We start from the raw sequence: 115,343 nt of genomic DNA, 5'->3' as shown, positions 1-115,343 counted from the left end.
ATCTGAATGTGAAGCGTAATCATCAGGCCTATGCCTGTGTGAATGGTGAAACAAACTGTAAGGTGCCACTTATGGGAAGACAAAAAGTAGTGATCAAAGCTCGTCGCGAAGCTAAACGCGTTATCCGGCGTGAATCACGCAATCACAAAATGCGTGAAGAGGACTCGGTCACTTCTCTTGTTCATATGAGCGGGATTGAATCGATAGGCATGGCGCGCGACAGTCGCGACACCAGGTTAATAGAGGCACGTAATGAAGTTCAGGAAGCTTATTTAACAGCCATTGAGACCAAACAGTTAATTTTCGCAACCGGCGAGGCAGGGTGTGGTAAAACCTTCCTTAGCGCCGCTAAGGCCGCCGATGCATTAATCCACAAAGAGGTTGACCGTATTATCGTTACCAGGCCTGTATTACAGGCCGACGAAGACCTGGGTTTCCTGCCGGGGGATATTGCTGAAAAATTCGCCCCTTATTTCCGACCGGTTTATGATATTTTGCTGCGCCGGCTGGGGTCGTCCTTTATGCAATATTGCCTGCGCCCTGAAATCGGCAAGGTGGAAATCGCTCCTTTTGCGTATATGCGCGGACGTACCTTTGAAAATGCGGTGGTTATTCTGGATGAAGCGCAGAATGTTACCGTCAACCAAATGAAGATGTTTTTAACCCGTCTGGGAGAAAATGTCACGGTTATTGTCAACGGTGATATTACGCAATGTGATTTGCCCAGAGGGGTAAAATCCGGACTGGCTGATGCTCTGGAGCGGTTTAACGAGGAGGACGAAATGATCGGTGTGGTGCGTTTCGGCAAACAGGATTGCGTTCGCTCCGCGCTGTGCCAGCGTACGCTGAATGCCTATCGCTGACGGTCGCTACGCATGCGTCGTCAGTATGGCGCCTTATCATTGAGTTAAAAAAAGCCCGGATAATCATCCGGGCTTTTTATTACCGCCAGGCCAGGCTGTTAACAACAGCTTGACCCTAATAATTTTGGCGGTGAGGGAGGGGTTCGAACCCTCGATACGATTTCTCGTATACACACTTTCCAGGCGTGCTCCTTCAGCCACTCGGACACCTCACCACGCTGTTAACCAAGGGTCAACGGGGCGGTACTATAGGGATTCGTCCCATTCCGGTCAAGTATAATTTATCAGGGATGCGTTGTTTGCTCAGGGTTTGAGCGTATCGCTTGTCTGGCGGCGGTGGCGATGCCATCGGGCCTGCCGTCAGGGGTGAATAATGTGCGGCGCGGGGGAGGGCAGGGGGGTATTTCGCGCGGCAAGCCTCAGTATTATGCCGCCGGCAACGCCCAGCCGAAAAAGCTGGGAATAGCCCGCCCGTTCATGTGTGCAGACGGTGCTATTCCCGGTTCGCCTCTCAGCGATATCGGTGCAGTAAAATACCATTTAATGACATCTTATATTTATTATCATTTCTACCACGGGCCCCGGCGTTACTCGGTAAAAAAACTGCCCCATTGGTGCTGCACCCCTTCCGGATACATTTTGCACAGGCCACCGCCCGGCGTAAAGGTCAGCTCACCAAAATAGACATTGCCGTCGGCTTCATAAAAATCCACCCTGACATAATTAAAATCCGCCGCCAGACGTTTTGCCAGCGTCACCATTTCCGGTAAATTCTTAGGCGCGGGCATAGGGACAGGGTTGTTCGGCAAGCCCATCCTGATATCGGTCTTGTGCCATTCAGTATCAAATACGTCGCGGCGATGCAGGCCATAACGGTCGTAGTCAACCTGGATAAAAATATGCATCTCACCCTGCTGGTTAAAGCAGTGGAACTTGATATCGTTGGGTATATGGCCCTCGTCCTGCAGCAGGTGCTCCACCAGGATGCGGGGCTGGATTTTTTTATAATGTTTTTCTCGATTGGTTTTGTAATAATTGGTTTTAGTCCAATAACGGGTTAACGCACTGAGTTGGGCGAAGGTGGTATCCGCTTTATCGTGCACGACTAAGTTAAAACCACATCCATGGTTGGCCTTGATAACGAAGGTTTGCGGAAGAGCCGCATAAATTTCTTCCGTGAGTACATCGAACACTGCGTGCAGCGGGATGAGATATTTTTCGCCTATGGTGTTAGCAATATAATCTCGAACTTTGTATTTATCTGCTAAGTTTGTGTAAATCTGCTTAGGCCGAAAATTACGTATAGTGATTTTCTCGCTAAAGGTCGTTGGCTGGGCCATGTTCGGCCATTTTTTGAATACACGCGCATATTTTAATTGATGATACAAGAAATCTGGCAACATTTTAAACGCTTGCCTGACGAGTGGATTTAACATAGTTTTGCACCTCAATTATAAATTTTGGAATACTTTTATAGGCACTGAGCAACTGATAAGTGACTAACCCTTTTTTGAACAACGCATTGAGCACGAACAGAGATATGGCCTCGGATAATAAGGTTGATAGCGCCGCGCCCTTTATGCCGAATAGCGGAATAAAGTGATAATTGAGGGCTATGTTCAGTAAGGCGATAACCGGCATCTTTAATGCGACAAAATGATAGCCGGAATGCATCAATATTATCCGGTACGAAATGGTGCCCAATACGCTGCAAAGGGATGTCAATGCACATATCAACAGGATGGACGCCGAGTCTTTATAGGCGGCACCATAAATTAACTGTATGATATCGTGACTAAAAAATCCTATGATGATTATCACCGGCGCGCACACTACCAGGGTGACCATATACAGCATGCGCACACGGTCCGCGGCCCTTTTGGCATCGCGCTCGCTGGCGATGGTGCTCATAAACGAGGTAATCAGCGCCATGGGAACCAGCACCCAGCCACCGCTTATCGCCAGTGCCGCGCTATAAATACCCACAGCATGATAACCAATGAAATTCGCCAGCATTATCTGATCAATACGGGTATAGATCACTATCGCCAGGCTGGATATAGCCAGTGGCAAACCCACCTTCAGCAAATAGATATTATAAAAGCGGCTGTATTTGGCCTTCAGCTTTCTTTTATAATGAATCCCTTTAGCCTGTTGATGGCGATAAAATAGAACCCTGCGCACAATATAAGGAACAAAGCTTCTGCCCGCCAGGGAAACCGCAAACCATATCAAGCTTAGCTGCAACCAGGCAAACAGCAGGTTGGCTAGCACAAATATAACCAATACCGTGTTGTTGATAATCAGGTTAACCTTGGACGCCAGAGTCGCGTCGTAATACAGTTTGTAAATATCCCTTAAGGTAAAAAACGTTCCCAGTAATAAAATCATTAAAATATAAAAGTGTTGCCGTGGGACAGCATAATATGCCCAGAAGAGCAGTCCCGTGCTGAAAATGATAAACAGCAGGAACTTTATCCGCAACGAGGCTGCCATTAGGTTCATGCCACTGTGCGGGTTTTTTGCTATGCGATTGAATAAGACATTGTCGCTGCCCAATTGTATAAAAGGCAATATCAATGCGATAATCGAAACTAAATAACTCAGCGTACCGAAATTTTCAGGTCCAAGATAACGGGCTATATACATTGCTGAAATGATGCCTGCGCCTGCAAAGCATAACTTCTCAAGTATGATCCACAATGAATTATAAATGATAGCTCTCATGTTCCTCTTCGGGTAAAAATGTCTCAAATTCCGATGTCAATAGAGCTGTTAAAGATTGCTTAACAAGGTAGCTACAGGCACGTATCCGAAATATAACTTTCTCGAATAATTGAAAAATATAGCTTTATGCTTACTTAGGCAAATAAAAAAAAGTAAAATAATTTTTAGAAAAATAATTTTAGTTTCATGGAATATAAGAATTGACTGAAAAAAGGATAATTTCACCTGAATTTCATTTCACTTAACGGCAGGAGAAATTTCATTAGCCGATAAAAAAGCCCGAATATCTATTCGGGCTTTTTTATGAAAATAACGAGGGCGTCAGGGAGTGAAACGCTACTTTTCACCTAACACCTGGCAATCGAAAGCAACGCCGTCGAATTTGACCGTTAGGCTTTTGCAGGAAAATGCGTCACTGGAAGAACTATTATAACCTAACGGGCACGTCAGGGTCACCGCGTTGACTTTATTGAACCGCGCCAGTTCCAACGCATAAGAAGCGAAAGGGATTTTAATTGTTGAAAAGGAATACATTATCAAAGGAGATAAAATAAAAAAAGCCATTGATCCCAATATGATTTTACTTTTTGTTTGCTGAATCCTGGCCGCAAAAGCGGAAGAAACATCTTTTAACGGATTCGATCTATTTACTGTCGGTCTGGTAATGGTTTTTGTAATTCTCGAAGGCGGCGGCAATGCCCAGGTGGGCTGGTCAAAAAACGCGTCTTCCATGGTGGCCGTTTCCTGGATATCTTGCTCGCAAGTCATGCGGGCCGCCGTAGCCGCCGTAGCTGCTGTGGCCTGCGCGGGTTCCGGTCTTAAGGGCTCAGGTACGTATTCATCGACGGATTGAGGGTTAAAGAAAATATTAACCATTTGTTTTTCTTCAATGATATAGCCTATGCGCGGTATGGTTTTAATTATGTCATGGTTCTCATCCCCCAGCTTTTGGCGAATGGATTTTATCGTTTGGTTGATGGTCGAGTCCGAACAATAGGTTCCTTTCCAAATCTGATTAACCAGCTCGGCACGCGTCACCGCCGCTGGTGAATTCTGGATTAATAAATTTAGTATCTGGTACTCTTTCCAGCGCAGACGACTATGGATATTGGGCGCAATTGTTACATCAAGATGATTGATCGTGATGGGTTGTGTAAGTTTCATCTCAAAATACCTCAATAGTATTTTTTTTCTTATCATATCGCTGATCCGCAAGCTACACGCGATCATAAAATTTTCAAGAGTTATAAGGGGTAACTGTCTGATATTTTATTTTTTTCATCACTCATTTACCTGCTCATAGTTTTCTCCAATACCTGATAGTTCGGTTGTACGATTTGAGTCCTTATAAACAATAGTCGAGACCGGGGAAGTCGCGACGGTAATAAATCTGAATTTAAAAACATCAAATCGTACCTTTTTGCGCAAGTGAAATTACAAAACCTAATAGTTTATGGGGTTAATCACGCTTTTTTATAAAATTTCATTGTTTTATTTCCTTCTTCAGAGGAATAGATAAACGTTAATTTTAAACTTTTAGTTGTAAATGCCCGACTGGATAAGGGAGCCTACATTCAGGGCATGCAGGCCCTGATATCAGATTTTTGCGGTGGCGGGCTAAACACGCATGCAGCCGCCAGTCGTCCTACTATTGTCGTAAGATCATAATGTTGATTCGTATCATGACGCTATACCCTAAACGGTTCGGAATAATTATTCATGTCCAAGTCCATACAAAAAATGCGAAAAATAATATCGGCCAGTGAGTAATTTTTTTTTCGCTTATTCTTTTTCACAAGCAAATACCGCCCGATGTTTATTCCGCATTCAACCCAGCGCATGCATAAGATAATTCTTAATGATTTCACTTTTTGTCACTTAAATTTAGCTTTTTTATGTTATGGCGCCTGCATCAGCCGTCACAGGGCCAGGCAATAAGGCACAAAATGTTAACTGCTGGTAAAAAATGACTATATGCGCCAGCCTGAGTATTAGCGATTGCGATTTTTAGCATGGGCAACCGCTGTGGTTACCTGTCATACCGTTTGGCAAGATTGTGCTTTACCCAGGCTAACGGTATGTTAAATGGTGAAAAAAAGCTGGGATGGAAGGCGTTTTATTATGAGGATCATTTTTTATCACCCGACGGACAACGCGCCGGTGTGGATCGACGGCTTGCGGCAACGATTTCCTGACGCTGATATCAGATTGTGGCGAGAGGACGTAGACCTGCCGGCCGATTATGCCGTGGTCTGGCATCCTCCCCGTGCGATGCTGGCCGGCCGGCCCGGCCTTAAAGGCGTGTTTGCCCTCGGCGCGGGAGTGGACGCCTTAATGGATCAGGTGCGCCTGCACCCGGATATGCTGCCGGCGAATGTACCGCTGATGCGGCTTGAAGATACCGGCATGGCGCAGCAGATGATTGAGTATACTGTCGCCGCGGTGCTGCGCTATTACCGGCGCCTGGATGAATATGCCCTGCAGCAAAGCCTGAGAGAATGGCGCGAGCTGGCGCTGCCCGCCAGGGAAACCTTTCTTGTCGGCATCGCCGGCGCGGGGGTGCTGGGCGGTAAAACGGCAATGGCGGTGCGTGCCATGGGTTTTCCGGTGCGCTGCTGGAGCCGCCGCGCGATCATCCTTTCTGGGCGGCGCCGCGCATTACGCTTACCCCGCATATTGCCGCCACGACACTGCCGTCGCAGGCCATGGACAGCATTGCCGATAACATACGTCGTATCGAGACCGGACAGACGCCGCTTGGCCTGGTTGATCGCCTGCATGGGTATTAACACCATTGCGTCAGGGGACGTTTTATGACAAGGTCGGCGCCGGTTTTACTTTGCTTACTAAAACGGATAACACGATGAATGATTTTTCCATGGTCTGCCGGGTGCTGGGAACGTTATTTTACCGCCAGCCGCAGGATGCCATGCTGGCGCCGCTGATGACGCTTATCAGCGAGGGTAAGCTGACGGCCCATTGGCCCCTGGAGCAAGACGCTCTGCTGGCCCGCCTGCAGCAAAGCTGCGAACCGCAGGCCCTGGCCGCGCAATACGCTTTGCTATTTACCGGCGACGAAGCAAAAGTCCCGCCACTGCGCTCGGCGTGGCTGGCGGCGGATGAGGGCGAGGTCGGGGCCTTCCTGCAACAGCTCGGCATGCCGGCCGGAGACGGCCCGGCAGATCATTTCGGCGCGCTGCTTCTTGCCGGCTCGTGGCTGGAAGATCATGCGCGATTGGATGAAACCCAGGCCCAATGCCAGCTGTTCGATCTGTATTTGCTGCCCTGGAGCGATCGCTTTTTGGGTAAAGTGGAGGCTTGCGCCACCGGGGACTTTTATCGGGTACTGGCGATAATCTGCCGTGAAGCCCTTGAGGCGCTGCGCGAAGAACTGGACGAAACCCCTGCTGAATAATAGGGCGATCACCCATGCCGCATAAAGCCTGTTGAAGGGAGAGCATGCCGATGGGGTTGAATCGGGCGTGGTTTTTCCGCCCGACCGAGGCCCCATGGCATGCCAGGCCCGCCAACGCCGGACTCAAGGCAGACGTGTTCAAGGGAGAGCATGCCGATGGGGCTCACCCAAACGGGATAACCAGTTTGCCCGGTTTAACCTCCAATCCCTGCGCCAGCTTTTTCACCAACGCCTCATCTTTATTGCGATTGGCGTCCAGCACATACGCCGGCGTATTATCGAAATAGGATTTCAGCGCATGGTCGAGATAAGGCGACAAAGCGCGAAAGGTGGTGTCGACATCAGCCGGTTGAACCTGATAATCCACCAGGCGCATATCTTTCAGAAACACCGCGCCCTGCGACTTATCATAATACGGCTGCGCCTGCAGGGTCAGCGTCGCCTCGGCCTGCTGCGACCCGAACAGGGTATCGACATTGACCGTGGCGTTACCGGATAACCGCACCTTATCGGGCTCGGCGCGGCCGATCTCGCTGGCCAGATGGGTGACGACGATATGGGCGTTGGCCAGTCCGGGAACGCCGATATTTTTACTGAAATCGTTATGCTTTTGCAGATAAGCGTTTATTTCCTGCTCACTGATGCTGTACTGCGTCAAATTATTGCAGCCGCTTAATAAACTGCCGGCCAGCACGCAGCTGAAAAGCAGCATAATCCATGCAACGAAACGATTTTTCATGCTGTCCTCTACCCTCAATACCGTGGCGTCTGCTCATTACAGGATAACCGTCTCGCCCCGGCGGATCATGCCGCACGCACCGGAAAAAACTCACTATGCCTCAGGAACGCCCCGCGCCCGGCGTACCGCGGCCAGGCGCGGGCAAGCAGGTTATTGCGCTACGCTGGTAAGCAGATTAACCTGAGTCTGCTTGGCCATATTATCGCGATATTCAGCCACCCGCGTCGGCCATTCCAGCCCCGCAACGATGGTCAGGGAACGCAGGCGGGCAAACAAATGGAAATCATCGTCGGACAGCTCGCCGTTACAGGCGTTGGACTGCTGGATCAACGGTTCAAGCTCGCGCAAGTGCTGGCTGACTTTTTTTACCAGCCCCGGGGTATGGGCCAGAAGTTCCTCAAAGCTGCCGCTGGCCGCTTCTTTTTTCCTGATAAAGTAATGGCGCGCCTCAGGAGTGGCAAACTCTGCAAACTTGCCGTTAACGTTACGCGGCAACACCAGCGGATAGGCGGCCGGATGGTTTGCTTCCAGCCATTTGCCGATAGCGGGATTGACGGGCCCCGTCACCAAAGGGCTACCATAATGGGTGTCGATATAATGGACGATATCCATGCTCTCCGGCATATAGCCACCGTCCTCCTTCTGCAGGATCGGCGCCACTTTTTTCCCCACCATGCCGATAGGTGTCGCCTCGTCGTCGTTCATCAATACCTGGAGACTGACAGGAATATTTTTCAGGCCGAATATCATCCGCGCTTTGACGCAAAACGGGCAGTGCTCATAAATGTAGAGTTTCATAATGAAGCATGTTCTCCTGGTTAAATGCGTGCGGCGCGCCATACCGCCGCGCGCCGGACAGGGTAATAATCATTATGGGACAACATGGGCCGGGCCACCAATCCTCAGCGACCGCTCAGCATGGCCGGTTCAATCCGGCGCTGATGGAATTGACGGTACAGCCCGAACAGGGTTGCGCACCCGATAAGGCCCAGCATTATCCAGGGCAGATCGGGAACGTCCAGCCGGTGCCCGACGTCATATAACCAACCGCCGCCGCTATAGCCGATGGCGCCGCCCAGGGCCAGGCCAAGCCGGCTGAAACCCAGGTAGCTGCCCCTGGCCCGGCTGTCCGCCAGCGACGCGCTCAGGGTTTCCCTGGCCGGTTCGGCAATAATGGAACCTAGGTAAAACAGGCCGATCAGGCAGAACAACGTCTGCAGGCTGTCGGTCATGCCGATGGGGAACAGGCTCAGCGTCATGATCATCAAACCCGCCATCAGCCGCAATTCGAGGCTAAAGCGCTTTTCGCTCCAGCGGGCGATAGGGTAAAGCAGCGTCAGGGATAATACCGCCTCGATGGCGTACATCCATTTTACCGCGGCGGGCTGGCCGGCCACTTCGTTAACGCGGATCGGCAGCATCAGCATGACCTGCACCGCCAGCATATAATAGCCGGTCAGCGTCAGCACGTAGGTGACGAAACGCCGATCCCTGAATACCCGCCGCATGCCGTCGCGCATGGGCGCGCGCACCGATGAGATGCGATATGCCGGCAGCCACCAGGCGTTGAACATCGCCGCCAGGATAAACATCAGCGCTCCCGCCCAGCACACCAGATGGAAATCGTACTTTAATAACCAACTGCCGATCAGCGCCCCGACCACCGAACAGGCGCTGTCCTGCATCATCAACAGCGAAAAGAAGCGGCCGCGCTCGTGGGGCCGGGTCAGCTTGACCACCAGCGCGGTGCGCGGCGGATCAAACAGCGTACCGCCAAGGCCCGACAGCAGGCAGGAAAGCCAAAGTATCCAGGGTTGATCGGCGACGGCCATCAGCGCAAAGCCCAGTGCGCGCAGCAGCATGCCGGTAATAATCATCGGCTTGGCGCCCAGGCGATCGGCGATGGCGCCGCCAAAAATACCCAGGCCCTGCTGGATGAGCTGACGCAGCCCAAGCGCAATACCGACCAGAAGCGCCGCCCAGCCCAACTGATCGACAAACCTGATGGAAATCAGCGGAAACACGACAAAAAAGCCCAGGACCACCAACATATTATCCATAAGCAGAAAATATTTACCCAAGCTCCGAGCTTGCGACACCGAGGACATGCTTCACCACAAACCAAAAAGAAATTTTACGAGAACACTTATTCTGAACGTAATGCGTCCATAACGATAGCCCGGCAAAGAGGATAATTTTTTATCGAAAATTATTAATAGAAACGCTAATTTATGAGAGGGATCATCTTCTCGCGCGTTAACAGGATAACATCGGCGCCGGGAGATTGTATGATGGTGACATACGCCGGGTTGTATCATCGCCGCGCATCACGCCGGTACCCAGACCCTAAGGTAAACATGATTCAATAATCGCCCGGACTGCGGAGGGAAGATGTTTGGCTATCGACAGGCGTCGCCAAAAGTGCGACTGGTTACCGCCAGACTGGTGGTGCGTTTGGTCCACGAACGCGATGCTTACCGCCTGGCGGAGTATTATGCCGGCAACCAGGCGTACCTGAAACCCTGGGAACCGGTGCGCGATGAAAGCCACTGTTTTCCGTCGGGCTGGCAGGCCCGGCTGGGGATGATCACCGAAATGCACCGGCAGGGCACCGCCTACTATTTTATCCTGCTCGATCCCGGGGAAAACGAAGTCTACGGCGTGGCCAATTTCAGCAATGTGCTGCGCGGCTCCTTCCATGCCTGTTTTCTCGGGTACTCGCTGGGCGAAAAATGGCAAGGGCAGGGGCTTATGTTCGAAGCGCTGCAGGCCGCCATCCGCTATATGCAGCGCCATCAGCAAATGCACCGTATCATGGCTAACTATATGCCGCACAACCAGCGCAGCGGTAATCTACTGGCCCGCCTGGGGTTCGAGCGGGAAGGATATGCCAAGGATTACCTGCTGATCGACGGGCAATGGCGCGACCATATATTGACGGCACTGACCTATGCCGCCTGGAAGCCCGGGCGGTAAGCGTTTTTCAGGGGCATTGACATTATGACATTACGTATCGGGATTGTCGGACTCGGCGGCATCGCGCAAAAGGTTTACCTGCCGCTGTTGTGCCAGGCGGGGGACTGGGAGGTGGCCGGGGCGTTTTCCCCCAACCAGGCCAAGGCGCGCACGCTGTGCGCGGCTTACCGCATCGAAAGCTTTCCCAGCCTGGACGCCCTGGCGCAGCGCTGCGACGCGGCGTTCGTGCATACCAGCACCGCCAGCCATTTTGCCGTGGTTAGCCATTTACTGGAACGGGGCCTGCACGTCTATGTGGATAAGCCGCTGGCCGCAACGCTTGAGCAGGCGGAACGGCTGGTCGCCCTGGCGGCCAGGAAACAACGGGCGCTGATGGTAGGATTTAACCGCCGTTTCGCGCCGCTCTACCTCAGGCTGAAACAACAGATGCAGCAGCCCGCCTCCCTCCGCATGGATAAACACCGTCTGGACAACGTCGGTCCCGAAGCGATGGGCTTCACGCTGCTGGACGATTATCTGCACGTGGTGGATACCGCGCTCTGGCTTGCCGACGGCGCGCGGGATCACGCCGCTGCGGCCAATGACGCCGCCGGCGGGCCCCGACTGACCGGCGGCATTCTGCGGGATAACGCCGCCGGACAGATGTTGTACGCCGAGCATCATTTTATGCACCGGGGCTGCGCCGTCACCACCAGTATGCATCGCCAGGCCGGCAGCCAGAGCGAAACGGTGATCGCGGTGACCGCCGGCGCGGTGTACCGCGTCGAGGAGATGCGCGCGTGGCGCAGCGAAAGCCAGGGCGTCATCAGCGAACTGCCGGTGCCCGCCTGGCAATCGATCCTGACCCAGCGTGGTTTTACCGGGGCGGTGGCGCATTTTATCGCGGCGGTGTCCCATCAAACCCAGCCTGAAACCAGCGGCGAACAGGCGCTGATGGCTCAGGCCTGGATAGAGCGCCTGCCGGCCGGTTAAACCCTCGTTCCCGCCGGTCCGTCCGAACCCCTTCCGGGACGGGACATAGCGTCATAGCCTGTTTGCAACGATTGTCATGACGGCCCAGGCATAATTGCATCAGGTTATTGGCGCAAATGACCTTTATGGTCCATAGTCAGAGAACCCGATATCGGCGCGCTGCAATGCGGCGGGCCGGGGGGCGTTTACGCGCCTCCCAATAAGTTCCTACATACCTATTTAGCCTTAAGGGCGTCTCATTCCAGGCGCGACGCATAGCGCCTCTTTCCAGGGTTTGTATCGCCGCCATGGCAAGGTGGATTTCGCCGTGTCATGGATAACGGCAACGAGTTGGCGCGCTGGCGATATAACGCCGTATTTGGCACCGATAACATTTTCGTAATGCCTGTGGCATGAAGCCGCAGGTTAAGGCTGCTATGAAAAATTTGCTTGCTGGGATCTACCGTTTTCGTGAAGCCTCGTCACCGTGGAACGATCCTGCCCCGGTCAGGAAAGAATTATTTGGTGTTGAACGCCTTGAGCAGCACGCGGAAAGCCTGGCGGCCGCCCAGGCGATCGCCGACCGCCCGCCGACCGTCTCGCCGCTGCGCCAGCGCCTTAATGATAATGCCGCGGTGTTGCTGGCGGCCTACCGCGCCAGCGCGCTGGAACTGGAAAAAGGCCATACCGTGGTGCCGGCCGCCGAGTGGCTGCTGGATAACTATCATCTGGTCGAGGCTCAGATCCGTGAAATCCGCGAAGATCTGCCGCCGAGTTTCTACCGGCTGCTGCCAAAGCTGGCGCAGGGGCCGTTTGCCGGTTACCCGCGGGTCTTCGGCGTGGCATGGGCGTTTATCGCCCATACCGACAGTCATTTCGATCCGGAAAACCTCAAGCGTTTTATCGCCGCCTACCAGCGGGTACAGCCGCTCACCATCGGTGAACTCTGGGCGGTGGCCATCACCCTGCGCATCGTGCTTATCGAGAACCTGCGGCGGCTGGCGGATCAGATGAGCGAGGGGCGCCAGGCCCGGCAGGAGGCCGAGGACCTGGCCAATAAGCTGCTGGCCAAAGGCAATGCCCAGGCGGCGATGGAGGCGGCGCATTTATCCGCCTATACCTTGCCGCTTAATGAGCATTTTGCCGCGCAGCTGGCGAAACGCCTGCGCAACCAGGATCCCCGCACCACCCCGTCCCTGGCCTGGCTGGAAGAAAAGCTTCACCAGCAGGACAGTTCCATCGAATCGATTGTGCAAAACGCCCAGCAGCGCCTGGGCGCCTCCAACGTCACGGTGCGCAATATCATCACCAGCATGCGCCTGATTTCGGATATCGACTGGGCGACGCTGTTTGAAAGCATCAGCCTGGTGGATGAACGTTTACGCCGGCACAGCGCCTTTGACGAGATGAATTTTACCACCCGCAATCTTTACCGCAGCGCCATCGAGCAGTTGTCGCGCGGATCGTCCTACAGTGAGCTGGATATCGCGGATAAGGTCCTGGCGGCCGCTCATGAAGCCGCGGCCAGCCAGAACGATCCTCTCGAGGCCGCCCGCGTCGGCGATCCCGGTTATCACCTGATTGCCGGCGGACGCAGACGCTTTGAGCAGTCTATCGATTTTAAACCGCCATGGCGCTTACGCATCAGCCGTATGGCCATTGAACCTGGCATCGCCGGCTACGGCGGGGCGATTATCCTGTTAAGCCTGCTGCTGGCCGCATGGGCGGGGAGCAAGCTCTTGGCTGCCGGCCTCGGCGCTGGCGCCCTGGCGGTCTTTATTATCCTGGCGCTGCCGGCCCTGAGCGATGCCGCCAGCGCGCTGGTCAACCGGCTGGTCAACTGGCGCCTCGGCGCGTCGCCCCTGGCCGGCCTGGCGTTAACCGACGGGGTGCCGACGGCGTTGCGCACCATGATCGTCGTGCCGGTGCTGCTCACTGACCAGGAGGACATCACCGAGCAAATCGAGCGGCTGGAAGTCCACTACCTGGCCAGCGGCGAAGGCGATCTCACTTTTGCGCTGCTCTCCGATAGCCTGGATGCCCCGCTGGAAACGCTGCCCGGGGACGCGGAGCTTATCGCCTGCGCCAGGGAAGGCATCGACCGGCTGAACCAGCGTCATGGCCCCGGACCCGCCGGCGCGCGTTTTTTGCTGTTGCACCGTCGCCGCCTGTATAACGAACGCGAATCCTGCTGGATGGGATGGGAACGTAAACGCGGCAAACTGCACGAACTGAACCGTTTGCTGCGCGGCGCGCGTGATACCAGCTTCCTGCCGGGCAGCCAGGTGCCGGAAGGGGTGCGCTATGTGATCACCCTGGACGCCGATACCCGGCTGCCGCGTGAAACCGCGCTGCTGCTGGTGGGGAAAATGGCTCACCCGCTGAACCGGCCGAAATTCGATGCCGGCAAAAAGCGCATCGTCAGCGGCTATGGCATCCTGCAGCCGCGCATTACGCCGTCCCTGCCGCTAGGCAACGACGGCTCTATCTACCAGCGCGTCTTCTCGGGGCCGGGCGGCATGGATCCCTATGCCTCGGCGGTCTCGGATGTCTATCAGGATTTGTTCGGCGAGGGATCTTATACCGGCAAGGGCATTTACGACGTCGATGCATTCGACGCCGCGCTTGACGCGCGCATTCCGGAAAATACCCTGCTTAGCCACGATCTGTTTGAGGGTATCTACGCCCGCGCCGGCCTGGCCTCGGATGTGGAACTGGTGGAAGACTCGCCGGCGCGCTACGACGTGGTGGCGAAAAGACAGCACCGCTGGACGCGCGGCGACTGGCAGTTATTGCCCTGGATCATAAACGGGCGCAACGGCATCAGCCCGGTGCCCGCCGTCGGCCGCTGGAAGATGATCGACAACCTGCGCCGTTCGCTGCTGGCGCCGTTCAGCCTGCTGGCCCTGGGTTGGTGCTGGCTGCTGCCGCCGGCCGCGGCCGCGCTGGGCGTACTGACGCTGATTGCTGCCTTCGCCGTGCCATCGCTATTGCCGATTTTCTGCGATCTGCTGCCGCGCCGGCGGCGTATCCCGCTGCACAAGCATTTACATAACGTCGCCATCGATTTGCGCTATGCGCTGCTGCGCATCCTGATGCAGATCGTGTTTTTAGCCGACAACGCCTGGCATATGCTGGACGCCATTGTGCGTTCATTATCACGGGTATTTTTCAGCCATCGCAAGCTGCTGGAATGGACCACGTCGGCCCAGACCGGCGGCAGCCCGCGCCTGGGGTTGGGCGGGTTTTGCCGGCAAATGTCCGCCGGCATCCTGCTGGGACTGCTGATGGCGGCCCTGGCGCTGGCGCTGGCGCCGTGGAACTGGCCGCTTGTCGCCGTGTTCGCCCTTTTATGGCTGTTGTCGCCCGTCATGGCGTTATGGGCCAGCCGGGAGCCGGTGATTGCGCCGCAAGTGGCGTTGAACGATAAGGAAATTCAGACGCTGCGCCTGATTGGCCGCCGGACCTGGCGCTTTTTTGAAACCTTCGTTACCCCGGTGGATAATATGCTGCCGCCGGATAATTTCCAGGAAGAACCCAGGCCGGTGGTGGCCCATCGTACCTCGCCCACCAATATCGGGCTGTATTTGCTGTCCACGGTGTCGGCCCGCGATTTCGGCTGGGCGTCCACCGGGGCGACGCTTGACCGGCTGGAAGAAACCTTCGCGTCGCTGGATAAGCTGCAGCGTTATCGCGGCCACTTTTTCAACTGGTATGAGACCCGCAATCTCGAGGCGCTGGCCCCGGCCTACGTATCGTCGGTGGATAGCGGCAACCTGGCCGGTCACCTGATCGCCCTGGCCAACGCCTGCGAAGAATGGCGCTGCGCGCCGGTGGCGCCGGGCTGGCGCGTCGGCGCCATGGATCATCTGTTGTTAATCCGCAGGGCGTTAAAAAAAGCGCCTGAAATCGACGGCTTGCCGCTCGACGCCCTGCTGGATGAAATCGCCGCCCAGCTGGCGCGGCAGCAGCCCGATAATACCTTGCTGCCCACGCTCGCCACGCTTAGCGAGGAGGCCTGCGGTTTAATGAACGATCTGGCCGTATCCCCCGAGGCGGAACCGACTGATGACGCCTCGCACGACGACGCGCCGGAACCGGGGCTGATGTTCTGGCTGGAGGCGATGAGAACCAGCATCGCCGGACTTAACGCCGATCGCCTGTTGGCGGCGGACAGCTATAACGAACGCCTGCAGCAACTGGCGGATCGCGCCAGGGCGCTGGCGCTGGGCATGGATTTCCGCTTTTTGGTGGATGACGAGCGCAAACTGCTCTCCATCGGTTACTCCTTCACCGATAACCAGCTCGACAGCAGCTGTTATGATTTACTGGCGTCCGAAGCCCGCCTGGCCAGCCTGTTCGCCATCGCCAAGGGCGACATTCCCACGCGCCACTGGTTCCGCCTCAGCCGCGCCGCCATTCAGTCCGGTAAAGGCGCGGCGCTGATCTCCTGGTCCGGGTCGATGTTTGAATATTTGATGCCGTCCCTGGTGATGCGCGCCGCCGCCGGCACGTTGCTGGAGCAGACCAACCGGGTGGTGGTGGCCCATCAGCAGGCCTATGGCCGCATGCTGAAAATTCCCTGGGGCGTCTCGGAATCCGCCTATAACGCGCGCGATTTGGATTTAACCTATCAATATTCCAACTTTGGCGTGCCGGGGCTGGGGCTGCAGCGCGGCCTGGCGCAAAACCAGGTTATCGCCCCCTATGCCACCGGCCTGGCGTCGATGGTGGATGCGCGCGGCGCACTGCTTAATTACCGGCGGCTGGCGAAGATCGGGGCGCGCGGCGATTATGGCTTTTACGAAGCGCTGGACTTTACCGCCGCAAGGCTGCCTGATAACCAGAAAGTGGCTATCGTGCGCAGCTATATGGCCCATCATCAGGGCATGACTATCGTGGCGCTGGATAACGCCCTGCTCGACGGCGCCATGCGCGCGCGTTTCCATCGCGAGCCGATGATCCAGGCCAGCGAGCTGCTGTTGCAAGAACGCATGCCAAGGGAAGTCGCCCTGACCAAACCGCATGCCGAAGAAGTGAAAAAAGCGGTGGTCAAATCCGGCCACGAGTATCTTACGCAGCGCCGGTATTCCGCGTTGCCCGCCGGCGCGCCGGTGACCCATCTGGTCTCCAACGGTCATTACGCCGTTATGCTGACCGTCTCCGGCGGCGGCTACAGCCGCTGGGGCAATATCGCCATTACCCGCTGGCGCGAGGATGTCACCCGCGACGACAGCCGTTCATTTATTCGTTTCCGCGATCTGCGCAGCGGCAAGATCTGGTCGGCCGGTCTGCAAATCCAGGGAACGGATTCGCTGAGCGAACGCCGCGTGCGGGCGTTGAAAGGGAAGTCTTTCAACCAGGTGATCTTCAGCGAGGACGACGCCACCTTTATCCACCATGACCGCACGTTGACCACCACGCTTAACGTGCTGGTGTCCGGCGAGGATGACGGCGAGGTGCGTCGCGTCATGCTGACCAACAGCGGTCGCCGCACCCGCGAAGTTGAATTGACCTCGTATGCGGAGATTGTGCTGGCGCCGGCGAATGTCGATACCGCCCATCCGGCGTTTGCCAAAATGTTTGTGCAGACGCGCTATCTGCCGGAATTTACCGCCCTGGTCGCCACGCGCAGGACCCGAACCCCGCAGGAACCCCACGTCTGGGCGGCGCATCTGGCTATTGTGGAGGGCGAAAGCCTGTCCGACGCACAGTATGAAACCGACCGGGCGCGGTTTATCGGCAAGGGTTCGTCGCCCACCTATGCCGACGCGGTGCTGGGACGGCAGCCGTTGTCCAATACGGTCGGCACGGTGCTGGATCCGATTTTCTCCCTGCGGCGACAGGTCCGTATTCCGGCGGGCACCTCGGTCAGGGTAACCTACTGGACGCTGGTGGCCTCTTCTGAAGAAGAGCTGATGAAGCTCATTGATAAGCACCACGACCGCAGCGCTTACAAACGGGCGAAAACGCTGGCCTGGACCCAGGCGCAGGTACAGTTGCGCCATCTGGATATCAACGCCGAGGAAGCGGCCGACTTCCAGCGCCTGGCCGCGCCGTTGCTGTATGCCGATTCGCGTTTCCGCGCGCCTTCCGCCTCGATTATCCGCGGTTCCGGCGTCCAGTCGGGCCTGTGGCCCTTGTCCATTTCCGGCGATCTCCCCATCGTCTTGCTACGTATCGACGATATCCAGGATATCGCCCAGGTTAAGCAACTGCTGCGCGCCCATGAATATTGGCATATGAAGTTGCTCAGCGTCGACGTGGTGATTATTAATGAACACGCCTCGTCCTATTTGCAGGATCTGCAAATCGCCATTGAGACGGCGGTGCGCAGCAGCCAGTCCCACCCGCGTTACACCGGCGATGCCTCGCGCGGCGGCGTCTATACCCTGCGCGCGGATCTGATAAGCCAGGAAGCGCGTATGCTGCTGCAGTCCGTCGCCCGGGTGGCGCTGCTGGCGCGGCGCGGCAGCATCGGCTCGCAGCTGGCTTCGCTGGAACTGCCGCAGGTCTCCCTGCTGCCGCAGCGCAAGATGCGCCTGCCGACGCCCGGCGCGTTGCCCGTGCCCGCGGACCTGGCGTTCTTCAACGGCACCGGCGGGTTCGCCAGGCAGGGGCGTGAATATGTCACTGTGATTGACGCGCAAACCTGCCCGCCGGCGCCCTGGATCAATGTGATTGCCAATCCGGACTTCGGATTCCAGGTGTCGGCCCGGGGCAGCGGTTATACCTGGGCGCAAAACAGCCGCGAAAACCAGCTTACGCCCTGGCTGAACGATGCGGTGGCGGACAGCGGCGGCGAGGCCATCTATATCCGCAACGAGGTCACCGGCGCCTTATGGAGTCCCACGGCGCATCCCATCAATGATGGCGGTCGCTATCTCGCCCACCACGGTTTCGGCTACTCCCGCTTCGAACACAATACCCTCGAGGCGGCGGTAACGCTGCTTCAGTATGTGCCGCTGGAGGATTCCATCAAGATCTCCCGGCTGACCATTCGTAACCTGAGCGATCAAACGCTGCACCTGTCCGTCTCCGCCTATGTGGAATGGGTACTGGGCACTTCGCGCAGCGCGTCCGGGCCGTTTATCATCAGCGAGCATGACGAAAGCACCGGCGCGGTGCTGGTGCGTAATTCATGGAGCACCGCCTTCCAGAACCGGGTGGCGTTTGCCGACCTCGACGGCCGTCAGGACGCGTTCAGCGCGGACCGTACCGAGTTTCTCGGCCGCAACGGCGCCATGGCGGCGCCCGCCGCGCTGGTCAACGGTGGTCGCCTGAGCGGCGCCTGCGGCGCGGGCTTTGATCCCTGCACGGTATTGCAAACCCATATCGAGGTTGGGGTAGATCAAAGCATAGAGGTGGTCTGGTTTATCGGCCAGAGCGACTCGGCCGAAAGCGCCCGCCGCTTAATCGAACGCTATCGCGCCGCCGATCTGGACGCGGTGCTGGCGGAAGTGACCGGCCACTGGCAACAGCGGCTGGGATCGATACAGGTGACCACGCCCGATCCGGCCATGGATATCATGCTTAACGGCTGGCTGCTGTACCAAACCCAGGCCTGCCGTATCCAGGCCCGCTCCGGCTTTTATCAGGCCAGCGGGGCCTATGGTTTCCGCGATCAGCTGCAGGACGGCATGGCGCTGACCTTCGCGCAGCCGCAACAAACGCGCGGACATTTACTGCGCGCCGCCGGCCGGCAATTTATGGAAGGCGATGTACAGCACTGGTGGCTGCCTCACTCCGGCCAGGGCGTGCGTACCCGCATTTCCGATGACCGGGTATGGCTGTCGTTCGCCGTCGCCACTTATATCAACTGCAGCCGCGACGAAGCGGTGCTGGACGAAGTGCTGCCCTATCTTGAGGGGCCACTCCTGGCGGAGGGCGAACACGACGCCTTCTTCCAGCCGATGGTGGCCGCCGAGAGCGCGACGCTCTACCGGCATTGCGTACAGGCCATGGAGCAGTGCCTGGAACTTACCGGCGCGCACGGTCTGCCCCTGATGGGCACCGGCGACTGGAACGACGGCATGAACCGGGTCGGCGAAGGGGGCAAAGGGGAAAGCGTCTGGCTGGGCTGGCTGCTGATCCGCACCCTGACTTTGTTCATGCCATGGGTTGCGGCCCGCGAGCCTGAACGCGCGGCGCGCTGGCAGGCGCACAAGGAATCCGTGCGCCAGTCGATCGAGCGCGACGCCTGGGACGGCGAGTGGTATCGGCGGGCAACCTTTGACGACGGCACCTGGCTCGGCAGCAAGGATAACGATGAATGCCGCATTGACTCCATCGCCCAGACCTGGTCCGTGCTTTCAGGGGAAGCGGACCCCACGCGCGCGGCGACGGCCATGGCCGCGCTGGATCGTTTGTTGATCCGTCGCGAGGATAAGCTGGCGCTGCTGTTTACGCCGCCGTTCGATAAGACCACCCACGACCCGGGTTATATCAAGGGCTATCCGCCGGGATTGCGTGAAAATGGCGGCCAATATACCCATGCCGCCATGTGGGCCATCCTGGCGTTCGCCGGGTTGGAGCAGGGCGATAAGGCGCATGAGCTGTTTGCCTTGCTCAATCCCATCAATCATGCCCGCACGCCGCAACAGGTGGCGCGTTACAAAGTCGAGCCTTATGTTATCGCCGCCGATGTCTACTCCGTGGCGCCCCATGTCGGCCGCGGCGGCTGGACCTGGTATACCGGCTCGGCCGGCTGGATGTACCGTGCCGGCGTGGAAGGCATTCTCGGTATTCGCCGGGAAGGCGACGTATTGATTATCAATCCGTGCCTGCCTTCCGGCTGGCCGGGCTTCGACGCCGAGGTGCTGGTGCTGGACACCCGTTTCACCATCGAAGTCACCAATAGCGGCCTGCATCCGCGCGGGGTGAGCGAGGCGATACTTAACGACGCGCCTCTGGCGCTTAGCGATCGTCAGGCGCGCGCGCCGCTCGATGGGGGCGTCCATCACCTGGTGCTGAAGTTATAACGCGGTCTTGCCCCGGGAACGGGGAATATCTGCCGTCCGCGCCGGTCCGGGGTTCCGGGTTGCCGCGGGCGGACTTACGCCGCGTAACAACTCGCAGTAGCGATTTCCTGAAGTCAGGGTAGACTAGGCGCACTTATAAAAGGATCAGGGCGCCGGCGGGGGCGATGTTGTTCCCTTCACTCCGGCATCCGGACGCTGTAGAAAAATAACTCCATGAATTTATTGAAATCACTGGCTGCTGTCAGTTCCATGACCATGTTCTCGCGGGTGCTGGGTTTTGCCCGCGATGCGATCGTCGCCCGCATTTTCGGCGCCGGTATGGCGACGGATGCGTTTTTTGTCGCCTTTAAGCTGCCCAACCTGCTGCGGCGTATTTTCGCCGAGGGGGCCTTTTCCCAGGCGTTCGTGCCGATACTGGCGGAATATAAAACCCAGCAGGGCGAGGAAGCCACCCGTACCTTTATTGCTTATATCGCCGGCCTGCTGACCCTGGCGCTGGCCTTGGTGACGCTGGCCGGCATGCTGGCCGCGCCCTGGGTTATCATGGTCACCGCGCCGGGATTCACCGATTCGCCGGATAAATTTATCCTGACCTCGTCCCTGCTGCGCATTACCTTCCCTTATATCCTGCTGATTTCGCTGGCGTCGCTGGTGGGCGCCATTCTCAATACCTGGAACCGTTTCTCGGTGCCGGCGTTTGCCCCGACGCTGCTTAACGTCAGCATGATCGGTTTTGCGCTCTTCGCCGCTCCGCACTTCCATCCGCCGGTGCTGGCCCTGGCCTGGGCGGTGGTGGTGGGCGGCGTGCTGCAGCTCGGCTATCAGCTGCCGCACCTGAAAAAAATCGGCATGCTGGTGATGCCGCGCATCCAGTTTAAGGATGCGGGGGTCTGGCGGGTGCTGCGCCTGATGGGGCCGGCGATCCTCGGGGTATCCGTTAGCCAGATTTCATTGATTATCAATACTATTTTCGCTTCCTTCCTGGTCTCCGGCTCGGTCTCCTGGATGTATTACGCCGATCGGCTGATGGAATTCCCATCCGGCGTGCTGGGCGTGGCGCTGGGAACCATTTTGCTGCCTTCGCTGGCGCGCAGTTTTTCCAGCGGCAACCATGACGAATATTCCCGCCTGATGGACTGGGGGCTGCGGCTGTGTTTTGTGCTGGCGCTGCCCAGCGCCGTGGCGCTCGGGATCCTGGCGAAAGCGCTTACCGTATCGTTGTTCCAGTACGGACGCTTCTCGGCTTTCGACGCCGCCATGACGCAACGGGCGCTGATGGCGTACGCGGTGGGGCTTATCGGCCTTATCATGGTGAAGGTACTGGCGCCGGGGTTTTATTCGCGCCAGGATATCAAGACGCCGGTCAAGGTGGCGATCGTGACGTTAATCATGACACAGCTGATGAACCTGGTGTTTATCGGCCCGCTCAAGCATGCCGGGCTGTCGCTGTCCATCGGCCTGGCCGCCTGCCTGAACGCCGGTTTGCTGTACTGGCAATTGCGCAAGAAAGACATGTTCCAGCCCCAGCCGGGCTGGTTGCCGTTTCTGGTGCGCCTGATCATCGCGGTGGTGGTGATGGCGGCAGCGCTGCTGGGCATGCTGTGGGTGATGCCCGACTGGGCGCAGGGTACGATGCTGGCCAGGCTGCTGCGTCTGGCGCTGGTGGTGGCGGTGGGCGTGGTGGCGTATTTCGCCACCCTGGCGGCGCTGGGGTTTCGTATCAGGGATTTTGCCCGCTCGGTCAGCTGACTCCAGCTTGCGCTGAGATCCTGGGTGTTTAACGCTGTTCACAGGGGCGTGGCTCACATCCCTGTGAGCCACGCCAAGTACGCCGGCGGCGGCGTCGCGATTGCCGATGATGCCCGCCGCGCGGCGTGGGTTCGCCCGCGGCTACATCCGCTCGACGGTCTGGATGCCCAGCATCTCCAAGCCCTGCTTCAGGGTGCGTGACGTCAGCAGCGCCAGCTTCAGGCGACTTTGCATAACGCCGCCATTATCGGCGTTCAGGATTGGGCAATGCTCGTAGAAACTGGAGAACAATCCGGCCAGATCGTAAAGATAGGTGCACATGACATGAGGCGTGCCGTCGCGGGCCAAGACGGTGATGGCTTCCTCGAACTGCAGCAGGCGCGCCGCCAGCAGCGTTTCCTCTTCTTGCTCCAGCCGGACCGGCGACGTCAGCTGGCTTTCATCCAGTCCGCTGCGTTTGAATACCGACGCCACCCGCGTATAGGCATATTGCATATAGGGCGCGGTGTTGCCCTCGAAGGCCAGCATATTGTCCCAGTCGAAGATATAGTCGGTCGTGCGGCTCTTGGACAAATCGGCGTATTTTACCGCGCCAATGCCCACCACCCGCGCCAGAGTTTCCAGCTCGTCCGGCGACATGGCCGGATTTTTCTCGGCAATCAGCCGGCGGGCGCGTTCCAGCGCTTCATCCAGTAAATCGGCAAGCTTAATGGTGCCGCCGGCGCGGGTCTTAAACGGTTTGCCGTCCTTGCCGAGCATCATGCCGAACATATGGTGTTCCAACGGAACCGACGGGGGCACATAACCGGCTTTGCGCACGATGGCCCAGGCCTGCATCAAATGCTGGTGCTGGCGGGAATCGATATAATACAGCACCCGGTCGGCCTTCAGCGTTTCGTAACGGTATTTGGCGCAGGCGATATCGGTGGTGGTATAGAGGTAGGCGCCGTCCTTCTTCTGGATGATGACCCCCATCGGCTCGCCTTCCTTGGTCCTGAACTCTTCCAGATAGACCACGGTGGCGCCGTCGCTTTCCACCGCCAACCCCTTGGCTTTCAGGTCGGCGACAATGCCCGGCAGCATGTCGTTATACAGGCTCTCGCCCATGACGTCCTTGCGGGTAAGGGTCACGTTCAGGCGATCGTAGACCTGCTGGTTTTGCGCCATGGTGATATCCACCAGCTTGCGCCACATTTGCCGGCAGTATTCATCGCCGCCCTGCAGTTTGACCACGTAACCGCGGGCGCGCTCGGCGAAATCGGCGTCTTCGTCATAGGTTTTTTTCGCCGCGCGGTAAAATTCTTCCAGGCTGGATAACTGCATCTCCGGCTCGCCGCGCGACTGTATTCTTTCCAGATAGGCTATCAACATGCCGAACTGAGTACCCCAGTCGCCCACGTGATTGGCGCGGATCACCCTATGGCCGAGAAACTCCAGCGTGCGCACCGCCGCATCGCCGATAATGGTGGAACGCAGATGGCCGACATGCATTTCCTTGGCCACGTTCGGCGCGGAGTAATCCACCACGATGGTTTGGGGTTGCACGGGGGTAATATTAAGCCGCGGGGAATCCAGCGCGGCCTCGACCTGGCGCGCGAGCCATTCCCGGTCCAGGAAAATATTGATAAAGCCGGGGCCCGCGATGTCGATCTTCGCCGCAATGCCGCCAAGATCCAGCAGCGAAACCACCTTTTCCGCCAGCTGGCGCGGCGGCATGCCGAGGGCTTTGGCGACCGACATCACGCCGTTGGCCTGATAATCGCCGAACTGCGCCTTGGCGGACTGGCGCACCTGCGCTTCGCTTGCCGCGGGCGCGCCGGCCGCCGTCAACGCCTGACTGACTTTGTCTGAAAGAAGAGCCTGAATATTCACCGTATTACCTTTCTTACTAACGCTGGACGCGGGGGGAACGCCTCCCCGTGTTTCCGGCTACCTGATAAGCCGACCGCGCGCCGCGGCGGGGGGCTAACCGCCGGGCGCGTGTCGAAAAGTAAAAGAAACACCGCTTATACCATAAACGGCGCGTCGCGTCAGTATGACCGGCCTGGTCAGTGTCAAGTTAACGTGGGGCGGGGGCTGGATAGAAGGTCAGCAACAAGGCGATTCACCCCGCGGTGGGGCAAGCGGGGGCTAACGATTGCGTGATTTTCTGGATGCGCCTAACTGATTGCGATTCCGGGTGCGTAAATGTTGAAGTATTGAAAATACCGCAATAACAACAAGTATTATGCACAATGTTAATAACATCATAATTATATACTCAGAATAATACCGATCTCGAAAATAACGTAATTACCTGGCGTATACAATCCATCAAAAGCGCTTTAAGATAATACTGAGCATTTAAAGTTCATTGCTAATAAATGACATCAGCGGCGCTTACGCATGCCGTCAAGCGGGTAAGTTAATATAAAAAAGTGTTTTTGGTAAACATCATTAAAGAAACATTAAGTTATGTATCAAAATAAGATATTTCTTAGCCTGCGTTATTTTGGTGCGTTAATTTTAGTCCTACTTTAATTAAGGGAATGAGGATGCATTGGACCGCCGTGCCGCAATTAGCGGATCTTGTCACTGATTTGACCTATTTTGAACAGCGGCTGTCGGCGCTGGCCGCGCGCCTTCATCTGGAATTGGCCGACCATTATGTCGATCATATCGCGCTGCGTTGCCATGAGGACGCCACGGCGCAGCGCTGGTTCGACGGCTGGCGGCAGTGCGGCCAGTGCCTGAAAAAAAACGACGTCAATGGTCGCGCCATCGCGCTGCTGGCGCTGCCGTCGCCCCTCGCCGTTGGGCCGCTGCGCATCGGCTGCGTGGAACTGCCCTGGCCGGGGCCGCGCCGTTATCCCCATGAAGGCTGGGAGCATATCGAAATTGTCCTGCCCGGACCGCCGGAAACGCTGGCGCGGCGGGCGCTGGCGCTGCTGGCCGATTCCGCCCTGGGGGCGCCCGACATCAGCCTGAAACACAGCGCGCCGGCGGGGGCGGGAGAACGGTTGCCCAATCCGACGCTGGCGGTCACCGATGGGCAGGTCACGATTAAGTTCCACCCCTACAGCCTGCGAGCCATCGTGAGCGATGAGGCGGACGGGCGCCGTTAGCCAAGCGCCTGCACCGCCCGTGCCATGCGTTCCACGGCCTGCACCAGCAGAGCGCGGGGGCAGCCGAAATTCAGCCGGACAAACCGGGGATCGCCAAAATCCGCGCCGGGGGAAAGACCGACGCCCGCCTGCTCGAAAAACCGCTGGGGATTGTCCACCCCAAGCCGGCCGGCATCGATCCAGGCCAGATAGGTGGCTTCCGGCGCCGCCATGCTTAACCCCGGCAGGGTATTGATGCGCGCGGCCAGCCAATCGCGGTTACCGCGCAGGTAGTCGAGCTGTTCCTCCAGCCAGGGTTGGCCGTCGCGCCAGGCGGCGGTGGCGGCGACATATGCCAGCACATCCACATTCGGCACAATGCCGCTGCGCTGGGCGATAAATTTCATACGCAGCCGCGCATTGGGGATAATGGCCAGCGAGGCGCCGAGGCCGGCGATATTAAACGACTTGGATGGCGACATCAGGGTGATGGAGCGCTGTTCGGCATCCTCGCCGAGCGATCCGAACGGGATATGCGCCACGCCCGGTTCCAACAGCAGATCGCAGTGAATCTCGTCGGAACACACCAGGAGATCGTGGCGCTGCGCAAACGCCAGGTGCTGCGCCAGCTCCTCGCGCCGGTAGACGGTGCCGCCCGGATTATGCGGATTGCATAACATCAGCAATTGCTCCGATCCATCCATCTCCGGTTCGATCGCCGCCAGATCCACCCGCCAGCGTTCCTCCGCCAGGACCATCGGCGCCAGGCGCTGTCCCCGTTCCGCGCCGCGCGCCGCCGCGCGGAACGGCGGATATATCGGCGCGGGAATCACCACGCTGCTATCCGCCTGCGTCAGCGCGCGTACCGCCAGGTTAAGGCCGCTTACCAATCCCGGCAAAAAAACCAACCATTCGGGTTTGACGCGCCATTGATAACGCGTGAGCATGCGCTCGACAAACAGCGCGGCAAGCTCCGCGGGAGGTGCGCCGTAACCAAATACGCCGTGCTCGACGCGCGCGTGCAATGCTTCGATAATACAAGGTGGCGAACGAAAGTCGGTGTCCGCTACCCACAGGGGGATCACGTCCCGATCGCGATACTTTTGCCATTTATAACTGTCGCTGTGACGTCGGTCGATACTTTCGTCAAAGTTGAATGCCATAGTTATTTCCTTGGGTGATAAATAAGAAATTATCGCGACTGCCATAGGCCCGTGTTTTAAATGCCTGTTATCCTGGGGCGTCTATAAGGAGTATACAATGCCTAAACTGGAAGTCTGCTGCTATAGCCTTGAGTGCGCAATAACGGCGGAGCAAGCGGGAGCGGACAGAATCGAGCTGTGCTCGGCCCCGAAAGAAGGGGGGCTGACGCCGTCGCACGGCACGCTCCGGCTGGCGAGGGAGCGGCTGGCGCTGCCCGTTCATCCCATGGTGAGGCCGCGGGGCGGGGATTTTTGCTACAGCGAAATTGAGTTTGACAGCATGCTTAACGATTTAGCGGCCATACGCGCCATGGGATTTCCCGGCGTGGTGGTCGGCGTGCTGGACGAGGAGGGGCATATTGATTTGCCGCGCATGCGGCGCATCATGGCGCAATGTACCGGCGTGGCGGTGACCTTTCACCGCGCTTTCGATATGTGTATCAACCCCTACCAGGCCCTGCAGCAGTTAACCGATCTCGGGGTGGCGCGCATCCTGACCTCCGGCCAGCAGCAGAGCGCCGAAACAGGTTTAGCATTATTAAGGGAACTGAACGCCCAAAGCCGTGGTCCAATCATTATGGCAGGCGCTGGCGTGCGATTGACCAATTTGCATAAGTTCCAGCAAATCGGCATCCGTGAACTGCACAGTTCCGCAAGACAGGTGGTTGCTTCCGGGATGCGTTACCGCAAAGCGGGTGTAAGCATGAGCGTCGACAATGAAACGGATGAATTTACCCGCTATTGCGTCGACGGCGATATGGTGGCGGCGATGAAGCATGCGCTGTCAACACCTTCATCCGCGCACCGGCCGGCCTGACCGCTGATTTTGCCGCGCACACGAACTAACCCACGTGATGCTTGCAAGTACCAAGCCCCGGACTCTTTCTTGGGGCTTTTTTTTATCCGCGGCGCGGCAACGTCAGGGCTTGCGGGCAATCACCACGGCGCGCAGCGGGGCGGGGTAGCCTTCGACCGTCAGCCTGGGGTCGTCGGGATGCAGGAAATCGGCCAGCGATTCGCTGGTCATCCAGGCGGTGCGCCGTTGTTCGTTGGTGGTGGTCAGCGACATATCCGCCAGCCGTACCTGTTCAAAGCCGCATTTTTCCAGCCATAACATCAGCGCGCCGGGGGAAGGAATAAAAAAGACGTTGCGCATCTGGGCGTAACGTTCCCCCGGCACCAGTACCTGCCTGTCGTCGCCTTCGACCACCAGGGTTTCCAATACCAGCTCGCCGCCGCTGACCAATTGGTTCTTAAGCTGCAGCAGATGATCCAGCGGCGAGCGCCGGTGGTACAGCACCCCCATGGAAAATACCGTGTCGAAGGCCGCCAGATCGGGTAATTGCTCGATCCCCAGCGGCAGCAGATGGGCGCGCTGATCCCCGCCCAGCAGTTTACGCACCGCCTCGAACTGGCAGAGGAACAGCTGCATCGGGTCAATGCCCACCGCCAGCTGCGCCCCCGCGCCGACCGCGCGCCACAGGTGATAACCGCTGCCGCAGCCCACATCCAGGATAACGCGTCCGGCCAGCGGGCTGATATGCGGCGCGACCCGTTCCCATTTCCAGTCCGAACGCCATTCGGTATCGATCTCGATATCGTAAAGGGAAAAGGGACCTTTACGCCAGGGCATCAACTGGCGCAATAAGGACTCGACGCCCTCTTTTTGCCCCGGGGGCAGCGGCGCTTCGCCCTGCGCCGTCACGCCGCGCAGCAGGTCCAGGCGCCGGGGCGTCAGCAGGGGCAGGCGCTCGACGGCGTTAAACCACTGGCGGAACTTGCCGTGCAGCGCGTCATGCTGCCAGGCGCTCAGCTGCGCGGGCAGGGTATTCAGCCAATGGCTCAGCGGGCCTTTGGCAATCAGCTGATAAAAATCACCAAAATCCGTCACGCCGCGTTCTCCGGTTTCACGGCGATCAAAGAACCGAAATTAAAGCACTGGAACCAGACCTCGGCATGGCCGAAACCGGCCTGGCGCAGCCTTTCCTTATGGGTTTCCACCGTGTCGGTGAGCATGACGTTTTCCAGCATGCTGCGCTTTTGACTGATTTCCAGTTCGCTGTAGCCGTTGGCCCGCTTAAAGTCATGATGCATGTTGAACAGCAGTTCGCCGATGCCCGCGTCGGTAAAACTTAACTTTTCGGACAGCACCACGGCGCCGCCGGGGTTAAGCCCGGCAAACACGTGGTCGAGCACCCGTTGGCGATCCGCCGGCTCAAGGAATTGCAGCGTGAAGTTCAGCACCACCAGCGACGCGTTGGTAATCGGCACGTCGCGGATATCGGCTTCGATAACCGTGACCGCCGTCGCGGCGCGAAACGACTCGATATGCCGGCGGCAGCGCTCCACCATGGCGGCGGAATTATCCACGGCGATAATACGGCAATCGTCGGCGGTGATGTTGCGGCGCATGGACAGGGTGGCGGCGCCCAGCGCGCAGCCGAGGTCATACACCTGCGACCCGGGGGTGGCGAATCGTCCGGCCAGCATGCCGATCATGGCAATAATGTTGGAGTAGCCGGGGACCGAGCGCTGGATCATATCCGGGAAAACCTCGGCTACCCGCTCGTCAAAGGTCCAGTCGCCCAATTTGGCAATGGGCGCGCAGAAAAGATTATCGTGGTTTGTCATCGGAATATCGGGGTTGTTCAGGGTAAGCCGTTATTCTAACAGATTAGCGGCACAAAGCATGCGTCTGCGCGCCCTATGCCGCCGGCGGTTTAACGCCAACTGAAAACCAGCTCCCAGGGCAGATACCAGAGGTTGAGCAACACCATCATGATAAGCGACGCATAAGTGGCGCTCATGCCGGTGCGGCGCCAGCTGAATTCCCGCTGGCGCAGGCCCAGAGAGTGCATGATTCTGCCTGCCATCAGCATCAGCCCGCACAGATGCAGGGTCCAGTTCGGCGTACCGTTCATTTCCATGATCACCAGCAGCACCAGACCGATGGGGATATATTCCACCGCATTGCCGTGCACGCGGATCGCCGTCTGCAGTTCATAAAATCCACCGTCGCCGTAGGCCACGCGATATAACGTTCGCAGTTTAACGACATCCAATGATAATTTAATCAATAACATGGCGCCGAAAACCACGTAAAGCGCACTCACCATCTCTAACTCCATTTCCCAGAAAACGAGCAGCGGGCAAATAATATCCCGCCCGTGCAGCGCTGTCGTTAAAATCCTGCTTAAAATAACGGTTTTGCCAAGGTTAAAACAACGCGTCCTGCTGCGGCCAGGGAGGGATCGGCCCGAGTCCGCCGATCCTGGCCGCCAGGGACGGCCACACTTGTTGGGCCAGGCGCGGCGCGTGGCCGATGTCCGGCGTATGGATAAACAGAAAAGGGGTGCGGCTTTGCGACCATAACGCCAGTTTATCCAGCCAGGGTTGAAACAGCCGCGCGCTGTCGTCGATATCGTCGTTGCCGATAAACCGCACCAGCGGCCGATCGCCGGTCAGCACGGCATGTACCGGCACCTTGGGCTTTTGCCGCCGCGCCGCCAGCATTGCGGGCGAGGTGCCGGCGCCCTGATGCACCGGGCGGCTGTCGAGGATCACCCGGCTGACGCCGCGCTGTTGCAATCCCCGGTTAAGGCGCCGCTCGTCGTCGCCCTTGGCGAAAAACAGCGGGTGGCGCACTTCCACGCCATAGCTGAACGCGCCGGATAAGGCATCGAGAAATGCCCACAGGTCGCCGAGTTGCGCCGGGCCGAAGGCGGCAGGCAACTGCAGCCAATACTGGCCGATGCGCCCGGCCAAGGGATCCAGTACCTGGTAAAATTGCGCCAGCGGCGCGCGGAAATCGCGCAAGCCGCCCTGGTGGCTGATAGCCGCGGGAAACTTGAAGCAAAAGCGAAAACCGTCGGTGGTCATGGCGTGCCAGTCATAAACCCGCGCCGGATCGGGCAGGGCATACAGCGTGGTATTACCCTCGACGCAGTTAAAATAACGGGCATACTCCGCCAGGCCGGTAATGCCGATGGCGTTCCACGCGCTATGTTGCCATTGCGGCAAGCCGATAAACATGAGAGTTAATCATCCTTAGCGTAAGCGGTTGATAAAATATCTTAGCATATTAATAATAACAGATGAATGCTATAGCTGCACGGTGCCCCGTATTTATGCTGCCCGCGCGCCGGGGACGGGCTAATACCGCGCGCAGCGAGGCTGCTATTTTTACCATGGCCGTTAATACAACACTACTGCATAATAAAAATAAACACGACATAATGGATTGTCCGATGAAAATTAAATCTCTTTTTTAAGAAATTTTAAATGCTTTGAATTATTGGAATTGCAACTTGAGGAGCGCCTCAATGTTATTATTGGCGATAACGCCACGGGTAAAACCCGTATTCCCTTCGCCATCGCGTTTGCCATGGGCACTTTTTTATCGGCATCAGAAAAGTCACCGGCGCCCTGGCAATACGTACGCTGCGACAGCAGGGAAACAGGAACGTCCGGACGGGGAACCCGTTGCATGACCCACTGCCGTTTAACGTGGCGCCCAGCCATACCCGGCAAGAACATGTTGTCGCTGGGTTTACGGATTATAGAGAAAAATCGAATTTATGGATAATCCTGTCCCGGCCTATTTATTAACCACGGAGAGAAAAAAAGATGATAATGCGACCGCGTAATACCGCGTGTTCACCGCTGGGAAAAGGGAATATATCCCCTATGGCCAAGCCATCGGCAATTACTGTAGCTATTGCGAGCACCGCAGCTACGCCTGCGGTATTGATGTGCCACATCTCCGGCACAAAAAAAGCCAATATATAAAAAGGCTACATTTAGAGTCCATTTTTTGCTGGCCTGTAAAAATCGCAACGCGGTAACCGGCGTCAATGTCGTAAGCGGCCAGTTTTCCCCACCGTCAGCAATACGTTCCCTATTTTCGCCTATCAGGGGGATGGCCCGGCCATCCCCCTGATAGCCTGAAAGATAAACGCTGGAGCGGGCACCGGGCCGTCCTGGCGCCAGCCTGCGCCGGTGTACCGGCGCGGTATCCCCGCACAGGCTAGAAGGCGGCCAGAACGTCGTCGGTGGAGCGCACCCGGCTAATGCGCGGGAAAATGTTTTGCATGCTGCCGTCGTGCTGCTCCTGGTTATGGGCGCTGCAGGCATCCTCCACCAGCACCAGCTCGTAGCCCATTTCCCAGCCATTGCGCGCGGTGGATTCCACGCCGATATTAGTGGCGATGCCCCCCAGCACCACGGTGCCGATGCCGCGCCGGCGCAGCTGCAAATCCAAATCCGTGCCGTAGAATGCGCCCCACTGGCGTTTTTGGATGCGGATATCGCTGTCCTGCACGCCCAACTGTTCGGGGAATTCCCACCAGTCTTCCGGCAGGCTTCTTGCCCCCGTGGGCGCATCCACCGTTTGTTTCGGCGCATCGCCAAAATCCGGCGACCAGCCGACACGCACCAGGAACACCGGCGCGCCGGCGGCGCGAAAGCGCGCGGCCAGGGAGGCGGCTTTCGCCACCACCTGTTCACCGCTGTATGGACCGCCGGCAAACGGCAGGATCCCTTGCTGCAGATCAATCAGTACCAGCGCGGTGCGCGCGGGGTCGAGTTTAAGCATAAAATATCTCCGGTTGATAACAATACCCTCGATCCAGGCCGCAGCCTGTTCATATCGCCACCGCAAGAGGGTATGTTATCCGGGTGGGGGGATGACAGCGCCCAAAGGTGAATTTTTGTTAATAAATATGTTAATGAATAATTATTTAGCCAGCCGGGGCGCGCAGGGTGCTGACGGGCTTATCCTGCGGGTGAATTTCCTTTATAATGGCCGCCTTTCGAACGCCGGCAAAATACCGATGCATCGCCGCCACTTTCGTCATTAATGAATAACAGCCCTGGCCCGCTTTACCGAGCGGGACGGCATGGGCTGAAAATCAAGGATATCGTTATGCGTACTGTATATTGCGGACAGATCAATTTGTCCCATGTAGGCCAGGAAGTGACATTGTGCGGCTGGGTTAACCGCCGCCGGGACCTCGGCGGTCTGATTTTTATCGACATGCGGGATCGCGAGGGGCTGGCGCAGGTTTTTTTCGACCCCGATCGCCAGGAGGCGTTCAGCCGCGCGGCCGAATTGCGCAACGAATTTTGCATCCAGCTGACCGGCATCGTACGGGCGCGTCCCGACAGCCAGATCAATAAAGAGATGGCCACCGGCGCGGTGGAAGTGCTGGCGACGCAGCTTACCATCATCAACCGCTCCGAACCCCTGCCTCTCGATTCAAATCAAACCAATACCGAAGAGCAGCGGCTGAAATATCGCTACCTGGACCTGCGCCGTCCGGAAATGGCGCAGCGCCTGAAGGCGCGCGCGCGTATCACAAGCGTCGTGCGGCGTTTTATGGACGGCGAGGGCTTCCTGGATATCGAAACCCCGATGCTGACCAAGGCCACGCCGGAAGGCGCGCGCGACTACCTGGTGCCCAGCCGGGTGCACAAAGGCAAGTTTTATGCGCTGCCGCAGTCGCCGCAGCTGTTCAAGCAGTTATTGATGATGTCCGGTTTTGATCGCTATTACCAAATCGTGAAATGCTTTCGCGATGAAGATTTGCGCGCCGACCGCCAGCCCGAATTTACCCAGATCGATGTGGAAACCTCCTTCATGAGCGCCGGACAGGTGCGCGAGGTCATGGAGCGTCTGGTGTGCACCCTGTGGCAGGAAATCAAAGGCGTCGATCTGGGCGCGTTCCCGGTGATGACCTATGCCGAGGCGATGCGCCGCTTTGGGTCCGATAAACCCGATCTGCGCAACCCCATGGAAATCGTCGACGTCGCCGACCTGGTGAAAGACCTTGAGTTCAAGGTATTCTCCGGCCCCGCCAACGACAGCAAAGGCCGGGTGGCGGCGCTGCGCGTTCCCGGCGGGGGCCAACTGAGCCGCAAGCAGATCGACGAATACGGCAAGTTTATTGAAATCTACGGCGCCCGCGGCCTGGCCTACATCAAGGTCAATAAGCGCGACCAGGGTCTCGACGGAATACAGAGCCCGGTGGCCAAATTCCTCGACGCCGCCGTGCTTGAATCCCTCCTCGCCCGCACCGGCGCTCAGGACGGCGATATCCTGTTCTTCGGCGCGGATCGTTATAAAATCACCACCGACGCGCTGGGCGCGCTGCGCCTGAAGCTGGGCCGCGACCTGCAACTGACCGACGAGACGCGCTGGGCGCCGCTGTGGGTGATCGATTTCCCAATGTTTGAAGAAGACGACGAGGGCGGCCTGGCGGCCATGCACCATCCCTTTACCGCGCCGCTGGCCATGGATCCCGACGCGCTTGCGGCCGCGCCGCTGGACGCCGTCGCCAACGCCTACGACATGGTGTTGAACGGCTATGAGGTCGGCGGCGGCTCGGTGCGTATCCATCGCAGCGAAATGCAGCAGACGGTGTTCGGCATTCTCGGCATCACCGAGCATGAACAGCGGGAAAAATTCGGTTTCCTGCTCGATGCGCTGAAATACGGCACGCCGCCCCATGCCGGCCTGGCCTTCGGCCTTGATCGCCTGGTGATGCTGCTGACCGGCACCGACAATATCCGTGACGTTATCGCTTTTCCCAAGACCACCGCGGCCGCCGATCCGATGACCGACGCGCCGAGCTTCGGCAACCCCGCCGCCCTGGCGGAATTGTCTATTGCCGTCATTGGCAAGGGCAAGGAAGCGGCGGAACGCGGGCAGCAATAATGGTCTGGAAACGCCCGGTATCGGTGCTGATCGTTATTTACGCCGGCGACAGCGGCCGGGTATTGATGTTGCAGCGGCGGGATGACCCGCAGTTCTGGCAGTCGGTGACCGGCAGCCTTGAGGACGGTGAATCGCCGGCCGCCGCCGCCAGGCGCGAGGTCAGGGAAGAGACCGGCATCGATATCGACGCCGAGCATCTTGAACTGCGGGACTGCGAGCGTTGTATCGAATTTGAAATTTTCAGTCATTTGCGCCACCGATATGCGCCGGGAGTGACGCGCAATACAGAATATTGGTTCAGTTTAACGTTACCCTCTGAACGGGTACCCGCAATCAGCGAACATCTGGCTTACCGCTGGCTGCCGGCCGCCGAGGCGGCCTTACTGACCAAATCCTGGAGCAATCGGCAGGCGATTGAAGAATTTGTTATTTATCCGGCCTGAGAAGGCTTATTTCGGAGAGAGTTATGGCAGGTCATAGTAAGTGGGCCAACACCAAGCATCGTAAAGCGGCTCAGGACAGTAAACGAGGCAAGATTTTTACCAAAATCATTCGCGAGCTGGTGACCGCCGCGCGCCTGGGCGGCGGCGACGTGGGATCCAACCCGCGCCTGCGCGCCGCGGTGGACAAGGCGCTGGCGAATAATATGACGCGCGACACGCTTAACCGCGCCATCGCGCGCGGCGTCGGCGGCGACGACGATACGCAAATGGAAACCATTGTGTACGAAGGTTACGGCCCCGGCGGTACGGCGGTCATGGTGGAGTGCCTGAGCGACAACCGTAATCGCACCGTGGCCGAGGTCCGCCACGCGTTTACCAAGACCGGCGGCAACCTGGGCACCGACGGGTCGGTCTCCTACCTGTTCACCAAAAAAGGCGTGATTTCCTATGCCCCGGGCCTGACGGAAGATCAGGTGATGGACGCGGCGCTGGAAGCCGGCGCGGAAGATGTGGTGACCTATGACGACGGCGCTATCGATGTCTACACCACGCCGGAAGATTTCGGCCGGGTCAAGGACGCCCTGGAGGCCGCCGGATTACACGCCGATTCTTCCGAGGTGGGGTTAATTCCTTCCACCAAGGCCGATTTGGACGAGGAAACCGCGCCCAAGCTGCTCAGGCTGATTGACCTGCTGGAAGACTCCGACGACGTCCAGGAAGTCTACCATAACGGCGAAATCTCCGACGAGGTGGCGGCGACGCTGTGACGGACTTCCGGTGTGACGGCAGCCTGGGCGGTGCCCGGATATGACGATTATCCTCGGTATCGACCCGGGTTCCCGCATCACCGGTTACGGCATTTTACGCCAGCAGGGACGGGTGCTCACCTATCTTGGCAGCGGGTGTATCCGCACCAAGGTGGATGACCTGCCCACCCGGCTAAAGCTCATTTATGCCGGCGTCAGCGAAATCATCACCCAGTTCCAGCCGGATTTTTTCGCCATCGAGCAGGTGTTTATGGCGAAAAACGCCGACTCGGCGCTTAAGCTCGGCCAGGCGCGCGGCGTCGCCATCGTGGCGGCGATGAACCATGAGCTGCCGGTGTTTGAATACGCCGCGCGCCAGGTGAAACAAACGGTGGTCGGCACCGGCTCGGCGGACAAAAGCCAGGTACAGCATATGGTGCGCGTACTGCTCAAACTATCCGCCAGCCCCCAGGCGGATGCCGCCGACGCCCTGGCGATTGCCATTACTCACTGCCATGTCAACCAGAACGCGCTGCGCCTAGGCAACAGCCGCCTTAATCTTTCCCGGGGCCGCCTGGGGTAAAGACGCCCCCGGCCCGAACCGGCTGGATATTCATCCAGCCTTTATTATGTTATAAACATGCCATCGCCATATGACAAATAAGCCCTGAAAGGAAGGTTACTGTGATCGGACGTCTTAGAGGCATCATTCTGGAAAAACAACCACCGCTGGTGCTGCTTGAGATCCACGGCGTGGGTTATGAAATCCATATGCCCATGACCTGTTTTTATGCGCTGCCCGAAACCGGCGTGGAAGCGATCATTTATACGCATTTTATCGTGCGGGAAGATGCCCAACTGCTGTTTGGCTTCACCAACAAACAGGAACGCGCGTTGTTTCGCGAGCTGATCAAAGTGAACGGCGTCGGCCCCAAGCTGGCGCTGGCCATCCTTTCCGGCATGTCGGCCCAGCAGTTCGTCAACACCGTTGAACGGCAGGAAATCAACGCGCTGGTCAAATTACCCGGCGTCGGCACCAAAACCGCCGAACGGCTGGTGGTGGAAATGAAAGATCGCTTCAAGGGCATGAACGGCGAACTGTTTGCCCTGGGCGGCGGCAGCGATATGCCGCTTACCGCGCCGGCCAGCGGCAAGCCGGATACCGATCCGGAAGCGGAAGCGGTTGCGGCATTGGTATCCCTGGGTTATAAGCCTCAGGAGGCCAGCCGCATGGTCAGTAAAGTGGCCCGGCCGGATGCCGATTGCGAATCGATGATCCGCGACGCCCTGCGCGCCGCGCTGTGAGGTAGAGGATGATTGAAGCAGACCGTTTGATTTCCGCCGGCGTGGTGATAGAAGAAGAGATTATCGACCGGGCCATCCGGCCGAAAACCCTGGAAGATTATATCGGGCAGCCCCACGTGCGCGAGCAGATGGAAATCTTTATCCAGGCGGCCAAAATGCGCGGCGACGCGCTCGATCATCTACTGATTTTCGGTCCGCCGGGATTGGGGAAGACCACCCTGGCGCATATCGTTGCCAACGAGATGGGTGTTAACCTGCGCACTACCTCCGGCCCGGTACTGGAAAAACCGGGCGACCTGGCGGCCATGCTCACCAATCTTGAGCCGCATGATGTCCTGTTTATCGATGAGATTCATCGCCTGTCGCCGGTGGTGGAAGAGGTACTCTACCCGGCGATGGAAGATTACCAGCTGGATATCATGATAGGCGACGGGCCTGCCGCCCGATCGATTAAAATCGAGCTGCCGCCCTTTACCCTGGTGGGCGCCACCACCCGCGCCGGTTCCCTCACATCCCCGCTGCGCGATCGCTTCGGCATTGTCCAGCGTCTGGAATTTTACCAGGTGGCGGATTTGCAGCATATCGTCAAACGCAGCGCCCAATGCCTGGAGCTTAGCATCACGGAGGCCGGGTCCCATGAAATTGCCAAACGCGCCCGCGGCACGCCCCGTATCGCCAATCGCCTGCTGCGGCGGGTAAGGGATTTTGCCGAGGTTCGCGCCGAGGGCAATATTACCGATGATGTGGCGGTCAACGCCCTGAATTTGCTCAATGTCGATACCGAAGGTTTCGATTTTATGGACCGTAAGCTGCTGCTGGCGATTATTGATAAGTTTATCGGCGGCCCGGTGGGGCTGGATAACCTGGCGGCGGCTATCGGCGAGGAGCGGGAAACCATCGAGGATGTGATCGAGCCGTTTTTGATCCAGCAGGGGTTTATCCAGCGCACGCCGCGGGGGAGAATTGCGACGGCGTTTGCGTATAAGCATTTTGGCATAGTGCGCGGGGAGCTTTAGAGAGGCATTAATCGTCGACGGTACAGGCGGCGTTGCTTTGCTTGTTGTGTGGGTCGGCGCCTTTTGAACGCTGAGTAAGTTTCGCTTCCGGTGTGGGGCACATGTTTTTAATGACGGCTGGGTGAGTTTCTCTTGCCGTGTGGGGCACATGCTTTTTCGACAGTGAGGAAAGTTTCGCTTGCCACACGTCGCGGTGTTATATATTGCCCCGTGCGGGCAATCGACGATGGGCCGGCAGTCGCCCCGGCCCCCTCGACCCCCGGGCTTCCGGCAGGTCGCGCGCCGCTGCGCGGTGCCTTCCGTCCCGGTTCACGCCCTTTGGACCACAAGGCACGCGCTCCCGGCGCGGGCCTTAGCTCTCGCCGCATCCCTGCGGCTCGTCCGGTCGTGCACCGTGCCGTCAGCGCGCTTGATGCCGGTCTAAGGTCAAAAGCACGTTCAAGGTCAGAAGCAAAATCAATATCAACGACTAAGCAACGGCTTAATAAGCAATTTTATGCTGCGTGCTGACTTCTGCTCTCAGTCCTATAACCGGCTGCTTTATAAGGAGAATGACGCATATCGCATGGAATCGGCTATGGGCGTGAGCACGCAAAATGAAAGCAGACGCACCCAATTCACGGACTCAAACGGAAATATGATGGCTAACCAGGGTACCGTTTACCCAGCGATGGATCATGAGCGCGGGCGGGTCGTTAGCCGGTGGGACGGTTTTCGCGCCAAACCACATAGGATTTGCGGGACAAATGGGTCCGCAGATATAGGCGGGTATTCCCGCCAGTGTACCCGCGACAGGTCGATGAACATGACCTGTCGCTATCGCGACGGGGCGTCGCGGTTGTCTTCGCAAAAACTCACCCAATGCCACCGACCCGTGGCACATGATTTGATCCATAGGCGGGATGCCGCTCGCAAATACATGATGGTGCAAAAACAACATTGACGTTGCCGGCCCCTCAGATAATAGCGTTTTTTCCAACCAGGGAAGATGTTCATCCACGCTTCCCGCTGACGTTCCCTTAGCCGTTGAGTCAAGGCCGATAAGGCGAACACCCTCGATATCCGCCACAAAATGCAGTGCGCCAACAGCATCGTCGGCCCAGTAAGCACAGCCGAAAATGGCCCGCATCGAGGTGCGGTTATCGGAATTACCCGGCAGGATAAATGCAGGATAGGCCCGATTACCCAGACGGGCGGCAATCGCGGTGTAGCCGTCGATCCAGTCATCATCAACCAGGTCGCCAGTGAGGACCAAACCGTCGGGTTTGATCAAGTCCAGCCATGCAAGGGCGCGGTCAAGCCGGGACAGGTTATCATTGTCCTGGGCCGCATGAATGTCTGTTACCTGGGCGATAATCACGCGTATCTCCTATCGTTAAGCAACATCCATGGACAACGCTCAGTTTACCGTATGGGTTGTTTGATTGCCGCCGCCGCTGGCACCTATTTGCTATTAATCAGCCGTTGGTTGGCGCTACACCCTCTGCCGACTAAACAAGCTCAACCCAAACAATACCGACGCGCACAACACCACCGATGGCCCCGCCGGCGTGTCATACCACGCCGATAGCGTCAAACCGCCGGTCACCGCAATCATGCCGGCCACTACCGCCAGTAACGCCATCTGTTCCGGCGTGCGGGAAAAACGGCGCGCGGCGGCGGCCGGGATAATCAACAGCGAGGTGATGATCAGCGCGCCGACAAACTTCATCGCCAGGCCGATAGTCAGGGCGGTGACCAGCATCAGTAAGAGTTTTACCCGCGGCAGGGAAATCCCATCCACATGGGCCAGTTCCGGACTGATGGTTACCGACAGCAGCGCCCGCCACTGCCAGGCCAGGAGTATCAGCACCACCGCCACGCCGGCGGCAATCAGTAAAATATCGGACAGGGTGACCGACAGCAGATCGCCGAACAGATAGGCCATCAGGTCCACTCGTACATTCGACATCAGGCTTACCACCACAAGCCCCAGTGACAGGGCGCTGTGGGCCATGATGCCCAGCACAGTGTCGATGGCCAGCTGCGGATAACGCTCAAGCCATACCAGTATCAGCGCCAGCACCAGCGTCACGGCGATGACGGCGTAGAAAGGATTGATATTCAGCAGCAGGCCGAAGGCGACACCAAGCAGCGACGCATGGGCCAGCGTGTCGCCAAAATAGGACATCTTGCGCCAGACGACAAACGACCCCAGGGGACCGGCCGCCATGGCCAGCAATATGCCGGCCAGCCAGCCGGGCAGCAGCAGTTCAATCATAACGGGCCGTCCTCACGCCGGCGCACCACCTGGCCCTGCAGATCGTGGGCATGATTATGGTGATGCCGGTAAACGGCCAGCTGTTCGACGCCGTGATAACCGAACATGGCGATAAATTCCGGATGGGCGGAGACCGTTTCCGGCGAGCCGGAGCAGCAAATATGCTGGTTCAGGCATAAGACCTCGTCGGTCTTCGCCATGACCAGATGCAAATCATGGGAGACCATCAGCACTCCGCAGCCAAACCTGTGGCGAATTTGGTCGATCAAATCGTATAACGCCACCTGGCCGCTCACGTCCACGCCCTGGGTCGGTTCATCCAACACCAGCAACTGCGGTTTATTGAGCAGCGCGCGCGCCAGCAGCACCCGCTGCATTTCCCCGCCGGATAATTTCTGCATCGGCTGTTCCAGCAAATGAGCGGCCTGGACCTGCGCCAGCGCGGGTAGCACATCGTCTTTGCCGACCCCGGGCCGCAGGCGCATAAAGCGGCCGACCGTCAGCGGCAGCGTGACGTCAAGATGGATTTTTTGCGGCACATAACCGATGCGCAGGCGGGCCGTACGCGACAAGATGCCCGCCGTGGGCGCGATCAGGCCGAGCACTACCCGCACCAGCGTGGATTTTCCGGCGCCGTTCGGACCCATTAAGGTCAGGATCCGGCCGGCGCGCAGCGTTAAAGAGATGTGACTCAAGACGTGTTTTTGCCCGAAGGAGACGGAAATACCGTCAAGCGTTACCAGATTGGTCATGTGAATTACAGTTGCGAAACAGCCAAAATGTTATAATATCACACCCCTAACCGTTGCCGAAGAGAATTATCGCTATGAATTCCCGCAGTAAAAAATTCCCACGCCTGCTGCTGGCCGGCGTATTGACGCTTGCCGCGACCAGTGTCCCGGCCTGGGCTAATATCGTCGCCTCCATCAGGCCGCTGGGATTTATAGCCTCCGCCATCGGCGACGGCGTGATGCCGACCGATGTCCTGTTGCCTGATGGCGCGTCGCCTCATGACTATGCGCTGCGGCCCTCCGACATCAAACGTATCCAGAACGCCTCCCTGTTGGTCTGGGTCGGTCCGGAACTGGAAGCCTTTATGAGCAAGCCGGCGGCGGCCTTGCCGGCGGACAAAAACCTGATGCTGTCCACGCTGCCGTCTGTCCGCCCGCTGCTGATAAAAGGTGCGGAGCACGACGACCCGGCGGATTCGGCCCACGCGGACGACCACCATCACGGCGAATATAATATGCATTTGTGGATGTCGCCGGAGATTGCCAAACAGGCCGCTTTCGCCATCCACGACCAATTATTGCGGCTGATGCCCGAAAAAAAATCACAATTGGACGCGAATCTGCTGTTTTTCACCGCGGCATTGACAAAAAATGACAAAAATATCGCTACAATGCTAGCGCCGGTAAGCGGAAAAGGGTATTTCGTATTTCACGATGCCTATGGCTATTTCGAACAACACTATGGCCTGACCCCTTTGGGGTATTTCACCGTTAATCCCGAAATCCAACCGGGCGCCCAGGCATTACACCATATTCGAACACAGTTGGTTGAGCAAAAAGCCGTGTGCATATTTGCTGAGCCACAATTCAGGCCAGCCGTTATCAACGCTGTGGCCCAGGGAACGAGCGTGCGTATCGGCACCCTCGACCCGCTGGGGACTGGTATCGCATTGGGCAAGGCAAGCTACATTGACTTCCTGCTGCAATTGACGAACCAGTACGTGAGCTGCCTGGAGAAGAACTCATGAGGATAGTAATAAGTGCAGCAGATACTTCGCTCTATCACGCTGGCGTATAATAATCTGCCCCGACCCCACCGCGTCATGCTGGGGTCGCTCACCGTGGTTACCCTGGCCGTGGCGGTATGGCGGCCATACGTCTATTCCCCTGTTATGGAACCCACCGTCAGCCGGCCCGCGCCGGCGGTCGACGCGCCGGCCCGCGCTCTGGCCCCCGAGGCCAGCGAGCCTATCGATCAATCCGCCGCCGATAACGACGACGATGTGCCGCCGGAAGATGAACTGGACGAGAAGGTGACGGATGAAACGGGCGTCCATGAATATGTGGTGTCCACCGGCGATACCCTGGGCAGTATTTTGACGCAGTATGGCATCGATATGTCCGATATCGGCCAACTGGCCCAGCAGTTTCCCGATCTGCGTAATCTGAAGATCGGCCAGCAAATTTCCTGGACCCTGAACGACGCCGGTGAACTGCAGCGCCTGACCTGGGAAATGTCGCGCCGGGAAACCCGCACCTATGACCGCATTGACGGTGGTTTTAAACAAAGCGTGGCCAATCTGGCAGGCGAGTGGAAAAATATAGCGCTGACAGGCCAGCTCAACGGCAGCTTTGTCAACAGCGCCCGCGCCTCTGGATTGTCAAACGCCGAAGTCAGCGCGGTCATTAAGGCTATGCAGTGGCAGCTCGATTTTCGCAAGCTGCAAAAAGGCGATAAGTTCGCCGTGCTGACCTCCCGGGAAATGCTCGACGGGCGCAGCGAGCAAAGCGAACTGGTGGCCGTGCGCATCAACACCGGCGGCAAGGATTATTATTCCTTCCGCGCCGAGGACGGTAAATTTTACAACAACGACGGCGCCGGCCTGGCGCGCGGTTTTATGCGTTTTCCCACCATGAAGCAGTTCCGCGTATCCTCTAACTTCAATCCCCGGCGCTTGAATCCCGTGACCGGGCATATCGCTCCGCACCGCGGCGTGGATTTCGCCATGCCGGTGGGCACACCGGTGCTGGCGGTGGGCGACGGCGAGGTGGTGGTCAGCAAAAACGGCGACGGCGCCGGCAATTACGTGGCCATACGGCACGGGCGCCAATATACCACCCGCTATATGCATTTAAAGAAATTGTTGGTGAAGCCGGGCCAGAAGGTGAAACGTGGCGATCGCATTGCGCTCTCCGGCAATACCGGGCGTTCCACCGGGCCGCATCTGCATTATGAAATCTGGGTCAACCAGCAGGCGGTCAATCCGCTGACCGCCAAGCTGCCGGTTACCGAAGGCCTGAGCGGCAAAGAGCGCCTGGACTATCTGGCGCAGGTCAGGCAAGCCATGCCGCAGCTTCAATTCGACTGATATGTTATCTTAACGGCAGCCGATAGATGATCGGCTGCCGTTTTATGTTTATGATTACCGCTACATTATGCCAAGAAGGGACATAGAGCCCGCCTCATCAATCGACAGCACGGGTTTTCGACCGTCAGGGCGATTGAAAGCAAAGAGAGTTGCATGGAAAACGATAACAAGATCACCGCCGTTGAATTCATTCCGCAATTTAAAACCGAGTTCTATCACCCGCGCTACTGGGGCGTCTGGTGCGGTATCGGCTTAATCGCCGGCGCGACCTTTATCCCGCCGCGTTTACGCGATCCGGTATTGGGCGGCATCGGCCGGATGGTGGGTAAACTCGCCAAAGGCGCGCGCCATCGCGCCCGGGCCAATTTACTGTACTGCCTGCCTGAGCTGAGCGAACCGGCGCGGGAAAAAATCATTGACGATATGTTCGCCACGGTACCGCAATCCACGGTGCTGATGGCCGAGCTGGCTTGCCGGAATCCCGACAGGTTGTCAAGCCGGGTTCATTGGCACCACGAGGAGATTATTGCGCAGGCTACGGCGCAGCAGCGCAATATTATTTTCCTGGTGCCGCACGGCTGGGCGGTGGATGTGCCGGCCATGCTGATGTCGGCGCGCGGGCAGAAGGTCGCCGGTATGTTCCATAACCAGCGCAACGAACTGGTGGACTATATGTGGAATCGGGTGCGGCGCCGCTTCGGCGGGCGGCTGCACGCGCGCAACGACGGGGTTAAGCCTTTTGTCAGCTCGGTGCGGCAGGGGTGGTGGGGGTATTACCTGCCGGACCAGGATCATGGGCCTGAGCATAGCGAGTTCGTGGATTTTTTCGCCACTTATAAGGCGACGCTGCCGGCAATTGGCCGTTTGATGAAAATCTGTCGGGCGGCGGTAATCCCACTATTTCCGGTATACAACAGTAAGACCAGCCAGCTGGATATTTATGTGCGTCCGCCAATGGACGATATTGCCGGCCAGGACGATCGCTATATTGCCCGGCGGATGAACGAGGAAGTGGAAAACCTGGTGGGGCCGAATCCGGAGCAATATACCTGGATCCTGAAACTACTGAAAACGCGCAAGCCCGGCGATAAAGATCCCTATAAGCGTTAATTGCCCAGAACAGGCAAGAAAAAAGACCCCATAGGTACGTTCTCCCTTAAACACGACTGCTGTAAGCGCGGTGTTGGCGGGCCTACCGCACCATGGGGCGCTCGGTCGGGCGGGAATACCACGCCCGATTCGACCCCATCGGCACGCTCTCCCTTAACCCGTCCGCGTTGAGTTCGGGGTTGGCGGGCCTACCGCACCATGGGGCGCTCGGTCGGGCGGGAATACCACGCCCGATTCGAACCCATTGGCACGCTCTCCCTTAACCCGTCTGCGTCGAGCTCGGGGTTGGCGGGCACAGCATGCCATGGGCGGCTGGTATTACTCCACCAGCAGGATGCGGCTGGTATTGGTGGTGCCCACCATGCTCATCACATCACCCTGGGTGATGATGACCAGATCGCCCGACATCAGGAAGCCTTTATCCCGCAGCAGGTTGGCGGCATGGGTGGCCGCGGCCACGCCGTCGCCGTCGCTGTCAAAATATACCGGCGTGACGCCGCGATAGAGCGCGGTAAGATTGAGCGTATGCTCGTGCCGGGACAGGGCAAAAATAGGCAGGCCTGAGCTGATGCGCGACATCATCAGGGGCGTGCGGCCGGATTCGGTCATGGTGATAATGGCGCTGACCCCCTTGAGATGATTGGCCGCGTACATGCTGGACATGGCAATCGCTTCTTCAATATTATCAAACTGCACGTCCAGGCGATGTTTGGACACATTGATACTGGGGATTTTTTCGGCGCCCAGGCACACCCGTGCCATGGCCGCCACCGTTTCCGCCGGATACTGCCCGGCCGCGGTTTCGGCGGAGAGCATTACCGCATCGGTGCCGTCCAGCACCGCGTTGGCCACGTCCATCACTTCGGCGCGGGTCGGCATCGGGTTGGTGATCATCGATTCCATCATCTGGGTGGCGGTAATCACCGCGCGATTGAGCTTGCGGGCGCGCCGGATCAATTTTTTCTGGATGCCGACCAGTTCCGGATCGCCGATTTCCACCCCCAGATCGCCGCGGGCCACCATCACCACGTCGGAGGCGAGGATAATATCATCCATGGCCTCGTCGCTTGCCACTGCCTCGGCGCGCTCTACCTTGGAGACGATCTTGGCATTGCAGCCGGCGTCGCGGGCCAGGCGGCGCGCATAGTTCAAATCCTCGCCGGTGCGCGGGAAGGAGACCGCCAGGTAATCCACGCCGATTTTAGCGGCGGTGATGATGTCGGCCTTGTCTTTTTCGGTCAGCGCCGGCGCCGAGAGGCCGCCGCCCATTTTATTGATGCCCTTGTTATTGGACAACGGACCGCCGACGGTCACCTCGGTAAAGACCTTCATGCCCTGGACTTCACGCACCTTTAGCTGTACGCGGCCATCGTCGAGCAGCAGGACATCGCCGGGCACCACGTCACCGGGCAGGCCTTTATAATCGATGCCTACGCTTTCCCGATCGCCTTCGCCGATGCCCAAGTTGGCATCAAGGAGAAACTTATCGCCCACGCTCAGGAACACCTTGCCTTCCCTGAACGTCGATACGCGAATCTTAGGCCCCTGCAAATCGCCGAGTATGGCCACGTGTCGTCCCAGCTTGGCGGCGATTTCACGTACTTTGTTGGCCCGATTGAAATGATCTTCCGCCGTACCGTGGGAAAAATTAAGGCGAACCACATTGGCGCCGGCGGCAATAATTTTTTCCAGATTATTGTCGCGGTCAGTGGCTGGCCCCAGGGTGGTTACAATCTTGGTTCTTCTGAGCCGTCTGGACATGGATAACTCCGTTGACTTGGGCATTATTGGTGTAGCGAAAACATCGAAACCGGCGGTACTATCAGGCAGCGGTTGGATATCGCCGCCCGTTGCCGCCAGTCCGGCTGTGTTGAGACGTTCCCCATCTTTGAACCGGCCCGGTGTAGCCTGGGCTGCCATGAGGGGTTATTGTTCATATCTTACGATATTAATCAAATTTATACGCTGCTGAATCGGCTTTATCAAAGCGCGATTCCCGTAAAGCTTCCTTGACCCGCTTCAAGTTATCCCTGAATTTCGCACCCCGGCGCAAGGTAAACCCGGTGGCCAGGACATCTATCAGGGTTAATTGGGCAATACGCGATATCATGGGCATAAAGACATCGGTATCCTCCGGCACATCAAGGGCCAGGGTTAGCGTGGCTTCATGGGCCAGGGGCGAGTATTCGGAGGTGATGGCGATAACGGTAGCGTCATTCTCCCGCGCCAGCCGCGCCAGGTCCACCAGCATTTTTGTCCGGCCGGTATGGGATATCAGCACCACGACATCGCCTTCGCTGGAATTCATGCAGCTCATGCGCTGCATGACGATATCCTCGGAATACACGATGGGAATATTAAAGCGGAAAAATTTATTCATGGCGTCATGGGCGACCGCCGCGGACGCGCCCAGGCCGAAGAAGGAAATCTTTTTCGCCTGGGTCAGCAAATCCACCGCCCGGTTGACGGCGCTGATGTCCAGACGGGTTTTGACCTGTTCCAGGCTGGCCATGGTGGATTCAAAAATTTTTACAGTATAGGAATCGACCCCGTCGTTCTCATCGACATTACGGTTTACATAAGGTGTACCATTAGCCAGACTCTGGGCGAGATGTAATTTAAAATCAGGATAGCCTTTGGTATCCAGGCGGCGGCAAAAACGATTGACGGTAGGCTCGCTGACGTCGGCCATCCTGGCCAGTATGGCAATGCTGGAATGGATGGCGGTCTGGGGCGAGGCCAGGATCACGTCCGCCACTTTACGCTCGGATTTACTCAGCAATTCCATATGGCTGTTAATTTTTTCCAGCATGTTCATAAGTTAATAGCTCATGGGTTTAACCGATTTCACACAAAGGAGAAATCATTACCGATTTGATGAAATATACTACGACGCGCGGTGCAAAGGCAGTTAATCTGACCGGCACGGCAGGTTTTTTGCCAGACTATGAGCTGTGTCTAACTTTCAGAAGTGTAATGTATTGACAAAACTGTTAATAAATTACATTTTCATGGCGGACATGGTGTGATTAATGGTGAAAAAAAGCGTTTACACGCGGTTTTTTTGGCATTCTTTTGGCCGGCATCAAAATAAAACCATTTAAAATGTAATAAAATTACAAACATCCTGTACGAGGAGAGGAACATGGCGGTAACATCCATAGCCCAGGCATGCGATCTGGTGATTTTCGGCACCAAAGGCGATCTGGCACGGCGCAAACTGCTGCCCTCGCTATATCAGCTGGAGAAAGCCGGCTCCATTCATCCGGAGACGCGCATTATCGGCGTTGGCCGTGCTGACTGGGACGTGAAAGCCTATACCAAGGTGGTACGCGAAGCGTTGGAAACCTTCATGAAGGAAACCATCGACGAGAAGCTCTGGAAAACGCTCAGCGGCCGCCTGGATTTCTGTAACCTTGACGTTAACGAGACCAAGCACTTCAACCGGCTGGGTGAAAAACTCGACCAGCAGGCCCGGGTGACCATTAACTATTTTGCCATGCCGCCCAATACCTTTGGCGCCATCTGCCAGGGCCTGGGCCAGGCCGGCCTGAATAAAGAGCCGAGCCGGGTGGTGATGGAAAAACCGCTGGGTACCGATCTGGCCTCTTCGCGCGTGATTAACGATCAGGTGGCGGAATATTTCAAAGAGTGCCAGGTTTACCGCATCGACCATTATCTCGGTAAAGAAACGGTGCTCAACCTGCTGGCGCTGCGGTTTGCCAATTCCCTGTTCGCCAGCAATTGGGACAACCGGACTATCGACCATGTCCAGATCACCGTGGCGGAAGAAGTGGGCATCGAGGGTCGCTGGGGCTATTTCGATAAAGCCGGCCAGATGCGCGACATGATCCAAAGCCATCTGCTGCAGATCCTGACCATGATCGCCATGTCGCCGCCATCCGATCTGACCACCGATCGCATCCGCGACGAAAAAGTGAAGGTATTGCGTTCCCTGCGGCCTATCGATCACACCAATGTGCGCGATACCACGGTGCGCGGCCAGTATACCGCCGGGTTTGTACAGGGCAAGAAAGTGCCGGGCTACCTGGAGGAGGAGGGCGCCAACAAGGCCAGCCATACCGAGACCTTTGTGTCTATCCGGGTGGATATCGACAACTGGCGCTGGGCGGGCGTGCCGTTCTATTTGCGCACCGGCAAGCGGTTGCCGACCAAATGTTCCGAAGTGGTGGTGTATTTCAAGAACCCGGCGCTGAATCTGTTCCGCGACTCCTACCAGGAATTGCCGCAGAACAAGCTGACCATCCGCCTGCAACCGGACGAGGGCATGGATATCCAAATCCTCAATAAGGTGCCGGGGCTGGATCATAAGCATCGCCTGCAAACCACCAAGCTGGATTTGAGTTTCAGTGAAACCTTTAACCAGGAACATCTGGCGGATGCCTACGAACGGCTGCTGCTGGAAACCATGCGCGGCATCCAGGCGCTGTTTGTGCGCCGCGACGAAGTGGAAGAGGCCTGGACCTGGGTGGATTCCATTATGGAAGCCTGGGCGTCCGACAATGACGCGCCCAAGCCTTACCAGGCGGGCACCTGGGGGCCGGTGGCCTCGGTGGCCATGATTACCCGGGACGGCCGTTCCTGGAACGAGTTTGAATAACACCGCATTCCCCACCGGTGCCGGGTTGATCCCGCGCCGGTAATTTTTAGCCCGGTGTTTTGGCGTGCCACGCCTTAAACACGCGGTGATGATGTTCATACGGAGACAGCAAGTCATGAAGCATTGGAAAACAAGCGCGGAAACTATCCTGACCTCAGGCCCGGTAGTACCCGTTATCGTTATCAATAAGCTGGAACACGCGGTTCCTTTAGCCAAAGCGCTGGTCGCCGGCGGTGTGCGTGTACTGGAAGTCACGTTGCGCACCCCCTGCGCGATGGACGCCATCCGCGCCATCGCCAAAGAAGTGCCCGAGGCCATCGTCGGCGCGGGCACCGTGACCAATGTGGAGCAGTTGGCGGAAGTGACCGCTGCCGGCGCGCAGTTCGCCATCAGCCCTGGCCTGACCGAACCCTTGCTGAAAGCGGCCGTCGCGGGTACCATTCCGCTGATACCGGGTATCGCCACTGTTTCCGAACTGATGCTCGGTATGGATTACGGCCTGCGCGAGTTCAAATTTTTCCCGGCCGAGGCCAACGGCGGCGTCAAGGCGCTGCAAGCGATTGCCGGTCCGTTCTCGCAGGTGCGTTTCTGCCCCACCGGCGGCATTTCACCGAAGAACTACCGTGATTACCTGGCGCTGAAAAGCGTGCTGTGTATCGGCGGTTCCTGGCTGGTGCCTAACGATGCGCTGGAAGCGGGCGATTATGCGCGCATCACCGAACTGGCTAAAGAAGCGGTGGCCGGCGCCAAGCTTTAAGCCGGCGCGCATCCGCTCCCGCCATTCAGGCAGGTAATAAGGGCTCCTTCGCAAGAGGAGCTTTTTTTTTGGTTCAGGCCTGGCGCATCAGCCGCTGACCTTGACCGCCGCGGCACAGGCTTTGGCATCCTTTACCGCCTCTTCCACCGTCTGCGCCATGGCCAGGGCCACGCCAAGACGGCGCTTGCCGCCGATTTCCGGCTTGCCGAATAGCCTGATCTGCGTTTGCGCTTTCAGCGCCTGCTCCAGGCCGCTGAAACGCACGTCGCTGCTGGTCAGCTCCGGCAGGATAACCGCCGACGCCGCCGGGCCGTACTGGCGGATCGCGCCGACGGGCAGGCCGAGGAAGGCGCGCACATGCAGGGCGAATTCGGACAGATCCTGGGAGATAAGGGTCACCATGCCGGTATCATGCGGACGCGGCGACACTTCGCTGAATATCACCTCGTCGCCGCGCACAAACAGCTCAACGCCGAACAATCCGCGGCCGCCCAGGGCGGTCACGACCTGTTGTGCGATATCCCGCGCCCGTTGCAATGCCACCGCGCTCATGTGCTGCGGCTGCCAGGATTCCCGGTAATCGCCGTCCTCCTGGCGATGACCGATGGGATCGCAGAAATGGATACCATCGACGGCGCTGACGGTAAGCAGGGTAATTTCAAAATCAAAGGGGACCAGGCCCTCGACAATCACCTTGCCGCCGCCGGCGCGGCCGCCCTGCTGCGCATAGTTCCAGGCCGCGTCCAGGCCGGCGGCCGCGCGTACCAGGCTCTGGCCTTTACCCGACGAACTCATCACCGGTTTGATAATCAAAGGATATCCGATTGCCGATACCGCCTGGTCCAGCCCGGCGCGGTCGGCGGCAAAACGGTAGGCGGAAGTGGGCAGGCCCAGCGTTTCCGCCGCCAGGCGGCGGATGCCCTCGCGGTTCATGGTCAGGCGCGTGGCCTGCGCGCAGGGCACCACACGATGGCCCTCATGTTCAAGGGCTACCAGCATGTCGGTGGCGATGGCTTCGATTTCCGGCACGATAAAATCGGGCCGTTCCAGTTCAATCACCGCCCTGAGCGCATCGCCGTCCAGCATATTGATGACGTGCGCGCGATGGGCGACATGCATCGCCGGGGCGTTCGCATAACGATCGACGGCAATCACCTCGACGCCAAGCCGTTGACACTCAATCGCCACCTCTTTGCCCAGTTCACCGCTGCCCAGCAGCATGACCCGCGTGGCGCCGGGACGTAACGCCGTGCCTATGATTAACATCCGCTTTCCCCTGACCTGATAAAAATTGCGCGCAGTATAAACGAAAACGATTGCGCGTGCAGCAGCGCCGGTACGATGAGGGGAGAGCAGGACGTGGGAATCGGCCTGGACGCCGCCAAAAACGCCCGGCTTTTGTTATAGTTCGTATAATTCCCGTTCTCAACGTAATTTTAACCGGCTATTATCATTCAATACCTTGAGAACGGATAATCAGAACAAGTGGAGGTTTTATGCATAAAACGGGAATCGGCCTGTTAGGCGTCATCGTCATCGGCATGTTGCTGCCGTCACTCGCGGCCGCGGAAGATCAAACACCGCAGGCGGCTGGGCAGGCCGCCGCCTCGCAAACGTCCACGGAAGGCGCGTCCACCACTCAGCAGCCCGCCGGACAGACGCAGAATACCCAACCGGGCACCGCCGCCCCGGCGCCGGCGAATACCGCCGCTCCGGCACAGACACCGCCGGCTAATGACGCCGCGCCGGCCCCGGCAACGCCGCCGGCCGCCGCCCCGGTTAAAAAACAGCCGGAGGAGCCCCCGGCCGCCGATAAACCGGCGCCGGCTAAAAAGGCCCCGGCGGAGAAGGCCAAGGCGGAAGCCGCGCCGGCCGCCGCCGATAATAAAACGCCGGCCGCCGCCGATAATAAAACGCCGGCGGCGAAGGAACCGGCCAAAAAAAGCCAGCCCGGGAAGACGTATAAGGTTGCGGCCTGTCCCGATCTCAACGCCCCCCAGGTGGCGGAACTGATTAAACAGGACTACACCCAGAATCGCTTTCCCCACACCGACGACGATAAAAAGGCCCTGGGCGGCGACACCATTGTCGCGCAGGTCAACCCCGAGGATATCACCGGCAACGGCGACAACTGGCAGGCGCCGCTGAAAATTCGCGGGCAAACCGCCGATCGCGCCTATGCTGTGAACCTTGATTGTGAAAAAGGTGAAATAAGTTATTCCCTCCAGCAATAACACTCCCTGCCGGACGCGCGGCGTGAAATGCGCGTCCGGACATCGGCGGCCCCGCTATCTTTGCAAACCCTTTTAACAACTTGACACAAAATCCGCTAGGTTAGGACATGTGGCGCCGGGCACCGTCCGGCATACACCACCTAAAGGGGAACGGCAATGAATCAGTGGCTGCAGAAAATCCAGACCCTGGTCCAGCAAAAGGGCGGGCCGGGGGATCAGGGCGGCAACCTGGCGGGCCTGCTGGCGCCCGGAGCGCTTGGCGGGCTGGCCGGCCTGCTGGTGGCCAATAAATCGTCACGCAAGATGATGGGCGCGGTGGGCAAGAACGCCCTGTTTATCGGCGGCGGCGCCGCGATAGGCGCGGTGCTGTGGGACCAATATAAAAAACGCGTGCGCGAAACCCATCAGCACGATGCGCAGTTTACCCAGCCTCCTACTCCCATCGACCGTCGCACGCAGCGGCTGGTGACGGCCCTGGTCTTTGCCGCCAAGGCCGACGGCCACATCGACGACCATGAGCAACGGGCCATTCGGGACAACCTGCAGCAGTTGGGACTGGGCGAGGATGTGGAGCATCTGGTCCAGGACGCCATCGCCCAGCCGCTGGACCCGGCGCGCCTGGCGCAGGATATTCACGGCGAGGACGAGGCCCTGGAGATCTATTACCTCAGCTGCACGGTGGTCGACGTCGATCATTTTATGGAAAGAAGCTATATGGATGCGCTGGCGCTGGCGCTGAAAATTCCTGATGACGTAAAAACCGGCCTCGAACAACAGCTTAAAGCCCAGATAACCGCCGTCCCGCCACGCTGACCCCCCGTTGCCGGCGCAGGCGATAAAATCGGCTGCGCTTGGCAACCCGGCATATTCGTGCCACTCTGTTTCTTATGAGAAATAAGGAAGGGTGCGTATGAGATTTCCCCCAATAGCTGAAAAAAGACCGCATAACCTGACCGTGCATGGTGAGACACGCGTCGATGATTATTACTGGCTGCGCGACGACAAACGTGAAGACCCCGCCGTGCTGGACTACCTGGCCCAAGAGAATACCTATGGCGAAGCCATGATGGAGGGCCATGAGGAGCTGCGCCACCGCTTATTTACCGAAATGGTGGAGCGCATACCGCCGCAGGATCGCTCGGTACCCTACGTCCGGCGCGGTTATCGTTACCAAAGCCGCTATGAGCAAGGCAATGAGTACGCCATCTATACCCGCCAGCGCGCCGATCTGCCCGAAACGGCCGAATGGGAGATCCTGCTTGACGGCAACAAGCGCGCGGCGCAAAGCGAGTTCTATACCATGGGGGCGCTTGAGATCAGTCCGGATAACGCCATCATGGCGGCGGCGGAGGATTTTCTGTCACGGCGCCTGTACGGCATTCGTTTCAAGAACCTGGCCCGCGATTCGTGGTATCCGGAAGTGCTCGAGGATGCCTCGTCGGGTTTTGAATGGACCAGCGATTCACAGATCCTCTACTACGTGCGCAAGCATAAAAAAACGCTGCTGCCCTACCAGGTCTACCGTCACCGGGTCGGCACCTCGCCGGCGCAGGATGAGCTGGTGTATGAGGAAAAAGACGACACATTTTATGTCAGCGTGCATAAAACCACGTCGGAACGTTATATTATTATTGCGCTGGGCAGCACCACGTCGGGCGAGATCCTGCTGCTGGACGCCGACGATCCCCAGGCCAGCCCGCAGGTATTCCTGACCCGCCGCCATGACCATGAGTATTCGCTGGATCACTTCCAGGGCCATTTTTACGTCCGCTCCAACCGCGAAGGCAAGAATTTTGCCCTTTACCGCTGCGAAACGGGCGATGAGAAATTGTGGCAAACGGTGATCCCGGCCAGGGACGATGTGGTATTGGAAAACTTTACCTTATTCAGCGATTGGCTGGTGGTGGAGGAACGTCACCAGGGCCTGACCAGCCTGCGGCAGATGCATTGGCAGACCGGGGAGGAGAAGGGCATCGCCTTTGACGACCCCACCTATGTTACCTGGCTGGCCTACAATCCCGATCCGCACAGCGCGTGGCTGCGCTATGGTTATTCCTCCATGACCACGCCGACCACGCTGTTTGAGCTGAATATGGATACCGGGGAGCGCAGGCTGCTGAAACAGTCGCAGGTGAAAAATTTTGATGCCGAGCACTACCGCAGCGAGCGGCTATGGGTTCCCGCCCGCGACGGCGTCGAGGTGCCGGTGTCGCTGGTCTATCGCAAGGATCTGTTCCAGCGCGGGCAAAATCCGCTGCTGGTCTACGGCTATGGTTCCTACGGCAGCAGCATGGATCCCGATTTCAGCGCCAGCCGGCTGAGCCTGCTTGACCGCGGATTCGTCTTCGCCCTGGCGCATATCCGCGGCGGCGGTGAATTAGGCCAGCAGTGGTATGAAGACGGCAAGCTCTTCAACAAGCTCAATACCTTTAACGACTTTATCGACGTCAGCCGGCATCTGCTGGCTAACGGCTATGGGGACGAAAAACAAGCCTTTGCCATGGGCGGCAGCGCCGGTGGCCTGCTGATGGGCGCGGTGATCAATATGGCGCCGGATCTGTTTAAAGGCGTGGTGGCCCAGGTGCCCTTCGTGGATGTCGTGACCACCATGCTTGATGACAGCATACCGCTGACCACCGGAGAATATGACGAGTGGGGCAATCCGCAGGAAAAAGACTACTACGACTATATCAAGCGCTACAGTCCCTATGATCGGGTCAGCGCCCAGCCTTACCCGCATCTGCTGGTCACCACCGGTTTACATGACTCCCAGGTGCAGTATTGGGAGCCGGCGAAATGGGTGGCGAAGCTCCGGGCGATGAAGACTAACGATAATCTGCTGCTGCTGTGTACCGACATGGACTCCGGACACGGCGGCAAATCCGGGCGTTTCAAGGGCTACGAAGGTATTGCCATGGAGTATACCTTTATCCTGTCCCTGACGGACAAGGCGCCGCCGGCGGCATAATACGGCGGCGAAAGCATCTCAGGCGGCGCATTTCATTTATTGATGCGCTGCGTCTGAGGACTGCTTCAGGTAATGGTTAATGCTGTAACGCATATCCGCCGACAGGTCCTTGAGGTTGTTGAGCATCCACTTCAAATAGCCGGGGTCCTCGCGCGCGATCCGTTCCATCGGCTGGCCCCGGTATTTGCCGAATTTTAACGTCGTAAGCAGGGTGGTTTCATTGCTTAAGGCCGCCATTTGCTCGGCGCTCCAGCCGGAATCCCCGATGATTTTCACCAGCAGGGCCGCGGTGACGTAACAATCATACAGGGCGCGATGGGGATAGAGACCCTCCGGCACGGCGACCTCGAGACCCAGCGCATAGCGCAGGTACTGGTTGCTGTATTTCAAACCCGGGTAGAGCTTGCGCGCAAGCTTGACCGTGCAGATCCATTGACCATGCATTTCCGGCAACATGCGCCGGTCGAATGCGGCGTTATGCGCCACGTAATACGGGCTGCCGTGATAGCGGCCAATCACCTTGGCGATACGCGGCTTATCCTCGACCATGGCTTCGGTGATATGGTGGATGGCCATGGCCTCGTAGACCGATGGGCCGGTCGGGGTTGACCAGATCGCTCATGGCATTGCATAACCGGCCGTCAACGACGTCCACCGAGGCGACTTCCACGACGCCGCCGTCCAGTCCGCAGGTTTCGGTATCGATAACACGAAAAGACATGACGTTACCTGTCCAAGGCTAAATAAAAAAGCCATTATGCCCTGAATAGCGCCGACAAAAAACCCGCATCAGATGCGGGTTTAATATGGGTTAGCCTTACACGATATCAGGCTGGGTCTTTCTGTTACGCTTGTCGGCGCGTTTTTCTTCCGGCGATTTCAGCGGTTTCTTTTTGGTGTCTTTCTTACGATCCATTCCCTTACTCATATTTACCTCTCTGTAAAAGAACCGGAAATGTAGAAATGATTAACTGCCTGTTGGCACTGATAATCAAGTCATTTTGTGCTATTTTGCCGCACGGCGGACGGTGCCGCGCGGGCCGGCAAGCCATGCACCGCGGGCGTGGCGCGCGGCGCCTGCTTGCCTTCCGGCCGTTGGTTCAGGCACGTGCCGGGGCATTGCCAGTCCATTATAGGCCATTGGCGGATTATTTTCGTGGCTCATATGGCAAACGGGAAAAATTCAGCGACGCCTGGCGATAAAAGGCCACCCGCTCGCGAAAATAAGCGCGCAAAGGCTCTGGCTGTTCCCGTTCCACATGCTCGGCGACCACCGGCATATTGTACCGCTCCTTGAACGCCACGCCGGACGCGGCCAGATCGACATTGATCTTGTCCATCGCCTCGCTGCCCAGTGTGGCCAGATTATATTGCATACCGCCTCCTGCCGCTTGTAAGGTCAATGCTGCTAAAAATAAGGTACTGCGCGGCAAAACGCAAGGGTCGGCGGGACAGCGATACAAATAATAATCGTTTGTATTAACAGCCGACGCAATAATATGGCTATCATTGTCCGAAATAATGGCCTGGCGTATTCATAATACAAATAAGAATACCTATCACTACCATTAATAAATAATGATTTTATAGAAAAAATCTCATTATAAAAATAAATAACCATATGAATTTAATACATAAAAAATATTAAATTACTCATTGGTTAAATTATAGTGTAATTTTTGTTAGCATTTGGGCATAATGTTTATATTCGTATTGGCGTAATCATCATAAGGAAGCCTGCCCATGCTAAAACAAGAAATGGCAATAAAGCTTAACGAGCAACTCAATCTGGAATTTTTTTCCGCCAATCTTTATCTGCAAATGAGCGCCTGGTGCAGTGATAAGGGCTACGAAGGCGCATCGGCCTTTCTCAAGACCCAATCTCTGGAAGAGATGGACCATATGCGCCGCCTGTTCGACTATCTCAACGATACCGGCACCATGCCGGTGCTGGGCGCAATCGAGGCGCCGCCAACCGGTTTTACCTCATTGGCCGAGCTGTTTAAGCGCACCTATGAACATGAGCAGATGATCACGGTGAAAATCAACGAACTGGTCCATGCGGCGATGATCTCCCAGGACTATTCGACGTTTAACTTCCTGCAGTGGTACGTCTCCGAACAGCACGAAGAAGAAAAATTGTTTAAATCCATCCTCGACAAACTGGCGCTGGTGGATACCAATAACAGCGGACTGTTCTTTATCGATCAGGATTTGAAAAAAATGAACGGTGGCGACAATACGGCCGCGCCGATGTAAATCCCCGCGCGGACAGTGGTTTGCTCGACTTCAGCCCCGGCTGCCGTTATCATCAGTTTGCGTCCAGGCAAACCGGTAGCAGCGCCGGGTTTTTTGTTTCCCAAGAATAAACGAATAACCGGCAATGCTCCCGCGGTGGACCGCCAAGCGTCGGTTTAACCGACAGGATACCCGTTCAGTCTTAGGAAACGACATCGATGTCAAGCCAACCTTTTACCGCGCCCCTGTTGACGCTGTTAGTCACTGCCCTGACTTTGTTGGGATCGCAACAGGCCCAGGCGCATGCGCACCTGAAAACGCAATATCCGGCGGCCAACGCCACCATGACCGCCGCGCCGCAGGCATTAACGCTCACCTTCAGCGAGGGCATCGAGCCTGGCTTCAGCGGCCTGACCCTAACCGGCCCCGGCAACGCCGTCATCCCCACCGGCGCCATCAAGGTCGACCCCGCCAACCCTAAGCAGATCATCGTGCCCATTAAAAAGCCCCTGGCCGCCGGCGAGTATCAAGTGCAATGGCATGTGGTATCGGTGGACAGTCATAAAACCCAAGGCAATTATCACTTCAGCGTTAAATAGATGCTAAGCCTGGCGGAGTGCTATTCCGCCTGCCGCTATCTCCATATCGCGGCGGTAATGCAGGCGTTCGGTACCGCCCTGTTTTGCGAGTACCTGGCGCCGCCAGCGCTGCGCGCCGGCCTGCGCGCATCCCTGGGCGCGCCCTTGCGCGTTCTGGCCTGGGTCGCCCTGGCGTCGGCGGTCGTCCTGCTGGGGCTGCAAGCCGGGCAAATGGGGGACGGCTGGACGCAAACCCTTTCCCCCGCCATCTGGGCGGCGGTGCTCGGCACCGCCTTCGGCACTGTCTGGCTGTGGCATATGGCTATCGCGCTGGCGGCGGTGTTGGCCGCGGGCCATGGGCCGATGACCGCCATCAGGCAGCGGGCATTGCTCGCCGCCATGGCCGGCCTGCTGGCAAGCCTGGCGCTGGTAGGCCACACGGCGATGAGCGAGGGACTGCGCGGCGTCATGCAGCGGCTCAATCAAATGGTGCATCTGTTTTCCGCCGCCTGGTGGCTGGGCGGGCTGCTGCCGCTGCTGTTTTGTCTGCCGCTGCTACGCGAGACGGCGCGTCCGGACGCGCTGCGCGCGCTGATTCGTTTTTCGCGCAGCGGACATGCTGCGGTGGCGCTGGTCATTTTCACCGGTATCGTCAATACCGCGCTGGTTCTGGGCCATTGGCCGCTCGATGGGTCGGCGCCGTACCAGCGGCTGCTGCTGATAAAAATAGCCGTGGTGGCGGTGATGGTGATCCTGGCGGTAACCAATCGTTATGCCGTGGTTCCCGCCATGGCGCGCCACCATCCCGCGGCTATTCGTATCTTGACCTTGCTGACGCTTGCGGAGATGATTCTTGGTAATCTGGTACTGATTTTGGTGAGTATTTTCGCCACGCTTGAACCCTGATCACATCCTGGCGCCGCCCAGGCGTCAGGTCCAATAGTAGGATAAAACATGAAAACCCGGAGTATCGCGTTATTGCTGTTAGCCTTTACCGCCCAGGCGGTCAGCGCGGCGCAAATTATCACCGTCAGCAAGTTTCAGTTCGGCAAGCAATGGGCCTTTACCAAAGAAGAGGTGCAATTGCTCTGCCGCCCGGACGGCTCGCTGTTTGCTCTGAATATGAGCACCCTGATGCAGTATCCCCTCAATGAACCGGCCACCCGTGCCATGGCCAGCGGCCAGGTCAACGCGACGCCCATTGACGCCATCCTGCTGGACGACCCTGCTAATCCGGGGCACAAGATGAGCATCGCGCCGTTTGTCGAGCGCGCCGGCCAATTGTGCAACGCACCGGGCTGAGATGCCGGGATAGGACCCTCTTGCCGGCTGCGGGGCAGGGATATGTTTAGTGAGCTTATAGTTTAATATGTTAATAATTATAAGTGTGCTTGATATCACAAAGTTATCATTTGGTGAAACAATAGCGCCGGTAATGCGAGGCCGGCGATGGAAAAATCCCTGTGCGTCTCTATACTCATCAAGTGTAAGGCTAAACAGCTTACATTAATGCCAACTTTTAGCGCACGGCTCTCTCCCAAGAGCCATTTCCCTAGACCGAATATAGGAATCGTATTCGGTCTTTTTTTATGTCATTGATTTATATGAATAAGATTTGAACATCCGAAGTTGCCCGACATTTGTCCGAAAACTGATATCCGGTCTAAACTGACCCTACCCAGATTTGACGGACACGCTGTTAAGTGGGGTAAACTCATTGACGGAGGCGATCCATGACGAAATCGACAGCTGTTAAAAATAAGCCACGTAATCAATACACGCCCGAATTTCGCAAGCAAGCGTTGCCACTGGCCGATACCGTCGGCACAGTGCCAATGGTTGGCTAAGCCCGGAACAATAGGAACGAAAGAATCTCGCTTAGGGCTGTGTCCGTTATTGCTGGGTAGGATCACTGTTGCCCTACGCTGAAAACAGCTTCACGTAATCCGGGTGGGTAACCTGCGGCATCCTGCCGGCCCGTCGCTCGCTGATGGAAGAACACCGCAAACGGAACCTGTCTGGGTGTAAAAAAATAGCCGGACCCGACGGCCCGGCCGACAAGATTAGCCTGCAAAAACAACCCGCTAATAATGCAAAAAGAGAAACATGTGTGAGGCTGTATAATGACAGAGCGTGCCTCAATGGTTCCATAACGGTTCCCTATATTGCCAAATCGGTATGATGGGCACGGCAGTCAGTATCGTCAGGTCAATGTCGAACGGCAAGGCGAGTTCGTCATCCGCTTACCTATGAATCATCATGTAAAGAGCATGTTACGGGAGGGGAGTTACTAGGTTCGGCAAGTTAGTTTGGGAGAAGCGTGTCATAGATAATAATTCGTACCGTCCGCTTGAACAACCTTGGCATCCTCAATAATGTTGAGTATAGGCAAGACGGCCATCGTCATGATTTACGGTAGCCATTTTGTAGACACCTTTTCAAATGATCTATTTAATTTATTGTATTTATGGTTTTTTTTAACAGCGTGAAGAGTGTTCGATCTTTTTTTATGGAAAGAAGCGACGTGGTTTATCAGTTTCAGTCGTCTTCAGCAATCAAACGGAACCGGAGGCTGGATATTGATGACAAACTGGGATCGGTAAAGGGGGGCGAGACGGCTTGGCAAACGGGTATGGATTGCTGTAAACGGCAGTGAATGAAAGGGTGCATGAGGCCGATGCAGGAGATATGCACCCATAATGTAAATAGCCTGGTGTTTTAAGCCTGCTAGACGCGGAATCTTCTGCAACCAATCCTGAAAATTCACATGGCGTCAATATCAACGGCATTTAACGGCTTAACATATATAACAATGGCCTGAAGGGAAATGACCGGCCTGTTTGATTTTATGAAGAGAAGGAAAAGGCCATTTAAAATAGCCTTTATGCTTCTCATTAAGAATGATTGAATGTGACGATTTGGCACGCATTTAGTACTGTACCATCGGCAAGGCCGAAATGCTTTGCCGTTTTCTTACCGCACGCGACGGTGGTTGACAAAAGCTGCAGACAAATCCATGAATTGGATGATGGGCATAGGTAATAAATTTGCCATGGCAATGATTACACGACGTTAATTGCAGCATGCCGCTATTCATAAATCGCACCAAAATCCAGGCTCGGGTTATGCTCAGAAGCGGTGGTTCATTATCCAACAGCGGGCATTGTTCAAGATATAAACCGTAAGCCTGGATAATTGTCACGAGATCGCCGGCGTCACCGTTTTTCTTTAATACCTGAAATATATTATAAAATGTGGATGAGTGCATATTCTGCTCCCATGTCATATACCAGTCGGTAGAAAATGGCAGCATCCCTTTGGGCGGCGAGTTACCGCGCAACTCTTTATATAAGTTGACTAATCTTGCGCGGCTTATCTGCGTTTCACATTCGAGCATTTGTAGCCTGGCGCCCAGGGTAATAAGTGCTATGGCTATCTGGATATCTTTTGCTTCCTGGACAATGCTTTTGCTCATTATGGATGTACTTTTTTATGGGGCAGCGGTATTATTTTTGCGCTTGTATGTTTTATTAACGACCCAGACAGTAAAATACCTGTATGAAGTTGTTGCAGGTCGTCCACCCGAGAATCCCATGTTAACAATCTGATGGTTTGAGGCTCATCGAAACGAAACAAGCATAACAGCTGGCTGGCTTCCGATAATTTGGTCATCTGGGAGGGCAGCAAATTTTTCAGCGTATCAGCCATGGCGTCATCAATACCCAGGCGGAACATTGCCAGGGCCTTGTCCTGGTTTATCAGGAGTTGCGCCAGGTATAAATAAGAGAAGTTAAAATCATGAATATGTTTACAAATTTCTTTGCTATCCATTCTGTTGTCTCCTTAAAATCACAATGATCCTATTTATCAGCAACAACTGTTTGTATAATACACGCCAGCGCTTGGCGTAGCACAGGGCCATGGCGTTATTGAGGGTTGTTTCATTCTTCGTAAAACAACGCTTACCGCATAACTCAGCTCTCACGCAGGTGTCCGTGGCGCGAGCTGACAGGTGACCATTTTAGTAGTATGACGATTTAGCGCAATGATGGTGTTTTAGCGTTCAAGATTCCTTTTCGTCATCCCATATGAAGTTCATATGTAAAGTGAGTAATGATTATGTTTCTTAATGTTTTAAGTATAGCCCTATTGCGAGGGGAAATTTGCATTAAAATTAATTTCCCCTATAAAATCGTGTAATTATAATTTTTTTTTCGTATAATTATCATACAAATCAGATGCTAACCCTTCCGATTTATATTTCTATTTTTTATTAAAAATTAAAGTCACACATAGCCCTTGTAAATTAAAATTTTTTGTCGGATTTTTATTTTGAGTGCATAGTAATTCATTAAATAATTTTATTAGTGGCAAATATACGACTTAAGGGAAATATTTATACTTTATGTATAAAAAATAGTCAGGTCTTACGGGATGTTGTCTTGCGGCAGGCAGCCTGCGACCAAAATATTAATACACCGAATCAACCCGCGGCATAGTAAAACAGTGTTGCCCATGTTGGCATAGTGGGGCCGCTCGAATTTATTTTGTTTGCGGGATAAACCGTGCGGCTCGCCAAACTGCCTTGAGGGTTCTGGCATTCAACCCTCTCTAGGCAGCGACGGCGTTGACTTTTTTCCACCACAGCCGCGCTTGATCATGGGCAGCGCAGGGATTCAGGCACGGTTGGGTCAAAGGACCTGGCGCTGCCAGTATTGCTCGTAGCCCCGTTGTCGTCTTCCGCGCGATGATAGTGAATAAGACGCAATAAACAACGTCGCTATGAAATCTGTAACCATGTTTTTAAATGATCCGTAATTCATGTGAATATTAACGGAATTATTGATGATGGACATTAACCGGGAAAATATAAAAATTCGGTTTATTCATCAATGCTTCTGAAACGGGTTTGTAGAAAAATACATTTAGGGATGTATCTGCCACGGCCATTAAGTACATTGGAACTAAATCCGATAATTGCAGCAGTCAAATGGAGGTGATGATGCGTATATCAGGGTCCGTTGGTCATGGGGGAGTTAATAATCCGGCAGAAGTGGCGGCAGTGCAAACTCTGCTGCAAGCCAACGGGTTTTCAATCAGGAATGATGGCGCTTGCAATCATGAAACCATCCGGGCGATGAAGCGTTTTCAGACCACGTCTCCCCCTCATCCTGACGGGATGATCACTTCAACCGGCAAAACGCTAAAAGAATTATCCGCGGGTCGTTCACCTGACTCGCCAACAGCGACAGGCCAGGAAAGCGGACATGCTGATTCTGGGCGCCTGACGGTCAGCGCCGGGCAGGTGACATTTGACGCCGAAGGCAATGATGATCCCTCCAGTCTCTATTTTAGCCGGCAGCTGCATTGGCCCCAGGGTGTTTCCGGTGTGACCCTGGGCCGCGGCTACGATATGGGCGGCCGCAACAAGAAAACGATTTTTGCAGAGTTAATCCGTGCGGGCATTCCCGCCGACCGGGCAGAAATAATCTCGCGTGCTAACTTGCTTCAGGGGGTGTCCGCGCAGCAATTTGTACTCAAACATAAAAAAGAATGCGGCGTTATTAGCCGCGAGGCGCAGGCTCGCTTGTTCGAGATAGTATACCCGGCATATGTTTTGCGGGCCAAAGCGATTTATGAATATAAAACGGCGCGCTTCCCCGCAAGAACCGCCTGGGAGGCGCTGAAACCGGCTATCAGAGACATCGCCGTCGATTTTGTCTATAAGGGCCTGGGCTTCGAAAGAACAATGAAAGCCTGTATGGGTAATGATATTAAAGCTTTAATTCATTTCATTGAAACTAACGATCAGCTAAAGGTTTATGAAAAGGGTCGCCAGCGCGCGAATTACCTCAGGAAATATCAGTAATATCGAGGTTGAAATGGAACGAAAATGTGTAATGGGAACGATCGTTTGTTTCACATGCTTAAGCGGGGCAGCGCATGCGGCGGCTGATTGTTCGAAGAAAAACAGCGATTCTGAGGTATATATCTGTGCGTTGGATAATCGTGTGGCCGCCGAGAAAGCGCTTAACCGAGAATATGCCGCAGCGAAAAAACGCATCCGCGGCGTTTTCGCCAACGAAGCGCAGGTAAAAAAAGAATACCAGGCCGTATTTTTAGCGGCGCAGCGGAATTGGCTAAATTACCGGGAGAATCACTGCAAGCTGGTGGCCCATGTTGCCGAGAAAAACAGTAATCCGTATAAGGTTTTTACTAATGAATGCGTCACTAAACTTAACGAGGAGAGAGTGAAGGAATTAAAACGCATCCCCTATGATTGAACCAGAGGAAATAGCACTGGCCGAGGTTTGCGGCCAGTCTGCATAAGTAGGCCCCTTTTTGATGCGCATTTCCGCCTGGCGTGATCCGCATCATCTGTCAGCCTGGGGGGCGGCGGTTACATTCCCTGCGGCTGTATCGGCCCCAATCGGCTGAGCTGCTGATAAGCATAATCCCAAAACGCACGGACTTTTGGCGGCATGCGCTGCACATTATTCGCCACCAGCTGGACCGGCAGCGGCAAAGGTTCATATCCAGCCAGCAACCGGACCAGGGTACCGGCAGCCAGGTCGTCCGCCACCTGGTAAGACAGCAGCCGGGTAATGCCTTTACCGGCGCGCGCCGCCAGCAGCTGTGTTTCTATATCATTGAGCAGCAGGCGCGGCGCTAACCTTACCCGGTCGCTATTTTCATGCGGGCCGAAGCGCCATTCACGCAAAACGGGGCGTAGGGTGCCGACGATAGTGTCGTGATCGGCCAACTGCCCAGGTTCCCGTGGCTCCCCGCACCGGGCCAGATACGCCGGGCTGGCTACAATCACCCGTGTGACTTCGCCCAGCCTGCGCGCGACTTTGGATGAATCCTGCAAATGGCCGATGCGTATCGCCACATCAAGCCCTTCATCGATCATATCGAGATTACGGTCGTTCAGCAGCATCTCAATCTGGATATGCGGATAACGTTCAAGAAAGGACAGTACCACCGGCGCCACATGCCGGCGGCCGAACTGTACCGGAGAGGTGATGCGCAGCAAACCGGTGAGCTGAATTTCAGCGGTATCCATTACCGCGTCCTGGTAATCGTTCAACAGCGCGCGGGCGCGCTCTGCCAGCCGCAGGCCGGCCTCGGTCGGCGCCAGCCGCCGCGTGGTGCGCTCCACCAATCTGGCGCCGAACCGTTGCTCCAGCGCGGCAATGGCACGGGTTATCGCCGGAGCGGAGCGGTGCAGCTTACGGGCCGCGCCGGCCAGACTGCCGTGCTGGATTACCGCCACAAAAATAGTCAGTTCATCTAACCGGTCCATAAATTATTCCGATAAATGAAATTATCAATTGCCATATTCCCGCATTCTTTCTACATAACGCAAGAGTATTCTGGAGAGACCACATCAGGAGGTATTTATGCCAACGTTGCAACTTTACGCTACCCCGCATTCCGGGCACTGCCATCGCGTGGCCTTGCTGCTAGGTATGCTTAACCTTACTTATGATGTTATCGACGCCCCGGCCGCCCTACGGCGCACCGCCGATTTCCAGCGCCTGAATCCGGTTGGCCAGATTCCGGTATTGATTGATGGGGATAAGATCCTGACAGACAGTAATGCCATTATGGTGTACCTGGTAAAACGCTACGCGCCGGACAGCCACTGGTTGCCCGAGGAGGCCCTGGCGGCGGCGCAGGTACAGGTATGGTTGTCCAGGGCCGCCGGGGAAGTACGCTACGGTCCCGGCTCCAGCCGGATGGTGGTGCAATTTGCCGCGCCTGAGGATTATCCGGCGGCGCTGGCCATCAGCGGGCGTTTTCTGCCGCAGATGGAACGACATCTGGCTAAACGGGCGTTTTTGGCCACCGACCAGCCCACCATCGGCGATTTGGCCTGCTATAGCTACGTGGCCGCGGCGCCGGAAGGCGGCATTTCGCTGGCGCCCTATCCGGCAATCCGACGTTGGATCACCCGCATCGCCGCGCTGCCAGGTTTCTTCGCCATGCCGTCGCTGCCGCTGCCGCAAACCGCCCAGGAGGAGTGAGCATGTTTCATCCCGACGAATTGCGCGCCCAGGCGCTGGCCGGCTTTGCCGCCGTCAGCGGCGGCATTTATTCCACCATGCCCGAGCAGCACCGCGAATTTTTTGCCGCGCTGCCATACCTGTTTGTCGCGACGCTTGATGATCATGACTGGCCGGTTGCCACGGTATTTAGCGGTCCGAAAGGGTTCGTGCGCGCGCCGGACGCTACGCATTTGCGTATCAGTTCACAGCGCCGGTTGGACGATCCCGCCCAGGCCGCGCTGCAAACCGGCCGGCCAGTCGGCGCGCTTGGGCTGGATTTCAGCAACCGCCGCCGCAATCGAGTTAACGGTTTCGTCGGGCGCACGGATAAAAACCGCATTGAGATTATTGCGCGCCAGAGCTTCGGCAATTGCCCGCAATATATCCAGCGACGCGAGCTGTACCCCGCGCCCGCGCGCCTTTTACCCCTCGAGCGCCTCGGCGCTCTGGACCAGGATGCCAGAACCCTTATCGCGCAGGCTGATACCTGCTTTGTCGCCAGCGCCGCACACGTTGAGCTGGCGGAGGGCGGGGTGGACATCTCACATCGCGGCGGCAAGCCGGGATTTATTTATCTGGATGACGAAACGCTGTGGATCCCGGATTTTCGCGGCAACCGTTATATGAACACGCTGGGTAATTTACTGGCGCAACCGCGCGCGGCGCTGGTATTTATCGATTTTGCCCAGGGGGATATTTTGCATCTGCAGGGAGAAACCCGGATCGTCTGGCAGTTGGCAAGCGGCGAGAATGTACAGGGCGCGGAGCGCTACTGGTGTTTTAAGCTGGTCAGCGCCTGGCGTATGCGACAGGCATTGCCCTGGCGCGGGCGCAATGTGGAGTTTTCTGCGGCGACATTACGCACCGGCATATGGCATGATGATGACCGTCCGTAAGGATTGACCCGCTTCATTACCCGGTTTTAAACGGGCGCACCGCATCCCTTAACGACCGTCCCCGGCGCTGCCGTTGAGCCGTTGGGTGAATGTAAGACGGGAACCTGTGCGGTATTACCAAACAGCGGTGCTATAATGGGCAAGACAAAATAACGCGACTTAGGATAAAACAGTGGAATTTACCACCGAGAAAACCAGTAACGGTGAGTTATTAACCATAACTCTGATAAGCAAAATCGGCGCCGAAAATTACCGCGCACAGGAGAGCATACCGGTCATGTATGCCGACGCCGATGAAATCCGGCGTGCCAAAACGCGATTGCTCTCGCACTTTAACCAGCGTAACGAAGCTGCTGACTAAAACACCGCGCTATGCCAGGCGAAACACCTCCTGCGCGGACTTAAGCGGCATGCCACAATCTACCGCTAGCCGCCCGCGATCGGTACTTAATTCCTATTGCGCCGTGATGCCCGGCGCGAGGTTAATTTGCCGCGTCATCCCTATTAAGCCTGCTAAGGCGGACAGGCGGCGTGCTTGTGGTTGATCGCGATTTCCCCGGCTCAGGCACGCCTGGACAACGGAATAAAGCGAGGGTTAATTCCCAGGGTGCTGATGCAATTTGTTTGATGAATATATAATTATTAAAACAAACTGAGTGATTATAAAAATAGACAAAATGGCTTTATGTCTCGGTGAATAACTATTGTAATACTGGCTTGTGTGATATTTCTAATGAGCGCCAATAGTTATGTGATAATGGCCATTCTTCTATTTTTCCTCATTATTCAGGATTAATATGTATATATCTAATAACGCCGAAACAATTACATCGTTAAATGAATTGCTAAAAAATGAAACCACCAATGAAGGTATTGTAGAAACCAAGAAATTATTCAGCGCCATCAAATCTTTGAATAATACCGACCCAGTACCGGCCCACCAGTTCATCCGACCCAGCAAATCCAAATCCACGCTGGGGCATAACCTGCTGCGTTATTTGTACTTGTCTCACTCTATGCTGCCTGATACCCCTAGGGTTGATGGTAACGTCTCTAACACATCTCGGTTTATCGCCGTGCCGGGAGTCTATCATGACGCCTTATCGCGTCCGGACAGGATGAACAGCACTGCTCATTATCCTGTGGATGCCAATGCAATGTCTGTTACAACCTTAGCCGTCCCCGCCCGCACAGACACCGGCGCGGTATCTTTTCCTGGCGGCAAATGCCAGCCGGCGGGCCGTAAAGCCGCACACAGGCCGTCGCTGGCGAAACAAAATGAAAATGTCGCCAATTATTTGCAGGTCGTCTCCCGGCAGGGAAAGGACGATGGCGCGCAAATAGAATCACTGATAAACCGGGTGATCGATTGCCTGCCACTGCCCGGAGAATACTTAGCGGGATTAACCCGGGTATTATTGCGTAATACCGGTGAGTTTGGTGCCCAACCGGGGGAAAATCTCAGCGTTAACTATCAATTGAGGCAGGTAAAAAGCTGGGTTGCCGGCAATGTGCTCAACGGTACGGTGGATAATTTTATCGCGCAGATTATTCTTAATGCCGGGGCGGGGAAATATGGCGAAAAACCCCGTCTTGCGATTGATATTGCTGGATTAAACCGTAAGATTGATCAGCATTTTGCTATGTTCAAAACCCTGACGGCGGCTTCGGTCAACTTTATTTTTAACCACATCATCGTGCCTGTTATGCCCACGCTTGGCTTGCCGGCAGATAATACCGCCGTAAAGATGAATGATATCGGGGACATTGATTGGGTCTACCTGCACGCAGGCGCGCAATTTGCTCAGGAAATGCATCTTGACGCGGAGCAATGGTCTAGACAGGCGCTGTCATCCTTAGGTTTAGCCCTGGAGGCCATGCTGCTTTCCGATACGGTTTCGCCCGGCCTGATCCGCTTTTTCATCCGTCCCGCCTGCATTTATTTCCTGGTAAATAAAACTGTTGACGGCAAACCGGTAAACGATAGGTATGTTATGGACGACCCCGCCGTCAGGCGGCTGGCGGTGGAGCAGTTCTTCGACGATAGCCGGTTGCTAAAGGAACGTAATAATCCATTCAACCAATTCAGCGAGGCCATGCGGGGTTATCGCACCCGTACCCAATTAGCCGAAGATATTTTACATCAGCGCTGCGCGCCTGAGGCTACCGGTCATTACGCCGTTGATGTGGAGAGCTATAAAAATAATCACGATGAGTATAGCTGTTTAAAAAATAGCGCGGGTGCTAATCCTCTCATTGAGTTATTGCCTGATATTAATGAGCTGTTTCGTAAACAAAATCAACATATCGTCGACTGTTTCCGCGCGGTGGACGTGCTGACGCTGGCGGAAGCCTTTGCCACGCTGTCCCCAACGGATTTGCAACTGCTTAAAAATAACACCGTTAAGGTGGCTAGCGCGCATTTTTCCGCTTATGACCAATATCGAGGCGTGTTGGGAGCGCATACCATTCCACGTAGTACTTATATCATTCCCTTATCGGCAAGCGCGGTATTGTTCTCCACTACTGGCGCTGATGAACACATTTTTGCGCTTGACCGACGCGATACTTCCTACGGCTTAAAACGCATCGACCGCGACCCGCGTCATTATTATGCGTTACTGGATGACATCACGCCGCGTAAAGACCAGGATTATGTCCTGAAAATCATCGCGGGCGCCAGCGAGGCCGCGACATTAAAAAAAACAGGGCAACAACTGGATGATTTAATTCTGAGTTTGTCCAGGCTGGCGCAGGATGATCTGCGACTGCAACTGGATAAAGGCGGTTACGACGCCACCACTCAGGAAAAGGTGCTGCAGGGGATAACGTCTTTAGTACCGTTGCATGATTGTATTTCCGGAATTATCGCCCAGTCGAGGGAAGCGGTAGTTCCCTGCCTGTTTGATGTTTTCAGCCTGATGCCATTACTGGGTAAGGCGGGCTCGTTGGTTTCCCGTATGGCCCTGAAGGGCGGCATAGGGACCGCCGGAGCGGTGCGTATCAGCCTGGCCAGTTATGCGGCCAGGATGTCCCTGACCGAAGCGTTAACCGCCGGTGCCCGGCATTTTGTCCGCCACGCCATGGTGCCCGCCGCCGGCGAACTGAGCCAAAAGGCGCTTATCAGCCTGGCGGTGGACTTAGCCCGCTTTGCCGATCCCGCCATGGTGGAGGTCATGTTCCATGCCGGGGCGGCAGTGAACCGGCGGCTTGTTGCCGCGTTAAAAACCGTCGCCGGGTTTATGCCGGACATTGCGCCCATCCTGCCAAAACTAGACGTGCTCGCACATGCCGGCGGTAACGCGGTAAAGCCCGTTGTTTATAAAACCGCACGGTTGAAAGGAACCCAGCGCTATTTCCCCATCATCCCGTTAAACGGCGATACTTACCGGCGCAAAACCATTTATCTCCTGGTTGATTCCCGGTCGGGGGAGGCGAGCGGCATAAAATATACGCTGACGCGCAAGAATGAACTGGTTAGGGTACCGAAAAAAGCGGCGGTGAACCTTAAAAATATATTGCAGGAAGGGCTAGGCGGTAAAGGGAGCGGCAAGGCGGCAAGAGTGTGGAATACGCTACCCAGCTATGATGATTTAATCGTGATGCCATTGCCGCAGTATCCTAATCCGCAATATCTTCAAATTGAAAGCTATGGCTCCCGCGAGGCTGAGACCATCCTGTTTCCCGAGCATGGCATTCCATTGCAGCAAACGCCGTTGGATCGCAAGGCATATATTGAGGTGTTTGACGCCCTGCCGACTAACCAAAAACTGGCCATGCGGGTATGGAGCATGATAGAAGGCGATAAAACCCGTTATCACGATGGCAAAAAAAATCTGGCGCAAATAGGGCTGTCCCCGATCAACGCCGAAATCAATGTTCATCTGCATCAAAACCATCCGGCATCACGCTGGGATCATGCGGAGAGAATGGTATTTATGGGCTTGCTGGACGCGATTGCCAGCCCGCTGCCCCGCCAGGGCGGTGAGTATTTGCGCGTGGCTGAGTACCAGGCCAATCAGGTTAATCCCTGGGGCGACAGTCTGGGACCGGGCGAAATTGTGACTAATTTTCCGGCATTAATGAGCGTCTCCTCGCAGGATACCTATACACGCTTGTTTACCGAACAGACCGCCGAAGAAGCGGCGGAAAACCAGGTGCAGGCATTGATTTATTATAAAATCATGGACGGTGCCACGTGCCTTCCACTGCCTTATCCGATAGCCAGTACCGTCGTCACCGAGCAGGAATATCTCTATCCGCCACGGTCGTTTTTCCGTGTGGAAAGTGTTAGCAGCGTAACATTGGTCGGTGGTGAGATGTATCCGGCCAAACGTGTGGCGGTAGTGTTGCGAGAAATTAGCCAGCCAGTGGCCGCCGCCAAAAATCTTTTTACCGGCCAAGCCATTCATTTTGACCTGCCTGGCGCGCCTTAACCCCGAGCCGAACAGGTTTAACGCCATTTTACGTTTAGTGTGACCCAATATTTAAAGGGATCGGCTTAATGTCAGGTATTTCTCATAACCCAGCGCTAGCGATACGGCGACTTATCGCACCGGCGAGCACGTAATGCAAAATATTACATTCTAGATATATCACTTGTTAATAACTTCATAAGGCATGCTCTTTATTTAATAAGGAAATCGAATGGGATTATTCACAGTTTATAGACAAGCAAATCAGTCGGCTATTAATCAATTATTATTGTCCAATGACATCACCTCCCGCCAGCGGCAAAGTGCCGAAATGCTTTTCGGCGTATTAGATTTCGCGCGTAATGATTCCAGCTTATGGGTCGCGCCGCCCGCAGCGTACGCGAATAACTCTGTGAAAAACATCGGCGCGAGACTGCTTTATGCCTATGGTTTGCTGGTGCGCCCGCATCAATCATCCGGCGCGCCGCCGGGGGATGCCGCGGGGAAAAACGCGCTGGCGGGGTATAAAATGCCCCAGGCAACCGATGTGTCGCCGGAATATACCGAAACCAGGGTGCGGCGTGATTTACCTCTGACCGGAGAAGGGCCGGATCCTCATACTGCGGAGGATATCCGTGCGGCACGGTATATCGAACAGCGTAATAAGGGCTGGTCGAATAATAAACCTATCATCGACTTGAGGCGGCAAAATGAAAATATAGCCAGGTTACTGGATAAGCTTTCAGGGCATGCCATGGCTACCGGCAACCCTCAACTCCCTCCGGCAATGAATCTCGTGGCCCAAACGGCGCGTTTTCTTATCGCCACACCCGATGGAAGGGCCAGGATCGCCTATGTTTTGTTGCTGGATTCCGGTCTCTACGGCGCTTCTCCGGGTGAAAGGCTGACCAGAAACGCCATGAGCAAGGTGGTGAGTGACTGGATGGCGGAAAATATATTCGGGGCGGATATCGAAAGCTTCATGGCCCGGAAGATGCTGGGTCTCCTGGCGTCCGGGGCACGGGATCCGGCCTTTGGTTCAGCAGGTTTAAATATGGAGGCCGGTCGCGGCGTCATTAACAGCATGCTTGCCTTATTCAATGGCGACGGGGCGGCTTCGGCCGGTTCGGCGGCAACCGGTGAATCACCCTGTTATCGTTACCTTATCGATCATATTGTCGCGCCGGTCCTGCCGACATTATTTTTTTTCCGGGAGGATATCCCCCCGCAGGCGCTTGTATTCGGCACGCTGGACTGGTGTTATCTGCATATCGGACTTACTTTTGCCGCTAAAAGCACGGTGGACATCGGCGATATGGCGGCGGCCGAAGTCATCGAAATCGGCTGCACATTATCGGCGCTGATGATGATGGGATCGCTGTCCGCCGGTCTGATTGATCTTTTTACGTTCCCCGCGCTGATGCACTATCTGAGCGCCAGGCTGGATGAAGACAGGGATGCCGCCCGTAGGATTGATGTGCGCGCGGCTGCTACCCAACAAGATGCGCTGATGCTTTTTTTTTCATCCGGCAAAGCCAGGGAAAAAGCGGTTAATCCGTTTAAACAGTTCGGCGACGCTATAAGTGGATATAAGTCGCGCACGGAGCTGGCCGGGGACCTCTTAACAAAACATTGTGGCGGCCTGACGAAGGATGAATCTGCGCGCAGGGTGGCCGTTTACAAAAGCTATCCCGGCGGCTACGCCTGTCCGCCCGGGGCCGCCAGCCGCCAGAGCGCTAAGTCTTTGGAGAATCTTCCTGACCTTAATAAGATTTTCGCGGCGCAAAACCAGGATATTGCCGATAAATTCGCCATTATCGACCGTTTGCTGATCCTGGATGCCGTCACGTCGCTGCCGGCGCCGGAGCTGCAATTTTTCACCATGTCGACAATCCGCCGGGCGGGAGCGGATTTTTCCGAGCTTAATCCCCAGACCGGCCTGCCGGTAGAATATTTTATCGTCGGGGCGAAACCTGCTGTGCCGCTTTTGCCGGGCATCGAACTTTTGCTGGCCGTCAGCAACGGCGAGGAACGGATTTTTGCGTTGGGGCGCGATGAATCGGGCTATTGGATCAGACGCATCGATCGTGATAAGCAGAATTATTATTCTTTGATGAAAAAAAATCTGGCCGGGGCGGATAAAAATTATCGGCTTAATATCTACGCCGGTGAAAATGCGCAAGGCCTCTATAAAACCCCTGAAGAAACGTTGGCCGCGGTTAGCGAAAGACTGGTGAAGCAGCATAGAAAAAAACTGGCCGCACAGCTCTATACCCAGGGATATGAGGAAACCACGCATGAAGCATTCAGACGTTTCCTGCTGTCGTTTATTCCATTTTATCATTGTGTCGAATGGAACCCGCACCGGCAGGAGGAGGCCCTAATCTCCTGCGTTGTGGACGGCCTGAATTTCATCCCACTGGCGGGGCAATCCGCAGCGTTGTCATCACGGATACTGACAAAAGCGGGGATGGGCGGCCTGGCCTCAATGCGTGTGGGGATGGCCGGCTTCGCAGGTGGAAATAGCCTGAAAATCGCCATGGGCGCGGGGTTGCGATCCTTTGCCAACGTGGCCATGGCCACCTTGGCCGAAGAGCTTGACCGCAAGGCATTGACCAGCATGCTGCTGGCTTTGGCCCGGTCTTTAGACCCCGGTATTGAAATGGCGGGCATGCTGGGTAAAGCGTCAGTGCTGCAGGTACGTCTTGCCGCCAAATTACTGCGCGGCCATAGCCCGACCATGGAAAAGCTGATGCTGAAACTGGACGGCAGCGCGCTGAGCGACGCGCTGCCCGCCGGTATCGAACATTTTGAAACCGGGCGCCTGGCGGGATTCGAGCGTGATATCCCGATCGTCAGACTGGGTGGTGATCGTTATCTTGGCCAGCCGGTCTATGTCAGGATCAATCCGCAAACCGGCGACCGCTTCGGGATAAAATATATTCTGGCGCAAGGTAACAGGTTGGAGGCTGTGCCCGTAGCGGCGGCAGCGCGCTTAAAAAATATTCTGCATACCGGTCTGAGCGGCCGTGGCGCGGGCCGGGCGGCAAGACTCTGGAACCAACAGGCCAGCGTCGATACCATGGTGACTCATTCTCTTTATGGCGTAGAGTGTACGGCGCATATCTCGCGTTATGGCGATCCGGGAAGCGAAGCGCTATTGTTCCCTGAAATGGGTATTCCCCTTACCCAGGCTCCCCTGGATTACGCGCAATATCAGGCTGTCTATCAAACCCTGTCGGTAAGTCAGACCATCGCATTGCATTTGTGGTCGTTGGAGGCCAATGGCATAAAAATATATAAATACAATAACCTGCTGTTGGATCTGACGGGTTTTTCGCGCGCCAAAAGCAGCATCAATGAAAATCTGTGGCATCAGGTACCGCTGGAGAGGTGGGCGCAGACGGACCGGTTACTTTACGAGGATTTAACCGGTGCCCTGCAACACCCTTTTCCCCGGCAAGAGGGAAGCTATCTGGCGGTGGGACAGTATCCGGCAACCGAGAGCATTCCCTGGGCGGATATCATCGCCCCAGGGGATATAGTCACCAATTATCCTACCTTTCTGACCGTCGCGCCCGGGGATAATTTTGCCAGGTTATTAACCGCCAGCGCCGATCGGCAAGGATTGGCGGGCGACCAACGCAGGCAGGCCATTGTGTATTATAAAATTGAAAACGCCCGGCAGGCGATACCCTTGGTAATCAGAGGCGATAATAATCAGATGGTGGGTCTCGAGCATATCTACCAGCCCGATCGTTTTTTCCGGGTTAAAAGTATCTCAACCGCCTATTTGATAGAGGGACAAATCCACCCTTCGCGTCGCATAGGTGTGGTTCTCGAGGAATTGATTGGACCGGTAAACGAGGCGAAGAGCATGTTTACCGGTGAAAATGTGCCCGTCGCCAGCATGGAGTGGGCAAATATCGTAAAACGATACCATAAGCCATTACTGTCTATCTGAGCCCGGTCCGGCGACACGGGTATTGACCCGTGTGATAAAATCCGCCTTTTCCACGGGCTGCGTCTCCAGCACCTGTTTCAATACCTCATAGCAATCCTCAATATGGGCGTTGCCGAGGACTTTCATGGCGCTGAAACTCAATCCCGCGGCGGCGGCCTGGCCGATAATCGGCACATAACGGGCCACCGACTTGGTGGCCACCCGCACCCCCACTCGTTTAAGCACCATTTTTACCAGCTCACGGGTGACGGTGCTGCCGATAAGCCGGCTGCCAATACCGGTGATCGCCACCAGGGTGTATTTTTTGCGGTTGGGATGCAATTGCTCAATCTGCGTGGGCGACAGGCCGAATTTCTCGTTAATGGCCGGCAGCAGCGCCATCAGCAGCGACACATCGGTGCCGATATCGAAACCTGGGATGGGGATAACCGCGGCTCCGGCGGATAAACCGGCGCGGCGGGTGACCATTTTTTTACATTCCCTGCGCACCTGTTCCAATTCAGCCAAACTGTTGATCATAACGTATTCCTGTAGCGCTGATAAAACATACCCATAAGCGGCCGTTCGTGGCGCCCGCGGCTATCGTAGCGATAGGTTGCCGCGTTGGCCGGGATCGGTAGAATAGCACTCAACCCTCAGTAACATATTCCCTGACTGTCTTTAGTCGTCAGCCTTCGGGCTGACTTTTTTTTGCCGCTTAAAAATCGGCATATTCACTGGCCGGCAGCCAGATGCCGTCAATAAACCGTTCGATGGGATAACACCCGCCGTAACGCAACCGCTGTTCCCGCATGCTCGACAAACATTGCGTCTCGCTGCGATAGGCGCCAATGAAGACTTCCTCACAATCCTGTCCCAGGTAACAGATAAAAATCATTAATGCATACATGACGGGTAGCCCTTTACACAATGCCATCCGGCCTGTTGCCGGTTTATCTCTGGTAAGCGTGAAGTATAGCCCAGCTGCGGCAGATAATGGGGCGCGCATCTACGCCCTGGGTGTGCAGCGGGGGCACAACAATAGCGAAGGAGGGATAGTGGTCGGCAAAGGGGTATAACCCTGGCGACGGTGTATCCCGGCGGGAATAGCCCGCCCGTGCAGCGGGGTTGAATCTATTATTCCAGGCGCATAATCCAGGCATCATTATCATGATCGTAATGTTGCCGGAACAGCACCTGTTCTTTTCCGTCGAGGATCGCGGGGATGCTGGTATGTTCATCCCAACCGTCAAGCTGTTTGCAGAGATCGGGGTCGGATTTACAGGGAATACGCAGGAGATTTTGGACATTGCGATCCGCTCCGGCGGAGAGTTCGGCGTCGTCGACTTCGAAACTTCCTATTTTGACAGTAGTCTTGGTCATATTTTTAGCCCTTCTACGCTGTCTCGCCAGGGTCATTCCTGAGGCAAGCTACGTATTAAGCATAGCCAAGATCGCACAAAACGCTAAAAGCGCGCGCCCGATGGGAAGAGGGCAAACCAGCAAGCGCGGGTATGACGGGAAAATCGTAAAGGCGCCTTTAGCCTTATTACCCATCACACCCGTTCCGGTCTCTTGCGCACTCTGACCTTATTCCAAGCGCAACCGGCGCTGTTTAACCCTGCGGAGGAATGGCGGTGCCCCATTCATGCCATTCTTTAGGCTCTTCCTCGCTGAGGACGAAATGCTTACCCGTGGCGGCTTTTGGCGCCAGCGGCGTCGTCGGCGGGGTGGCGAAGGCAATGCCGCCGCGAATAAACTGCTGGAAGGTGCCGCTTTTTACCGAGCCGCCGGTGAGACCGAATTTAAGATCATATCCGGATGCCAGCCAAAATACCGAATTATTGCGCACCAGATGCTGGTATTGCTTACTGATCCGCAGGGCGACATAAACCCGATCCGCCAGCGAACCCAGCGACAGATTGGTTACGGTGCCCACCTCGATGCCGCGGTATAATACCGGGGTGCCGATTTGCAATGAGCCGGCCTCGGGGGTGTCGACCACGACATTTAAGCCGTCCAGGTAACGTGAGTCGGTAATCGTGGCCTGCTGCAGCTCGAAATTACGCGTCGCCTGGCCGCGGCCGGGCTCGACGTTGATATAGGGCTGCAGCAGCGTTTCCAGATGATTGACGCCGGCGGCGGAAATCTCCGGGGTGACCACGGAAAAATGCGTTCCCACCCGGGCGAAGGTTTGCACATATTCCGGATAAAGCACGGCCTGGGCCATAACCTCGCTGTTTTCGGTGGACAGTTTTAACGTTTCCAACTGGCCGATATCGATCCCCAGATAACGGATGGGCATGCCCGGGGACAGCTTACTGGCATCATAGGTGCGCAGGACGATCTGGCTGCCTACCGCGCGGGCGGCGTTCTCCGAACCATACAGTTTACGCGGCGCGCCTTTCGCCAGCACCGCTCCGTCCAGGTTATCGAAGCTGATGGCGCCTTTCAGCGCACGGTCGAGCGGCGAGGCCTGCACGGTAATGCCGCTGCCGTTAATCTGCATGCGCGCGCCGCCCTCAGCCCAAAAAATACTGTTTTCTGTCAGTAACTTGCGATACTGGGGATGGATATAGACATCGACATCGAAGCTTTTCGCCGTCGGGCGCACGTCGATGATTTCGCCCACCTGGAACTTGCGGTACATCACAATGGAGCCGGTCTGGATATCGGGCAGGCTATCGGCGGTGAGTGTCAGCGTCGGGGCGGGCTTGTCGCCCTGAATACCCTGTTCCGCCATTTCCCGGTTGCCATAAAGGGGATACTGGTCCAGCGGCGCCCCCTTGTTGCCCGGAATAACCACGATGCCGCCGTCCAGCCATTCCTGGGCGCTGGTGCCAAGCACCCGCACGCCGTCCAGTCCGAACTTCACATCGACCCGGCTGTTAACGATAAATTTGGTGTTTTTATGCAATAGATCCGCATAGTCGGGTTTGATCGCCGCCTCGAACACGACCTGATTGTCGATCAGCTTGCGGCTCACTACTTTACCGACCGGGATGCCGTGCAGTGTCAGCGGCTGGCCGCTGTCGATGCCGTAACTTTGCGGCGCGGTCAGGCTAAAGGTGCGCACGCCGGGTTCCTGCAACAGCATATGATTGCTGTCGAGCAGGGTAAAATGCTGCTGCGGCTCGCCGCCGCCCGGCACCAGTTCCAGCGTTATGCCGCTAAGCAGGCTGCTGAGATTGGTGTTGTTTAACGACAGCTGCGGCGTATGCATTTCGATACGGGTGCCGCTGCGCATTAAATCGACAATGGACGGATTGATGGTCAGTTCGCCGGTGACTTTTTTATCTTTCCCCAGCGTCAGTTTGGTCAGGGTCCCCACCTCCAGCCCTTGGTATAGCAGCGGGGTATGGCCCTCGCTCAAATTCTGTCCATCAGGCAGGTCGAGGGTGATTATCACGCCGCGCTGGCTGTGGGACAGGTCGGGATAGAGGATATAATTGTCGTCGGACCGGGCCTGTTCGCCCTGGGCGGGGGAGTCAAAGGCGATGGCGCCGTTCACCAGCGCCGCCACGCTTTCCATCTCCAGTTTGGCGCCATGGAAATCCACATCGGCCTTCAGGCCGGAAACGTTCCAGAAGCGGCTTTCCTTTTTCACCAGATCGGTAAAGCGCCGGTCAATCAATACATCGATATTGACGCCGCCTTGGTCGCGGGAAACATCGTAGTCATAGACTTTTCCCACCGGCAGCTTGCGGTAATACACCAGCGAGCCGGTATTAAGCGAACCCAGGTTATCCGCATGCAGATGCACCAGCAGTTCCCCGGTATTCACCCGGTACTTGGGCTGGGTATCGAGGGCGATAAAATGATTTTCCTCTTCGCCTTTGCCCGGCATCATGCCGATATAATTACCGCCGACCAGCGCATCCAGTCCCGAAATCCCTGCCAGCGACGCCTTTGGGGTCACCAGCCAAAACTGGGTGCCTTTGCGCAACGCGTCGCGCATATCGCGCTTGATGCTGACCTCGACCCGGATGCTTTTCAAATCGTCGCTCAGCTTGATATTTTGCACGGTGCCGACTTCCACGCCCTGATAGCGTACCGGGGTGCGGCCGGCGACAATACCGTCGGCGGACACAAAATCAATGGTCACGGTGGAGCCGCGTTCCTGGATGGTGCTGTAGACCAGCCAGCCGGCAATCAGCAGGGCGATGAAAGGCAGCAGCCAGAACGGCGATATGCGGCGTTTATTCCTGACGGCCGCGCTAGTCGGTGTAGTCGGCGTTTGTTGCATGTGCATCCCATATCAAACGGCTGTCTAACCACTCGACAGCAAGAATTGTCAAAATAACGGCGGCGCCAAAATAAAACGCCGCCGGTCCCATGGTAAAGGCCAATAACTGATCGCGATCCACCAGCGACATGGTGATGGAGATAACGAATAAATCCAGCATTGACCAGCGCCCGATCCAGGTCACGAAACGTAATAACCGAATACGTGTTTTCAAGCCGTGCCGGACATTGAAATGAATCGTGATTAATAAGGTCAGCAGCACCACGACTTTAATAAACGGCACCAGGATACTGGCGATAAACACCACGGCCGCCACCGGGATATTGTCCGCCGCCAGCGAAATGATGCCGGCCATGATGGTGCTTTCGTTGCGGCTGCCGTTGATATAGATAATCGAAATCGGCAGCAGGTTGGCGGGTATAAGCAGCACCATCGCCGCAATCAGCGCCGACCAGGATTTTTGCAGGCTGTGGCGGCGCCTCGCGCGCAAGGGCACGTGACAGCGCGGACAGCGCCCGCGCACATCGGCTAAGCCGGTAAAATTACAGGCCAGGCAAACCCTGAGGGCCGCGGTATTGGTACGAAACGCCAGCCGCGCCGGCTGCGGATAAAACCGTTCCCATAACTGGCCGATATTTAAATGCGTCAGCGTCATGATACTTAACAGCGTCAGCGCGATAAACGCCGGCAGCGCCAGGCCGGTGGTCACGGCGGCATAATCCTTGACCTTAATGGCCGCCACCCCCATGCCTATCAGGTAAATATCCAGCATCACCCATTCTTTAAGCCGGTTGAGCATCAGCAGCACCGGGCGCAGGTTCATGCCCAGTCGTTGGCCGAAATACAGGTACAGCAGGGAAAACACCAGCGTGCAAGGCGCGCCGATGGTGCAGAAGGCCACCATGCTGGCGGTGATGGGATCCCCCTGCATCGCCATCTGCCAGATGCCGTGCAGCAGGTTGGCGCTGATGGCGGTTCCCAGCAGGCGCACGCGAATCAGCGCATCGGCGTAGGCAAACGGCATCAGCAGCAGCATGGTCGCCGCCATGGCCGCCAGCCGGTTAATGGCCCACTCGTTGCCCACCGCCACCTTTGCCCGGCAGCGCGGGCAGAACGCATCCTGATATTGGCTTAATTCCGGCAGGATGAATAACGCGTCGCATTGGGCGCAGCGCTGATCGCGGCCCTGGGGGAGAGCGCAATGGATGTGCTGTATTTTCATATTCCGGGACGCTTCGCGGGGGTACGCGCCATCATGCCTGCCTTTCTTATTCCATCAAACGGCAATCGCCACCGGCATGATAGTGCCGGATAGGTTTGCGCAAACATACCTGCGGATACTGGCTTTGTGAAGTCATAACGGGTTAATCTTGTGGCCGTGGGCATTTATTGCTTAAGGTATTGCGACCGGTCCTGACGGCCGGCATTTGAAAGATTAGCTCATTTATTGGTTTTAATATGAAAAAACAACAATGCTATGCTGAATTACTACAAAATATGTCGTCGCTGATCGAGGGCGAGACGCATTTTATCGCGGCGATGGCCAACTGCAGCGCATTGCTCTTCGAACATCTTGATGGCGTTAATTGGGCGGGTTTTTATCTGCTTGACGGTGATACACTGGTGCTGGGCCCTTTTCAGGGTAAAGTGGCCTGTGTGCGCATACCGGTGGGCAAGGGCGTCTGCGGCACCGCGGTGGCGCAAAACAGGATCCAGCGGGTAGATGACGTACACGCCTTCCCCGGACATATCGCCTGCGACGCCGCCAGTAATGCCGAAATCGTGTTGCCGATTACCCTCGATGGCCGCGTGGTTGGGGTACTGGACATCGATAGCACGATTTACCATCGCTTCGACCAGGACGACGAGGATGGGCTGAAAGCCTTGGTGGAACGGCTTTGTCAGCAGTTGGAGCACACCGATCTGCGACGTTTTATCAATAATACTTTATATTGATAGACAGATAACGTGGCATTTGCCGATGGCGTCATTATAATGACGCCTGTTCATGCCTGCGCTGGTTGGCAAACCCGTTGTAATCAGGAAAATTCATGGAAAATCAACCCAAGTTGAACAGTAATAAAGAAGTCATCGCCTTTCTGGCCGAGCGGTTTCCGCTTTGTTTCACCGCCGAGGGCGAGGCACGGCCATTGAAGATTGGTATTTTTGCCGATCTGGTCGCGCGCATCCAGGGGGAGGACAGCCTGAGCAAGACGCAGTTGCGTTCCGCTTTACGGCTTTATACATCAAGCTGGCGTTACCTGTACGGCATCAAACTCGGTGCCCAGCGTGTCGATCTTGACGGTAATCCCTGTGGCGAATTGGAAGCGCAGCATGTAGAACATGCCCGCAAACAGCTTGAGGAAGCCAAGGCACGGGTCCAGCAGCAACGTGCCGCCCAGCAGGCGAAAAAACGCGAAAATGGCGAAGCGCCGGCACCGCGCCGCGCCGCGCCGGCCAACGAGGCCGCCGCAGCCAAAAAAGGCCAGGACGCCGCCGCGCCGCGCAGGCCGCGTCCAGCCAATCGTCCCAAGAGCGATGCCAAGACCGACGCCAAGAACGTCCGGGCATCACAACCGGTTAAACAGGCCGCTCCGGCGCGCCAGGTACCGGTTACCGATATATCAAAATTGCATATCGGCCAGGCAATCAAAGTCAAGGTGGGCAAAGATCCCATGGAAGCAACGGTTATGGAAATTGCCAAAGAAGGGGTACGTGTGCAGCTTTCTTCCGGGATGGCTTTGATTGTGCGCGCAGAACACCTGCAGTTCTGATACGGAGGCCGACCAGGGCATGAACAAATTTGTCAGAGTAACTGCAATTGCAGGGTTGTTACTGGCGGGATCGGCATCGGCGAATGATAATAAAATCACCCGCGCCGACCAGATTCCCCAGCTTCACGAAGAAGCGCAACAAGAGACCGTCAGCGAACGCGTCACCGCACGTTTCACCCGATCCCATTATCGCCAGTTTGATCTGGATGATGCGTTTTCGGCCAAGATTTTCGACCGCTACCTGAACATACTGGATTACAGCCATAATGTCTTGCTGGCCTCCGACATCGCGCAGTTCGCGGATAAGAAAAACCAGCTGGATGATGAACTGAAAAGCGGTAAGCTGGACGTGCCGTACGCACTCTACAACCTGGCGCAGAAGCGGCGTTTTGAACGCTATGAATATGCCCTGGCCCAGTTGGCCAAACCGATGGATTTCACCGGCAACGATACCATAGAGCTCGATCGCAGCAAGGCGCCCTGGCCGCAAAACGAAGCGGAACTGAATAAGCTTTGGGATGCCAAGGTTAAATACGATCAGCTGAGCCTTAAGCTCACCGGCAAGGATGATAACGAAATCCGCGATGTGCTGACCAAACGTTATCAATTCGCCATCCGCCGCCTGGCGCAGAGCAACAGTGAAGACGTGTTCCAAATGATCATGAACGCCTTCGCCCATGAAATCGATCCTCATACCAATTATCTTTCGCCGCGCAATACAGAACAGTTCAACACCGAGATGAGCCTGTCCCTGGAGGGCATTGGCGCGGTGCTGCAAATGGACGACGATTACACGGTGATTAATTCGCTGGTGCCGGGCGGGCCGGCGGCGAAGAGTAAAACCATCACCGTCGGCGATCGCGTGGTGGGCGTCGGCCAGACCGGCAAGCCGATGGTGGATGTCATAGGCTGGCGGTCTCGACGACGTGGTTTCCCTGATCAAAGGTCCGAAGGGCAGCAAGGTCCGTCTGGAAATACTGCCGGCGGGCAAGGGCACCAAGACCCGCATCGTCACCGTCACCCGCGAGCGTATCCGTCTTGAGGATCGCGCGGTGAAACTCACCGTCAAAGAGGTGGGCGGCCAGAAAGTCGGCGTACTGGATATACCCGGTTTTTATGTCGGCCTGACCGACGACGTCAAGGTACAGCTGCAGAAACTGCAAAAACAGAACGTCAGCAGCGTCATCATCGATTTGCGTACCAACGGCGGCGGAGCCCTGACCGAGGCCGTCTCCCTGTCCGGGTTGTTTATTCCCAGCGGCCCGGTGGTGCAGGTGCGCGACAATAACGGCAAAATCCGCGAGGACAGCGACAACGACGGCATTGTTTATTACAAAGGCCCCCTGGTGGTGCTGGTCGATCGTTTCAGCGCGTCGGCATCGGAAATCTTCGCCGCCGCCATGCAGGATTACGGCCGGGCGCTGATCGTCGGCGAGCCGACGTTCGGCAAGGGCACGGTACAGCAATACCGCTCCCTGAACCGGATCTACGATCAGATGCTGCGCCCGGACTGGCCGGCGCTGGGCTCCATCCAGTACACCATCCAGAAGTTCTACCGGGTTAACGGCGGCAGCACCCAGCGTAAAGGGGTGGTGCCGGACATCATCATGCCCACCGGCGACGAGACGATTGAAACCGGTGAAAAATTTGAAGATAACGCGTTGCCCTGGGACAGCATCAAGGCGGCCACGTTCACCAAGACCGGTGACCTGAAACCCTTCTCCTCCGAGCTGTTGAAAGCGCATCAGGAAAGGATTGCCGCCGATCCTGAATTCCAGTATATCGCTCAGGACATCGCCCGTTTCCACGCCTTGAAGGATAAGCGCAATATCGTCTCCCTTAATCTGGTACAGCGTGAGAAAGAAAATCACGAGGACGATGCCATACGGTTGCAGCGCACCAACGAACGCCTGGTGCGGCAGGGTAAAAAACCGGTGAAGACGCTGGACGCTATCCCTAAGGATTACCACGAACCCGATCCCTACCTGGACGAGTCCGTGCATATCGCATTGGATCTGGCTAAGGCCGAAAGCGCACAACCGGCAACGCAGCCGGCTGCCGTCAAGTAACGTAACATAGAGTCGATTATCAAGGCGCCTTAACGGCGCCTTTTTTATGACCGGCATACGGGCGGGAAAAAGCTTAACAAAATGTAAAGTTATGTCTTTTTAGGCACTTAATGCCACGCAATGCTTGAAAACGCCAGGGAAGCCCATACCATCAAGGCTAACGCAATGGGCGTTATTTTCAAGGAATCACCTTCTTATGATGCGTATCGCTCTCTTTCTACTCACCAACCTGGCTGTGATGCTGGTATTCGGTCTGGTACTGAGCCTGACGGGGATACAATCTTCCAGCGTGACCGGGTTAATGATCATGGCGGGTTTATTCGGTTTTGGCGGCGCGCTGGTTTCGCTGCTGATGTCGAAATGGATGGCGCTGCGGTCAGTCGGCGGGGAGGTTATTGAACAGCCCCGCAACGAGACCGAACGCTGGCTGCTGGAGATGGTCCGGCGGCAGTCGCAACAGGCCGGCATCGCCATGCCGCAGGTGGCTATCTACCCGGCGCCGGACATCAACGCCTTTGCTACCGGCGCCCGGCGTGATGCCTCGCTGGTGGCGGTCAGTACCGGCCTGCTGCAAAATATGAGCCGCGACGAGGCAGAGGCGGTCATCGCCCATGAAATCAGCCACGTGGCCAACGGCGACATGGTGACCATGACGCTTATCCAGGGCGTGGTGAATACCTTCGTGATCTTTGTCTCGCGCATCCTGGCCCAATTGGCGGCGGGCTTCCTGTCGTCCAATCGTGATGAAGGCGAAAGCAGCAACGGCAACCCGATGATTTATTTTGCCGTCTCCATGGTGCTGGAACTGGTGTTCGGCGTACTGGCGAGCATTATCACCCTGTGGTTCTCCCGCCATCGTGAGTTCCATGCCGACGCCGGTTCGGCGAGACTGGTCGGGCGCGAGAAAATGATTGCCGCGCTGCAGCGCTTAAAAACCAGCTATGAGCCCCAGGAGGAAAGCAGCATGCTGGCGTTTTGCATCAATGGCAAAACCAACTCGTTCAGCGAGCTGTTTATGTCCCACCCGCCGCTGGATAAGCGTATCGAGGCGCTGCGGGCCGGTACCTATCTCAAATAACGGCGGGGCGGACTAGTCGGCGCCGGAGAAGCTGTCGTCTTCCTGGCGCTGAGGGTTGCCCTGCTTAATGCGCAGCGCGCTCACCAGCGCCGCCGCCGTCGCAAAGCACCCGGCCAGCACCAGCGCCGCGTGAGTGCCGGTGGCGCCGAACAGATTAAACATCAGCGCCACCAGCGCCGCGCCGGAGGTTTGGCCGAACAGCCGGGCGGTGCCGAGCATGCCGCTGGCCCCGCCGCTGCGATTGCGCGGCGCCGAGGTGATGATGGTATGGTTATTGGGCGACTGGAATAAACCAAAACCGGCGCCGCACAGCATCATCCGCCAGATGATTTCCCCATCCCCGGGCATGGCGGGCAACCAGGCCAGCGAAAACAGGCCCAGGGCAAAGGCGCCCAGGCCGATGGCCCCCAGCAGACCCGAATGTACGCGGCCTATCAGCCTTCCGGCCACCAGGGCCAGCAGCATGGTGGCCAGCGGCCAGGGCGTCAGCAGCAGCCCGGTCGCCACTTCGCTGCGGTTCAACACGCTTTGCAGATAAAAGGGCAGGGACACCATAGCCAGCATTTGGGCGCAAAAAGAACAAATAGAGGTTCCCATCGACAGCGCGAACAACGGGATGCGAAACAAGTCCACCGGCAGCAGCGGCCAAGGCTGCCGCAGCTGGTGCCGGACAAAAAACACGCCGATGACGGCCGCCAGGGCCAGCTCGAGCAGTATCCATTGGCCGCCGACGCGTTGTGAAAATCCCCCGAGCGCCGAGAGCAGCAGTCCGAAGGTCAGGGCGTTCAACAGGGCGCTGAACCAGTTAAACCGCTGTCCGCGGTTTTTCAGCGCGTTGACCGGCAGGAACCGCCGGCCCAGGTAAAACGCCAGCAGGCCGATAGGCACGTTAATGGCGAACAGCCATTGCCAGGAGGCGATGGATAACACCCCGGCGGCCACGGTCGGACCGGCGGCGGTGGATACCGCCACCACCAGCGTATTAATGGCCATGCCGCGCCCCAACAGGCGCGAGGGATAAATTATGCGTATCAAGGCGGTATTGATGCTCATCAGCGCCGCGGCGCCCAGTCCTTGCAGCACGCGGGCGCCAATCAGCATCCAGAGATTGTCCGACAGGGCGCAGACCATCGACATCAGGGTAAATACCGCCAGCCCGCATTGATAGACCCGCCGGTAGCCGTAAATATCCCCCAGGGTAGCGAAGGACAGCAGCGTCATGATGATGGACAACTGGTAGGCGTTAATCACCCAAATCGACGCGGCGGGGCTGGCGTGCAGTTCACGGGCAATGGTCGGCAGGGCCACGTTGGCGATGGCGCCGTCCAGAACGGCAAGGCTGATGCTGATGATGATGGTTAATATTGCGCCGTAACGTTGTGGGACAGGTAGGCCGTCGGCAGAGTTCTGGGTCATGAAGGATTAACATCCCGTTAAAAGCATTATCCTAGCATTAAACAGGGGATCGGCGACCGCCGCGCACTCGGATAAATGTAATAAAACGTTCATGCCCGGTTAAAAACATCCTGCAAAGACAATGGTGATTGCGTTAATTGCAGCCTTGCCTTTATAATAAAAATCATGTTCTATTTTTTTTAAAACAAAACAATTATCAGGACTTTTATCACCATGGCGATAGCAGATTTAGACAGACAGCCCGACTCCGTATCGTCTGTATTAAAGGTATTTGGCATTTTACAAGCCTTGGGCGAGGAACGGGAAATCGGTATTACCGAGCTTTCACAGCGCGTCATGATGTCCAAAAGCACGGTCTATCGTTTTTTGCAGACGATGAAGTCCCTCGGCTACGTGTCGCAGGAAGGCGAGTCGGAAAAATATTCTCTGACCCTCAAGCTGTTCGAGCTGGGCGCCAAGGCCTTGCAGAATGTGGATTTGATTCGCATTGCCGATATCCAGATGCGCGTGCTGTCCAACTTAACCCGCGAAACCATTCACCTGGGTTCGCTGGATGAGGACAGCATTGTCTATATCCACAAAATCGACTCCATGTATAACCTGCGCATGTACTCCCGGGTCGGTCGCCGCAATCCGCTTTACAGTACCGCTATCGGCAAAGTGCTGCTGGCCTGGCGCGACCGGGACGAGGCGCGGGAAATTCTTTCCGGCGTGGTGTTTAATCGCAGCACCCAGCGTACCGCCGCCAATGCCGCGGCTTTGCTGCCGGAATTGGATCTGGTGCGCGAACAGGGCTTCGGCGAGGATAATGAAGAGCAGGAAGAGGGGCTGCGCTGTATTGCGGTGCCTATCTTTGATCGCTTCGGCGTGGTGATTGCCGGCTTGAGTATATCCTTCCCGACCATCCGCTTCTCGGAAGAGAGTAAAAGCGATTATGTGAAGATGCTGCACGATGCGGCGCGGAATATCTCCCAGCAAATCGGCTATCAACACTATCCGTTTTAACCGGTGGTCCAGCGCAGAGAGGCGTAATCATGTCCCAACCCTTTTCGGAAAACCAGGAACTGGTCTCCGATTTAGTTGCCTGCCAGTTGGTTATCAAGCAGATACTGGATGTTATCGATGTCATCGCACCCGTTGAGATCCGGGAAAAGATGTCGGGCCAATTGAAAAATATTGATTTTGCCACCCACCCGGGCGCGCAGGATCCGGTGACCCGCCGGGCTATCGAAAAGGCGATCGCGCTTATCGATCTGAAGTTTGACCGGACGGCGCGTCCGTAATCTGATGCGGGTCTGCCGGGGTACATCCTTGGCACCCTATTTTCTTCCACCCATATCATCCGCTTTATAAATCATTATTCTGATAATGAAATCCCTGTGGTTATCATTCGTTTAAGTTTTGCTGGCTAGAATATTTGTATTGCGACGGTACAGGACGTGGGTTTTGAAAAAAAACACTTCAATATCAATACTGGTCATTTTACTGCTTTGCCTGCTGCTGTGGTTATCGGCCCTCAACAGTTTTTGCGATCAGGGCGGTGATTTTTTCAGCGGCATATGCCTGGTGACCAAGTGGATGCCCTGGTAAGCGGGGCGAAGAGGGCGGCAATTTTGACTTGCGGGGTACAATGAAGGCCGCGGAGTGATAAGATAGCTTCTGGTTTTTTCAGTGGCAAGGTCACTTTATGAACGTATTTGGATTTGATAGCATTAATATCGCCTCGATGGCGATTGCATTGGTTTTTTTTATTATTTGCCTGGTGGTCTGGTTTTACCTTAATCGCGCAAGCGTCAGGGCCAACGAACAGATCGCGCTGCTCAATGAATTGCTTGAACAGCAGAAAAAACAGACCGAACTGCTGCTGCGCCTGGGTCAGGCGGGTAATTCCGACAACGGCGCCAAGGCGCTGCCGGCAGGCGAACCCATTCTATTTAAAGATTTTATCGCCGAACGCTAATTTTTGCCTATTCTATGCCATCCTGCCCGGCGCAGCGGTGGCGGCCATCACATAATCCGGTAATCTGCGCATTTTTGCCGTTGGCTTGCATCCAATGGGAGAATCGAGAACACGATGACGAAGAAAAATCCCTGGTATGACGCCGCAAAACCCCACCACACCCCGGAAGGTTTCCGTAATATCGAACCGGGGACCAGAACCCCCGGCGCCTACAGGAAGTGGCAGGACGAGAGAAAAAAACAAGGTCTGCCCAAACCCCCCAGGGACGGCTATCCGGGGTTTATCGCGCGCTGGTGGCAACCTGCCGATTTCAGCGGCAAAGAGGACGCCGTATGGTGGCTGGGACATGCCTGCCTGATGGTGCGCGCGGCGGGCCGCTATTTGCTTATCGATCCGGCCCTGGGCAATCGCGCCTCGCCGCTGCCCTTTATCGGACCCCGCCGGAGAACACCGGCGCCGGTGGACATTGCCGGCTTACCGCCCATTGAGATGATCCTCTATTCTCATAACCATTATGATCATCTCGATAAAGGCACCCTAAAAAAGCTGCTCAAGCGTTTTCCGGCGATACAGGTCATGGCGCCGCTGGGCATGGGCGACTGGTTGCGTAAACGCGGCGTGCGCACGGTGAAACAGTGCGACTGGTGGGACAGCGTCGATAGCCATGGCATCCGCTTGCACAGCGTTCCCGCGCGGCACTGGAGCCAGCGTACCCTGAAAGATCACAATCGCAGCCTGTGGTGCGGCTGGGTAGTGGAAACCAAAGACTGGCGTTTTTATTTTTCCGGCGACAGCGGCTACAGTCCGGGCCTGGCTGAAATCGGCGCGCGGCTCGGACCCTTTAGCGTCGCCGCCTTGCCGATCGGCGCCTATGCACCAGAATGGTTCATGGGCGAGAGCCATATGAGTCCCGCCGGCGCGGTAGACGTCTATCAGCAATTGCACTGTCCGCGGGTAATCCCCATCCACTGGGGAGTATTTGAACTGGCGGACGAAGCGCTGGATGAACCGCCGCTGGAGCTGGAGCAGGCTTTATTAAACGCGGGCATTAAAGACCCGCATTTCCGTCCGCTGAAAATCGGTGGGAAAATAGCGCTGTAACAATGCCCTAGCCGCCGGGATATAATTCCGGCGCTAAACGCCCGGGGAAAATAGCCGCGACCGCCGGGCGGCGGTGGATATCACCGGACGTCCGCGCCCGGGTTAACACCCGTCCCGGATCCACATTATCCTGTTATTTATTTCATTATAATGACGCTAGTCATATAAAATATATTAAAAAAAGTCTGGTTAAACCCTTTTCCTATATTAATAAGTTTCTATTTGCGGCCGAGTTAACCGATTTACCTGTTTGCCGTCATGGCGATAAATTAACCCTGGCGCGCTCGCGGCAATGGCGGGTTAAACGCCGGCGTGATTGCGCGCCGGCGGCGCTGCACAATATTGGGGATCACTGATGGCGCATCGTTTCCGCCATGGTCGCCGCGCCGCAGCCCGGCGGGCATGTTGCGGATCCCGTTTCGGTAAAACCCGCAGTGTAAATTTTATTCCATGGATAGCAGATTAGGGTATAAGCAAATCTGAAAAAATGTGAGCCATGCCTCTTGTTTTCTTTTCTAAGTAAATGAATAGTTATTCTTGAATATTGCATTGGACGTTGACAAGTGTTTGCGCTAAGGTTATCGATAAATGGTACAGAAATCATCGCGGTGGTTAACCTCGTAATCGAATGGGCGAAATTTTCAACTATTGGATGCGCTGATAACCTTCCCAATGCTACTGAACGATTTAATTATGTGCGACATATCCGGCCCTGCTCAAAAATGGCTTGCCATTGATAACAGAGTATGTGATAACGCATTTGGGTAAAACGAGGTACAGTTCTGTATATGAATGGCATTTTCAGTAAAGAAGTTTTGCGTAAAGACGATATCGTTGCATACCGCTTCTCTGCCGATCCTAATCTTAGTGCCTCAAGCAGTAACGACTCCAGTTTGTCTCTGTCTCGCCTCAGGGCGATTTAAACACTCCAAAGGAAATATGCAAGATGGCAAAGATCAAAGGTCAAGTGAAGTGGTTCAACGAGTCTAAAGGTTTTGGTTTTATCACTCCGGCCGATGGTAGCAAAGATGTGTTTGTTCACTTCTCCGCTATTCAGGGTAACGGCTTCAAAACTCTGGCCGAAGGCCAGAACGTAGAATTCGAAATCCAGGATGGTCAGAAAGGCCCTTCAGCAGTTAATGTAACTGCTCTGTAATCCACGCCGCTTCGGCAGCAATTGGCCATTTGGCCGATGGATAACATGTAATTCCCCCTGCCAGTGCCCCACTGGCAGGGTGTTTCATTCTTGCCCGACATCTTCCCCGCACTTCCCTCTGTTCCTGTTTTCCGTACCTGTGCCGCCCCGCGACGCTGGCTGTCGGGTGCCGAAGAATGAATCACGTCTTCAACCGGGCAAAATCACCAATCCCGAATGCTGATTGCGGCCGCTGATGGTCGGATAGGCGGGGTCGATGGCGCGCTTTACGCTGTTGCGACGAAAACTGGTATACGCGAAGCGCGTGCCTGCCTGCGTCATTCCGTCCCCGTTCGCGCACGTGGCGCAAATCGTGCAATGCCCGATATCGTCCACCGCCTGGAATCCCGCCGCCATAAGCTTATACCGGGCGATAGCGGCCAAATCCAGACGCCGGTACGCCGGCGTCACGATAGCGCCGGGTATCGGCAGGCGCGCTAAAAAATCCGCCACCAGGCTCTCGCCGACCTCGTAGCAGCACGGGCGGGCCGACGGACCGATGGCCGCCACCCACTCCGCCGGATTATCGTCCCTGGCCAGCAGCATGGCGGCGAATTGTTCAATGATGCCCGCCAGCAGCCCGCGCCAGCCGGCGTGCAGCGCGCCGATCTTTTTGCCGTCGCGGCGGGCGAACAGCAGCGGCAGGCAATCGGCGGTCAGTACACTCAGCAGTACGCCGGGAGTGGAGGTCACCACGCCGTCCGCCTCGCCGCACTGTTCGCCCGGTCCCATAACCTCGCGGATTTGGATACCATGCACCTGTTTTTTTACCGCCAGGGTATCCTGCCAGGGCAGCAACCTTTCCGGCATCAGATGGGCTTTATCGCCAAAACCATGTTTTACGCCGGCGATGCCGTCAATGAGGAGAGAATAAGCTGTCATAATGTCCTGCGATAATGTCCCGCGCTGAAAACATAGAGTAGCGTAATTTTATCCGTTCCTGGCGCCGGTGTTTGTAACAAAGCAACAATCGGTGGCTGGCGAGAGGGAAATTTGCGCTTTGTTGCAAATTAGCAAGCCTTGTAGCATTGTTTTTGCGCGCATGCTCCGGCGAATAGGTTTTAATGCGTCTGATAATAAAAATAGCCGTATAAGAGAGCAGTGTGAAAACGAAGCCGGGTCAGGGTAAGCAGAATTTTATTCAATGGCGGTTTGGTCTGATGTGTATCGGTATTTCGGCCATACTGGCCGTGTTGCTGATGCGCATCGGCTGGCTGCAGGTGATCAAACCGGACAATCTGGTGGCGCAGCAGAACATGCGCTCGCTGCGCGTGGAGCAGACGCCGATACCCAGGGGGATGATAACCGATCGCAACGGCCAGCCGCTGGCGGTCAGCGTACCCGTTGACGCCATCTGGGCCGACCCGAACGAAGTGGCGCAAAAGGGCGGGGTGACGGCGTCCTCCCGCTGGCAGGCGCTGGCGCAGACGGTTAACCTGCCTTTCAACGAGATGTCCGCCCGGATCAATCACGATCCCCATATGCGCTTTATCTACCTGGCGCGTCAGATCGAACCCAACGTCGCCGATTATATCAAGCAACTAAAGCTGCCCGGCATCTATTGCAAAGAAGAGTCCAGACGCTTTTATCCGGCGGGAGAGACGGCGGCCAATCTGGTGGGTTTTACCAATATCGACGATCAGGGGATCGAGGGTATCGAAAAAAGTTTCAACCGCCTGCTGACCGGCGTGGCCGGACAGCGGGTGGTGCGCAAGGACCGGTTTGGCCGCGTGGTGGAAACCCTTTCCTCCACCGACAGCTCGCCCGCGCATAACGTGGCGCTGAGCATCGACCTGCGGCTGCAGCGTGAAACCGAGGAGGCGTTAAGCAACGCGGTGGCTTTCAATAAGGCGGATTCCGGCGCCTCGGTGCTGGTGGATGTCAATACCGGCGAAATCCTGGCCATGGCCAGCTATCCCACCTTTAATCCCAATAACCGCGCCGGGGCCGGCGAAGACGATTTTCGCAATCGCGCCATCAGCGATATTTTCGAACCGGGATCGACGGTAAAGCCGATGGTGGTGATGACGGCGCTCAAGCAGGGCATCGTCAAGCCAGACACGCTGCTCGATACCCATCCCTATACGCTTGACGGCCATCTGATCCGGGATGTGGCGTTTTATCCGCAGTTAACCCTGACCGGCATCCTGCAAAAATCCAGCGATGTCGGCGTCTCGCGCATGGCGCTGGCAATGCCGGTTACCGCCTTGCTCAATACCTATCGCGCTTTCGGCCTGGGCCAGCCCACCGACCTCGGCCTGACCGGTGAAAGCGCCGGCCTGATGCCGCATCGTATGCGTTGGGGCGAACTGGATCGGGCGACGTTCTCGTTTGGCTATGGCCTGATGGTCACCCCGGTGCAACTGGCGCGGGTCTACGCCACCATCGCCAGCGACGGCGTTTACCGGCCCTTGTCCATTACCCGTATCGACCCGCCGGTGGTCGGCCAGCGCGTCATGGACCCGGCGTTGGTGCATGAGGTGAAACATATGATGGAAAGCGTTGCCCTGCCGGGCGGCGGCGGCGTTAAAGCCGCCGTCAGGGGATACCGGGTGGCGGTGAAGACCGGCACCGCTAAAAAAATCGGCCCCGACGGCCGTTATATTGATAAGTATATCGCCTATACTGCCGGGATCGCGCCGGCCAGCCGCCCGCGTTTCGCGCTGGTGGTGGTGATCAATAATCCCCAGGCGGGTAAGTATTATGGCGGCGCGGTGTCGGCGCCCGTCTTCAGCACCATTATGGCTGAGGTGCTGCGCATCATGAATGCGGAGCCCGACGCCTTGCCGGAAGACAACAATCGCCTGGTGACCGCATCGAGGCCGGGCTCCGGCGCCTCCTGAGGCGCCGGCATGACATTCCCGCTGCCGGCGCGCCGGATTTACGGTAAGATGCGCACCTGATTGCGTTTACGTCCGGAACCGGTTATGCCCTGCTATCAATGCCCCCTTTGCCACCTGCCGCTCACGCGCGCCGATAATTACTGGTCCTGCGCGCAGCGGCACCGCTATGACTGCGCCCGCGAAGGCTATGTCAATCTGCTGCCGGTGCAGTTCAAGCGCAGCAAGGCGCCGGGTGATAACCAGGAGATGATGCAGTCGCGCCGCGCGTTTCTTGATGCCGGTTATTACCAGCCGATGCGCGATCGGGTTATGGCGCTGGTCGACGAACTGCCGTGGGCGCCGGGCGGCGACTGGCTGGATATCGGCTGTGGCGAAGGCTATTATACGCAGGCGCTTGCGGCGACGCTGGCGCAACGTCCGGGAGGCGGGCGGGTGTATGGGCTGGATATCGCTAAAACGGCGGTGCGCCTGGCGGCGAAGCGTTACCCGCAGGCGCGGTTTTGCGTTGCGTCCACCCAGCGCCTGCCGTTTATCGACGGTTCGCTCGGCGGCATATTGCGTATTTACGCGCCCTGCAATCCCGCTGAAATGTATCGCGTCATAAAGCCCGGCGGGCTGGTGGTCACCGTCGCGCCCGGACCCCGGCATCTTTATCAGCTTAAAGCCTGCATCTATCCCCAGGTCATGCTACATCCGTTAAAGGATGAGCATTTCGCCGGCTTCACCGCGCTTGCGACGCACCGCCTGAGCTATGATATGGAGATGACCGGCGAGGCCGCAGCCAGTTTGCTGCAAATGACCCCGTTTGCCTGGCGCGCCACGCCCGAGGTCATGACGCGCTTAGCCGGACTGGGGCGGTTTGCCTGCGAAACCGATTTTATCATCCGCGCCTGGCGGCGGGAGGATTGAGACCTGCCCCTACAGGCCGGGCAGGGCGGCCTGGGCGTAATGGGCATACAGGATATTGCAGCCAATGCCGATCAGGATGGCGCCGCCGATAATTTCCGCTTTTTTGCCGAGCCATGGGCCGATAAAGCGGCCAAGCAGCATGCCCAGGGTGGCCATGATCATGGTGGCCAGGCCGATAATCATCGCGGTATGCAGGATATTGACTTCCAGGAAGGCCAGCCCCACGCCCACCGCCATGGCGTCCAGGCTGGTGGCGAAAGCGGTGGTCGCCAGCACCCTCAGGCTATGCTGGCCCAGGCGCGGCGCGGTCTCTGTTTGACGGCGCCAACCGCCGGCCACCATGCGCATGCCCAGGCAGCCCAGCAGGATAAACGCCACCCAATGATCCCACGCCAGTATATAGCGGCTGGCCATCAGCCCCAGCGACCAGCCGATCAGCGGCGTAACGGTTTCGATGGCGCCGAAAATCAGTCCGGTGCGCAACGCTTCGCGCAGGGGGGGATTATGCAGGGCGGCCCCTTTGCCGATGGAGGCGGCAAAGGCATCCATGGACATGCCGAATGCAAGGATCAGGGTCGCGGACAGGTTCATCATAATAAGGCCTCGGCTGGGAGCCAATATACACGCTTCACCATCATCCCAACCCCACGATGGTTCGTCGTGTCTATAGTCTCGCCGACCGTCCTGGTCGCCCGCACCACGTTTACGCCGGATGAGCGGCGTATAACGAGTATGTTGATACGGGCATTTCCGCCTGCTATGGTGGAAACCGGCTACTCCCTAATGACCGCAAAACCATAACATCGTATTTACCGTATAACAACCACAAAAATAAAATAGCATTTTTGCATACGCTTATTTATCGCATGCCTATAAAAACATCAACCTTGGGGTTATTTAATAGCATACATTGTAAGGTTAAAAATTTCGCCATGGCCCATCGCAGTAAGGCCATCGGCGGTGATAACCTTATATTATAGGTTGTTATTACGTTAATTATTTTCCATGAATTGATTATAAATCCTTTCAAGATCATCAAGATGCTGAACCTGGATCAATAACCTTCTTTTCTCCAAATCTATAGCCAGAAAACCATCTTCGGATAAGTTCATATTTTTAATCCGGTCATAGCGGATAAAAACATTGGCATAATAAAAACCCGCGGTTTTGAAAATGAGTTTTGGCCGGCGGATATAGGCAAGATAGGTCGCCATAAAGGCCAGGATTAATAATAAAGTGGTGGTAAAAACCGTACCTTTATTAGTGATGTTCTGGTACACCAGAATCAGCACCAGGCCGATAAATATCAGTCCATCGATACGGCTTTGGCGCTTAAGCCCGATTTTCAGCCGGGTTTTGCCCTTAAGCATGCCGGCTACGACAAACTCGTCGTAAAGGGCGAACGCCAATGCCAGCGTGATGATAACCAGCAGGACAATATCGGTAACAGACATCCTGACTCCTTGCGAAAAATAAAAAAACCGGGGGATGGCCCCCGGTTGCGCATTACCACGTTTGCATCACTACGATTACAGTCCCAGCAGGCCTATCCAGTAGCCGAAGATACCGATGGCGAAGAAGCCGACGATAATCCACAGCGCATTGACCTTGCGGCGCAGCAGCCACATGCACCCGAAGGTCAGCAGCAGCGGCACCAGGCCCGGCATCAGCTGATTGAGGATGCTTTGCACGGTGGTCACCGTGGTCTGGCCGTCCGGACCGGTGATACGCGACACCACCATGGGAATATTCACATGGGTCCACTTATTCACCAGCGCCCCCATGACAAACAGCCCCAGTATCGAGGCGCCCTCCGTCAGCTTCTGCAGGAAACCGCCGCCCATATCGTTAACGATATCCACGCCTTTTTTGTAGCCGTAGGCCACGCCGTAATAACGGGTTGCCAGACGCACGGCGTTAAACAGGATAAAGAACAGGAGGGGGCCAAGCAGACTGCCGCTCATGGCGATGCCGGCACCCAGCGCGGCGAACACCGGGCGTACGGTACCCCAGAAGATGGGGTCGCCCACGCCCGCCAGCGGTCCCATCAGGCCCACTTTCAGGCCGTTGATGGCCGCATCGTCGATGGGAGCGCCGTTGGCGCGCTGTTCTTCCATTGCCATGGTTACGCCTAATACCGGCGCCGCCACGTACGGATGGGTGTTAAAGAATTCCAGGTGACGTTTAATCGCCTGTTTGCGATCGTCATTGTTCTCGGGATACAGGCGACGGATTACCGGCACCATCGAGAAGCAAAAACCCAGCGCCTGCATACGTTCAAAGTTCCATGATCCCTGGAAAAGGTTCGAGCGAATAAAGACAGCACGCACATCGCCGGGAGTCAGTTTCTTTGGAGCAGTTGTTATATCGACCATTTCGCTCACCTATTAATCAAGTTCATTATCAAGATCGTTAACGCCCCTGGCGCCGCCGCCGTTTCCGCCGTTGGTCTGGTTATATTTCGGACTCAACTGGATATACAGGACAGCCATGACCACGCCAATCACACCCAGGGAAACCAGGTTGAAGTTGGTAAAAGCCGCGGTGACGAAACCAAGATAGAAGAAAGGCATCAGGTAGCCGGCACGCATCATGTTGATGACCATCGCGTAACCTACTACCACGATCATGCCGCCGGCGATGTTCAGGCCGTTGGTCACGACTTCCGGGATGGAACTGAGCATGGCGTGGACGGCGTCGGTACCGACGGAAACACCGACGATCACGGCCGGAATGGCGATACGCATGGCCTGCAACAGCAACGCGCCGACGTGGATCCAGCTCAGGGCGCTGAGGTTGCCGTTTTCCGCGGCTTTGTCAGCGGCATGCTGGAAGGCCACGGTAATGGTACGTACGATAATGGTCAGTACCTGGCCGGCGGCAGCCAGCGGGATAGCCAGCGCGATGCCGGCACCCACGCTTTGATTGCCGGCAATGACCAGGATGGTGGAAATAATGGAGGCCAGCGCGGCATCGGGCGCCACGGCGGCACCGATGTTCATCCAACCCAGGGCAATCATCTCCAGCGTACCGCCGATGATGATACCGGTCTTCATATCACCCAGCACGAGGCCGATTAACGTACATGCCACCAGCGGACGGTGGAACTGAAACTCATCGAGTATTGAACCCATGCCTGCGATACAGGCCACTATAAAAATCAGCACAATCTGAAGCGTGGTGATCTCCATTGTACTTCTCCTCTGACAAACGTAAGAGAGCGGTAAATCTTTTTTTCAGGAAAGTGATACGCTCGTAGGTGTTAGTTTTTCCGGCGAATTTATTTACCGAGTTTATTTATCAAATCCATCATCTTCAGCGGCGAATCCGATGAGACCTTACGCACTTCAAGCTCAATTCCCCGATCGTTTAACTTACGAAACGCGGCGATATCTTTCTCATCAACCGATACGGCATTGTTAACCTGGGTTTTACCCTGGCGAAACGCCATGCCGCCGATATTTACCGTGGTGATTTTGACGCCGCCTTCCACGACGCGCTCAACGTCGGTGGGGTTGGTAAACAACAACATCACGCGATCCTTGGCATAAGCCGGGTTGTTGTAAACGCGGATGGCCTTGTCCACGTCCACCACATGCGCGGTGACGCCTGGAGGAGCGACCTGGGTCAATAACGTTTTGCGCACGGTATCGGCGGCAACTTCATCGCTGACCACGATAATGCGTTTAACGTTGGTTTCCTTGGTCCAGCGGGTGGCGACCTGGCCATGGATCAGACGATCATCGATGCGCGCCAGACCGATGGTCATATGACCGCCGGCATTGGGATGCGGTTTGGCGGCAGGGGTCGGCGCGGCAACCGGCGCGGGGGTGGCCGCCGTCTGCGGTTCGGGCGCTTTGAGGGCCTTGACGCCGGCGCGTCCGGTTTCGACGGCGATGTTCACCAGCGCGGCAAAACCCGGCTTGTCATCACGCGCCATAAAGGTTTCCGCCAACATGGGAATATTAACGCCGGTGACGACTTCGTAATTCTCCTTATCGACCACAATGCGGCTGGCGGCATTGAACGGGCTGCCACCCCAGGTATCAACCAGAAATAACACACCTTCCTGGGTATCAAGTTGCGCAAGGCGCGCGGTATATTTTTCAATCAGTGTTTCAGCATTCTCCCCGGGAACAAAATCTATCCAGGCGACGTTTTCTTGCGCGCCCAATATCATTTCAGCCGTTTTAAGCAACTGCTCGGCTGCTGACCCGTGAGTGCCAATTATGATAGCAATACTCACTGATACCTCCTCTGTTAACTAATTGGGTTAAGCAGTCAGACCGCCTGGCGTGTTTGCTACCAGTGAGCACGGGCGGTTTTAACTTCTTAGCCAGGGTATTTTTATTCGCCACCCTGTTTGATGTCCGCTGTGTGTGTTGAAACGATTCATGTGAAGATGTGAATCAATAGCGGTTAAACGCGATTTATTTTAGTGTGTAAAAAAATAAAAATTGTGACGGCGCTCAGTTATTTGTGCATGAGGAAAACAATGAGCTCACAAATCAGTGTAGAAGACATGCATGACAACTTGCAGACAAAAATAGTTTTATGCGTCCGCAAAGTTACCTGATAGAGTTGAATGTCTTACTTATCGATAAGGAGCGATGGGCCACAGCCCCCCCTATGGACTGTCACCGAAAAAACGTCACCCCTGATGTATGGTTTTCTCCTTTACCCGTCCAGGCTCCGCCGGCATGTTGCGCCAGCCGCGGGTCGCACCGTCCCGCACCGCCGGGAATCCAACCCGTCATCCCTGTGTCCTCTCTGTGGGAAAACGCCGCGCGTTCTACGGTCTTTGCGGACGTGACGCCGCTTGCCCACGCGTGCTGCCGCGGTGTTTTATTGCGCCGTTTTAATGGACTGTCGATCTGGAGCGCCCAATGGAATTCTTAATGGACCCGACGCTGTGGGTGGGTCTGCTGACGTTGATACTGCTGGAAATTGTGCTGGGTATCGATAACCTGGTATTTATCGCTATCCTGGCCGAGAAGGTCGCGCCGAAAAAGCGGGACAAAGCCCGGGTTATCGGCCTGGCGCTGGCGTTGCTGATGCGTTTGGGGCTGCTGTCGTTGATCTCGTGGATGGTTACGCTGACCAGACCGTTGCTGAGCGTGGGCATGTTCAGCTTTTCAGGCCGGGATTTGATTTTGCTGCTGGGCGGATTGTTTTTACTGTTCAAAGCCACCACTGAGCTGCATGAACGGCTGGAGAACCAGGATGTGCAGCATGACGCCAACCGCGGTTACGCCAGTTTCTGGGCGGTGGTGGTGCAAATTGTTATCCTGGACGCGGTATTTTCCCTGGATGCGGTGATCACCGCGGTCGGTATGGTCAACAACCTGCCGGTGATGATGACCGCCGTGGTTATCGCCATGGGTATTATGCTGCTGGCGTCCAAGGCCTTGACCCGTTTTGTAAATGCCCATCCCACCGTCGTGGTGCTGTGCCTGAGTTTTTTGCTGATGATAGGCCTGAGCCTGATAGCCGAGGGCTTTGGCTTCCACATCCCCAAAGGTTATTTGTACGCGGCCATCGGTTTCTCGGTGCTTATTGAGCTGTTTAATCAGATAGCCCGGCGCAATTTTGTTAAAAACCAGGCGCGCGGGCCGATTCGCCAGCGCACCGCCGAAGCCATTTTACGTTTGATGGGCGGGCCCAGGCTGCGCGAGGAGGGGGCGCAGGAGATGCCAAACGAACCTAAGGCGGAGTTTGCCGACGAGGAGCGTTATATGATTACCGGCGTGCTGTCCCTGGCGTCGCGTTCGTTGCGCAGCGTGATGACGCCGCGCAACGAAATCTCCTGGGTGGATTGCCGGCGTCCGGTGGAGGAGCTGCGCGCTACGCTTTTGGCCACGCCGCACAGTATGTTTCCCGTGTGCGACGGCGAGCTGGACCAGTTGATCGGCGTGGTCCGCGCCAAGGACCTGATGGTGGCGTTGGATAAAGGCGAAGATGTGCAGGAGTATGCCGCGCAGAATCCGGCCATCGTGGTGCCGGAAACCCTGGATGTGCTGAACCTGCTGGGGGTATTGCGCCGGGCGCGGGGTAGCCTGGTGGTGGTGTCGAATGAATTTGGCGTGATCCAGGGGCTGGTAACGCCGCTGGATGTGCTGGAAGCCATTGCCGGCGAGTTTCCGGATGAGGACGAAACGCCGGATATTGTGGCGCAGGAGGACGCCTGGCTGGTAAAGGGTGGTACTGATTTGCACGCTTTGGGTCAGGCGTTGGACGATAATGAACTCACCCGCGGTCACGAGAATGTCGCTTCACTGGCGGGATTGCTGCTGGCCGAGCGGGATCAGCTGCCGGTGGTGGGTGAGGTTATCGAGCTGGGCCAGTGGCGGTTTACGATTTTGCAGATGCTGGAATACCGTATCGAGCTGGTGCGTATCGAACGGATAGCGCCGCCGGTGGAGGAAGAGGAACAGTAAACACGTGACCCGCTCTCCCTTTAACAGGTTTTATGCGGCATCGGCGTTGGCGGGCCTAGCATGCCATGGGGCCTCGGTCGGGCGGGAAAACCACGCCCGATTCGACCCCATTGGCACGCTCTCCCTTTAACACGTCTGCCTTGAATCCGGTGTTGGCGGGCCTGGCATGCCATGGGGCCTCGGTCGGGCGGGAAAACCACGCCCGATTCGACCCCATTGGCACGCTCTCCCTTGAACACGTCTGCCTTGAGTCCGGCGTTGGCGGGCCTGGCATGCCATGGGGCCTCGGTCGGGCGGGAAAACCACGCCCGATTCGACCCCATCGGCACGCTCTCCCTTGAACACGTCTGCCTTGAGTCCGGCGTTGGCGGGCCTGGCATGCCATGGGGCCTCGGTCGGGCGGGAAAACCACGCCCGATTCAACCCCATCGGCACGCTCTCCCTTGAACACGTCTGCCTTGAGTCCGGCGTTGGCGGGCCTACATGCTATGGGGTGCTCGGTCGGGCGAAAAGACCATGCCCGATTCGACCTCATTGGCACGTTTTTCCTTGAACACGTCTGCTTTACGTTCCGCGTTAGCGGGCCAGCAGGGTGTGGGTGATGCGATCAATCGCACTGGACCTTGATGGCCAGGCCGCCGCGCGAGGTTTCGCGGTATTTGGCGTTCATGTCCTTGCCGGTTTCGTACATGGTTTCAATCACCTTATCCAGCGACACCCGCGGCGCGCTGGTGCGCCGCAGCGCCATGCGCGAGGCGTTGATGGCCTTGACAGAGGCGATGGCGTTGCGTTCGATGCAGGGGACCTGTACCTGGCCGGCCACCGGATCGCAGGTCAGTCCCAGATTATGTTCCATGCCGATTTCCGCCGCCACGCAGACCTGCTCGGGACTGCCGCCCATCAATTCCGTCAGTCCCGCCGCCGCCATGGAGCAGGCGACGCCCACTTCACCTTGGCAGCCGACCTCGGCGCCGGAAATGGAGGCGTTCAGCTTATAAAGAATGCCGATGGCGCCGCAGGCCAGGAAATAACGCAGGTAGACCTCGGGCGTGACCGGATCGATAAAATGATCGTAATAAGCCAGCACCGCCGGCACGATGCCGCAGGCGCCGTTGGTTGGCGCGGTGACCACCCTTCCGCCGGCGGCGTTTTCTTCATTGACCGCCAGCGCGAACATATTCACCCAGTCAATCGCCACCATCGGATCGCTGGAGAGCTTATCCGTGGAGACCAGCATGCGCCTGAGCGCCGATGCGCGCCTGGGCACCCGCAGCGGGCCGGGCAATACGCCTTCGGTATTTAGCCCGCGATCGATGCAGGCGCGCATGGTCTGCCAAATATCGGCGAAGTAATTGCCGATATCGGCGCGGCTATGCAGCGCCAGTTCATTAAGCATCACCAGCCCCGACAGCGACAGACCGGTCTGTTTGCACTGGTCGAGCAGCTGCTGGGCGCTGGCGAAAGGGTGGGGCACGGCGATCTGGTCGATAACCGGCTGGCCGAAATGCGCCTCATCAACGATAAAACCGCCGCCGACGGAATAATACGTCTGGCTGTAGATGACCTGTTCGCCAGCGAAGGCGTGAATGCGCATGGCGTTTTCATGCAATGACAGGTAGGAACCGTGGAATACCATGCCGCCTTCGCGGGGAAAATCCACTTCGTGCGGCCCGCCGGCCAGCATCAGGCGCTGGCGTTGCTCAACGTCGCGGATAAAGGCCGGCGCGGCGTCGATATCCACCGTATCGGGACGGTTGCCCGCCAAGCCCAGGATAATGGCGATGTCGGTATGGTGTCCCTTGCCCGTCAGCGATAACGAACCGTAAACATCCACGGCGATGCGCGTGACATCATTGAGCAGCCGTTTATCGACGAGATCGTCCACGAACTGTTTACCGGCTTTCATTGGACCCACGGTATGGGAACTGGACGGGCCGATGCCGATTTTAAACATATCGAAAACGCTTATCACGTTGACTCTCCTCAGAACTGATAAAATACGCATACCCGTGGGTAATGCAGTTAATTGTAATGACTCATGCCGGGTTAGGCTTGCGCTTTCGCATGATAAAAACTAATCCAAAAAAGCGCTTCCTTTGCGTTTGACGACCGATACGAAGCGGTCCTCTACCCCGGGGCGGCCTGGCGTCATGCTGGTTATGGCTAATCTGAAAGCAAGCCGTTGCCCGTGGATCATCTCCTTTCACGTGCGTGCCGGAGACGGTTTTTTGTCGTCAGAAATAATGAGATATACAACCTATATAAATGACTATGTTTAATTATTAATATGGAGTTATATTTCGCAAATATGGCAAAGATAGGAGATTGTAACGGTTTTCATCGCGTTGGGAAGTCTTTTATTGCCGGGACGCGATGACCATCACGGCGCGGGTTGGTAGGGATAGCGGCGGCCCAACCGGCGGCCGGGAATGAAGGGACGTGCGTTAAAGATGGATGTGTTGGCCCAGCCGATACAAAATCTGCGCGGTCATGCCCCAGACCATATGGCTTTGATACCAGGAAAAATAAACCTGCAGGTTTTTGGCGCGGCGCTGTATTTGCAGGGGAGTATAGCTGGCCAGGGATAACGCCTGGTGCAGGGGCATTTCAAACATGTCCGCCACCTCGTCGCGGCTGGCCCGGAAACGGGTGCCGGCCGCCAGCAGGCCGACGATGGGCGTGACCTGGAAACCGCTGCTGCTGTCCACCGGCGGCAGTTGCCCCAGGACCCTGACCGACGAGGCCGGGATGGCCACTTCTTCGTGGGCCTCGCGCAGCGCGGTGGCGATTAAGGACGCGTCTTCCTTATCCGCCGCCCCGCCGGGGAAGGCCACCTGGCCGGCATGCTTGCGCAGTGTCGCCGATCGGCGCGTCAACAGCACCGTCGGCTGGTGATGGCAGATGATGGGTATCAATACCGCCGCCCGGCGCTGGTTGCGCGCCGGCTCGCTGGGTTGCGGCAACTGCAGTTGGAAACGGGTGATGAAATCCGTAAGCGTCAGGGTGTTGTCAGTGCTGTTCATGGGCGATTTAGCTCCAGCAGCAGCGGCAGTATCTTGGCGACCTTGTCCAGGGTTTCCTGGTATTCCGCTTCCTCGCAACTGTCGGCGACGATGCCGCCGCCCGCCCAGCAATAGATGCGCCCTTGTTCCGTGAGCAGCGTGCGGATGGCGATATTGGTGTCCAGGGTGGCGCAGCGGCTCAGGTAGCCGATGCTGCCGCACCAGGCATTACGGCGCTGCGGTTCGAGCTGGTCGATTAACGTCATGGCCTTGATTTTGGGGGCGCCGGTGATGGACCCGCCGGGAAAACAGGCGCGCACCAGATCGCACGGCGTGCGATGGGGGGGCAGCCGCGCGGTAATGGTGCTGACCATATGATGGACTGCCGGAAAGGCCTCGATTTTAAACAGCTCCGGCACCCGGACGCTGCCGGGGACGGCGACCCGTCCGATATCGTTGCGCAGCAAATCCACGATCATCAGGTTTTCCGCCCGGTCTTTTGGCGATGCCGCCAGTTTTTGCCCTTGCAGCCGATCTTGCTCCGCATCCGCCAGGCGCGGCAGCGTGCCCTTGATGGGCCGCGTTTGGATCTGTCCCGCGTTTACCCGCAGGAACCGCTCCGGCGACAGGCTCAGCACCGCCTGGCCGGGCAGGCGCAAAAAAGCGGAAAACGGCGCGGCGTTATGCTCCAGCAGATGACGGAACGCCTGCCATTCATCGCCCGCGAACGCCGCGCTGAAGCGTTGTGCCAGACAGACCTGGTAACAATCACCCGCCAAAAGATGTTCCTGGATGCGGCGGAATTTTTCGCCATACTCGCCCCGGGTCATATTGGCCTGCCAGCCGCTGTTTAAACGAAAGGGCCGGTCGGGTTCGGGTGCCGGCGGCGCCAGCAAATCCCGCTTCAGCGCCGCCGGATCGCGGTAGCTCACCAGGGTCAGGCGGCCAAGGCGATGGTCGGCAATCACCGCCCAGTCATACAGGCCGACGGCCATATCCGGCAGCGTTAAATCCTGTTGGGCATGGGCAGGCAGAGTTTCAATGCGCCGGCCGAGATCGTAGCCGAACAGGCCCAGCGCGCCGCCCAGGAAAGGGAGATCGTCCCGGGCTTCCGGACGAATCCCCATACTGTCCACCTGCTGTTGCACCAGCATAAACGGGTCGCCGCCGCTCATATGCGATTGACCGTCGCGGGAAATCACCGTAACGGCGCCGCGGGTGGTCAGCGTCGCCACTGGGTCGGCGACCATGATATCGAAGCGGCTGTCCGGATGGTCGGCATGGCCCGAGTGCAGCAGCATCGACCAGGGCCGGGCGGCGCGGGGGGCGAACAGGGCGGTAATGGCGTCGCGGTGATAGGGTAAGGCAGTCAGCTGTGGCAACATATCGACACTATGATCCAGGTAATCCAGTCCAGTCTGCCGGCAATAAGCGCCTGGCAGGTGCGAACAGCATGATATCGGCTTCATGGCTGAACATAAAGCGCATTGATTGGCATCGCGGGCGGCGGCGTGAGATAATAACGCATCGACCCGCCCTCTGGAGAACACGCATGCTGACCGATATGCCAGCGTTAAATCACGAACAGCAGCAGCAGGCCGTTGAGCGCATCCAGGCCCTGATGGCCGACGGCATGAGCAGCGGCGAGGCCATCCGGCTGGTATCCAATGAAATCCGCGCCACCCATACAGGTGAACGGGTATCAATTCGCTGGGATGACGACGAAAACGACGATCGTTCCTATGCCGAGCGCAACGCCGATGAACGCGACGCCCGCAACGCCGCCCTGGAACAGGACGACGACGACGAGGACGGGGCGCTGTAAACGTCCCCGCCGGCCGCACGGGTACCGGCGCGCCGGTCAGATCGCCGCGATGACCTTGATTTCCACTTTGTAGCGCGGGTTCATCAGCCGCGCCTCGACGGTACAGCGCACCGGCGCGCTCCCCGGCACCACCCAGGCGTTCCAGGCGGCGTTCATGGCGGCGAAATCATTGCCGTCGGCCAGGAACACGGTCACATCCAGCAGCCGCGTTTTATTGGAACCCACCCGCTTTAGCAGCCGGTCGATAATCGCCAGCGCCTCGGCGGTTTGCGCGGTGGCGTCGCCATCCAGGTTTTCCGGCACGCTGGTGTAATATACCGTCTGGTTGTGGACAACCGCTTCGGACATGCGCGCGCCGGGATCGATTCGTTCAATGGTCATATTGTTCGCCTTAAAGCCATCATGTAAACCGCCAGCATAACATAGTGTCGTTTTAAGCAAAGAAGGTGGTGGACAACCGCCGGCCTTGGCATAATCCGACAGCAACCGAATGACAGAGAGACAGCGTGACAGATGATTTTGCGCCGCAGGGCGCGTTGGCCAAGGCCATCACCGGATTTAAACCGCGCGAGTCGCAACGCCTGATGGCCGAGGCGATAGCGCAGGCCATCGACACAAAACAGCCGCTGGTGGTGGAGGCCGGCACCGGGACCGGCAAGACGTATGCGTATTTGGTGCCGGCGCTGCGTTCAAAACGCAAGGTTATCATCTCCACCGGCTCCAAGGCGCTGCAGGATCAGCTGTATGCCCGCGACCTGCCCAAAGTGGCGGCGGCGCTGGCGTACCAGGGTCAGGTCGCCCTGCTGAAGGGACGCTCCAACTATTTGTGCCTTGAGCGCATGGAGCAGCAGCTCGCCGGCGGGGTCGGCATGGCGCCGGAAACCCTGGCGGAGCTGGCGGGCGTACGCAACTGGTCGTCGCAGACGGTGGATGGCGACGTGGCCAACTGCGGCGGCATCGCCGAAGACAGCCCGGTATGGCCGCTGGTCACCAGCACCAACGACAACTGCCTGGGCGGCGATTGCCCGCTCTACAAAGAGTGTTTTGTGGTCAAGGCGCGCCGTAAAGCCATGGAGGCCGACGTGATCGTGGTAAACCATCACCTGTTCCTGGCGGATATGGTGGTTAAGGAAGGCGGTTTCGGCGAGCTTATCCCCACCGGCGAGGTGATGATTTTCGACGAAGCGCACCAGATGCCGGATATCGCCAGCCAGTATTTCGGCCAGCAGCTCACCAGCCGTCAACTCATGGATCTGGCGCGCGACATGACGCTTGCCTACCGCACCGACGTGCGCGATATGGCCCAATTGCAAAAGAGCGCCGATCAGCTTACCTTCCGCACCCAGGATTTCCGGCTGGCGCTGGGCGAACCGGGTTTTCGCGGCAACCTGCGCGACGTGCTGACCCAGCCTTCGCTGCAGCGCGCGCTGCTGTTGCTTGATGACGCACTGGAATTATGCCACGACGTGGCGAAGCTGGCGCTGGGACGGTCGGCGCTGCTTGATGCCGCTTTTGAACGCGCCAGCCTGTACCGCGCGCGGCTCAAGCGTCTGAAGAATACCCAGGAACCGGGTTTCAGCTATTGGTATGAATGCAATGCCCGGCACTTTGTGCTGGCGTTGACGCCGTTATCGGTTTCGACCCGCTTTCGTGAGGTGATGAGCGAAAAAGAGGGCACCTGGATCTTTACCTCCGCCACCCTGTCGGTCAACGATCGCCTGGAGCATTTTACCCGGCGGATCGGCCTGGAAGACGCAAAAACCTTGCTGCTGCCCAGCCCGTTTGATTACGCGACCCAGGCGCTGCTGTGCGTGCCGCGCTTCCTGCCGGAGCCGAACCAGCGCGGGGCGGCGGTGCAGCTGGCGCGGATGCTGGCGCCGGTGATTATCGCCAATCGGGGGCGTTGCTTTTTCCTGTGCACCTCTCACCAGATGATGCGGGATCTGGCGGCGGAGTTTCGCGCCACGCTGACCCTGCCGGTGCTATTGCAGGGCGAGACCGGCAAACGCCAGCTGCTGCAGCAGTTTGTTACCGCTGGCAACGCGCTGCTGGTGGCGACCAACAGTTTTTGGGAAGGGGTGGACGTGCGCGGCGATACGCTGTCTTGCGTGATTATCGACAAGTTGCCCTTTACCGCCCCGGATGACCCGTTGCTTAAGGCGCGCACCGAGGATTGCCAGCTGCGCGGCGGCGATCCCTTTGCCGAGGTGCAGATCCCCGAGGCGGTCATCGCCCTAAAGCAGGGGGTGGGCAGGCTTATCCGCGACAGCGACGACCGGGGCGTGCTGATCATCTGCGATCAGCGGCTGGTGACCCGGCCCTATGGCCAGATTTTCCTCAACAGCCTGCCGCCGGCGCCGCGCACCCGCTCGCTGCAGCGCGCCATCGACTTTTTGCAACACCGCTGACCGGTGGCGTATATTGCCCCTCGCCCCCGCAGGCATCCCGTATCCCTTTGCCCCAGCGGGTATGCTACAATACCCGCCCGGTCCGGCACCACTCTTTTACACCCGCCTGAGGTTTGGCATGTCTACGCGAATTTTAGCTCTCGATACCGCAACTGAAGCCTGTTCCGCGGCGCTTTGGATCAACGGTGAAATCAGCGAACGTTTTGAAATTTCCCCCCGCGAGCACACCCGGCGCATTCTGCCGATGGTCGACAGCCTGCTGGCCGAGGCCGGCATCGAGCTGGCGCAGCTTGATGCCCTGGCTTATGGGCGCGGCCCCGGCAGCTTTACCGGCGTGCGCATCGGCATCGGCATCGCTCAGGGCCTGGCGCTTGGCGCCGGGCTGCCGATGATCGGCGTGTCGACCCTGGCGGCGCTGGCGCAGGGCGCCTGGCGCCGGTGCGGCATCAGCCGCGTGCTGTGCGCCATCGATGCCCGCATGGGCGAGGTCTACTGGGCGCAGTACCAGCGCGGCGACAGCGGCGCATGGTTGGGCGAAGCGGGCGAAAAAGTGGTTAAACCCGATCAGCTGGCGCCGCAAGCCGCCGAACTGGCCGGCCAGTGGGCAACGGCCGGCACCGGCTGGCAAACCTATCCCGGACTTATCGCGCCGCCGGCCGTGCAGCTCGTGGACGGCCAGACCCTGCTGCCGTCGGCCGTGGATATGTTGCCGCTGGCGGTGCTACGCTTAAGCCAGGGCGAGGCCTTGGCGGTGGAATTGCAGGCGCCGACCTATCTGCGCAATGAAGTGACGTGGAAAAAGCTGCCGGGACGCGAATAAAGAGCAACTTATGCCGCCGCCACGGGTCAAAGTAATAACCCATGTATACCGTTAAAGGTATGAGGAATCTAGCGCAAGATGTTTAAGCAAACTACTGTCCGCAGCGCGCAGCGCCGTCGTTTTACCTGGCCGGCCCTGGCCGTGGTCATGATGCTGTCCGGCTGCGCCACGGTGCCGGACGCCGTGCGCGGCACCTCGCCCACCCCCCAGCAGGATCTGGTGCGCGTGCTTAACGCGCCGTCCCTGTATGTCGGTCAGGAAGCCCGTTTCGGCGGCAAAGTGGTTAAAGTCACCAATCTCAACGGACGCACCCGGCTGGAAATAGCCTCTGTGCCGCTGGATGATTCGGCGCGGCCCAGGCTGCACCAAGTCTCTACCGGCAGGGTGGTGGCCTATATCAACGGCTTCCTGGAACCGATGGACTTTAATCACCAGTGGGTCACCGTGGTCGGCCCAATCACCGGCACGGAAAAGGGCGCCGTCGACAAGGCGGAGTATACCTTTGTAGTGGTGCGCGCGGACGGATATAAACGCTGGCAGCTGACGCAACAGGTGGTGGCGCCGATGGGGCCGCCGATGTCCCCCTGGGGCTGGGGCGGCCGCTACGGCCGCGGCTGGGGGCCGGAGTGGGGCGTCGGCTACGGTTACGGCAATGCCCAGGTTGAAACCGTACTGACCGAATAGTGACGAAACGCTCAATCCTGATATCGATTTCCACCCGATTGCCCAGTTCCATTACCATTACAGATAAGAATCCAGGCAATATGGGGCGGCGATGAGCACATCGGCTATTGATAATACAGGGCAGGGCATGGCGCGGATATGGACCGGGCGTTACCCTGCCGATGTCCCGACGGATATCGATCCCGATCATTACCGATCTATCGCCGTTCTGTTCGCCAACGCGGCGCGCCGTTTTGCCGATTTGCCGGCATTTATCAACCTGGGGGAGACCCTGACATTTCGCCAGCTCGACGCGCTCAGCCTGGCGTTTGCCGCTTACCTGCAGCGGGTCATTGGCCTGCAGCCAGGGGATCGCGTAGCCCTGATGATGCCCAACCTCCTGCAATACCCGGTGGCGCTGTTCGGCGTCCTGCGCGCCGGCATGGTGGTGGTGAACGTCAATCCGCTTTACACCCCGGACGAACTGCGTCACCAGCTTAACGATAGCGGCGCGGCGGCCATCGTTATCGTGGACAATTTCGCCCATACCCTGGAGAAGGTGCTGGCGGAGGTTGCCATTCGCCATGTGATACTCACGCGCCTGGGCGATCATTTCCCGCTGCTGAAGCGCACGCTGGTCAACGCGGCGGTAAAACACCTTAAGCGCAAAGTGCCGCCATACCGCCTGCCGCAGGCGGTTTCCTATCGCCGCGCCCTGGCGCAGGGGCATCGGCTGGAGTTCAGCCCGCCCATTATCAACGGCGACTCGCTGGCCTTCCTGCAATACACCGGCGGCACCACCGGCGCGTCGAAAGGCGCCATGCTCACCCACCGCAATATCCTCGCCAACCTCGAGCAGGCGAAAGCCGCCTACGGGCCTATTTTGACCCTGGGGCGCGAAATGATGGTCACCGCCCTGCCGCTGTACCATATCTTCGCCCTGATGATAAATTGCCTGCTGTTTGTGGAAATGGGCGGCTGTAACCTGCTGATTACCGACCCGCGCGATATCGCCTCCCTGGTCGACGCCATGCGGCGTCACCATTTTACGGCGATTTCCGGGGTGAATACGTTGTTCAACGCCCTGTTGCATAACGCGGCGTTCCGTCGCCTGGATTTTGCCTCGCTGCATTTGTCGGTGGGCGGGGGGATGGCGCTGCAGCAACCGGTGGCGGATGACTGGCATGCGCTGACCGGTAAGCACCTGCTGGAGGGGTATGGCTTGACCGAATGCTCGCCGCTGGTGACCGGCAATCCCTATGATTTGAACCGTTTCAGCGGCAGCATCGGCCTGCCGGTGCCCTCCACCGATATCCGCCTGGTGGATGGGGCCGGCAATAACGTGCCGCCCGGCGCGCCCGGGGAGCTGCTGATCAAGGGACCGCAGGTCATGGCGGGCTATTGGCGCCAGCCGCAAGCCACCGCCGAGACGCTGAAAGACGGCTGGCTTTCTACCGGCGATATCGTTACAGTGGATCAACAAGGCTTCGTGCGCATCGTGGATCGCAAGAAGGATATGATCCTGGTGTCCGGCTTCAATGTCTACCCCAATGAAATAGAGGATGCGGTGGTCCGGCATCCGAAAGTGCTTGAGGCGGCGGCGATAGGCGTGCCCAGCGATGACACCGGCGAAGCGGTAAAAATTTTCGTGGTGAAAAAAGAGCCTTCCCTGACCCGCGAGGAACTCATTGCCCACTGCCGTTTGTACCTGACCGGCTATAAGGTGCCAAAACTGGTGGAATTCCGCGCTGAGTTACCCAAATCCAATGTAGGCAAAATTCTGCGCAAGCAATTACGCGTCGAGCACGGATAAACGCTTTTTGCCGCCATGACTGACAGTAAGAGAACTCTGTGTCCAATTACCAATTAATTACCCGCGATGAAGATTTACAAAGGATATGCGCGCTTGCCCGCCAGCACGATCGGGTGGCGCTGGATACCGAATTTGTCCGCACCCGCACCTACTATCCGCAGTTGGGTTTAATCCAGCTATTTGATGGTGACACGTTATCGCTCATCGACCCCCTGGCTATTTCGCAATGGCAACCGTTCCGGGAACTGCTGGCCGACCGGGGGGTGGTGAAAATTCTGCATGCCTGCAGCGAGGACCTGGAAGTTTTCCTGCATTCCTTTGATCAGATGCCGGTGCCCATGCTTGATACCCAGGTGCTGGCCGCGTTCAACGGCCGCCCGCTGTCCTGCGGCTTTGCCGCGCTGGTGGCGGATTACCAGCAGGTGGTGCTGGATAAAAGCGAATCCCGCACCGACTGGCTGGCGCGGCCGCTAAGCGCCAGGCAATGCGATTACGCCGCGGCCGACGTGTTCTGGCTATTGCCGATGGCCGATCAGCTGATCCGGGAAACCGAAGCGGCGGGCTGGACCGACGCGGCCAGGCAGGAGTGCGACGCCTTATGCCAGCGGCGCCAGGAAATCGTCGATCCGGAACTGGCTTATCGCGATATCGGCAATGCCTGGCAGTTGCGCACCCGGCAACTGGCGTGCCTGCAAAAATTGGCCTCCTGGCGCCTGCGCAAAGCGCGCGAGCGGGATATGGCGGTGAACTTCGTCGTACGGGAAGAAAATTTATGGCAGGTGGCGCGTTATATGCCGGGATCGCTGGGCGAACTGGACAAACTGGGGTTAAGCGGGCCGGAAATCCGTTATCACGGCAAAATGCTCCTCGCCCTGGTGGAGGAGGCGGCGGCCATGACGGAAGATCAGCTGCCGGAGCCGGTGGTTAATCTCATCGATAAACCCGGCTATCGCGCGCTGTTTAAAACCATTAAGGAACATATCGCCATTGCCAGCGCGGAATCCGGATTAAGCGTGGAACTGCTGGCGTCGCGCAGGCAAATCAATCAATTACTCACCTGGCATTGGCGGCTGACCCCGGGGCAGCGCACGCCGGAATTGCTCAGCGGCTGGCGGGAAACGCTGTTTGGCGCGCGGTTACGCGCAATACTCGACGGTGAGGCGGCAACCACCGACCTGCCCGCGGCATTATAAATCCCCAGGCGCTCTTTTCCCCCTGCACCGGCAGGGGGATTATTGGCTGGTGATCATTTCGGCGTTTCTTCCGCTTCCGGCAGCGTTACGTTCAGCTCGAGGATGGAAATATCGCCTTCCCGCTGCTCAAGCTGCACGGAGACCATTTCCGGATCGATCTGCACATATCGGCAAATGACCTCGAGAATATCGCGTTTCAACTGCGGCAAATAATGAGGCTCGCTATCGCCCCGCCGGCGTTCCGCAACGATAATCTGCAGCCGTTCCTTGGCTATATTGGCTGTCGTTTTTTTACGGGAGAGAAAAAAATCGAGTAATGCCATGGTTTATCCCCCAAACAGGCGTTTTAAGAAACCCTTCTTCTCTTCTTCAATGAAGCGGAAGGGACGTTCTTCTCCTAACAGGCGGTCAACCGTGTCTGAATAGGCTTGGCCGGCATCAGATTCAGCATCGAGTATTACCGGCTCACCCTGATTGGAGGCCCGTAATACGGACTGATCCTCGGGGATGACGCCCAGCAGGGGAATGCGCAGTATTTCAATCACATCTTCCATGCTCAGCATATCGCCACGGTTTACGCGACCGGGGTTATAGCGGGTCAGCAGCAGATGTTCCTTAATCGGGTCCTGGCCATTCTCAGCGCGCCGGGACTTTGACGACAGTATCCCCAGGATACGGTCCGAGTCGCGCACCGACGACACTTCCGGGTTGGTGGTGATAATGGCCTCATCGGCGAAATACAGCGCCATTAACGCGCCGGTTTCGATGCCGGCCGGCGAATCGCAGACCACAAAATCAAAATTCATTTCGCCGAGGTCGTTGAGGATCTTTTCCACGCCCTCGCGCGTCAGCGCATCTTTATCCCGGGTTTGCGACGCCGGCAGGATATACAGGTTATCGGTGCGCTTATCTTTGATCAGCGCCTGGTTCAGCGTGGCGTCGCCCTGGATGACATTAACAAAATCATACACCACGCGCCGCTCGCAGCCCATGATAAGGTCCAGGTTGCGTAAACCGATATCAAAATCGATCACCACGGTTTTTTTACCTTTCCGGGCCAATCCGGTAGCAATGGCCGCGCTTGATGTGGTTTTGCCAACGCCCCCTTTGCCCGAAGTAACAACTATAATGCGTGCCATAATGGATTCCTTGTCAAGGGCTTAATTTAAAGGTTGAATGGTAAGCGTATTATCTTGCAGGCTGAGACGGGCGGCTTTACCCGCGTATTCAGCCGGGATCTGATCGCTTAACCAATACTGACCGGCAATGGAAACAAGTTCCGGGGAGAGGTGGGTGCAGAAAATCTGGCACTGCGCATCTCCCGACGCACCCGCTAACGCCCTGCCTCGCATCATGCCATAAATATGGATATTGCCGTCGGCAATAAGTTCGGCGCCGGCGCTGACGCTGCTGGTGACGATCAAATCGCAATCGCGCGCATAAATCTGTTGACCGGAACGCACCGGGCTGTCGATGCGCCGGGTCTTCAAGGCCGTCGCCGGTAGGGCAGGCGCCGCCTTTTCGGCGCGTTTGGGCGCCTTGCCCTCGTTCAACAGCGGCAAGCCGCTACGCACAATGGCTTTTTTCAGCCGGTCATCCTTGCATCCGCTGACGCCGACCACATGCAGGCCGGTGGACAGGATGGTCTGGCGCAACGCTTCCCAGTCGGTGTCCCGCGTCAGGGTGGAAACATTGATTACCACCGGCGCATCCTTCAAAAAAGCAGGTGCCTGTTCGATTTTTTCCTGTAATGCCTGACGAATATCCTCAGGTTGGGCGTCATGAACATGAATTACCGATAAGGTAAAACTACTGCCTTTTAACTCAATGGGCGTCTGTGACATCTATCCTGACTCAGTCTTGACTCATGTATTTTCCCGGTAAGCTACCGGTAAGCGATATTCCGAAGCACTGCATGCATGTTATAGTTACTGCTATATACAGGCAAGACACTAAACCATGTTAACCAGGTAAAAAATATGTTTTGTGTGATCTACAGAAGTACCAAACAAGATCAAACTTATCTTTATATCGAAAAAAAAGATGACTTTTCCCGGGTGCCGCCCGACCTCATGGCCCGATTCGGTAAACCGGTGCTATCAATGTTATTCCCGCTAAATGGTAGCAAAAAACTGGTCGCGGCGGATATAAATAAAGTCAAACAAAGCCTGGTAGATCAGGGTTTTTATCTGCAATTACCCCCGCCTGTTGAAAATTTACTGGCGCAGCATCATAACGCCCGCGCAAAATAACTGTTCATTGATCCACTATTTAATGGCGAATGCGCCATGATGGCATTATAACGTTCCTGTAATATCTCGGCTGCGCGGGTGGCCCCGCGTAAAAATATCGCGCTAAGGAAATAGCCTTATGAAATTATCCGCCATCCCTCTCTTGGTTAGCAGCCTTATGCTGGCCGGTTGCAGTCATCATCCCCAGGCCGCCAACGCCGGGCAGGCGGCCGTGGCGCCGCAGCCGGCGGCAAAGCCCGCGGCCGACGCCCAGGACGG

The 115,343-nt window shown here is 56.9% G+C and carries 97 protein-coding genes, 1 tRNA gene and 3 pseudogenes (1 of these 101 cut by a window edge); 57 read left to right on the top strand and 44 right to left on the bottom strand.

Going from position 1 to position 115,343, the window contains the following annotated elements; all coding sequences use genetic code 11:
* The first annotated feature begins 71 nt into the window (after nt 1–71).
* Entirely contained in the window at nt 72–863 is a 792-nt protein-coding gene (gene phoH, locus ACL2XF_RS10055) for a phosphate starvation-inducible protein PhoH (protein ID WP_410015371.1), read from the top strand.
* Between the two features lie 125 nt (nt 864–988).
* On the opposite strand, the gene ACL2XF_RS10050 is transcribed toward phoH, so the two are convergent.
* From ACL2XF_RS10050 to ACL2XF_RS10035, 4 genes are all read right to left on the bottom strand, one after another.
* Nucleotides 989–1,078, bottom strand: a tRNA-Ser gene (locus ACL2XF_RS10050).
* Nucleotides 1,079–1,450: 372 nt separating this feature from the next.
* Entirely contained in the window at nt 1,451–2,299 is an 849-nt protein-coding gene (locus tag ACL2XF_RS10045; RefSeq protein WP_410015370.1) for an ATP-grasp fold amidoligase family protein, read from the bottom strand.
* The gene (locus ACL2XF_RS10040) at nt 2,268–3,590 is read right to left on the bottom strand and encodes a flippase (RefSeq protein ID WP_413728526.1); all 1,323 of its coding nucleotides are present in this window, start codon (nt 3,588–3,590) and stop codon (nt 2,268–2,270) included. The genes ACL2XF_RS10045 and ACL2XF_RS10040 overlap by 32 nt, the downstream gene beginning before the upstream one ends.
* Nucleotides 3,591–3,926: 336 nt before the next feature.
* Nucleotides 3,927–4,754, bottom strand: coding sequence for a winged helix-turn-helix domain-containing protein (locus ACL2XF_RS10035; RefSeq protein WP_413728525.1), 828 nt, complete (start codon nt 4,752–4,754; stop codon nt 3,927–3,929).
* Nucleotides 4,755–5,711: 957 nt separating this feature from the next.
* On the opposite strand from ACL2XF_RS10035, the pseudogene ACL2XF_RS10030 reads away from it, so the two are divergent.
* A pseudogene (locus ACL2XF_RS10030) lies at nt 5,712–6,379 on the top strand (hypothetical protein).
* A gap of 74 nt (nt 6,380–6,453) precedes the next feature.
* The gene (locus ACL2XF_RS10025) at nt 6,454–7,005 is read left to right on the top strand and encodes a molecular chaperone (protein ID WP_410015366.1); all 552 of its coding nucleotides are present in this window, start codon (nt 6,454–6,456) and stop codon (nt 7,003–7,005) included.
* A gap of 163 nt (nt 7,006–7,168) precedes the next feature.
* Here ACL2XF_RS10025 and ACL2XF_RS10020 read toward each other — a convergent pair whose 3' ends face one another.
* From ACL2XF_RS10020 to mdtH, 3 genes are all read right to left on the bottom strand, one after another.
* Nucleotides 7,169–7,744: a lipoprotein gene (locus ACL2XF_RS10020; protein WP_413728524.1), complete on the bottom strand. Its 576-nt coding sequence runs from the start codon at nt 7,742–7,744 to the stop codon at nt 7,169–7,171.
* A 150-nt stretch (nt 7,745–7,894) separates the two neighbouring features.
* The gene (gene grxB / locus ACL2XF_RS10015; protein ID WP_413728523.1) at nt 7,895–8,542 is read right to left on the bottom strand and encodes a glutaredoxin 2; all 648 of its coding nucleotides are present in this window, start codon (nt 8,540–8,542) and stop codon (nt 7,895–7,897) included.
* A 104-nt stretch (nt 8,543–8,646) separates the two neighbouring features.
* Complete coding sequence (mdtH, locus tag ACL2XF_RS10010) at nt 8,647–9,852, bottom strand: multidrug efflux MFS transporter MdtH (protein WP_413722631.1); 1,206 nt, start codon at nt 9,850–9,852, stop codon at nt 8,647–8,649.
* Nucleotides 9,853–10,135: 283 nt separating this feature from the next.
* Here mdtH and rimJ point away from each other — a divergent pair, with 283 nt between their 5' ends.
* The 4 genes from rimJ to murJ all read left to right on the top strand — a co-directional run bounded on the left by rimJ (nt 10,136) and on the right by murJ (nt 22,401).
* Entirely contained in the window at nt 10,136–10,720 is a 585-nt protein-coding gene (gene rimJ / locus ACL2XF_RS10005; protein ID WP_410015362.1) for a ribosomal protein S5-alanine N-acetyltransferase, read from the top strand.
* A gap of 21 nt (nt 10,721–10,741) precedes the next feature.
* Complete coding sequence (locus tag ACL2XF_RS10000; protein ID WP_410016562.1) at nt 10,742–11,692, top strand: Gfo/Idh/MocA family protein; 951 nt, start codon at nt 10,742–10,744, stop codon at nt 11,690–11,692.
* 416 nt (nt 11,693–12,108) lie between these two features.
* Nucleotides 12,109–20,652 carry a GH36-type glycosyl hydrolase domain-containing protein gene (locus ACL2XF_RS09995; protein ID WP_413728522.1) on the top strand — a complete coding sequence of 2,848 codons (8,544 nt, stop codon included), beginning with the start codon at nt 12,109–12,111 and terminating at the stop codon, nt 20,650–20,652.
* A 213-nt stretch (nt 20,653–20,865) separates the two neighbouring features.
* Entirely contained in the window at nt 20,866–22,401 is a 1,536-nt protein-coding gene (gene murJ / locus ACL2XF_RS09990) for a murein biosynthesis integral membrane protein MurJ (RefSeq protein WP_410015360.1), read from the top strand.
* 141 nt (nt 22,402–22,542) lie between these two features.
* Here the strand turns inward: murJ and argS are convergent, their stop codons facing one another.
* Entirely contained in the window at nt 22,543–24,273 is a 1,731-nt protein-coding gene (gene argS / locus ACL2XF_RS09985) for an arginine--tRNA ligase (protein WP_413722634.1), read from the bottom strand.
* A gap of 662 nt (nt 24,274–24,935) precedes the next feature.
* Here argS and ACL2XF_RS09980 point away from each other — a divergent pair.
* Nucleotides 24,936–25,505, top strand: a complete 570-nt coding sequence (locus ACL2XF_RS09980; RefSeq protein WP_410015358.1) for a VOC family protein — start codon at nt 24,936–24,938, stop codon at nt 25,503–25,505.
* On the opposite strand, the gene ACL2XF_RS09975 is transcribed toward ACL2XF_RS09980, so the two are convergent.
* Complete coding sequence (locus ACL2XF_RS09975; RefSeq protein ID WP_410015357.1) at nt 25,502–26,647, bottom strand: MalY/PatB family protein; 1,146 nt, start codon at nt 26,645–26,647, stop codon at nt 25,502–25,504. The two genes, ACL2XF_RS09980 and ACL2XF_RS09975, sit on opposite strands and share 4 nt — an antisense overlap.
* 97 nt (nt 26,648–26,744) lie before the next feature.
* Between ACL2XF_RS09975 and cutC the strand changes: the two genes are divergently transcribed.
* A complete protein-coding gene (gene cutC / locus ACL2XF_RS09970; protein WP_410015356.1) occupies nt 26,745–27,503 on the top strand; it encodes a copper homeostasis protein CutC in 759 nt (252 codons plus the stop codon).
* Between the two features lie 102 nt (nt 27,504–27,605).
* Here the strand turns inward: cutC and cmoB are convergent, their stop codons facing one another.
* From cmoB to ACL2XF_RS09950, 4 genes are all read right to left on the bottom strand, one after another.
* Complete coding sequence (gene cmoB, locus ACL2XF_RS09965; protein ID WP_410015355.1) at nt 27,606–28,577, bottom strand: tRNA 5-methoxyuridine(34)/uridine 5-oxyacetic acid(34) synthase CmoB; 972 nt, start codon at nt 28,575–28,577, stop codon at nt 27,606–27,608.
* Complete coding sequence (gene cmoA, locus ACL2XF_RS09960) at nt 28,574–29,317, bottom strand: carboxy-S-adenosyl-L-methionine synthase CmoA (RefSeq protein ID WP_410015354.1); 744 nt, start codon at nt 29,315–29,317, stop codon at nt 28,574–28,576. Before cmoA ends, cmoB begins: the two co-directional genes overlap by 4 nt.
* An 89-nt stretch (nt 29,318–29,406) precedes the next feature.
* A complete protein-coding gene (locus tag ACL2XF_RS09955) occupies nt 29,407–29,802 on the bottom strand; it encodes an MAPEG family protein (protein ID WP_410015353.1) in 396 nt (131 codons plus the stop codon).
* 100 nt (nt 29,803–29,902) lie between these two features.
* Nucleotides 29,903–30,718, bottom strand: a complete 816-nt coding sequence (locus tag ACL2XF_RS09950; protein WP_410015352.1) for a DUF72 domain-containing protein — start codon at nt 30,716–30,718, stop codon at nt 29,903–29,905.
* A gap of 226 nt (nt 30,719–30,944) precedes the next feature.
* On the opposite strand from ACL2XF_RS09950, the gene ACL2XF_RS09945 reads away from it, so the two are divergent.
* Entirely contained in the window at nt 30,945–31,271 is a 327-nt protein-coding gene (locus tag ACL2XF_RS09945) for an AAA family ATPase (RefSeq protein ID WP_413728800.1), read from the top strand.
* Between the two features lie 441 nt (nt 31,272–31,712).
* On the opposite strand, the gene ACL2XF_RS09940 is transcribed toward ACL2XF_RS09945, so the two are convergent.
* Nucleotides 31,713–32,279 (bottom strand): hydrolase, encoded by a 567-nt coding sequence (locus tag ACL2XF_RS09940; protein WP_413728521.1) that lies wholly within the window; start codon nt 32,277–32,279, stop codon nt 31,713–31,715.
* Between the two features lie 330 nt (nt 32,280–32,609).
* Here ACL2XF_RS09940 and aspS point away from each other — a divergent pair, with 330 nt between their 5' ends.
* The 6 genes from aspS to ruvB all read left to right on the top strand — a co-directional run bounded on the left by aspS (nt 32,610) and on the right by ruvB (nt 37,910).
* Nucleotides 32,610–34,400, top strand: a complete 1,791-nt coding sequence (gene aspS, locus ACL2XF_RS09935) for an aspartate--tRNA ligase (RefSeq protein ID WP_410015350.1) — start codon at nt 32,610–32,612, stop codon at nt 34,398–34,400.
* Nucleotides 34,400–34,843, top strand: coding sequence for a dihydroneopterin triphosphate diphosphatase (gene nudB / locus ACL2XF_RS09930; protein WP_410015349.1), 444 nt, complete (start codon nt 34,400–34,402; stop codon nt 34,841–34,843). Before aspS ends, nudB begins: the two co-directional genes overlap by 1 nt.
* 23 nt (nt 34,844–34,866) lie before the next feature.
* Complete coding sequence (locus ACL2XF_RS09925) at nt 34,867–35,610, top strand: YebC/PmpR family DNA-binding transcriptional regulator (protein WP_410015348.1); 744 nt, start codon at nt 34,867–34,869, stop codon at nt 35,608–35,610.
* Between the two features lie 40 nt (nt 35,611–35,650).
* Complete coding sequence (ruvC, locus tag ACL2XF_RS09920) at nt 35,651–36,172, top strand: crossover junction endodeoxyribonuclease RuvC (RefSeq protein ID WP_410015347.1); 522 nt, start codon at nt 35,651–35,653, stop codon at nt 36,170–36,172.
* 101 nt (nt 36,173–36,273) lie between these two features.
* A complete protein-coding gene (gene ruvA / locus ACL2XF_RS09915) occupies nt 36,274–36,894 on the top strand; it encodes a Holliday junction branch migration protein RuvA (protein ID WP_410015346.1) in 621 nt (206 codons plus the stop codon).
* Nucleotides 36,895–36,902: 8 nt separating this feature from the next.
* Nucleotides 36,903–37,910, top strand: coding sequence for a Holliday junction branch migration DNA helicase RuvB (gene ruvB, locus ACL2XF_RS09910; protein ID WP_410015345.1), 1,008 nt, complete (start codon nt 36,903–36,905; stop codon nt 37,908–37,910).
* Between the two features lie 625 nt (nt 37,911–38,535).
* Here the strand turns inward: ruvB and ACL2XF_RS09905 are convergent.
* The 3 genes from ACL2XF_RS09905 to znuC form a co-directional block, all read right to left on the bottom strand.
* Nucleotides 38,536–39,270: a metallophosphoesterase gene (locus tag ACL2XF_RS09905; RefSeq protein WP_413728520.1), complete on the bottom strand. Its 735-nt coding sequence runs from the start codon at nt 39,268–39,270 to the stop codon at nt 38,536–38,538.
* 114 nt (nt 39,271–39,384) lie between these two features.
* Nucleotides 39,385–40,170: a zinc ABC transporter permease subunit ZnuB gene (gene znuB / locus ACL2XF_RS09900; protein ID WP_413728519.1), complete on the bottom strand. Its 786-nt coding sequence runs from the start codon at nt 40,168–40,170 to the stop codon at nt 39,385–39,387.
* Nucleotides 40,167–40,922, bottom strand: a complete 756-nt coding sequence (znuC, locus tag ACL2XF_RS09895) for a zinc ABC transporter ATP-binding protein ZnuC (RefSeq protein ID WP_410015342.1) — start codon at nt 40,920–40,922, stop codon at nt 40,167–40,169. Before znuC ends, znuB begins: the two co-directional genes overlap by 4 nt.
* Before the next feature lie 74 nt (nt 40,923–40,996).
* On the opposite strand from znuC, the gene znuA reads away from it, so the two are divergent.
* The 3 genes from znuA to lpxM all read left to right on the top strand — a co-directional run bounded on the left by znuA (nt 40,997) and on the right by lpxM (nt 44,380).
* On the top strand, nt 40,997–41,929 hold the full coding sequence (gene znuA / locus ACL2XF_RS09890) for a zinc ABC transporter substrate-binding protein ZnuA (RefSeq protein WP_410015341.1): 933 nt from the start codon (nt 40,997–40,999) through the stop codon (nt 41,927–41,929).
* Nucleotides 41,930–41,941: 12 nt separating this feature from the next.
* Nucleotides 41,942–43,270 carry a murein DD-endopeptidase MepM gene (gene mepM, locus ACL2XF_RS09885; RefSeq protein ID WP_410015340.1) on the top strand — a complete coding sequence of 443 codons (1,329 nt, stop codon included), beginning with the start codon at nt 41,942–41,944 and terminating at the stop codon, nt 43,268–43,270.
* A gap of 153 nt (nt 43,271–43,423) precedes the next feature.
* Entirely contained in the window at nt 43,424–44,380 is a 957-nt protein-coding gene (gene lpxM, locus ACL2XF_RS09880; protein WP_410015339.1) for a lauroyl-Kdo(2)-lipid IV(A) myristoyltransferase, read from the top strand.
* A gap of 318 nt (nt 44,381–44,698) precedes the next feature.
* Here lpxM and pyk read toward each other — a convergent pair whose 3' ends face one another.
* Together pyk and ACL2XF_RS09870 are read right to left on the bottom strand one after the other, a co-directional pair.
* Nucleotides 44,699–46,141: a pyruvate kinase gene (pyk, locus tag ACL2XF_RS09875; RefSeq protein ID WP_410015338.1), complete on the bottom strand. Its 1,443-nt coding sequence runs from the start codon at nt 46,139–46,141 to the stop codon at nt 44,699–44,701.
* A 187-nt stretch (nt 46,142–46,328) separates the two neighbouring features.
* Nucleotides 46,329–47,198, bottom strand: a complete 870-nt coding sequence (locus ACL2XF_RS09870) for a MurR/RpiR family transcriptional regulator (protein WP_410015337.1) — start codon at nt 47,196–47,198, stop codon at nt 46,329–46,331.
* Between the two features lie 327 nt (nt 47,199–47,525).
* Here ACL2XF_RS09870 and zwf point away from each other — a divergent pair, with 327 nt between their 5' ends.
* Nucleotides 47,526–49,001 carry a glucose-6-phosphate dehydrogenase gene (gene zwf / locus ACL2XF_RS09865; protein WP_410015336.1) on the top strand — a complete coding sequence of 492 codons (1,476 nt, stop codon included), beginning with the start codon at nt 47,526–47,528 and terminating at the stop codon, nt 48,999–49,001.
* 115 nt (nt 49,002–49,116) lie between these two features.
* Complete coding sequence (locus ACL2XF_RS09860; RefSeq protein WP_410015335.1) at nt 49,117–49,758, top strand: bifunctional 4-hydroxy-2-oxoglutarate aldolase/2-dehydro-3-deoxy-phosphogluconate aldolase; 642 nt, start codon at nt 49,117–49,119, stop codon at nt 49,756–49,758.
* Nucleotides 49,759–49,845: 87 nt separating this feature from the next.
* On the opposite strand, the gene purT is transcribed toward ACL2XF_RS09860, so the two are convergent.
* Nucleotides 49,846–51,024: a formate-dependent phosphoribosylglycinamide formyltransferase gene (gene purT / locus ACL2XF_RS09855; protein ID WP_413728518.1), complete on the bottom strand. Its 1,179-nt coding sequence runs from the start codon at nt 51,022–51,024 to the stop codon at nt 49,846–49,848.
* A gap of 230 nt (nt 51,025–51,254) precedes the next feature.
* Here purT and ACL2XF_RS09850 point away from each other — a divergent pair, with 230 nt between their 5' ends.
* The 3 genes from ACL2XF_RS09850 to ACL2XF_RS09840 all read left to right on the top strand — a co-directional run bounded on the left by ACL2XF_RS09850 (nt 51,255) and on the right by ACL2XF_RS09840 (nt 54,960).
* Nucleotides 51,255–51,992 (top strand): YebF family protein, encoded by a 738-nt coding sequence (locus ACL2XF_RS09850; RefSeq protein WP_413728517.1) that lies wholly within the window; start codon nt 51,255–51,257, stop codon nt 51,990–51,992.
* Nucleotides 51,993–52,148: 156 nt separating this feature from the next.
* Complete coding sequence (locus tag ACL2XF_RS09845) at nt 52,149–52,805, top strand: tellurite resistance TerB family protein (protein WP_413728516.1); 657 nt, start codon at nt 52,149–52,151, stop codon at nt 52,803–52,805.
* A 97-nt stretch (nt 52,806–52,902) separates the two neighbouring features.
* Nucleotides 52,903–54,960, top strand: coding sequence for a S9 family peptidase (locus ACL2XF_RS09840; RefSeq protein ID WP_413728515.1), 2,058 nt, complete (start codon nt 52,903–52,905; stop codon nt 54,958–54,960).
* 36 nt (nt 54,961–54,996) lie between these two features.
* On the opposite strand, the pseudogene exoX reads toward ACL2XF_RS09840, so the two are convergent.
* Both exoX and ACL2XF_RS09830 read right to left on the bottom strand, forming a co-directional pair.
* Nucleotides 54,997–55,681, bottom strand: a pseudogene (exoX, locus tag ACL2XF_RS09835) (exodeoxyribonuclease X).
* Nucleotides 55,682–56,108: 427 nt separating this feature from the next.
* Entirely contained in the window at nt 56,109–56,336 is a 228-nt protein-coding gene (locus ACL2XF_RS09830; RefSeq protein WP_410015329.1) for a DNA polymerase III subunit theta, read from the bottom strand.
* A 367-nt stretch (nt 56,337–56,703) separates the two neighbouring features.
* On the opposite strand from ACL2XF_RS09830, the gene ftnA reads away from it, so the two are divergent.
* From ftnA to ACL2XF_RS09810, 4 genes are all read left to right on the top strand, one after another.
* Complete coding sequence (gene ftnA, locus ACL2XF_RS09825) at nt 56,704–57,219, top strand: non-heme ferritin (RefSeq protein WP_410015328.1); 516 nt, start codon at nt 56,704–56,706, stop codon at nt 57,217–57,219.
* A gap of 197 nt (nt 57,220–57,416) precedes the next feature.
* Nucleotides 57,417–57,797, top strand: coding sequence for a CopC domain-containing protein YobA (gene yobA / locus ACL2XF_RS09820; RefSeq protein ID WP_413728514.1), 381 nt, complete (start codon nt 57,417–57,419; stop codon nt 57,795–57,797).
* Nucleotides 57,798–58,682: a copper homeostasis membrane protein CopD gene (gene copD / locus ACL2XF_RS09815; RefSeq protein WP_413728513.1), complete on the top strand. Its 885-nt coding sequence runs from the start codon at nt 57,798–57,800 to the stop codon at nt 58,680–58,682.
* Nucleotides 58,683–58,730: 48 nt separating this feature from the next.
* The gene (locus ACL2XF_RS09810; protein ID WP_410015325.1) at nt 58,731–59,078 is read left to right on the top strand and encodes a YebY family protein; all 348 of its coding nucleotides are present in this window, start codon (nt 58,731–58,733) and stop codon (nt 59,076–59,078) included.
* A gap of 1,627 nt (nt 59,079–60,705) precedes the next feature.
* On the opposite strand, the gene flhC is transcribed toward ACL2XF_RS09810, so the two are convergent.
* Nucleotides 60,706–61,254: a flagellar transcriptional regulator FlhC gene (gene flhC / locus ACL2XF_RS09805; RefSeq protein ID WP_410016560.1), complete on the bottom strand. Its 549-nt coding sequence runs from the start codon at nt 61,252–61,254 to the stop codon at nt 60,706–60,708.
* Nucleotides 61,251–61,607 (bottom strand): flagellar transcriptional regulator FlhD, encoded by a 357-nt coding sequence (flhD, locus tag ACL2XF_RS09800; protein ID WP_410015321.1) that lies wholly within the window; start codon nt 61,605–61,607, stop codon nt 61,251–61,253. Before flhD ends, flhC begins: the two co-directional genes overlap by 4 nt.
* 1,168 nt (nt 61,608–62,775) lie before the next feature.
* Between flhD and ACL2XF_RS09795 the strand changes: the two genes are divergently transcribed.
* Both ACL2XF_RS09795 and ACL2XF_RS09790 read left to right on the top strand, forming a co-directional pair.
* Nucleotides 62,776–63,645 (top strand): hypothetical protein, encoded by an 870-nt coding sequence (locus ACL2XF_RS09795; RefSeq protein WP_413728512.1) that lies wholly within the window; start codon nt 62,776–62,778, stop codon nt 63,643–63,645.
* Entirely contained in the window at nt 63,599–64,060 is a 462-nt protein-coding gene (locus tag ACL2XF_RS09790) for a lysozyme inhibitor LprI family protein (RefSeq protein ID WP_413728511.1), read from the top strand. The genes ACL2XF_RS09795 and ACL2XF_RS09790 overlap by 47 nt, the downstream gene beginning before the upstream one ends.
* A 116-nt stretch (nt 64,061–64,176) precedes the next feature.
* On the opposite strand, the gene ACL2XF_RS09785 is transcribed toward ACL2XF_RS09790, so the two are convergent.
* A complete protein-coding gene (locus tag ACL2XF_RS09785; protein ID WP_410015318.1) occupies nt 64,177–65,082 on the bottom strand; it encodes a LysR family transcriptional regulator in 906 nt (301 codons plus the stop codon).
* Between the two features lie 97 nt (nt 65,083–65,179).
* Here ACL2XF_RS09785 and ACL2XF_RS09780 point away from each other — a divergent pair, with 97 nt between their 5' ends.
* The 5 genes from ACL2XF_RS09780 to ACL2XF_RS09760 all read left to right on the top strand — a co-directional run bounded on the left by ACL2XF_RS09780 (nt 65,180) and on the right by ACL2XF_RS09760 (nt 75,102).
* A complete protein-coding gene (locus tag ACL2XF_RS09780; RefSeq protein WP_413728510.1) occupies nt 65,180–65,806 on the top strand; it encodes a glutathione S-transferase in 627 nt (208 codons plus the stop codon).
* A 2-nt stretch (nt 65,807–65,808) separates the two neighbouring features.
* Nucleotides 65,809–66,723, top strand: coding sequence for a pyridoxamine 5'-phosphate oxidase family protein (locus ACL2XF_RS09775; RefSeq protein WP_410015316.1), 915 nt, complete (start codon nt 65,809–65,811; stop codon nt 66,721–66,723).
* Nucleotides 66,724–66,895: 172 nt separating this feature from the next.
* Nucleotides 66,896–67,084, top strand: coding sequence for a hypothetical protein (locus tag ACL2XF_RS09770; protein WP_410015315.1), 189 nt, complete (start codon nt 66,896–66,898; stop codon nt 67,082–67,084).
* Between the two features lie 796 nt (nt 67,085–67,880).
* Nucleotides 67,881–71,159: a hypothetical protein gene (locus ACL2XF_RS09765; RefSeq protein WP_413728509.1), complete on the top strand. Its 3,279-nt coding sequence runs from the start codon at nt 67,881–67,883 to the stop codon at nt 71,157–71,159.
* A gap of 391 nt (nt 71,160–71,550) precedes the next feature.
* Nucleotides 71,551–75,102: a hypothetical protein gene (locus ACL2XF_RS09760; RefSeq protein ID WP_413728508.1), complete on the top strand. Its 3,552-nt coding sequence runs from the start codon at nt 71,551–71,553 to the stop codon at nt 75,100–75,102.
* Here ACL2XF_RS09760 and ACL2XF_RS09755 read toward each other — a convergent pair.
* The 5 genes from ACL2XF_RS09755 to yebS form a co-directional block, all read right to left on the bottom strand.
* Nucleotides 75,088–75,621, bottom strand: a complete 534-nt coding sequence (locus tag ACL2XF_RS09755; protein WP_413722755.1) for a hypothetical protein — start codon at nt 75,619–75,621, stop codon at nt 75,088–75,090. The two genes, ACL2XF_RS09760 and ACL2XF_RS09755, sit on opposite strands and share 15 nt — an antisense overlap.
* Nucleotides 75,622–75,799: 178 nt before the next feature.
* Nucleotides 75,800–75,991 (bottom strand): YebW family protein, encoded by a 192-nt coding sequence (locus ACL2XF_RS09750; RefSeq protein WP_413728507.1) that lies wholly within the window; start codon nt 75,989–75,991, stop codon nt 75,800–75,802.
* 227 nt (nt 75,992–76,218) lie between these two features.
* Nucleotides 76,219–76,464 (bottom strand): DUF1480 family protein, encoded by a 246-nt coding sequence (locus ACL2XF_RS09745; RefSeq protein WP_410015310.1) that lies wholly within the window; start codon nt 76,462–76,464, stop codon nt 76,219–76,221.
* Nucleotides 76,465–76,696: 232 nt separating this feature from the next.
* Complete coding sequence (locus tag ACL2XF_RS09740; protein ID WP_413728506.1) at nt 76,697–79,327, bottom strand: MlaD family protein; 2,631 nt, start codon at nt 79,325–79,327, stop codon at nt 76,697–76,699.
* Nucleotides 79,299–80,549: a membrane integrity lipid transport subunit YebS gene (yebS, locus tag ACL2XF_RS09735; protein ID WP_410015308.1), complete on the bottom strand. Its 1,251-nt coding sequence runs from the start codon at nt 80,547–80,549 to the stop codon at nt 79,299–79,301. Before yebS ends, ACL2XF_RS09740 begins: the two co-directional genes overlap by 29 nt.
* A 236-nt stretch (nt 80,550–80,785) precedes the next feature.
* On the opposite strand from yebS, the gene ACL2XF_RS09730 reads away from it, so the two are divergent.
* The 4 genes and pseudogenes from ACL2XF_RS09730 (at nt 80,786) to htpX (ending at nt 85,248) form a co-directional block, all read left to right on the top strand.
* Nucleotides 80,786–81,283 (top strand): GAF domain-containing protein, encoded by a 498-nt coding sequence (locus ACL2XF_RS09730; protein ID WP_413722756.1) that lies wholly within the window; start codon nt 80,786–80,788, stop codon nt 81,281–81,283.
* A 95-nt stretch (nt 81,284–81,378) separates the two neighbouring features.
* Nucleotides 81,379–82,101, top strand: a complete 723-nt coding sequence (gene proQ / locus ACL2XF_RS09725; protein ID WP_413722757.1) for an RNA chaperone ProQ — start codon at nt 81,379–81,381, stop codon at nt 82,099–82,101.
* Nucleotides 82,102–82,120: 19 nt separating this feature from the next.
* Nucleotides 82,121–84,170, top strand: a pseudogene (gene prc / locus ACL2XF_RS09720) (carboxy terminal-processing peptidase).
* A gap of 196 nt (nt 84,171–84,366) precedes the next feature.
* Nucleotides 84,367–85,248 (top strand): protease HtpX, encoded by an 882-nt coding sequence (htpX, locus tag ACL2XF_RS09715; RefSeq protein WP_413728505.1) that lies wholly within the window; start codon nt 84,367–84,369, stop codon nt 85,246–85,248.
* Nucleotides 85,249–85,260: 12 nt separating this feature from the next.
* Here htpX and ACL2XF_RS09710 read toward each other — a convergent pair whose 3' ends face one another.
* A complete protein-coding gene (locus ACL2XF_RS09710; RefSeq protein WP_410015303.1) occupies nt 85,261–86,664 on the bottom strand; it encodes an MFS transporter in 1,404 nt (467 codons plus the stop codon).
* A gap of 213 nt (nt 86,665–86,877) precedes the next feature.
* On the opposite strand from ACL2XF_RS09710, the gene kdgR reads away from it, so the two are divergent.
* The 7 genes from kdgR (at nt 86,878) to cspE (ending at nt 90,881) form a co-directional block, all read left to right on the top strand.
* Nucleotides 86,878–87,669, top strand: a complete 792-nt coding sequence (gene kdgR, locus ACL2XF_RS09705; RefSeq protein ID WP_410015302.1) for a DNA-binding transcriptional regulator KdgR — start codon at nt 86,878–86,880, stop codon at nt 87,667–87,669.
* Nucleotides 87,670–87,698: 29 nt separating this feature from the next.
* Nucleotides 87,699–87,947: a DUF2766 family protein gene (locus ACL2XF_RS09700; RefSeq protein ID WP_410015301.1), complete on the top strand. Its 249-nt coding sequence runs from the start codon at nt 87,699–87,701 to the stop codon at nt 87,945–87,947.
* A 163-nt stretch (nt 87,948–88,110) separates the two neighbouring features.
* Nucleotides 88,111–88,254: a PhoP/PhoQ regulator MgrB gene (gene mgrB, locus ACL2XF_RS09695; protein WP_410015300.1), complete on the top strand. Its 144-nt coding sequence runs from the start codon at nt 88,111–88,113 to the stop codon at nt 88,252–88,254.
* A 97-nt stretch (nt 88,255–88,351) separates the two neighbouring features.
* A complete protein-coding gene (locus ACL2XF_RS09690) occupies nt 88,352–88,624 on the top strand; it encodes a YebO family protein (protein ID WP_410015299.1) in 273 nt (90 codons plus the stop codon).
* A gap of 114 nt (nt 88,625–88,738) precedes the next feature.
* A complete protein-coding gene (locus tag ACL2XF_RS09685) occupies nt 88,739–89,725 on the top strand; it encodes an MBL fold metallo-hydrolase (protein WP_410015298.1) in 987 nt (328 codons plus the stop codon).
* A gap of 788 nt (nt 89,726–90,513) precedes the next feature.
* Nucleotides 90,514–90,648: a DUF2627 domain-containing protein gene (locus tag ACL2XF_RS09680; protein WP_132921323.1), complete on the top strand. Its 135-nt coding sequence runs from the start codon at nt 90,514–90,516 to the stop codon at nt 90,646–90,648.
* A 23-nt stretch (nt 90,649–90,671) separates the two neighbouring features.
* Complete coding sequence (gene cspE / locus ACL2XF_RS09675) at nt 90,672–90,881, top strand: transcription antiterminator/RNA stability regulator CspE (protein ID WP_005968829.1); 210 nt, start codon at nt 90,672–90,674, stop codon at nt 90,879–90,881.
* 189 nt (nt 90,882–91,070) lie between these two features.
* On the opposite strand, the gene ACL2XF_RS09670 is transcribed toward cspE, so the two are convergent.
* Nucleotides 91,071–91,802, bottom strand: a complete 732-nt coding sequence (locus tag ACL2XF_RS09670; RefSeq protein WP_413728504.1) for a polyphenol oxidase family protein — start codon at nt 91,800–91,802, stop codon at nt 91,071–91,073.
* Between the two features lie 221 nt (nt 91,803–92,023).
* On the opposite strand from ACL2XF_RS09670, the gene ftsI reads away from it, so the two are divergent.
* Both ftsI and rlmA read left to right on the top strand, forming a co-directional pair.
* On the top strand, nt 92,024–93,763 hold the full coding sequence (gene ftsI / locus ACL2XF_RS09665; RefSeq protein WP_413728503.1) for a peptidoglycan glycosyltransferase FtsI: 1,740 nt from the start codon (nt 92,024–92,026) through the stop codon (nt 93,761–93,763).
* An 84-nt stretch (nt 93,764–93,847) separates the two neighbouring features.
* Nucleotides 93,848–94,672, top strand: coding sequence for a 23S rRNA (guanine(745)-N(1))-methyltransferase (rlmA, locus tag ACL2XF_RS09660; RefSeq protein WP_410015295.1), 825 nt, complete (start codon nt 93,848–93,850; stop codon nt 94,670–94,672).
* A gap of 9 nt (nt 94,673–94,681) precedes the next feature.
* Here rlmA and mntP read toward each other — a convergent pair whose 3' ends face one another.
* From mntP to manX, 5 genes are all read right to left on the bottom strand, one after another.
* Nucleotides 94,682–95,263: a manganese efflux pump MntP gene (gene mntP, locus ACL2XF_RS09655; protein WP_410016559.1), complete on the bottom strand. Its 582-nt coding sequence runs from the start codon at nt 95,261–95,263 to the stop codon at nt 94,682–94,684.
* Nucleotides 95,264–95,664: 401 nt separating this feature from the next.
* Nucleotides 95,665–96,126: a DUF986 family protein gene (locus ACL2XF_RS09650; RefSeq protein WP_410015294.1), complete on the bottom strand. Its 462-nt coding sequence runs from the start codon at nt 96,124–96,126 to the stop codon at nt 95,665–95,667.
* 75 nt (nt 96,127–96,201) lie between these two features.
* A complete protein-coding gene (locus ACL2XF_RS09645; protein WP_410015293.1) occupies nt 96,202–97,047 on the bottom strand; it encodes a PTS mannose transporter subunit IID in 846 nt (281 codons plus the stop codon).
* Between the two features lie 12 nt (nt 97,048–97,059).
* On the bottom strand, nt 97,060–97,863 hold the full coding sequence (locus ACL2XF_RS09640) for a PTS mannose/fructose/sorbose transporter subunit IIC (RefSeq protein ID WP_410015292.1): 804 nt from the start codon (nt 97,861–97,863) through the stop codon (nt 97,060–97,062).
* Between the two features lie 89 nt (nt 97,864–97,952).
* Entirely contained in the window at nt 97,953–98,918 is a 966-nt protein-coding gene (manX, locus tag ACL2XF_RS09635) for a PTS mannose transporter subunit IIAB (protein ID WP_410015291.1), read from the bottom strand.
* Between the two features lie 640 nt (nt 98,919–99,558).
* On the opposite strand from manX, the gene ACL2XF_RS09630 reads away from it, so the two are divergent.
* Nucleotides 99,559–101,109, top strand: a complete 1,551-nt coding sequence (locus ACL2XF_RS09630) for a TerC family protein (protein WP_413722762.1) — start codon at nt 99,559–99,561, stop codon at nt 101,107–101,109.
* Between the two features lie 607 nt (nt 101,110–101,716).
* Here ACL2XF_RS09630 and ACL2XF_RS09625 read toward each other — a convergent pair.
* The 3 genes from ACL2XF_RS09625 to pabB form a co-directional block, all read right to left on the bottom strand.
* Nucleotides 101,717–103,081: an L-serine ammonia-lyase gene (locus tag ACL2XF_RS09625; protein ID WP_413722763.1), complete on the bottom strand. Its 1,365-nt coding sequence runs from the start codon at nt 103,079–103,081 to the stop codon at nt 101,717–101,719.
* 472 nt (nt 103,082–103,553) lie between these two features.
* The gene (locus ACL2XF_RS09620; RefSeq protein ID WP_413728502.1) at nt 103,554–104,132 is read right to left on the bottom strand and encodes a CoA pyrophosphatase; all 579 of its coding nucleotides are present in this window, start codon (nt 104,130–104,132) and stop codon (nt 103,554–103,556) included.
* A complete protein-coding gene (gene pabB, locus ACL2XF_RS09615; protein WP_413728501.1) occupies nt 104,129–105,496 on the bottom strand; it encodes an aminodeoxychorismate synthase component 1 in 1,368 nt (455 codons plus the stop codon). The genes ACL2XF_RS09620 and pabB overlap by 4 nt, the downstream gene beginning before the upstream one ends.
* 167 nt (nt 105,497–105,663) lie before the next feature.
* Here pabB and ACL2XF_RS09610 point away from each other — a divergent pair, with 167 nt between their 5' ends.
* Nucleotides 105,664–105,936 carry a YoaH family protein gene (locus tag ACL2XF_RS09610; protein ID WP_413728500.1) on the top strand — a complete coding sequence of 91 codons (273 nt, stop codon included), beginning with the start codon at nt 105,664–105,666 and terminating at the stop codon, nt 105,934–105,936.
* Nucleotides 105,937–105,972: 36 nt separating this feature from the next.
* On the opposite strand, the gene ACL2XF_RS09605 is transcribed toward ACL2XF_RS09610, so the two are convergent.
* Nucleotides 105,973–106,317 carry a RidA family protein gene (locus ACL2XF_RS09605; protein WP_413728499.1) on the bottom strand — a complete coding sequence of 115 codons (345 nt, stop codon included), beginning with the start codon at nt 106,315–106,317 and terminating at the stop codon, nt 105,973–105,975.
* A gap of 125 nt (nt 106,318–106,442) precedes the next feature.
* On the opposite strand from ACL2XF_RS09605, the gene ACL2XF_RS09600 reads away from it, so the two are divergent.
* The 5 genes from ACL2XF_RS09600 to rnd all read left to right on the top strand — a co-directional run bounded on the left by ACL2XF_RS09600 (nt 106,443) and on the right by rnd (nt 112,833).
* Nucleotides 106,443–108,344 (top strand): ATP-dependent DNA helicase, encoded by a 1,902-nt coding sequence (locus ACL2XF_RS09600; protein WP_410015285.1) that lies wholly within the window; start codon nt 106,443–106,445, stop codon nt 108,342–108,344.
* A gap of 118 nt (nt 108,345–108,462) precedes the next feature.
* The gene (tsaB, locus tag ACL2XF_RS09595; protein WP_410015284.1) at nt 108,463–109,164 is read left to right on the top strand and encodes a tRNA (adenosine(37)-N6)-threonylcarbamoyltransferase complex dimerization subunit type 1 TsaB; all 702 of its coding nucleotides are present in this window, start codon (nt 108,463–108,465) and stop codon (nt 109,162–109,164) included.
* A 78-nt stretch (nt 109,165–109,242) separates the two neighbouring features.
* On the top strand, nt 109,243–109,848 hold the full coding sequence (locus ACL2XF_RS09590) for a Slp family lipoprotein (protein ID WP_413728498.1): 606 nt from the start codon (nt 109,243–109,245) through the stop codon (nt 109,846–109,848).
* 127 nt (nt 109,849–109,975) lie between these two features.
* Nucleotides 109,976–111,640, top strand: coding sequence for a long-chain-fatty-acid--CoA ligase FadD (gene fadD / locus ACL2XF_RS09585; protein WP_413723438.1), 1,665 nt, complete (start codon nt 109,976–109,978; stop codon nt 111,638–111,640).
* 38 nt (nt 111,641–111,678) lie between these two features.
* Nucleotides 111,679–112,833, top strand: a complete 1,155-nt coding sequence (gene rnd, locus ACL2XF_RS09580) for a ribonuclease D (protein ID WP_410015282.1) — start codon at nt 111,679–111,681, stop codon at nt 112,831–112,833.
* 53 nt (nt 112,834–112,886) lie between these two features.
* On the opposite strand, the gene minE is transcribed toward rnd, so the two are convergent.
* From minE to minC, 3 genes are read right to left on the bottom strand one after another with little or no spacing between them, the layout of a single operon-like run.
* A complete protein-coding gene (gene minE / locus ACL2XF_RS09575; RefSeq protein ID WP_162365215.1) occupies nt 112,887–113,156 on the bottom strand; it encodes a cell division topological specificity factor MinE in 270 nt (89 codons plus the stop codon).
* A gap of 3 nt (nt 113,157–113,159) precedes the next feature.
* A complete protein-coding gene (gene minD / locus ACL2XF_RS09570; protein WP_331120874.1) occupies nt 113,160–113,972 on the bottom strand; it encodes a septum site-determining protein MinD in 813 nt (270 codons plus the stop codon).
* A 21-nt stretch (nt 113,973–113,993) separates the two neighbouring features.
* Nucleotides 113,994–114,677, bottom strand: coding sequence for a septum site-determining protein MinC (gene minC / locus ACL2XF_RS09565; RefSeq protein ID WP_410015281.1), 684 nt, complete (start codon nt 114,675–114,677; stop codon nt 113,994–113,996).
* Nucleotides 114,678–114,812: 135 nt separating this feature from the next.
* On the opposite strand from minC, the gene ACL2XF_RS09560 reads away from it, so the two are divergent.
* Both ACL2XF_RS09560 and ACL2XF_RS09555 read left to right on the top strand, forming a co-directional pair.
* Nucleotides 114,813–115,085, top strand: coding sequence for a YcgL domain-containing protein (locus ACL2XF_RS09560; protein ID WP_410015280.1), 273 nt, complete (start codon nt 114,813–114,815; stop codon nt 115,083–115,085).
* Between the two features lie 118 nt (nt 115,086–115,203).
* On the top strand, nt 115,204–115,343 hold the 5' portion of the coding sequence (locus tag ACL2XF_RS09555; RefSeq protein ID WP_413722767.1) for a lytic transglycosylase domain-containing protein. The gene runs 937 nt beyond the window's last position; 140 of the gene's 1,077 nt are visible here — the first part of the coding sequence; the start codon lies at nt 115,204–115,206; its stop codon lies beyond the right edge, outside the window.

Source organism: Sodalis sp. RH19, assembly GCF_047324215.1.
Taxonomy (GTDB): domain Bacteria; phylum Pseudomonadota; class Gammaproteobacteria; order Enterobacterales; family Enterobacteriaceae; genus Acerihabitans.
This window is presented reverse-complemented; position numbering and strand designations above follow the sequence as displayed.

What these genes read in the sequence shown, in the direction of transcription:
- ACL2XF_RS09750 (WP_413728507.1), bottom strand. Translation starts at nt 75,991, where the DNA reads ATGTATGCATTAATGATTTTTATCTGTTACCTGGGACAGGATTGTGAG.
- ACL2XF_RS09685 (WP_410015298.1), top strand. Translation starts at nt 88,739, where the DNA reads ATGACGAAGAAAAATCCCTGGTATGACGCCGCAAAACCCCACCACACC.
- minD (WP_331120874.1), bottom strand. Translation starts at nt 113,972, where the DNA reads ATGGCACGCATTATAGTTGTTACTTCGGGCAAAGGGGGCGTTGGCAAA.
- proQ (WP_413722757.1), top strand. Translation starts at nt 81,379, where the DNA reads ATGGAAAATCAACCCAAGTTGAACAGTAATAAAGAAGTCATCGCCTTT.
- ACL2XF_RS09670 (WP_413728504.1), bottom strand. Translation starts at nt 91,802, where the DNA reads ATGACAGCTTATTCTCTCCTCATTGACGGCATCGCCGGCGTAAAACAT.
- purT (WP_413728518.1), bottom strand. Translation starts at nt 51,024, where the DNA reads ATGTTAATCATAGGCACGGCGTTACGTCCCGGCGCCACGCGGGTCATG.
- ACL2XF_RS09590 (WP_413728498.1), top strand. Translation starts at nt 109,243, where the DNA reads ATGTTTAAGCAAACTACTGTCCGCAGCGCGCAGCGCCGTCGTTTTACC.
- ruvC (WP_410015347.1), top strand. Translation starts at nt 35,651, where the DNA reads ATGACGATTATCCTCGGTATCGACCCGGGTTCCCGCATCACCGGTTAC.
- aspS (WP_410015350.1), top strand. Translation starts at nt 32,610, where the DNA reads ATGCGTACTGTATATTGCGGACAGATCAATTTGTCCCATGTAGGCCAG.
- ACL2XF_RS09975 (WP_410015357.1), bottom strand. Translation starts at nt 26,647, where the DNA reads ATGGCATTCAACTTTGACGAAAGTATCGACCGACGTCACAGCGACAGT.
- ACL2XF_RS09830 (WP_410015329.1), bottom strand. Translation starts at nt 56,336, where the DNA reads ATGCAATATAATCTGGCCACACTGGGCAGCGAGGCGATGGACAAGATC.
- rimJ (WP_410015362.1), top strand. Translation starts at nt 10,136, where the DNA reads ATGTTTGGCTATCGACAGGCGTCGCCAAAAGTGCGACTGGTTACCGCC.
- znuB (WP_413728519.1), bottom strand. Translation starts at nt 40,170, where the DNA reads ATGATTGAACTGCTGCTGCCCGGCTGGCTGGCCGGCATATTGCTGGCC.
- ACL2XF_RS09700 (WP_410015301.1), top strand. Translation starts at nt 87,699, where the DNA reads ATGTCCCAACCCTTTTCGGAAAACCAGGAACTGGTCTCCGATTTAGTT.
- ACL2XF_RS10020 (WP_413728524.1), bottom strand. Translation starts at nt 7,744, where the DNA reads ATGAAAAATCGTTTCGTTGCATGGATTATGCTGCTTTTCAGCTGCGTG.
- ACL2XF_RS09690 (WP_410015299.1), top strand. Translation starts at nt 88,352, where the DNA reads ATGAACGTATTTGGATTTGATAGCATTAATATCGCCTCGATGGCGATT.
- minC (WP_410015281.1), bottom strand. Translation starts at nt 114,677, where the DNA reads ATGTCACAGACGCCCATTGAGTTAAAAGGCAGTAGTTTTACCTTATCG.
- grxB (WP_413728523.1), bottom strand. Translation starts at nt 8,542, where the DNA reads ATGAAACTCTACATTTATGAGCACTGCCCGTTTTGCGTCAAAGCGCGG.
- ACL2XF_RS09785 (WP_410015318.1), bottom strand. Translation starts at nt 65,082, where the DNA reads ATGGACCGGTTAGATGAACTGACTATTTTTGTGGCGGTAATCCAGCAC.
- cspE (WP_005968829.1), top strand. Translation starts at nt 90,672, where the DNA reads ATGGCAAAGATCAAAGGTCAAGTGAAGTGGTTCAACGAGTCTAAAGGT.
- ACL2XF_RS09845 (WP_413728516.1), top strand. Translation starts at nt 52,149, where the DNA reads ATGAATCAGTGGCTGCAGAAAATCCAGACCCTGGTCCAGCAAAAGGGC.
- ACL2XF_RS09605 (WP_413728499.1), bottom strand. Translation starts at nt 106,317, where the DNA reads ATGACCATTGAACGAATCGATCCCGGCGCGCGCATGTCCGAAGCGGTT.
- mdtH (WP_413722631.1), bottom strand. Translation starts at nt 9,852, where the DNA reads ATGTCCTCGGTGTCGCAAGCTCGGAGCTTGGGTAAATATTTTCTGCTT.
- znuC (WP_410015342.1), bottom strand. Translation starts at nt 40,922, where the DNA reads ATGACCAATCTGGTAACGCTTGACGGTATTTCCGTCTCCTTCGGGCAA.
- ACL2XF_RS09775 (WP_410015316.1), top strand. Translation starts at nt 65,809, where the DNA reads ATGTTTCATCCCGACGAATTGCGCGCCCAGGCGCTGGCCGGCTTTGCC.
- ACL2XF_RS09710 (WP_410015303.1), bottom strand. Translation starts at nt 86,664, where the DNA reads ATGACCCAGAACTCTGCCGACGGCCTACCTGTCCCACAACGTTACGGC.
- yebS (WP_410015308.1), bottom strand. Translation starts at nt 80,549, where the DNA reads ATGAAAATACAGCACATCCATTGCGCTCTCCCCCAGGGCCGCGATCAG.
- ACL2XF_RS10040 (WP_413728526.1), bottom strand. Translation starts at nt 3,590, where the DNA reads ATGAGAGCTATCATTTATAATTCATTGTGGATCATACTTGAGAAGTTA.
- ACL2XF_RS09765 (WP_413728509.1), top strand. Translation starts at nt 67,881, where the DNA reads ATGTCTGTTACAACCTTAGCCGTCCCCGCCCGCACAGACACCGGCGCG.
- pabB (WP_413728501.1), bottom strand. Translation starts at nt 105,496, where the DNA reads ATGTTGCCACAGCTGACTGCCTTACCCTATCACCGCGACGCCATTACC.
- ACL2XF_RS09840 (WP_413728515.1), top strand. Translation starts at nt 52,903, where the DNA reads ATGAGATTTCCCCCAATAGCTGAAAAAAGACCGCATAACCTGACCGTG.
- ACL2XF_RS09995 (WP_413728522.1), top strand. Translation starts at nt 12,109, where the DNA reads ATGAAAAATTTGCTTGCTGGGATCTACCGTTTTCGTGAAGCCTCGTCA.
- minE (WP_162365215.1), bottom strand. Translation starts at nt 113,156, where the DNA reads ATGGCATTACTCGATTTTTTTCTCTCCCGTAAAAAAACGACAGCCAAT.
- ftnA (WP_410015328.1), top strand. Translation starts at nt 56,704, where the DNA reads ATGCTAAAACAAGAAATGGCAATAAAGCTTAACGAGCAACTCAATCTG.
- ACL2XF_RS10025 (WP_410015366.1), top strand. Translation starts at nt 6,454, where the DNA reads ATGAATGATTTTTCCATGGTCTGCCGGGTGCTGGGAACGTTATTTTAC.
- cmoA (WP_410015354.1), bottom strand. Translation starts at nt 29,317, where the DNA reads ATGACAAACCACGATAATCTTTTCTGCGCGCCCATTGCCAAATTGGGC.
- ACL2XF_RS09810 (WP_410015325.1), top strand. Translation starts at nt 58,731, where the DNA reads ATGAAAACCCGGAGTATCGCGTTATTGCTGTTAGCCTTTACCGCCCAG.
- ACL2XF_RS09940 (WP_413728521.1), bottom strand. Translation starts at nt 32,279, where the DNA reads ATGCTTAAACTCGACCCCGCGCGCACCGCGCTGGTACTGATTGATCTG.
- lpxM (WP_410015339.1), top strand. Translation starts at nt 43,424, where the DNA reads ATGGAAAACGATAACAAGATCACCGCCGTTGAATTCATTCCGCAATTT.
- fadD (WP_413723438.1), top strand. Translation starts at nt 109,976, where the DNA reads ATGGCGCGGATATGGACCGGGCGTTACCCTGCCGATGTCCCGACGGAT.
- ACL2XF_RS09630 (WP_413722762.1), top strand. Translation starts at nt 99,559, where the DNA reads ATGGAATTCTTAATGGACCCGACGCTGTGGGTGGGTCTGCTGACGTTG.
- ACL2XF_RS09795 (WP_413728512.1), top strand. Translation starts at nt 62,776, where the DNA reads ATGATGCGTATATCAGGGTCCGTTGGTCATGGGGGAGTTAATAATCCG.
- htpX (WP_413728505.1), top strand. Translation starts at nt 84,367, where the DNA reads ATGATGCGTATCGCTCTCTTTCTACTCACCAACCTGGCTGTGATGCTG.
- ACL2XF_RS09955 (WP_410015353.1), bottom strand. Translation starts at nt 29,802, where the DNA reads ATGGTGAGTGCGCTTTACGTGGTTTTCGGCGCCATGTTATTGATTAAA.
- phoH (WP_410015371.1), top strand. Translation starts at nt 72, where the DNA reads ATGGGAAGACAAAAAGTAGTGATCAAAGCTCGTCGCGAAGCTAAACGC.
- kdgR (WP_410015302.1), top strand. Translation starts at nt 86,878, where the DNA reads ATGGCGATAGCAGATTTAGACAGACAGCCCGACTCCGTATCGTCTGTA.
- ACL2XF_RS09870 (WP_410015337.1), bottom strand. Translation starts at nt 47,198, where the DNA reads ATGAACATGCTGGAAAAAATTAACAGCCATATGGAATTGCTGAGTAAA.
- ACL2XF_RS09950 (WP_410015352.1), bottom strand. Translation starts at nt 30,718, where the DNA reads ATGTTTATCGGCTTGCCGCAATGGCAACATAGCGCGTGGAACGCCATC.
- copD (WP_413728513.1), top strand. Translation starts at nt 57,798, where the DNA reads ATGCTAAGCCTGGCGGAGTGCTATTCCGCCTGCCGCTATCTCCATATC.
- ACL2XF_RS09730 (WP_413722756.1), top strand. Translation starts at nt 80,786, where the DNA reads ATGAAAAAACAACAATGCTATGCTGAATTACTACAAAATATGTCGTCG.
- ACL2XF_RS09925 (WP_410015348.1), top strand. Translation starts at nt 34,867, where the DNA reads ATGGCAGGTCATAGTAAGTGGGCCAACACCAAGCATCGTAAAGCGGCT.
- ACL2XF_RS09790 (WP_413728511.1), top strand. Translation starts at nt 63,599, where the DNA reads ATGAAAAGGGTCGCCAGCGCGCGAATTACCTCAGGAAATATCAGTAAT.
- ACL2XF_RS09740 (WP_413728506.1), bottom strand. Translation starts at nt 79,327, where the DNA reads ATGCAACAAACGCCGACTACACCGACTAGCGCGGCCGTCAGGAATAAA.
- murJ (WP_410015360.1), top strand. Translation starts at nt 20,866, where the DNA reads ATGAATTTATTGAAATCACTGGCTGCTGTCAGTTCCATGACCATGTTC.
- nudB (WP_410015349.1), top strand. Translation starts at nt 34,400, where the DNA reads ATGGTCTGGAAACGCCCGGTATCGGTGCTGATCGTTATTTACGCCGGC.
- ACL2XF_RS09620 (WP_413728502.1), bottom strand. Translation starts at nt 104,132, where the DNA reads ATGAACAGCACTGACAACACCCTGACGCTTACGGATTTCATCACCCGT.
- ACL2XF_RS09650 (WP_410015294.1), bottom strand. Translation starts at nt 96,126, where the DNA reads ATGTCTGTTACCGATATTGTCCTGCTGGTTATCATCACGCTGGCATTG.
- ruvB (WP_410015345.1), top strand. Translation starts at nt 36,903, where the DNA reads ATGATTGAAGCAGACCGTTTGATTTCCGCCGGCGTGGTGATAGAAGAA.
- ACL2XF_RS09780 (WP_413728510.1), top strand. Translation starts at nt 65,180, where the DNA reads ATGCCAACGTTGCAACTTTACGCTACCCCGCATTCCGGGCACTGCCAT.
- ACL2XF_RS10035 (WP_413728525.1), bottom strand. Translation starts at nt 4,754, where the DNA reads ATGAAACTTACACAACCCATCACGATCAATCATCTTGATGTAACAATT.
- ACL2XF_RS09980 (WP_410015358.1), top strand. Translation starts at nt 24,936, where the DNA reads ATGCATTGGACCGCCGTGCCGCAATTAGCGGATCTTGTCACTGATTTG.
- ACL2XF_RS09680 (WP_132921323.1), top strand. Translation starts at nt 90,514, where the DNA reads ATGAATGGCATTTTCAGTAAAGAAGTTTTGCGTAAAGACGATATCGTT.
- pyk (WP_410015338.1), bottom strand. Translation starts at nt 46,141, where the DNA reads ATGTCCAGACGGCTCAGAAGAACCAAGATTGTAACCACCCTGGGGCCA.
- ACL2XF_RS09755 (WP_413722755.1), bottom strand. Translation starts at nt 75,621, where the DNA reads ATGATCAACAGTTTGGCTGAATTGGAACAGGTGCGCAGGGAATGTAAA.
- mntP (WP_410016559.1), bottom strand. Translation starts at nt 95,263, where the DNA reads ATGAACCTGTCCGCGACCCTGATCCTTGCATTCGGCATGTCCATGGAT.
- cutC (WP_410015356.1), top strand. Translation starts at nt 26,745, where the DNA reads ATGCCTAAACTGGAAGTCTGCTGCTATAGCCTTGAGTGCGCAATAACG.
- yobA (WP_413728514.1), top strand. Translation starts at nt 57,417, where the DNA reads ATGTCAAGCCAACCTTTTACCGCGCCCCTGTTGACGCTGTTAGTCACT.
- tsaB (WP_410015284.1), top strand. Translation starts at nt 108,463, where the DNA reads ATGTCTACGCGAATTTTAGCTCTCGATACCGCAACTGAAGCCTGTTCC.
- ACL2XF_RS09745 (WP_410015310.1), bottom strand. Translation starts at nt 76,464, where the DNA reads ATGACCAAGACTACTGTCAAAATAGGAAGTTTCGAAGTCGACGACGCC.
- ACL2XF_RS09860 (WP_410015335.1), top strand. Translation starts at nt 49,117, where the DNA reads ATGAAGCATTGGAAAACAAGCGCGGAAACTATCCTGACCTCAGGCCCG.
- zwf (WP_410015336.1), top strand. Translation starts at nt 47,526, where the DNA reads ATGGCGGTAACATCCATAGCCCAGGCATGCGATCTGGTGATTTTCGGC.
- rlmA (WP_410015295.1), top strand. Translation starts at nt 93,848, where the DNA reads ATGCCCTGCTATCAATGCCCCCTTTGCCACCTGCCGCTCACGCGCGCC.
- flhD (WP_410015321.1), bottom strand. Translation starts at nt 61,607, where the DNA reads ATGGATAGCAAAGAAATTTGTAAACATATTCATGATTTTAACTTCTCT.
- ACL2XF_RS09850 (WP_413728517.1), top strand. Translation starts at nt 51,255, where the DNA reads ATGCATAAAACGGGAATCGGCCTGTTAGGCGTCATCGTCATCGGCATG.
- ACL2XF_RS09640 (WP_410015292.1), bottom strand. Translation starts at nt 97,863, where the DNA reads ATGGAGATCACCACGCTTCAGATTGTGCTGATTTTTATAGTGGCCTGT.
- ACL2XF_RS09610 (WP_413728500.1), top strand. Translation starts at nt 105,664, where the DNA reads ATGCTGACCGATATGCCAGCGTTAAATCACGAACAGCAGCAGCAGGCC.
- ACL2XF_RS09560 (WP_410015280.1), top strand. Translation starts at nt 114,813, where the DNA reads ATGTTTTGTGTGATCTACAGAAGTACCAAACAAGATCAAACTTATCTT.
- ACL2XF_RS10045 (WP_410015370.1), bottom strand. Translation starts at nt 2,299, where the DNA reads ATGTTAAATCCACTCGTCAGGCAAGCGTTTAAAATGTTGCCAGATTTC.
- znuA (WP_410015341.1), top strand. Translation starts at nt 40,997, where the DNA reads ATGAATTCCCGCAGTAAAAAATTCCCACGCCTGCTGCTGGCCGGCGTA.
- ACL2XF_RS09645 (WP_410015293.1), bottom strand. Translation starts at nt 97,047, where the DNA reads ATGGTCGATATAACAACTGCTCCAAAGAAACTGACTCCCGGCGATGTG.